General features: G+C 67.7%; 91 protein-coding genes and 5 pseudogenes (2 of these 96 cut by a window edge). 25 read left to right on the top strand and 71 right to left on the bottom strand.

What is annotated here, in order from left to right; translation table 11 throughout:
- The 5 genes from AQ610_RS09345 to AQ610_RS09325 all read right to left on the bottom strand — a co-directional run.
- Window positions 1-1316 carry the 5' portion of a polysaccharide biosynthesis tyrosine autokinase gene (locus tag AQ610_RS09345; RefSeq protein WP_009916336.1) on the bottom strand. Its footprint begins 925 nt before the window's first position, so the window shows 1316 of its 2241 coding nt (coding positions 1-1316); it begins with the start codon at window positions 1314-1316; the stop codon falls past the left edge of the window.
- A 26-nt stretch (window positions 1317-1342) separates the two neighbouring features.
- The gene (locus AQ610_RS09340) at window positions 1343-1780 is read right to left on the bottom strand and encodes a low molecular weight protein-tyrosine-phosphatase (RefSeq protein ID WP_009916335.1); all 438 of its coding nucleotides are present in this window, start codon (window positions 1778-1780) and stop codon (window positions 1343-1345) included.
- The gene (locus AQ610_RS09335) at window positions 1777-2862 is read right to left on the bottom strand and encodes a polysaccharide biosynthesis/export family protein (RefSeq protein WP_045554898.1); all 1086 of its coding nucleotides are present in this window, start codon (window positions 2860-2862) and stop codon (window positions 1777-1779) included. The genes AQ610_RS09340 and AQ610_RS09335 overlap by 4 nt, the downstream gene beginning before the upstream one ends.
- Before the next feature lie 202 nt (window positions 2863-3064).
- Window positions 3065-3634, bottom strand: coding sequence for a helix-turn-helix transcriptional regulator (locus tag AQ610_RS09330; protein WP_009916333.1), 570 nt, complete (start codon window positions 3632-3634; stop codon window positions 3065-3067).
- Between the two features lie 528 nt (window positions 3635-4162).
- Window positions 4163-5353, bottom strand: a complete 1191-nt coding sequence (locus AQ610_RS09325; RefSeq protein ID WP_043282613.1) for a GlxA family transcriptional regulator — start codon at window positions 5351-5353, stop codon at window positions 4163-4165.
- A 103-nt stretch (window positions 5354-5456) separates the two neighbouring features.
- On the opposite strand from AQ610_RS09325, the gene AQ610_RS35900 reads away from it, so the two are divergent.
- Complete coding sequence (locus AQ610_RS35900; protein ID WP_141668070.1) at window positions 5457-5726, top strand: hypothetical protein; 270 nt, start codon at window positions 5457-5459, stop codon at window positions 5724-5726.
- A gap of 223 nt (window positions 5727-5949) precedes the next feature.
- On the opposite strand, the gene AQ610_RS09320 is transcribed toward AQ610_RS35900, so the two are convergent.
- The 9 genes from AQ610_RS09320 to xylA all read right to left on the bottom strand — a co-directional run bounded on the left by AQ610_RS09320 (window position 5950) and on the right by xylA (window position 16482).
- Window positions 5950-6195 (bottom strand): hypothetical protein, encoded by a 246-nt coding sequence (locus AQ610_RS09320; RefSeq protein WP_006026810.1) that lies wholly within the window; start codon window positions 6193-6195, stop codon window positions 5950-5952.
- Between the two features lie 96 nt (window positions 6196-6291).
- Entirely contained in the window at window positions 6292-7380 is a 1089-nt protein-coding gene (yjfF, locus tag AQ610_RS09315) for a galactofuranose ABC transporter, permease protein YjfF (RefSeq protein WP_006026811.1), read from the bottom strand.
- Window positions 7377-8417: an ABC transporter permease gene (locus AQ610_RS09310; RefSeq protein WP_006026812.1), complete on the bottom strand. Its 1041-nt coding sequence runs from the start codon at window positions 8415-8417 to the stop codon at window positions 7377-7379. Before AQ610_RS09310 ends, yjfF begins: the two co-directional genes overlap by 4 nt.
- Window positions 8414-9928, bottom strand: a complete 1515-nt coding sequence (locus AQ610_RS09305) for a sugar ABC transporter ATP-binding protein (RefSeq protein WP_006026813.1) — start codon at window positions 9926-9928, stop codon at window positions 8414-8416. The genes AQ610_RS09310 and AQ610_RS09305 overlap by 4 nt, the downstream gene beginning before the upstream one ends.
- A gap of 58 nt (window positions 9929-9986) precedes the next feature.
- Window positions 9987-10949 (bottom strand): ABC transporter substrate-binding protein, encoded by a 963-nt coding sequence (locus AQ610_RS09300; protein ID WP_006026814.1) that lies wholly within the window; start codon window positions 10947-10949, stop codon window positions 9987-9989.
- Between the two features lie 239 nt (window positions 10950-11188).
- Window positions 11189-12388, bottom strand: a complete 1200-nt coding sequence (locus AQ610_RS09295) for a sugar ABC transporter permease (RefSeq protein ID WP_006026815.1) — start codon at window positions 12386-12388, stop codon at window positions 11189-11191.
- Window positions 12385-13944: a D-xylose ABC transporter ATP-binding protein gene (xylG, locus tag AQ610_RS09290; RefSeq protein ID WP_009916589.1), complete on the bottom strand. Its 1560-nt coding sequence runs from the start codon at window positions 13942-13944 to the stop codon at window positions 12385-12387. The genes AQ610_RS09295 and xylG overlap by 4 nt, the downstream gene beginning before the upstream one ends.
- A 74-nt stretch (window positions 13945-14018) precedes the next feature.
- The gene (xylF, locus tag AQ610_RS09285; RefSeq protein ID WP_043282614.1) at window positions 14019-15038 is read right to left on the bottom strand and encodes a D-xylose ABC transporter substrate-binding protein; all 1020 of its coding nucleotides are present in this window, start codon (window positions 15036-15038) and stop codon (window positions 14019-14021) included.
- A 121-nt stretch (window positions 15039-15159) separates the two neighbouring features.
- Complete coding sequence (xylA, locus tag AQ610_RS09280; RefSeq protein ID WP_006026818.1) at window positions 15160-16482, bottom strand: xylose isomerase; 1323 nt, start codon at window positions 16480-16482, stop codon at window positions 15160-15162.
- Window positions 16483-16808: 326 nt separating this feature from the next.
- On the opposite strand from xylA, the gene AQ610_RS09275 reads away from it, so the two are divergent.
- Entirely contained in the window at window positions 16809-18002 is a 1194-nt protein-coding gene (locus tag AQ610_RS09275; protein ID WP_006026820.1) for a XylR family transcriptional regulator, read from the top strand.
- A gap of 29 nt (window positions 18003-18031) precedes the next feature.
- A complete protein-coding gene (locus tag AQ610_RS09270; protein WP_009916717.1) occupies window positions 18032-19129 on the top strand; it encodes an aldose epimerase family protein in 1098 nt (365 codons plus the stop codon).
- Here AQ610_RS09270 and AQ610_RS09265 read toward each other — a convergent pair.
- The 13 genes from AQ610_RS09265 to AQ610_RS09205 all read right to left on the bottom strand — a co-directional run bounded on the left by AQ610_RS09265 (window position 19038) and on the right by AQ610_RS09205 (window position 32792).
- The gene (locus AQ610_RS09265; protein ID WP_015601043.1) at window positions 19038-20327 is read right to left on the bottom strand and encodes a DUF2827 family protein; all 1290 of its coding nucleotides are present in this window, start codon (window positions 20325-20327) and stop codon (window positions 19038-19040) included. The two genes, AQ610_RS09270 and AQ610_RS09265, sit on opposite strands and share 92 nt — an antisense overlap.
- A 200-nt stretch (window positions 20328-20527) precedes the next feature.
- Window positions 20528-20980, bottom strand: a complete 453-nt coding sequence (locus tag AQ610_RS09260; RefSeq protein ID WP_006026822.1) for a YbaB/EbfC family nucleoid-associated protein — start codon at window positions 20978-20980, stop codon at window positions 20528-20530.
- A 116-nt stretch (window positions 20981-21096) separates the two neighbouring features.
- On the bottom strand, window positions 21097-22491 hold the full coding sequence (locus AQ610_RS09255; RefSeq protein ID WP_043282615.1) for a Do family serine endopeptidase: 1395 nt from the start codon (window positions 22489-22491) through the stop codon (window positions 21097-21099).
- 100 nt (window positions 22492-22591) lie between these two features.
- Window positions 22592-22987 (bottom strand): hypothetical protein, encoded by a 396-nt coding sequence (locus AQ610_RS09250; RefSeq protein ID WP_009916455.1) that lies wholly within the window; start codon window positions 22985-22987, stop codon window positions 22592-22594.
- Window positions 22988-23034: 47 nt separating this feature from the next.
- Window positions 23035-23874, bottom strand: a complete 840-nt coding sequence (locus tag AQ610_RS09245) for a hypothetical protein (RefSeq protein ID WP_006026825.1) — start codon at window positions 23872-23874, stop codon at window positions 23035-23037.
- Between the two features lie 7 nt (window positions 23875-23881).
- Entirely contained in the window at window positions 23882-24772 is an 891-nt protein-coding gene (locus AQ610_RS09240; RefSeq protein WP_006026826.1) for a peptidylprolyl isomerase, read from the bottom strand.
- Between the two features lie 135 nt (window positions 24773-24907).
- On the bottom strand, window positions 24908-25486 hold the full coding sequence (locus AQ610_RS09235) for a YbjN domain-containing protein (RefSeq protein ID WP_006026827.1): 579 nt from the start codon (window positions 25484-25486) through the stop codon (window positions 24908-24910).
- A gap of 80 nt (window positions 25487-25566) precedes the next feature.
- Window positions 25567-26262 carry a hypothetical protein gene (locus tag AQ610_RS09230; RefSeq protein ID WP_043282617.1) on the bottom strand — a complete coding sequence of 232 codons (696 nt, stop codon included), beginning with the start codon at window positions 26260-26262 and terminating at the stop codon, window positions 25567-25569.
- Window positions 26263-26274: 12 nt separating this feature from the next.
- The gene (locus tag AQ610_RS09225; protein WP_043282619.1) at window positions 26275-28089 is read right to left on the bottom strand and encodes a putative porin; all 1815 of its coding nucleotides are present in this window, start codon (window positions 28087-28089) and stop codon (window positions 26275-26277) included.
- A 96-nt stretch (window positions 28090-28185) separates the two neighbouring features.
- On the bottom strand, window positions 28186-28884 hold the full coding sequence (locus AQ610_RS09220; protein WP_009916439.1) for an energy transducer TonB family protein: 699 nt from the start codon (window positions 28882-28884) through the stop codon (window positions 28186-28188).
- 9 nt (window positions 28885-28893) lie between these two features.
- Complete coding sequence (locus AQ610_RS09215) at window positions 28894-29304, bottom strand: ExbD/TolR family protein (protein WP_006026831.1); 411 nt, start codon at window positions 29302-29304, stop codon at window positions 28894-28896.
- 15 nt (window positions 29305-29319) lie between these two features.
- A complete protein-coding gene (locus tag AQ610_RS09210) occupies window positions 29320-31116 on the bottom strand; it encodes a DUF2341 domain-containing protein (RefSeq protein WP_043282686.1) in 1797 nt (598 codons plus the stop codon).
- Window positions 31117-31181: 65 nt separating this feature from the next.
- A complete protein-coding gene (locus tag AQ610_RS09205; protein ID WP_009917040.1) occupies window positions 31182-32792 on the bottom strand; it encodes a ShlB/FhaC/HecB family hemolysin secretion/activation protein in 1611 nt (536 codons plus the stop codon).
- A gap of 821 nt (window positions 32793-33613) precedes the next feature.
- Here AQ610_RS09205 and AQ610_RS09200 point away from each other — a divergent pair.
- Together AQ610_RS09200 and gspK are read left to right on the top strand one after the other, a co-directional pair.
- On the top strand, window positions 33614-34186 hold the full coding sequence (locus AQ610_RS09200) for a hypothetical protein (protein ID WP_006026834.1): 573 nt from the start codon (window positions 33614-33616) through the stop codon (window positions 34184-34186).
- A gap of 54 nt (window positions 34187-34240) precedes the next feature.
- Window positions 34241-35236 carry a type II secretion system minor pseudopilin GspK gene (gspK, locus tag AQ610_RS09195; protein WP_009916857.1) on the top strand — a complete coding sequence of 332 codons (996 nt, stop codon included), beginning with the start codon at window positions 34241-34243 and terminating at the stop codon, window positions 35234-35236.
- Window positions 35237-35318: 82 nt separating this feature from the next.
- Here gspK and AQ610_RS09190 read toward each other — a convergent pair whose 3' ends face one another.
- Window positions 35319-37025: a type II toxin-antitoxin system Phd/YefM family antitoxin gene (locus AQ610_RS09190; RefSeq protein ID WP_197417874.1), complete on the bottom strand. Its 1707-nt coding sequence runs from the start codon at window positions 37023-37025 to the stop codon at window positions 35319-35321.
- 170 nt (window positions 37026-37195) lie between these two features.
- Between AQ610_RS09190 and AQ610_RS09185 the strand changes: the two genes are divergently transcribed.
- Complete coding sequence (locus tag AQ610_RS09185; protein ID WP_009917379.1) at window positions 37196-38020, top strand: hypothetical protein; 825 nt, start codon at window positions 37196-37198, stop codon at window positions 38018-38020.
- A gap of 216 nt (window positions 38021-38236) precedes the next feature.
- On the opposite strand, the gene AQ610_RS09180 is transcribed toward AQ610_RS09185, so the two are convergent.
- From AQ610_RS09180 to gspF, 6 genes are all read right to left on the bottom strand, one after another.
- Window positions 38237-38488: a FecR/PupR family sigma factor regulator gene (locus tag AQ610_RS09180; RefSeq protein ID WP_144411936.1), complete on the bottom strand. Its 252-nt coding sequence runs from the start codon at window positions 38486-38488 to the stop codon at window positions 38237-38239.
- Between the two features lie 257 nt (window positions 38489-38745).
- The gene (locus AQ610_RS09175) at window positions 38746-39741 is read right to left on the bottom strand and encodes a FecR family protein (protein WP_045554843.1); all 996 of its coding nucleotides are present in this window, start codon (window positions 39739-39741) and stop codon (window positions 38746-38748) included.
- A gap of 11 nt (window positions 39742-39752) precedes the next feature.
- A complete protein-coding gene (locus tag AQ610_RS09170) occupies window positions 39753-40301 on the bottom strand; it encodes an RNA polymerase sigma factor (protein WP_006026840.1) in 549 nt (182 codons plus the stop codon).
- 6 nt (window positions 40302-40307) lie between these two features.
- Window positions 40308-41051, bottom strand: coding sequence for a secretin and TonB N-terminal domain-containing protein (locus AQ610_RS09165; protein WP_006026841.1), 744 nt, complete (start codon window positions 41049-41051; stop codon window positions 40308-40310).
- 203 nt (window positions 41052-41254) lie between these two features.
- The gene (gspH, locus tag AQ610_RS09160) at window positions 41255-41785 is read right to left on the bottom strand and encodes a type II secretion system minor pseudopilin GspH (protein WP_006026842.1); all 531 of its coding nucleotides are present in this window, start codon (window positions 41783-41785) and stop codon (window positions 41255-41257) included.
- 204 nt (window positions 41786-41989) lie between these two features.
- Window positions 41990-43207 carry a type II secretion system inner membrane protein GspF gene (gspF, locus tag AQ610_RS09150; RefSeq protein ID WP_006026843.1) on the bottom strand — a complete coding sequence of 406 codons (1218 nt, stop codon included), beginning with the start codon at window positions 43205-43207 and terminating at the stop codon, window positions 41990-41992.
- A gap of 594 nt (window positions 43208-43801) precedes the next feature.
- Here gspF and AQ610_RS09145 point away from each other — a divergent pair.
- Complete coding sequence (locus tag AQ610_RS09145; protein WP_009917253.1) at window positions 43802-45133, top strand: substrate-binding domain-containing protein; 1332 nt, start codon at window positions 43802-43804, stop codon at window positions 45131-45133.
- 327 nt (window positions 45134-45460) lie between these two features.
- Here the strand turns inward: AQ610_RS09145 and AQ610_RS09140 are convergent, their stop codons facing one another.
- From AQ610_RS09140 to AQ610_RS09090, 12 genes and pseudogenes are all read right to left on the bottom strand, one after another.
- Window positions 45461-58315, bottom strand: a complete 12855-nt coding sequence (locus AQ610_RS09140; protein WP_144411935.1) for a filamentous hemagglutinin family protein — start codon at window positions 58313-58315, stop codon at window positions 45461-45463.
- A gap of 234 nt (window positions 58316-58549) precedes the next feature.
- Complete coding sequence (locus AQ610_RS09135) at window positions 58550-60793, bottom strand: tetratricopeptide repeat protein (protein ID WP_006026847.1); 2244 nt, start codon at window positions 60791-60793, stop codon at window positions 58550-58552.
- Window positions 60790-63042, bottom strand: coding sequence for a tetratricopeptide repeat protein (locus AQ610_RS09130; RefSeq protein WP_006026848.1), 2253 nt, complete (start codon window positions 63040-63042; stop codon window positions 60790-60792). The genes AQ610_RS09135 and AQ610_RS09130 overlap by 4 nt, the downstream gene beginning before the upstream one ends.
- A 55-nt stretch (window positions 63043-63097) precedes the next feature.
- Window positions 63098-65320, bottom strand: coding sequence for a tetratricopeptide repeat protein (locus tag AQ610_RS09125; protein WP_043282690.1), 2223 nt, complete (start codon window positions 65318-65320; stop codon window positions 63098-63100).
- A gap of 293 nt (window positions 65321-65613) precedes the next feature.
- Window positions 65614-66276, bottom strand: coding sequence for a PulJ/GspJ family protein (locus AQ610_RS09120; RefSeq protein WP_006026850.1), 663 nt, complete (start codon window positions 66274-66276; stop codon window positions 65614-65616).
- Window positions 66260-66700, bottom strand: coding sequence for a type II secretion system minor pseudopilin GspI (gspI, locus tag AQ610_RS09115; protein WP_006026851.1), 441 nt, complete (start codon window positions 66698-66700; stop codon window positions 66260-66262). Before gspI ends, AQ610_RS09120 begins: the two co-directional genes overlap by 17 nt.
- 176 nt (window positions 66701-66876) lie before the next feature.
- A pseudogene (mdh, locus tag AQ610_RS09110) lies at window positions 66877-67753 on the bottom strand (iron-dependent methanol dehydrogenase); the annotation flags it as partial.
- Window positions 67754-68213: 460 nt separating this feature from the next.
- Entirely contained in the window at window positions 68214-69806 is a 1593-nt protein-coding gene (locus AQ610_RS09105; RefSeq protein ID WP_045554842.1) for a T6SS phospholipase effector Tle1-like catalytic domain-containing protein, read from the bottom strand.
- 21 nt (window positions 69807-69827) lie between these two features.
- A complete protein-coding gene (locus AQ610_RS33090; RefSeq protein ID WP_082262314.1) occupies window positions 69828-70313 on the bottom strand; it encodes a DUF3304 domain-containing protein in 486 nt (161 codons plus the stop codon).
- 30 nt (window positions 70314-70343) lie between these two features.
- Entirely contained in the window at window positions 70344-71198 is an 855-nt protein-coding gene (locus tag AQ610_RS09100; RefSeq protein ID WP_045554841.1) for a DUF4123 domain-containing protein, read from the bottom strand.
- The gene (locus tag AQ610_RS09095) at window positions 71198-73831 is read right to left on the bottom strand and encodes a type VI secretion system Vgr family protein (protein ID WP_045554840.1); all 2634 of its coding nucleotides are present in this window, start codon (window positions 73829-73831) and stop codon (window positions 71198-71200) included. Before AQ610_RS09095 ends, AQ610_RS09100 begins: the two co-directional genes overlap by 1 nt.
- A 249-nt stretch (window positions 73832-74080) precedes the next feature.
- Window positions 74081-74775: pseudogene (locus tag AQ610_RS09090) on the bottom strand (NAD(P)-binding domain-containing protein); the annotation flags it as partial.
- A gap of 2 nt (window positions 74776-74777) precedes the next feature.
- Here AQ610_RS09090 and AQ610_RS35895 point away from each other — a divergent pair.
- From AQ610_RS35895 to AQ610_RS09065, 6 genes are all read left to right on the top strand, one after another.
- The gene (locus AQ610_RS35895; protein ID WP_144411934.1) at window positions 74778-75056 is read left to right on the top strand and encodes a hypothetical protein; all 279 of its coding nucleotides are present in this window, start codon (window positions 74778-74780) and stop codon (window positions 75054-75056) included.
- Between the two features lie 194 nt (window positions 75057-75250).
- A complete protein-coding gene (locus tag AQ610_RS09085; RefSeq protein WP_009912245.1) occupies window positions 75251-75949 on the top strand; it encodes a hypothetical protein in 699 nt (232 codons plus the stop codon).
- Window positions 75950-76087: 138 nt separating this feature from the next.
- Window positions 76088-77530, top strand: a complete 1443-nt coding sequence (locus AQ610_RS09080) for an NAD(P)/FAD-dependent oxidoreductase (RefSeq protein ID WP_009912243.1) — start codon at window positions 76088-76090, stop codon at window positions 77528-77530.
- Window positions 77531-77673: 143 nt separating this feature from the next.
- Window positions 77674-79017 (top strand): cation:proton antiporter, encoded by a 1344-nt coding sequence (locus tag AQ610_RS09075; RefSeq protein ID WP_006026861.1) that lies wholly within the window; start codon window positions 77674-77676, stop codon window positions 79015-79017.
- 9 nt (window positions 79018-79026) lie between these two features.
- Window positions 79027-80034: a Rieske 2Fe-2S domain-containing protein gene (locus AQ610_RS09070; RefSeq protein WP_043282692.1), complete on the top strand. Its 1008-nt coding sequence runs from the start codon at window positions 79027-79029 to the stop codon at window positions 80032-80034.
- Complete coding sequence (locus tag AQ610_RS09065) at window positions 80034-81065, top strand: aromatic ring-hydroxylating oxygenase subunit alpha (protein ID WP_009912240.1); 1032 nt, start codon at window positions 80034-80036, stop codon at window positions 81063-81065. Before AQ610_RS09070 ends, AQ610_RS09065 begins: the two co-directional genes overlap by 1 nt.
- Window positions 81066-81195: 130 nt before the next feature.
- On the opposite strand, the gene AQ610_RS09060 is transcribed toward AQ610_RS09065, so the two are convergent.
- Window positions 81196-82899 (bottom strand): dihydroxyacetone kinase family protein, encoded by a 1704-nt coding sequence (locus AQ610_RS09060; RefSeq protein ID WP_006026864.1) that lies wholly within the window; start codon window positions 82897-82899, stop codon window positions 81196-81198.
- A 269-nt stretch (window positions 82900-83168) separates the two neighbouring features.
- On the opposite strand from AQ610_RS09060, the pseudogene AQ610_RS33080 reads away from it, so the two are divergent.
- From AQ610_RS33080 to AQ610_RS38090, 5 genes and pseudogenes are all read left to right on the top strand, one after another.
- A pseudogene (locus AQ610_RS33080) lies at window positions 83169-83414 on the top strand (ATP-binding cassette domain-containing protein); the annotation flags it as partial.
- A pseudogene (locus tag AQ610_RS09055) lies at window positions 83407-83784 on the top strand (4Fe-4S binding protein); the annotation flags it as partial. The pseudogenes AQ610_RS33080 and AQ610_RS09055, both read left to right, overlap by 8 nt.
- Before the next feature lie 165 nt (window positions 83785-83949).
- The gene (locus tag AQ610_RS09050; RefSeq protein ID WP_006026866.1) at window positions 83950-86379 is read left to right on the top strand and encodes a DUF3772 domain-containing protein; all 2430 of its coding nucleotides are present in this window, start codon (window positions 83950-83952) and stop codon (window positions 86377-86379) included.
- A gap of 165 nt (window positions 86380-86544) precedes the next feature.
- Complete coding sequence (locus AQ610_RS36795) at window positions 86545-86838, top strand: hypothetical protein (RefSeq protein WP_015601242.1); 294 nt, start codon at window positions 86545-86547, stop codon at window positions 86836-86838.
- 202 nt (window positions 86839-87040) lie between these two features.
- A pseudogene (locus AQ610_RS38090) lies at window positions 87041-87273 on the top strand (hypothetical protein).
- Between the two features lie 29 nt (window positions 87274-87302).
- Here the strand turns inward: AQ610_RS38090 and AQ610_RS09035 are convergent.
- Entirely contained in the window at window positions 87303-87743 is a 441-nt protein-coding gene (locus AQ610_RS09035) for a hypothetical protein (RefSeq protein ID WP_009912225.1), read from the bottom strand.
- Between the two features lie 386 nt (window positions 87744-88129).
- On the opposite strand from AQ610_RS09035, the gene AQ610_RS09030 reads away from it, so the two are divergent.
- On the top strand, window positions 88130-88420 hold the full coding sequence (locus tag AQ610_RS09030) for a YciI-like protein (protein ID WP_006026870.1): 291 nt from the start codon (window positions 88130-88132) through the stop codon (window positions 88418-88420).
- Window positions 88421-88427: 7 nt separating this feature from the next.
- Here AQ610_RS09030 and corA read toward each other — a convergent pair whose 3' ends face one another.
- Window positions 88428-89405, bottom strand: a complete 978-nt coding sequence (gene corA, locus AQ610_RS09025; RefSeq protein ID WP_006026871.1) for a magnesium/cobalt transporter CorA — start codon at window positions 89403-89405, stop codon at window positions 88428-88430.
- 199 nt (window positions 89406-89604) lie between these two features.
- Between corA and cydX the strand changes: the two genes are divergently transcribed.
- From cydX to AQ610_RS09010, 3 genes are all read left to right on the top strand, one after another.
- Window positions 89605-89766 (top strand): cytochrome bd-I oxidase subunit CydX, encoded by a 162-nt coding sequence (gene cydX / locus AQ610_RS09020; protein WP_041861851.1) that lies wholly within the window; start codon window positions 89605-89607, stop codon window positions 89764-89766.
- Window positions 89763-90383, top strand: a complete 621-nt coding sequence (locus tag AQ610_RS09015) for a P-loop nucleotide/nucleoside kinase family protein (protein WP_009912221.1) — start codon at window positions 89763-89765, stop codon at window positions 90381-90383. Before cydX ends, AQ610_RS09015 begins: the two co-directional genes overlap by 4 nt.
- 140 nt (window positions 90384-90523) lie before the next feature.
- The gene (locus AQ610_RS09010) at window positions 90524-91744 is read left to right on the top strand and encodes an ISL3 family transposase (protein WP_045554815.1); all 1221 of its coding nucleotides are present in this window, start codon (window positions 90524-90526) and stop codon (window positions 91742-91744) included.
- 19 nt (window positions 91745-91763) lie between these two features.
- On the opposite strand, the gene AQ610_RS09005 is transcribed toward AQ610_RS09010, so the two are convergent.
- From AQ610_RS09005 to AQ610_RS08970, 8 genes are all read right to left on the bottom strand, one after another.
- Window positions 91764-92864, bottom strand: coding sequence for a saccharopine dehydrogenase family protein (locus AQ610_RS09005; protein WP_006026875.1), 1101 nt, complete (start codon window positions 92862-92864; stop codon window positions 91764-91766).
- Between the two features lie 164 nt (window positions 92865-93028).
- The gene (locus AQ610_RS09000; protein WP_045554839.1) at window positions 93029-94159 is read right to left on the bottom strand and encodes an amidohydrolase family protein; all 1131 of its coding nucleotides are present in this window, start codon (window positions 94157-94159) and stop codon (window positions 93029-93031) included.
- 157 nt (window positions 94160-94316) lie between these two features.
- Window positions 94317-95504: an MFS transporter gene (locus AQ610_RS08995; protein ID WP_231748959.1), complete on the bottom strand. Its 1188-nt coding sequence runs from the start codon at window positions 95502-95504 to the stop codon at window positions 94317-94319.
- An 8-nt stretch (window positions 95505-95512) separates the two neighbouring features.
- Complete coding sequence (gene purN / locus AQ610_RS08990; protein ID WP_009917088.1) at window positions 95513-96118, bottom strand: phosphoribosylglycinamide formyltransferase; 606 nt, start codon at window positions 96116-96118, stop codon at window positions 95513-95515.
- Window positions 96115-97407: an amidohydrolase family protein gene (locus tag AQ610_RS08985; RefSeq protein WP_006026879.1), complete on the bottom strand. Its 1293-nt coding sequence runs from the start codon at window positions 97405-97407 to the stop codon at window positions 96115-96117. Before AQ610_RS08985 ends, purN begins: the two co-directional genes overlap by 4 nt.
- Window positions 97404-97967: a DUF84 family protein gene (locus AQ610_RS08980; protein ID WP_006026880.1), complete on the bottom strand. Its 564-nt coding sequence runs from the start codon at window positions 97965-97967 to the stop codon at window positions 97404-97406. The genes AQ610_RS08985 and AQ610_RS08980 overlap by 4 nt, the downstream gene beginning before the upstream one ends.
- Entirely contained in the window at window positions 97957-98823 is an 867-nt protein-coding gene (locus AQ610_RS08975) for a thymidylate synthase (RefSeq protein WP_006026881.1), read from the bottom strand. Before AQ610_RS08975 ends, AQ610_RS08980 begins: the two co-directional genes overlap by 11 nt.
- A gap of 76 nt (window positions 98824-98899) precedes the next feature.
- Complete coding sequence (locus tag AQ610_RS08970; RefSeq protein ID WP_015601217.1) at window positions 98900-99493, bottom strand: LOG family protein; 594 nt, start codon at window positions 99491-99493, stop codon at window positions 98900-98902.
- Between the two features lie 533 nt (window positions 99494-100026).
- On the opposite strand from AQ610_RS08970, the gene AQ610_RS08965 reads away from it, so the two are divergent.
- Window positions 100027-100878: a helix-turn-helix domain-containing protein gene (locus tag AQ610_RS08965; RefSeq protein ID WP_006026883.1), complete on the top strand. Its 852-nt coding sequence runs from the start codon at window positions 100027-100029 to the stop codon at window positions 100876-100878.
- On the opposite strand, the gene AQ610_RS08960 is transcribed toward AQ610_RS08965, so the two are convergent.
- The 6 genes from AQ610_RS08960 to AQ610_RS08935 all read right to left on the bottom strand — a co-directional run bounded on the left by AQ610_RS08960 (window position 100868) and on the right by AQ610_RS08935 (window position 105993).
- Window positions 100868-102697, bottom strand: a complete 1830-nt coding sequence (locus AQ610_RS08960; RefSeq protein WP_006026884.1) for an ATP-binding response regulator — start codon at window positions 102695-102697, stop codon at window positions 100868-100870. The two genes, AQ610_RS08965 and AQ610_RS08960, sit on opposite strands and share 11 nt — an antisense overlap.
- 5 nt (window positions 102698-102702) lie before the next feature.
- Window positions 102703-103185 carry a putative pterin-binding protein gene (locus tag AQ610_RS08955; RefSeq protein WP_043282693.1) on the bottom strand — a complete coding sequence of 161 codons (483 nt, stop codon included), beginning with the start codon at window positions 103183-103185 and terminating at the stop codon, window positions 102703-102705.
- A gap of 373 nt (window positions 103186-103558) precedes the next feature.
- Window positions 103559-104662, bottom strand: coding sequence for a zinc ribbon domain-containing protein (locus AQ610_RS08950; protein WP_006026886.1), 1104 nt, complete (start codon window positions 104660-104662; stop codon window positions 103559-103561).
- A gap of 54 nt (window positions 104663-104716) precedes the next feature.
- The gene (locus AQ610_RS08945; RefSeq protein ID WP_006026887.1) at window positions 104717-105178 is read right to left on the bottom strand and encodes an Lrp/AsnC family transcriptional regulator; all 462 of its coding nucleotides are present in this window, start codon (window positions 105176-105178) and stop codon (window positions 104717-104719) included.
- Window positions 105179-105374: 196 nt separating this feature from the next.
- Window positions 105375-105524, bottom strand: coding sequence for a hypothetical protein (locus tag AQ610_RS08940; protein ID WP_006026888.1), 150 nt, complete (start codon window positions 105522-105524; stop codon window positions 105375-105377).
- A gap of 70 nt (window positions 105525-105594) precedes the next feature.
- Window positions 105595-105993 carry a hypothetical protein gene (locus AQ610_RS08935; RefSeq protein WP_045554896.1) on the bottom strand — a complete coding sequence of 133 codons (399 nt, stop codon included), beginning with the start codon at window positions 105991-105993 and terminating at the stop codon, window positions 105595-105597.
- Between the two features lie 564 nt (window positions 105994-106557).
- Here AQ610_RS08935 and AQ610_RS08930 point away from each other — a divergent pair.
- Window positions 106558-107076 (top strand): Spy/CpxP family protein refolding chaperone, encoded by a 519-nt coding sequence (locus AQ610_RS08930; protein WP_006026890.1) that lies wholly within the window; start codon window positions 106558-106560, stop codon window positions 107074-107076.
- A 152-nt stretch (window positions 107077-107228) separates the two neighbouring features.
- Here AQ610_RS08930 and AQ610_RS08925 read toward each other — a convergent pair whose 3' ends face one another.
- Entirely contained in the window at window positions 107229-108242 is a 1014-nt protein-coding gene (locus AQ610_RS08925) for an extracellular catalytic domain type 2 short-chain-length polyhydroxyalkanoate depolymerase (protein ID WP_009912209.1), read from the bottom strand.
- A 190-nt stretch (window positions 108243-108432) separates the two neighbouring features.
- Between AQ610_RS08925 and AQ610_RS08920 the strand changes: the two genes are divergently transcribed.
- Window positions 108433-108867 (top strand): PGDYG domain-containing protein, encoded by a 435-nt coding sequence (locus AQ610_RS08920; protein ID WP_043282695.1) that lies wholly within the window; start codon window positions 108433-108435, stop codon window positions 108865-108867.
- Window positions 108868-109153: 286 nt separating this feature from the next.
- Here the strand turns inward: AQ610_RS08920 and AQ610_RS08915 are convergent, their stop codons facing one another.
- The 7 genes from AQ610_RS08915 to AQ610_RS08880 all read right to left on the bottom strand — a co-directional run.
- The gene (locus AQ610_RS08915; protein WP_043282698.1) at window positions 109154-109516 is read right to left on the bottom strand and encodes a DUF3022 domain-containing protein; all 363 of its coding nucleotides are present in this window, start codon (window positions 109514-109516) and stop codon (window positions 109154-109156) included.
- A 14-nt stretch (window positions 109517-109530) separates the two neighbouring features.
- Window positions 109531-110319 (bottom strand): YhfC family intramembrane metalloprotease, encoded by a 789-nt coding sequence (locus tag AQ610_RS08910; protein WP_006026894.1) that lies wholly within the window; start codon window positions 110317-110319, stop codon window positions 109531-109533.
- A 57-nt stretch (window positions 110320-110376) separates the two neighbouring features.
- Complete coding sequence (locus AQ610_RS08905; protein WP_006026895.1) at window positions 110377-111420, bottom strand: LacI family DNA-binding transcriptional regulator; 1044 nt, start codon at window positions 111418-111420, stop codon at window positions 110377-110379.
- A 441-nt stretch (window positions 111421-111861) separates the two neighbouring features.
- Entirely contained in the window at window positions 111862-112839 is a 978-nt protein-coding gene (locus AQ610_RS08895) for a 2-hydroxyacid dehydrogenase (protein WP_006026896.1), read from the bottom strand.
- A gap of 4 nt (window positions 112840-112843) precedes the next feature.
- Complete coding sequence (locus AQ610_RS08890; protein ID WP_006026897.1) at window positions 112844-114121, bottom strand: MFS transporter; 1278 nt, start codon at window positions 114119-114121, stop codon at window positions 112844-112846.
- An 84-nt stretch (window positions 114122-114205) separates the two neighbouring features.
- Window positions 114206-115195 (bottom strand): sugar kinase, encoded by a 990-nt coding sequence (locus tag AQ610_RS08885; RefSeq protein ID WP_006026898.1) that lies wholly within the window; start codon window positions 115193-115195, stop codon window positions 114206-114208.
- 90 nt (window positions 115196-115285) lie between these two features.
- Window positions 115286-115343, bottom strand: partial view of an IolE/MocC family protein gene (locus AQ610_RS08880; protein ID WP_006026899.1) — the 3' end only. The gene runs 707 nt beyond the window's last position; 58 of the gene's 765 nt are visible here — the last part of the coding sequence; its start codon lies off the right edge, out of view — the gene reads right to left on this strand; it ends in the stop codon at window positions 115286-115288.

The raw sequence follows: 115343 nt of genomic DNA, 5'->3' as shown, positions 1-115343 counted from the left end.
GGCTCCTCCGGTACCGGGGCGCTGTCGACGAGCCGCACGTTGCCCACCTTGCCGGCCTTTACCAACCTGAGCTGCTGCATGTTGTTAAGCAGGTTCACGTACAGCTCGTTGTCGACCTTAACGTCTCGCATCACGCGCAGGGTGTCCTGCTCCAGATCCGGCAGGTTCTTGATCCTGCCGCTCACCGCGGCGATCCTGGATTCAAGCGCGGCAATCTGTTGATCCACTGCGGCAACGCCCGGGTGAGCGGATGTAAAGCGCGTCAGCAATTCCGCACGTTTCTGCTTCAGTTCCAGCAGCTTTGCCTGCGTGGCCACGCTTTCTTCAAGGTAAACCTTCGCCTCCTCGCCCAGATCGAAGGTGCCGCGCCTGTTCCGCACCGCGTTGTAGCGGCTTTCGGCCTGGTCCAGTTCATACTTGAGCCGTGGCAGCAAATCGTCCAGGAACGTGAGCGACTTTTCCGCTTCCGCCGCTTTGCGCTTGACGTTTTGCGCGACATATTGCTCGCCGATCTCGTTGAGAACTGCGGCGGTCAACTTGGGATCAGCACCCTCCAGCGAGGCGCTGATGATGCCGCTCTGCTTGCCGCGCTCGGCAATGTTGAGTCTGCCTTGCAGAGATTCCAGGGTCTTGAGCCTGGAGTGACGAACCAGGACAAAACCGGCCCCTGGTTTGGCCTTGAGCTCCGCCACATCCAACTTGATGGTGCCAACGGATTGCGCCACGCTCAGCGCCTCTCCGGCACGACCTTCGATTGGCTTGTCGAGGCTCGGCTGTTCGATGCGGAAACGGTCCGCCCCCAACGCCGTCAGCTTGAATGCTTGCCCTTCCAGTTCCTGCGGCACTTCGAACGAGGCAACCCTGATGGCCTCACTCCCCCAGACATAACCGCCAAAGCCCAGGAAGCCCGGTTCTGACAGCGACTTGTTCCTCGCGGCCAGCCAGCGCCCAAACAGCGGGAAGTACCTGGGCGTCGCCTCGAGATACAGGTTCAGGTTGTCAACCGCTTTGCCGACCACCATGCGCGAGCGCAGGATCTCAATCTCGGCTCCGGCTTCGGTCTTCACGTCGAAGAGGTTGGAGACATCGCTCAGCAAGCTCTTGGCGTTATTGGGGCTGTCCTCGACCTGAACGAGGATGTCCGCCTGGTAGATGGGGCGTGCCATCAGCGCATAGGCAATTCCAAGCGCCGTCACGACAGCGGTAATGGCCGCGATCAGCCACAGATTGGAGAGAAGCACATCCAGGTACCGCACGAGATTGATCTCATCGTCCTGGGGCTCGACTTCAGAAAGGTACGGAGGATTCTGGTTCATCGAAATACCGGAGACTATCTGTACGGTTAGCGAAGCCCACGAATACGGGGCACCCACGTGTCGATGCCTTCTCGAATCAAGTGCAGCGCGTGCTCGAACGCACGGCGCGGCTCGCCGTAAGGGTCGGGAATATCCATCTTGACCAACTCACCCAGCCGGAACACCTTGCCGGATGCCTGGGGATACAAAAGCTGGACTTCGCCCCTCTGGTCGTTATCCATCACCAGGATCAGGTCAGCACGGCCGGCAAGCTCACTATTCATTTGCTGTGCGCGATGGCCCGAAATATCGGCGCCCAGTTCCGACAGAAGCTGCACAGCCATGGAGTCCGCCGGATTTCCCACCAGAGCGCCCAGCCCCGCGGAGAACATGGTCAGTTCAGGCATAGCCTGCTGCAACAGCCCCACCGTCATGGGGCTGCGGCAGATGTTGCCAACGCACACAACCAGAATCGACTTGATCATTTCGCCAAAGACGCAGAACCGATCACCTGCTGCGAACTAGGGATCAACAAATTGATTACACGGCTCCAGCGCACCAATCCGCCGGCATCCACATAGACGACATCCTTCGGCTTGAGCTCGAAGCCTTCCGCCAACGCCATCGCAACCGGAGATTTGCCGTCGAGGTGGAAGACCTGAGCGCCACCCTCGGGGCTCTTGCGAATCACATACACTTCCTTCGCGTTAGCCGTCGCAGGATTCACGCCGCCGGCATCGCCAAGCGCCTCGTTCAGCGTGAGGCGTCCGTTGCGAAGCAGGACGGTGGAAGGTTTCACGACCTCGCCGCTCACGAAGACTTTGCTGTCTTCGCGTTGCTCCACGCGCACGATATCGCCATTGCGCAGCAGAATGCGCGCGGGATCGATCCCTTGCCGCAACAGCGCAGGCACGTTGACGTCATAGTTCTTACCTTGGCGCGAAACACGGATGCGACTGCTGTCGCCGGTGAGCACGTTGATGCCGCCGGCACGATTGAGCGCCTCCACCAAGGTCATGGGCACATCGTCGATGTTCTGCGGACCAGGCGTCTTGACTTCTCCGTCAAGGTAGACGCGTTGGCTGCGGAACGCGAGCACGCGCACCGTGATCTGTGGATTGGCGATGACGGATTTCAGGTGTCTACCGATGTCCTCACGAATCTGATCCTGATTCTTACCCACAACCTTGAGCACGCCGACATAGGGAAACTGGATATCCCCTGCCGCGCTGACCACGTAGCCGGGCACGTTGGCAGCGCCACTGAAGCTGGGAATCTCATACGCCGTGCCGATGGTGTATGTCTGCGTGGGAAAGACCAGCTCCGGGTGATCCCATACAACGATGGAAAGGATGTCGCCAGGCCCGACGTTGTAGGGCGCTGGCTTGTCGTACAGTGCGCTCACCCCCGCATTGATCGAGTTGATCGCCGCCTGCTGCTCACGAACAAGATCCGGCGTGATCTGCATCACCTTGGGCACCGAACTCGGATCCTCGGGATTCAAAGGCCGCTGAGGATCGAACCGCATACCGGGAGCAAAGGCGCAAGATGCCAGCAATGGCGCCATGATCAAGATGGCAAGCCCGTTGCTGTCAGCGAAAAGTCTTGACAACGCTTGTTTAAAAAAAACGAACGTTGCGCAAAGCGTATCTTGAGGGAGCTGCATTCTGTCGGTGTGATCAATAGGTTGTTGAGCGTGCTCTTTGGATAGAAAACACCACTGCTTGCGAAACCTGACACCCCACTAGTCAGGCGTCACGACTCCAGCTTTACGCCAGCAGCGCAAGCTTCACTAGATCTACGATCCGACTGCACTGCATCTTTCTTTTCAGATTTGCAATCTGTGTGCGCACCGTGCTCTCGCGGACGCCATTCTGGATAGCGCACTCCGATGGCATCAGGCCCGCCACGAGTCCGGCCAGCACTTTGGCTTCCGCCCTGGAGATGCTGAACGCGGTGATCAAGTTGCCGACGTCCGCCCCATTCAGCGCGCTGTTCCGGCGGATCCGGACAAAGACAAGAGGCGCTTCGGAAAGATGGATGCGCGGGTGCGCCACCGTCATATCCAGGGTCAAGGTCTCTCCCCATTCAAGCGGGACCGTCGTCCTCGAGCGTTGCCCGGTCTCGAGCGTCGTCACCACGGCCTTGGATAAATTGTCCAGGACGGCAGCGCTGGGGTGCCATAGCTTTCCCTGCTTGACGCTCAGGCCGTGCAGGTTGCCCAGCAGCGATTTGGCGAGGTCAGAAGCATGCACGACCATACAAGAGGTCGACAGGAGAATCGTCGCCTCGCCCATTGCGGAGAAAGTGTCTTCCACCAGTTGGAGATTGCTTGCCATCGACTGATTTCTCCGCTCGAGTGCAACCCAACAGGTGCTGGCAGTCGGAAAATGGCTATCCGTTCCCCAACAGCACGGCATTGGTTGCGTCAATCACCGAAAATGAGCCGCATCCTCTGCATATGAAATTGCAGCAGCAATAGTATCCGCAATCGACCGCTTTCATCTGGCGCCACATTGACAATTTCCCATGTGACTCTTGCAGTACAGAATGCCTTAACTGGCTTGCCTGGAAGATAGCCTCTCCATTAATGCGAGATTACGCCACATGATTATTTCAACAGGTTGCACCGCAATCTAAAAAAATACGCCGTCTTAATCAATTTTTCGTACACGACAACGAATTGACCTTGCTCCTGTTTCACGAATCCCGTAACCGAGGCCATCAGACCGCTTGCCCTTGCTGAGCGGCGGCCCAATTCTTCTCGAACGTCATGGGGCTGACGTAGTTCAATGTCGAATGCGGTCGGCAGGCATTGCAGAAGCCAAGCCAGTCGACGATGTGCTTCCCCGGATGAAGATGTCTGTTTATGTCATTCGTTGCGCCACGCCGACGGTTTTTTTCGACGTCGTGCCGTGCCCGACTTCCCGTCCAGACCGTTCAACCTGCAAGGCTCCCGCGGAGCAGCCATCCAAGCCGTGGCCGCACTCAGTCCGCTGGCAAAAAGGGGAAGCGCCTATGTTCCCGTGCATCCCCTCCAGTACGTTGCGGGCAGTCCTTCGATAGTCCGCTGGCGACATCAGGAAATGCTTCTGAAAGAGCTTGCGCAGATGATCGCCGTTGAACAGGCCGCAGCGCCGCGCAATCTTGTCGAGTGGCAGATCGGAATCGACGAGCAGACGCCGCGCAAGATAGATGCGAACGCGCGTCAGATACTCGCTCGGCGTCTGGCCGATCTCGCGCTTGAATCGGCGCAGAAAGTTGCGCTCGCTCATCGATACATGCCGGGCCAGATCGGCAACGGAAACCGGGTGCTCGCTGTTTTCGTGAATCCACCGTACCGACCACGCAATGCGATCGCTCAATATGCGCTTGTCGTTGCTGCCTGGCCCGGCCGTATCGACGAAGTTCATCCGCAGATGCGAGTTGACCCGTCTCTCCAGTTCCAACGCCACCCGTGGGCCAAAGTCGCTGCGCACCATCGACAGCACCGCGTCAACGGCCAGTTCGTACTGGACGGTGCCCCGCCCCTCGCCCGTCGTACGCGTACAGGTTACCGCGCGCCACACGGCACTATCGTCCGCAAGGACTTTGTACCCGGCGACCGGATTGCCGGTGCGCCCACTCATTGACAGAATTGCCTCGGCACCCGGTGCAAGGCCCATCACGAGAGCATGCCCTGGCAATTCGCGCAGCCACGACAGCAGGTCCGCATCATGCGAGGCGGCACGCGCGCCCGCTCCTCCGGCAACAAATACCGTTTCAAATAGCCGCGCGTCGTGAGCAGCGGTTGCTCTTGCAAACAATTGCACGAATGATCCGCTCGGAACGAGGGCCTGCCGGCTCGATAGCACCGCCACGCTGAATGCAGGCTTTTTCGGATCGCCAAGAGCCAGTTCATTCCCGATCCGGAGCATCTCGACGATCAAGCAAACCTCTGTCAGCGAAAAGTTCTCGAAAACGACGATCGCGACCTTCCGCACCCCCTCCGGCATTCCGCTTTCTGAAAATCTCCGGGATCGCTCCCCGCTTTCATCGTCCGCGCCTCTCCATTCCATTTTGTTCTCCGGAATCTGCGAACTCGATTTTTTAATTCACACTTAAAGAATACTCTGCTTGTCTGCTGGGTATCATACGCATGGAATTCTCACGCCATATGGGATGTCCGATTCATATGGAAATTTGGCGGAAGGATTGCCGATCAACATTATGCGATTACGACCCTCTAGCAAGCATGTGCCGACGCCTGAATCCATGCATTCCAGCTCGCCGACCGGAACAGTTGGCTATCGCATTATTATTGAGGAATTTGCAGCGCCGCATGTCCAGTGGTTTGGTTCTGTTCACACTCTCACCATCGCCTCGAATTCAAAAGCAATATTGAAAATTAAATTTATCGCAATAAAAAAGAAAGAATTTGATGAAAGTTGAAATTGTCATGAGTGGATATTTATTCATTTTCAAATACTCAAATATATGGCTTGGATTATTTCAAAATATCCATGCACCGCCTCCTGCCGCGCCTCACTTTTTTGAATAATTGCGATCCGAGATGCGCGCATCGGCAATTTATTTTTTATTCACCGGAGATCCTGGCTCACCAATTGATGACATCCGGATGACTCTGGCGTCACATTATGAAATAAAAAGCCGCTTACACAGCGGCTGCGGCATGTTCGGCGGCGGCTCCGCCAGCGCGGAGCGGATGATCGGGCGGGATGCCGGGCGAAAGCCGAATGCCGATCAGCATCACCTCGCGCATGACGCTGATGTTGACGACAGCCGCGCCGACCCGTTTGACGAGCGCGGCGAAATTGTTCACGCTCAAGGCGCTCGCGTTCATCAGCGTGAGGCTCGGCGAGCAGGAGCTGGCCCGCGCGCGACTCGACACCTTGCGCACGCTCGATCCCGCCGACGATCGGATACGGCGTCGTCGAGACGCTGCTCGCGCGGGCGTAGGCGGTTCGGGCGGCCTGCGCCGCTCGCCACGGGCGCCCTACAGCCGCCGCATCGTCGACACCAGAGCCGCGCCCTCTGCGTGCGCGTCCGGCCGCGAGGGCCCGGTTTCCGGCGGCCGGCGCTGCGCGTCGAGCCCGGTGCCGCCCGTGCGCCGTCGCGTCGCGTGCCGCTCGATGACCCGCTGCAACAGGCAGAACACGCACAGCAGCGCGCCGATCACGATCCGCGTCCACCACGAGCTCAACGTGCCGTCGAACGTGATCAGCGTCTGGATCGTGCCGAGTATGCCGACGCCGAACACCGAGCCGATCACGTACCCGACGCCGCCCGTGAGCAGCGTGCCGCCGATCACGGTCGCCGCGATCGCGTCGAGCTCCATGCCCTGCCCCTGCAACCCGTAGCCCGACAGCACGTACAGCGTGAACACGATGCCGCCAAGCGCTGAGCACAGCCCGCTCAGCGCATAGACGCCGATCTTCGTGCGCGCGACCGGCAGCCCCATCAGCAGCGCCGAGCGCTCGTTGCCGCCGATCGCGTAGACGTTGCGGCCAAAGCGCGTGAAATGCGCGACGTAGACCGCGGCGGCCAGCGTGGCGAGCGCGATCAGCGCGCCCGCGCTCAGCCTGCCGCCGCCGATCGGCACACCGATGCCCGCGATCGCGTGAAACGTCGGCTCGTTGATCGTGATCGACTGCGTCGTGATGAGAAAGCACGCGCCGCGCGCGAGAAACATTCCGGCGAGCGTGACGATGAACGGCTGCAGCCGGAAGCAATGGATCAGCGCGCCCATCGCCGCGCCGTACAGCGCGCCGAACGCGAGCACGAGCGGCGCGATCGCCCACACCGGCCAGTGCAGCCGCTCGGCGCCCACCGCGCAGAAGATCGTCGTCAGCGCGACGACAGAGCCGACCGACAGGTCGATGCCGCCCGACACGATCACGAACGTCATCCCGATCGCGACGATCAGCAGGAACGCATTGTCGACGAAGAGTCCCGTGAGCACCTGCATTGAGAAGAAACCCGTGTACATCACGGCCCCGAACCCGAGCAGCGCGGCGAACAGCCCGACCGTCACGACGATCGGCAGCGTGCGCGGGTCGGCGAGCCTGGCAAGGAATCGGTTCATCGCGGCGTCGCTCCGGCGGCGGCGCGCGAGCGCGCGAACGACAGCAGCCGCGACGCGTGCCGGACGGCCGTCGCGCGCGCCGCGTCCGACTGGATCAGCGTCACCACGATCACGACGATCGCCTTGACGACGAGCGTCGCTTCCGGCGGCACGCCGATCGAATACGTCGTATAGGTGAGCGTCTGGATGATCAGCGCGCCGAGCACGGTGCCGGCGAGGCTGAAGCGGCCGCCGAGCAGCGACGTGCCGCCGAGCGTCACCGCGAGGATCGCGTCGAGCTCGAGCAGCAGGCCCGCATTGTTGCCGTCGGCGCTGCGCACGTTCGAGCTCGCGAGGATTCCGGCGATAGCGGCCATCACGCCGGAAAACAGATAGACGCCGAACACCACCGCGCCGGATCGCAGCCCGACGAGCCTTGTTGCGACCGGGTTCACGCCGATCGCACGAATGAACAGGCCGAGCGCGGTGCGATTCACGAGCAGCGCCGTCGCGGCGATCGCCGCGATCGCGATCCACACCGAGCACGGCGCCGTCGCGAGATAGCCGCCGCCGAGCGCGAGGTAGCCGGGCGCGCCGATCGGAACGATCTGGCCGCCCGTCAGCAGTTGCGCGACGCCGCGGCCCGCGACCATCAGGATCAGCGTCGCGATGATCGGCTGCATCCCGACGAATGCGACGAGCGCGCCGTTCCACGCGCCCGCGAGCACGCCGACGCCGAGCGCGGCGGCAAGCGCCGCGCCGACGCGCGACGGGTCCGCGTCGAGCACGATCGCCGCGGCCGCGCCGGCGATCGCGACGATCGCGCCGACCGAGATGTCGATCCCGCGCGTCGCGATCACGAGCGTCATCCCGAGCGACACGATGACGAGCGGCGCCGCGCGGTTCAGGATATCGACCGGCGCGCCGAACAGATGACCGTCGAGCAGCGCGATCGACAGGAAGCCCGGTCGATGCGCGACGTCGAGCGCGAACAGCAGCGCGAGCGTCAGCGCCGGCCACACGAGCGGATGGCGAAGCAGCATCCTGAGCCGCGTCATGACTGGCCTCCCGCGATCAGCCGGTAGATCCGCTCCTCGGACGCGTCGCCGCCGGCCAGCTCGGCGATCATGCGCCGGTCGCGCAGCACCGCGATCCGGTGGCTCACGCGCACCACCTCGCCGATCTCCGACGAGATGAACAGGATCGCGAGCCCTTTCGCGCAGAGCGCGAGCACGCGCTCCATGATGTCGAACTTCGCGGCGACGTCGATGCCGCGCGTCGGCTCGTCGAGAATCAGCAGCTTCGGCTCCGTCGCGAGCCAGCGCGCGAGCAGCACCTTCTGCTGGTTGCCGCCCGACAGCAGGCCGATCGGCTGCTCCGCGTCGCGCGCCTTGATGCCGAGCCGCGCGATGTAGGTATCGGCGATCTCGCGCTGGCGCGCGCGGCCGATCAGCCGCCACCAGCCGCGCCGCGCCTGCAGCGCGAGCACGATGTTCTCGCGGATCGACAGCGCGGCGACGATCCCCTCCTTCTTGCGGTCTTCCGGGCAGTACGCGATCCCGCGCCGCACCGCATCGCGCGGCGACGCGAGCCGCGCGCGCGCGCCGTCGATCTCGATCGCGCCGGTGTCCGTGCGTTCCGCGGCGAACGCGAGGCGCGCGGTTTCGGTGCGGCCCGAGCCGAGCAGCCCGGCGAGGCCGAGGATCTCGCCCGGCCGCACGTCGAGATCGAGCGGCTGCATCATCCCGCGCCGGCCGGCGCGCCGCATCGACAGGAACGGCGCGGCCGCGCGGGCGTCGCTCGCGCGCGCGGCCGCCTCCGCCCGCGGCGTGTCGGGCATCCGCTCGCGGCCGGTCATCTTCGCGACGAGCGCGTCGACGGGCAGCTCGCGCGCCAGATACTCGCCTTCGCGCTCGCCGTTGCGCATCACGGTGATCCGGTCGGAGACCGCATAGGTCTGCTCGAGAAAATGCGTGACGAACAGGATCGCGATGCCCGACGCCTTCAGCCGCCGCAGCACGTCGAACAGCCGCGCGACCTCGCCGTCGTCGAGGCTCGACGTCGGCTCGTCGAGAATCAGCACGCGCGCGTCGACCGACACGGCCCGCGCGATCGCGACCATCTGCTGCACCGCGATCGGATACGCGTCGAGCGAGCGCGTGACGTCGATCGACAGCCTCAGATCGGCGAGCGCGTCGCGCGAGCGCGCATGGATCGTCTTCCAGTCGATCGCGCCGCGCTTCATCGGCTGCCGGCCCGCGAACACGTTCTCGGCGACCGACAGGTTCGGGCACAGGTTCACTTCCTGGTAGAGCGTCCGGATGCCCGCCGCCTCGGCTTCCCGCGGCGCGGCGAAGCGCACCGGCCGGCCGCCGACGCGGATCTCGCCGGCGTCGTGCGCGTGCACGCCGGTCAGCACGTTGATCAGCGTCGACTTGCCCGCGCCGTTCTGCCCCATCAGCGCGTGGATCTCGCCCGGAAACAGGCGAAAGCGCACGCGCCGCAGCGCGCGGACGCCCGGAAACGCCTTGTCGATGTCGATCATCTCGACCACCGGCGGATTCGTCATGCACGCTCCCGCAAAAAAATGCCGAACGGCGGCGGTGTTGCCGCCGCCCGGGCGGACCTCAGTATTTGCGCGTCGGCAGCACCTGCGCGGCGACGCTCATCGGAAACACCGTCTCATCGGTCACGATGCGTTTCGGCAGCGCCTTGCCGGCGACGACCTCCTTCACCGCGCTCATCAGTTGCGGCCCGAGCAGCGGGCTGCACTCGACGTCGACGTTGATCTTGCCGGCGACCATCGCCTGGAAGCCGCCCTTCGTCGCATCGAACGACACGACGCTCACGTCCTTGCCGGGCTTGATCCCCGCCTCCTCCATCGCCTGGATCGCGCCGAGCGCCATGTCGTCGTTGTGCGCGTAGACGACGTTGATCCGCTTGCCGTAGGTCTTCGCGAACGCTTCCATCACCTGCTTGCCGCCCGCGAGCGTGAAGTCGCCGCTCTGCGACGCGATGACCTTGAATTTCGGATTGCTCCTGATCACTTCGAGCAGGCCCGCGCGGCGGTCGTTGGCGGGCGCGGAGCCGACCGTGCCCTGCAGCTCGACGATGTTGACGGGCCCCGCATCGTTCCGGTAGCGCTCCTCGAGCCAGCGGCCCGCGCGCCGGCCTTCCTCGAGGAAGTCGGAGCCGATCATCGTCACGTACAGCGACGGGTCCTTCACGTCGATCGCGCGATCGGTCAGGATCACCGGAATGCGGGCCGCCTTCGCTTCGGTCAGCACCGGCTCCCAGCCCGATTCGACGACGGGCGAGAACGCGATCACGTCGACCTTCTGCGCGATGAACGAGCGGATCGCGCGGATCTGGTTCTCCTGCTTCTGCTGGGCGTCCGAGAACTTCAGGTTGATGCCGGCGTCCTTCGCCGCGCTCTTCACCGACACGGTGTTCGCGGTGCGCCACGCGCTCTCCGCGCCGACCTGCGAAAACCCGAGCGTGATCGGCTTTTGCTGCGCGAACGCGCCGGGCGCGAGCCACGCCGTCGCGGCAACGATCGCGCCGGCCGCAAGCGTCCTGATGAATGTCATGGTCGTCTCCGATGATGTCGTTGTTCGCCGCGGCGCCGGCCGTGCGCTGTTCTGTTTTTCCGTGACGCGGGCGCGGTTCGGGGTCGCGCCGCCGGCGGCACCGGCCGATCCGGCGTGCGCAGACCCCGGATCAGTCTAGGGACAAGTCCGATAACCGCCCAATGAAAATTTGGATTCGGGCGATATCGCTATCGGCATGGGTGTAAAAATTCCGGCGCGCGAAGGCCGGCCGGGCGGCGTCACCGCCGGTTCGACCGGGACACCACGTCGATCCACACCGCGAGCACCAGCACCGCGCCCTTGACGATCATCTGCCAGTACGCGTCGACGTCCAGCATCGACATGCCGTTGTCGAGGCTCGCCATCACGAGCGCCCCGATCAGCGCGCCATGCACGGTGCCGGACCCGCCGCGCATCGACGTGCCGCCGATGAAGCACGCGGCGATCGCGTCGAGCTCGCCCATCGTGCCCGCCGACGGCGAGCCGGCCGCGAGCCGCGCGGTATTGACGAGGCCGGCGAACGCGCACATCAGCCCCATCAGCGCGAAGATCGCGAGCTTCACGCGGTCCGTGTCGACGCCCGAGAGGCGCGTCGCCTCGAGATTCGAGCCGACCGCGTAGATGCGCCGGCCGAACACGGTCTGCGTCGCGATCCACGAGAACGCGCCGAGCAGCGCGAGCAGCAGCAGCACGGGCACCGGAATGCCGCCGTAGCGGTCGAGCGTCGCGACGAACGCGAACAGCACCGCGCCCACGCCGGCGATTTTCGCGGCGTCCTGCCACGGCGGCGCGACCGCGAGCCGGTAGCGGCGCCGGTTGCCGCGCTGCCGCACGACGAGCAGCGCGACGAGCGCGAACAGCAGGAGCGCAAGCGCGTCGCCGGCCGCGCGCGGCAGATAGCCCTGCCCGATGAACACGAAGCCGTCCGATACCGGCGCGATCGTCGAGCCACCCGTCACGCCGAGCAGGACCCCGCGGAACGCGAGCATCCCGCCGAGCCCGACGATGAACGACGGCACGCGCCGGTAGGTCGACCACCAGCCGTTGAAGAGCCCGGCCAGCACGCCGAGCGCGAGCACCGCGGGCACCGTCGCGGCGACCGGCCAGTGGCGGCTCGCGTCGAGGATCGCGGCGACGCCGCCGAGCAGCCCGAGCAGCGAGCCGACCGACAGGTCGATCTCGCCCGCGATGATCACGAACACCATCCCGCACGCGAGCATGCCGGTGATCGACATCTGCCGCAGCAGGTTCGACACGTTGCGCGGCGTGACGAACGCGCCGTCGGTCAACGCCGAGAAGAGCGCCCAGATCGCCGCGACCGCGAACAGCAGCGCGAGCACCTGATAGCGGACGAACAGCCGGCGCAGCGGCTGGCCGTGCGCGCGGCGGCCGTCTGCGGCGCGCTCGCGCGCCGCGGCGGAAGACAGTTCGGTATTCATGTCGCGCTCGCTGCGGTGGGTTCGTCGGCGCGCCGGCTGCTTTTCAGCGCGGCGCCGAGGATCTGTTCCTGCGTGAGCCCGTCGTTGACGAAATCGCCGCGCAGCTCGCCTTCGCCGATCACGAGCACGCGGTCGGCGAGGCCGAGCACCTCGGGCAGCTCCGACGACACGACGACGAGCGCGACGCCGCGCTTCGCGAGCGCGAACACGAGCCGGTAGATCTCCGCCTTCGCGCCGACGTCGACGCCGCGCGTCGGCTCGTCGAGGATCAGCACCTGCGGATCGGTCAGCAGCATCTTCGTGAGCACCGCCTTCTGCTGGTTGCCGCCGGACAGGCTCGCGATCGGCTGGAAAGGGTGCGCCGCGCGCACCGACAGCCGCTGCATCCCGGTGCGGATCGCGTCGAGCTCGGCTGCCGCGTCGATCCGCCCGCGCTTCGCGAAGCGCCGCAGCACCGACAGCGTGATGTTGTGGCCGACGCCGAGCTGCGGGACGATCCCGTGCCGCTTGCGGTCCTCGGGCACCATCGCGAGGCCCGCGCGGATCGCGTCGGCAGGCGAGCGGATCGCGAGCGGCCGGCCGTTCATCCGCACGGTCGCCGTGGACGCCCCCCGGTACGCGCCGAAGATCGCCTGCATCAGCTCGGTGCGGCCCGCGCCGACGAGCCCCGCGACGCCGAGGATCTCGCCGCGCCGCACGCTGAACGACACGTCGTCGACACGCTTGCGGCGCGGATTCGTCACGTCGTGGCAGGTCACGTTGCGCGCCTCCAGCACGACGTCGCCGATCTCGTGCGGCTCGCGCGGGTACAGGTTGCGGATCTCGCGGCCGACCATCATCGCGATGATCCGGTCGGTGCTCAGCGCGCGCATCGGCTCCGTCGCGACATGGCGGCCGTCGCGGATCACGGTGACGGTGTCGCACACGGCCTCGACCTCGCCCAGCTTGTGCGAGATGTAGACGCACGCGACGCCGCGCCGCTTCAGGCCGCGCACGATGTCGAGCAGGACCCGCGTCTCCGCGGCGCTCAGCGACGACGACGGCTCGTCGAGGATCAGCAGCTTCGCGCGCTTGTTCAGCGCCTTCGCGATCTCGATCAGTTGCTGGTGGCCGCCGCCGTAGTCCATCACCGGCTGCGCGACGTTGATCGCGTCGATGCGCAGCTCGCGCAGCAGCTCGTCCGCGCGCCGGACCATCGCCGCGTAGTGCATCCGGCCGCCGGGCAGCGTGATCTCGTTGCCGAGGAAGATGTTCTCCGCCACCGACAGCTCGGGCACGAGCATCAGCTCCTGATGGATGATCACGATGCCCGCGCGCTCGGTGTCGCGCACGCCGGACGCGGCGAGCGGCGCGCCTTCCCAGCGGATCTCGCCCGCCCATGTGCCGTGCGGATGGACGCCCGAGAGCACCTTCATCAGCGTCGACTTGCCGGCGCCGTTCTCGCCGCACAGGCCCACGCATTCGCCGCGCCGCACGGTCAGGTCGATGCCGTCGAGCGCCTTCACGCCGTCGAATTCCTTGACGATGCCGCGCATCGTCAGCAAGGGTCCGGTCATACGCGCATGCCTCGCAGTGTGCGCGCGGCCGAGCCGCACCGGCGGCCGGCCGCGCGCGTATCGCCGTTGCTGGCTCACTGACTCGCCAGTTGCGCCGGTGTGTAGAAGCCGTCCTTCACGACGACGTCGACGTTGCGCTTCGTCAGCAGCGTCGGCTGCAGCAGCACCGTGTCGACCTTCTTCTTCCCGTTGTCGTATTGCGCGTTGTACGCGGGCTTCGCGCCCTTCGCGAGATCCACCGCGAGCTTCGCGGCTTCGCTCGCGATCAGCTTCAGCGGCTTGTAGACGGTCATCGTCTGCGTGCCGGCGATCACGCGCCTGACGGCCGCGAGATCCGCGTCCTGCCCCGACACCGGCACCTTGCCCGCGAGATGCTGCGCGGCGAGCGCCTGGATCGCGCCGCCCGCGGTGCCGTCGTTCGACGCGACGATCGCGTCGATCCGGTTGCCGTTCGCGGTCAGCGCGTCCTCGACGATGCGCAGCGCGGTGGACGCGCTCCACTCGGGCACCCACTGCTGGCCGACGATCCGGATGTCGCCGCGGTCGATCGCGGGCTTGAGCACCTTCAACTGGCCTTCGCGCAGCATCTTCGCGTTGTTGTCGGTAGGCGCGCCGCCGAGCAGGAAGTAGTTGCCCTTCGGCTTCGCGTCGTAGACGCCCTGCGCCTGCAGCTCGCCCACCTTCACGTTGTCGAACGAGATGTAGGCGTCGACGTCGGCGTCGAGGATCAGCCGGTCGTACGACACGACCTTGATGCCCGCCTTCCTCGCTTCGGCGACGACGTTGCCGAGCGTCTTCGAATTGAACGGCACGATCACGATCGCGTCGACGCCGCGCGAGATCAGGTTCTCGATCTGCGAGATCTGCCGAGCCTCGCTCGCATCCGCCGACTGCACGGACACCTTCGCGCCGAGCTTCGTCGCGGCGGCGACGAAATAGTCGCGGTCGCGCGACCAGCGCTCGACGCGCAGGTCGTCGATGCAAAAGCCGATCTCCGGCTTGTCCCGGCTCGCGTGCGCGAGCGGCGCGGCGAGCGCCAGCGCCGCGGCGCCGGCAAGCGAACCCAATACGGTACGACGCGTGATGGATCTCATGTCTGCACTCCTCTTTATTGGACGAACCCACGAACCCACGAAACGCCGGGCAGCCGCAGCAGCGCGCCGCCCGCGTCGGAGCGCAGCGCCGCGCGTGCCGGACGCCCGCCTGCCGGTGCGATCAGCGCAGCGCGTAGATCGCCTGATTCACGATGTTCTCGAGCCGCTCCTGCGCGCCGCTCGCGTGCCGCGGGTTCACGCCGCGCGCGAGCGCGTCGGCGGCGAGCGACTGCAGCGAGTAGCCGCCCGCGAGGATCTTGCGGCCGAACGCCGAATCCCACTGCGCGTAGCGCTGCCGGCGCAGCGCATCGAGCCGGTCGTTCTCCACCAGCACGGCCGCGCGCTCGAGCGCGAGCGCGAGCACGTCGATCGCGCCGACATGGCCGTGGAACAGGTCTTCCGGATCGACGCTCTGGCGCCGCACCTTCGCGTCGAAGTTCATGCCGCCCGTCGTGAAGCCGCCGTGGCGCAGGATCTCGTAGAACGCGAGCGTCAGCTCCTCGACGCTGTTCGGGAACTGGTCGGTGTCCCAGCCGTTCTGCGGATCGCCGCGGTTCGCGTCGACGCTGCCGAACACGCCGAGCGCGAACGCGTTCGCGATCTCGTGATGGAACGAATGGCCGGCGAGCGTCGCGTGGTTCGCCTCGATGTTCACGCGGATTTCGTTCTGCAATCCGTATTGCGTGAGGAAGCCGTGCACCGTCGCGACGTCGTGGTCGTACTGGTGCTTGGTCGGCTCCTGCGGCTTCGGCTCGATCAGCAGCGCGCCGGTGAAGCCGGTGCGGTGCTTGTGCTCGACGACCATCGACAGGAACCGCGCCAATTGCTCGCGCTCGCGCGCGAGATCGGTGTTGAGCAGCGTCTCGTACCCTTCGCGGCCGCCCCACAGCACGTAGTTCTCGCCGCCGAGCCGGCGCGTCGCGTCGAGCGCGTGGCACACCTGGGTCGCCGCCCACGCGAACGCGTCGGGGTTCGGGTTCGTCGCCGCGCCGGCCGCGAAGCGCGGATGCGAGAACAGGTTCGCGGTGCCCCACAGCAGCCGCACGCCGCTCGCCTGCTGGCGCTCGCCGAGATAGTCGACCATCCGCGTGAAGTTCTCGACGTACTCGTGCAGGTTCGCCCCTTCCGGCGCGACGTCGGTATCGTGGAACGTGTAGAACGGCGCGCCGAGCTTCGTGAAGAATTCGAACGCCGCATCGGCCTTCTGCCGCGCGCGCTCGAGCGGCTCTCCCGGCTGCTGCCACGGCCGCCGGAACGCCTCCTGGCCGAACATGTCGTGGCCCGGCCACACGAACGTGTGCCAGTAGCAGACGGCGATCCGCAGGTGCTCCTCGAGCGTCTTGCCGAGCACCCGCTTCGTGCGGTCGTAATGCCGGTACGCAAGCGGGTTGTCCGAGTGCGGGCCTTCGTAGCGAATCGGGGGAATGTGTTCGAAATACGACATGGCGTCTCCATCCGTGTTGCGGCGCAACGCGCGTCGCGGCGACGCGCGGGGCCGAATTCGGTCTGGCAGGATCGTGCTCGCGCACCCTCGCGCCGGCAATTGCGAAATTGCGCAGCGCGCATAACGTTTCTTGCCAGCCGCCCGCGCACGGCGCGCATCCCGTCCTACAATGGCCGCACGCCCGACAGCCGCGCGGCGCCGCCCGCGCGCCTTCGGGAGCCACGGCGCCGCGCCGCCCCGCGCCCCGCGGGAAGTCCCCTTGGGAGCCGCGCGATGCCGGGCATTCGCATGCGCGTTCCGTATGTAAGCAGACCCTAGAGATCGAGATGACCCGCGCCCCTTCCGCCCGGACGCCGCACCGCATCGCGCTGCTGTTCAACGCGAACAAGGTCTACGACCGCGAAATCATCGGCGGCATCGGCGATTACCTGCGCTCGACGCGCGTCGCGTGGGACCTGTTCCTCGAAGACGACTTCCGCTGCCGGCTCGCCGGCATCGAGCGCTTCGACGGCGACGGCATCATCGCGGACTTCGACGATCCGGCCGTCGCCGACGCGCTCGCCGGCTCGCCGCTGCCGATCGTCGCGGTCGGCTCGTCGTACGAGGACCCGGCGCAGTATCCGGCCGACCTGCCGTATATCGCGACCGACAACGCGAAGCTCGTGTCGCTCGCCTACACGCATCTGATCGGCGCGGGGCTGCCGCGCTTCGCGATGTACAGCCTGCCCGTCGCGCGGCAGAACCGCTGGGCGGAGCAGCGCGAGCGCGCGTTCGACCGGCTCGCGCGCGCGGATGGGCTCGATGCGCCGGTCTACCGCGGGCTGTCGACGAGCGCGTCGGCCTGGAACCACGCGATCGAGCAGTTGATCGGCTGGCTGCGCGCGCTGCCGAAGCCGGTCGGCGTGATCGCCGTGACCGACGCGCGCGCGCGGCACCTGCTGCAGGCGTGCCTGATCGCCGGCATCCCGGTGCCCGAGCAGGTGGCGATCGTCGGCATCGACAACGATCCGCTCACGCGCACGCTCACGCGCATTCCGCTCTCGTCGGTGATCCAGGGCACCGGGGAGATGGGCCGCACCGCCGCGCATCTGCTGCATCAGATGCTGGGCGGCGCGCGCTTTCCGGGGCGGCGAATCCTCGTGCCGCCCGTCGGGATCAACGTGCTCGAATCGACGCGCCACCAGCCGCTCGCGAGTCCGCACGTGATGCGCGCGCGCCATTTCATCCGCCAGTACGCGTGCCAGGGCATCAAGACCGAGCAGGTCGCCGACTACGTCGGCGTGTCGCGCTCGCTGCTCGAAGAGCACTTTCGCCGAGAACTGCGGCGCACCGTGCACCAGGAAATCCTGCGCCACAAGCTCGAAGCGGCGCAGGCGCTGCTCGCGGGCCGTCACGCGTCGAGCGCCGAGGTCGCGATCCGCTGCGGATTCACGTCGCTGCAGTACATGCACGCGGTGTTCCGGCGCGAGCTAGGCTGCACGCCGCGCGAATACCAGGAGCGCGCCGCGTCCGCGCGATGAAGACGACCGTCCACGAACCGATTCCGCCCATGCCCATCGACACCGACACTCATGCTTTTCCTCCGGCTCCCGGCGTCGCCCGCGTGCCGTCCGAGCCCTGGGGCGCGCTGCCCGGCGGCGACCGGGTGCGCCGCTACACGCTGCGCAATGCGGACGGCATGCGCGTCGTCGTCAGCGATCTCGGCGCGACGGTCGTGTCTTGGCTCGCGCCCGACCGCACCGGCCGCTTCGCCGACATCGTGCTCGCGCATGACGCGCCGGCCGAATACATCGAATCGGGGGCCTACCTCGGCGCGACGATCGGCCGCTGGGCGAACCGGATCGCGGGCGCGCGCTTCACGCTCGACGGCGTCGACTACGCGCTCGACCGCAACGAGAACGGCAACCTGCTGCACGGGGGCGCGAGCGGCTTTCATCGCGAGCGCTGGGCAGTCGTCGACGACTGCGGTGGCCTTGCGCTGCGGCTCGAATCGCCCGAAGGCGACGCGGGTTTCCCCGGCAACGTGACCGTGCAGGTTCGCTACACGCTCGACGACGACGGCGCGCTGACGATCGACTACACCGGCACCGCCGACGCGCCCACGCCGCTCAACCTGACGAATCACAGCTATTTCAACCTGAGCGGCCGCCCGGGCGGCGACGTGCGCGGTCATCTGCTGACGATCGACGCCGACATGTTCCTCGAAATCGACGACGCGCTGATCCCGACGGGCGCCGCCGACGTGACCGGCACCGCCTTCGATTTCCGGCACGGCGCGCCGCTCGGCGCGCGGCTCGACTGGCCGCACGCGCAGCTCGCGCGGGCGGGAGGCTTCGACCACTGCTACGTGCTGGGCAGCGCCGGCACGCGGGGCGTGCGGCCCGTCGCGTGCGTGTACGATCCCGAGAGCGGGCGCGAATTGACCGTGTCGACCGACCAGCCGGGGCTGCAATGCTATACGGGCAATCATCTGCACGGATTGCGCGTGCGCGACGGCGCGCGCTGTGCGCGCCACGCGGCGCTGTGCCTCGAGGCCGGCGGGTTTCCGAATCAGATCAACATGACGAACCTGCGGGACGGCGCCGTGCTGCGGCCCGGGGGCACGTATCGGCAGACGACGAAGTACCGGATCGGCGTGCGGCCGTGAATGCCGCCATCTCACGATCCGCGAATGCAGCCTGCGCGGAGCGCCGCCCCGCGGCGGCATCGCCCGATCTGCCGGCACGCGCGGCCGTCAGATGCAGCAACCGCTGCAGATAACGCGCGCCGTTCGCCGGCGACAGCGGGCTCAGCCCGGCGAGAAAGGCGCGCGAACGGCGCACGTAGTCCGCTTGGGCCGCGTCGTGCCGCGTCGCCGCAGCGACCAGCGCGCGCGCCGCCGACAACACGTCGAACGCCGGATAGTAATAGCCGAGATCCGCGAGCCACGTCGCGTTGTGAATCAGCGGATAGCCGCCATACAGCGCGTCGAGGTGCGGGACGTTCCGATCGTCGCGCCAGTGATGCGCCACCACCGCATCGGCCGCCCGGCTCATGTAGTCCGCGAAGTCGTGCCGGCCATCCAGATGCAGCCGTCCCGCCTGCTTCACGCCGAGCGAGTTCCGCAGAAACGAGAAGCTCGGGTGCGCCTGCATCAGCGCGCCGTCGAGCACCCGCACTTCGTCGATCGCATCGGGCGCCGCGCGAAACGCCATGTCGCATGCGAGCACCGGAATCACGCAGCGTTTGGCCTGCGCTCCGTCAGGCTCGAATATCGCCACGCGCAGCCCCCGCGTCCCGCCCCGACCACCGTGCCGCGCCGCGTAGCCGAAGCGCCGTCCGCGCGCCGCCAGCCCGCCGATGCGCCGATCGATGAACATCGGGTCCCACAGGAGCGGCACTTCGTGCACCGGGCATCGATGCAGCGCCTCCAGCACCGGGCCGAACGCCCGATCCTTCGGCAGCACCCAGATCTCGTCGCAGCGCGGCGCGTGCGAACCATACCCGCCTCGCTGGAACACGCTCGGGCCGAGCCATTGCGCGTCCGGCTCGCCGCCGCACAGGTACACCACCTTCTTGCCTCGCGCGCGCACGTGATCCAGCCATTCGGCATCGGGCCCGCCCGACATCCCGATCACCACGTCCACCCGCTGCGCGGCCTCGCGCGGCGCCATCAGCGGCAGGTCCGGAAACAGCGCTTTCGCCTGCGCCGGCAACGCCGGTTCCGGACCGCAGTCGATCAGCGCGACGTCCTCGATCGCCGGCAGCGCGCGCAGCAGCTTGACCAGAAAGAACACGCTTTGGCCCGGCCCGTCGTCCCATACCGTGCGCCCAGGCCGTGCAATATACGAAATCCCTATCCGCATCTCGGTTTCCTCGTGACTCTTCGTCCCTCATCCGGCTCTTCCCGGCCGCAGAACCTCGTGCGTCGCGAACGCCGGCCGCCCAGTCCGCGCTCGCCCCGACGATCGACGGAGCATCGCGCCGGGAAGCGATTCCCGCGCATCCGGCGAATCCCGGCCGCTCGCCGGATGGCGCGAATCGCCGTCCGGCGCCGCGCGGCGCTTCATCGCGCATGCCCGGTTTCAGCCGGCTCGCCGGTTCGCGATTCGGGATTCGGCGCGAACCGCAGGCGCACGCGCAGCGGCTGCGGCATGTCGGGCGGCGGCGGCTCCGCCAGCGGAGTCGCGGTGAGCAACTGCCTGAGCGTCGCGTCGGCGTCCGGATCGCCGAGCGATGCGAATTCGACACGCGTGACGGCTCCGTTCGCGTCCATCCACGCGCGCACGACGATCGACTGCATCGGTGCGCCAGCGCTCGCGTTCGCCACGCGCGCCGCCAGATACCGGTGCAGCCGGTCGGCCGCTTCGCCGTCGGCTTCGAGCCGCGCACGGAACTCGCCGCCGGCCAGCTCGCCGTACCTGATCCACGGCTGCGGCACGTCGGCCGTCTGCGCGGCGGCGGGCACGCCCGACGCGAGCACGCACGCGACGGCGAACGCCGGCAGCCATCGGAGCACGCCCCTTCCTCGCCTTCGCTTCATCACGCCTCCTGTTTCACTTTCCCGTTCGCACGACGCCGATGCGGCAGGCAGGCCGCGCCGGGCCACGCGCTGCCCGCCCCGGGCGCCGGCGCTCACCCCGGCTCGATCGGAACATACAATCGCGCGCCGCCGCGTTGCACGAGCAGCGCGACCGTCCCGTGCGCGAGGTCGATCTCGCTCGCCAGCGCGCCGACGCTCGCGGCCGGCGCGCCATTCACCGACAGCAGGACATCGCCGGCCCGCAGTCCCGCGCGGGCCGCCGGGCCGCTCGCCTGTTCGACCACGAGCGCGCGGCTCATGCCGAGCCGCTGCTGCTCCTGCTCCGTCGCCGCGCGCAGCGCCAGCCCGAGACGCGCGAGACGCGCGGGCCCCGGCGCGCCGCCGCTCGACGCCGTGCCGCTGTCGAACGCGCCGATCGTCGCCGTCATGTGCGTCGCGCGCCCCGCGCGCCAGACGAGCAGATCGGCCATGCGCCCTGGGCGCATGGCCGCGATCATGCCGAGCAGGTCGGCCGATTCGGCGATCGGCCGGCCGTCGACCGCGAGCACTACGTCGCCCGCCTGCAGGCCGGCCCGCGCGGCGGGGCCGTCGGGCTCGACCGTCGTGATCAGCGCGCCGTCGGGCGTCGCGAGGCCGAACGAGCGCGCGAGCGCCTGGCTGACTTCCTGCACGGCGACGCCGAGCCGCCCCCGCGTGACCTTGCCGGTGCGCATCAACTGGTCTTTCACGTCGAGCGCGATGTCGATCGGAATCGCGAACGCAAGCCCCTGGTAGCCTCCCGTCTTCGAGAAGATCATCGAATTGATCGCGATCACGCGGCCGTTCAGGTCGAACAGCGGGCCGCCCGAATTGCCGGGGTTGATCGGCACGTCGGTCTGGATGAACGGGATCGCGCGCTCGCCGGGCAGCGATCGCGATTTCGCGCTGACGATGCCCTGCGTGACCGTGTTCGCGAAGCCATACGGCGAGCCGATCGCCATCACCCAGTCGCCGACCTCGGTGCGCGCCGGGTCGCCCGTCGCGACGACGGGCAGGTTGCGCGCGTCGATGCGGATCACGGCGACGTCGGACACGGGATCGCTGCCGATCACGCGCCCCCTGAATTGCCGCTTGTCGGTCAGCTTGACGTCCACGGCAGCCGCGTCGCCGACCACGTGCCGGTTGGTCAGGATCACGCCGTCCGCGCTGACGATGAAGCCGGAGCCGAGGCTCACTTCGTCGCGATTGCCGATCACGCGGCGCGCGAGAAACGGCGCGAGCGGATGATCGGGCGGGATGCCGGGCGGAAGCTGAATGCCCATCTGCGTCACCTCGCGCGTGACGCTGATGTTGACGACGGCCGCGCCGACCCGTCTGACGAGCGCGGAGAAATTCGGCAGCGCGACCGTCGGCGCGCCGTCGGCCCGCGCCGGCCGGTCGGCGGCGCGCGGCGCGCCGCACGCGAGCGCGAGCGCCAAGCCCCCCGCGATCGCCCGGCTCACCGCCATGCCTGCCCGTTTGCCCGATTTCACGTTGCTGCTCCTCTTCGTTGCCCGGCGGCGCGCCGCCGGCCTCGCGCGCGCCCATTGCGCGACGCCGCCCCGCGCGTCATTTCGGCGGTATGGCGACGGGCGCGGCGGGCCGCTGCGGCGTCGCTGACTTACCCCAGTTCGCGCCGAAGCGGTTGCGCTCGGCCGACAGGTTGAACGTGCCGAGCCGGTTCGACGGCTGCTTCGACAACCGCTCCGAATCCGTCTGCGACGCGCCGACCTGCGGCTCGGCCTTCGGCTTCAACTGCGCGCCGAGACAGTCGTACGACAGCGCGCGCTTGCCGTCGACTTCCGCGTCGACGCACACCGGCTTCGGCGTCGGGCTCGGCCGCGCGGCCGAGCCGGCCGCATCCACGGCGGCCGCATCCACGTCGGCACGGCCGCCCTGCGCATGGGCGCCGGCCATCAGCAACAGGCATGCGCCCACGGCGATACACTTGCGTCGCACCCTCATGCGAGCCTCCTTCGAGATTTGTTCGATCACACCGCACCGCGTCGCCCTCACACGCTTTCGCCGCCGCGCGGCGGCGGGCTCGCGAGAAAACGCGCGAACGCGGCGCGATCGCGCGGACTGACGGCCGCCGCCGGCGCGTCGGCCTGCTGCGCCCATGCATCGCGCATCCCGTCGATGCGCTGCCACGCGTGCACCTGCGCGCCCGTCGGATACGGCGTGGCGAGCGGCTCGCGATAGTCGACGCGAAAGAGCCGCGGCGCGGCGGCGCCCGCCCACAAGTCGCCGATCTCGCGCACGCTCGCGTCGAACCAGAACCGCACCCAGCGCGCCGCCGGCACGAGCGCATCGGCGGCGGGCGCGTCCGGCACGCGCAGGAAGCCGGTGAGCACGAGCAGGACGGCCGCGAGATCGTCGTCGCGCAGCGCGCGGTACGACCAGAGATCCGCGACGTCCGCGCACGCGATCACCGTGACGAAGCGCTCGATCGTGAGCGCGGGCCACACGCGCCGCATCAACGCGTAATGGCGCGCCCATTGCGCGACGAAGCGCTCCCGATGGCGCGCCGAGCACTGCGCGTCGCGCGAGCCGCAGATCATCGGTTCGTCGGGCTGGTAGCGGTGGGTCGTCAGCACGCATTGCGCGGAACACCGCGCGCTCCGGTGCCGCGCGTGCCCGCTCGCGCCGGGCACGGACACCAGCGCGCCGAAGCAGAGCGGACAGTGCGTCGGCAGCTCGCCGGGCGGACGCGGCCACAGGTTGGCCTTCGGCGGGCGCACTCGCCCGATCGAGACGGCCGGGCGCGGCCGCTTCGGCATGTGCACATCGGCATGCACATCGGCATGCGCATCGGGCGGATCGATGCGCGGCGTCGGACGGGCGGTGGCCACGGGGCGCCTACCGGACGGCCGCCAGCGCCTTCTTCAGCGCTTCTTCGTTGATCGGCGCGTTCGCGGTCAGCTTCGCGAGATACGCCTGCGCATTCTGCTGCGTGCGCTGCGCGCGCAGCATCGCGCGCACCTGCTCCTTCACGTCGGCCAGCGGGCGCGGCGCGGCGGCGCGCGCGTCGATCAGCTTGACCACGTGAAAGCCGGCCGGCGTCCGGATCGGCGCGGAGACCTGGCCCGGCTTCAGCGCGCCGGCCGCCTGCCGCACTTCCGGCAGCATCAGCGGCTCGGGCACGAAGCCGAGATCGCCGCCGTTCGCCGCGCTCGCGTGGTCCTGCGAGTTCGCCTTCGCGAGCGCGGCGAAATCGCCGTTGCGCGCGCGGCTCGCGAGATCGGCCGCCTGCCTGCGCGCCTTGTCGAGCGTCGCGGCCTCCGCGTTCGGCGGCACGGCGATGTAGATCTGCGCGACGTGCAGCGCGCGCGGCGCCATGAACGCCGGGAGATTCCGGTCATACGCGGCCTGGATCTCGGCGTCCGACGGATAGTCGGCCGGCGGCGCGTTCATCGACGCGAGATAGCTGCGCACGACGATGTCGCGCCGCGCCTGCTCGATCGCCGACTGCACCTGCGCCTCCTTGTCCCAGCCCTTCGATTTCGCGTCGGCGAGCACGGCCTTCTGCGCGAGCGCCGAGCGCACGACCTGGTCCAGCGCCGCGGGGTCGGCCGCGAGCCGTTCACGGACTTCGGGGTTCACCGTCTTCAGCAGCGTCGCGAGATCCGCCTGCGTGACCGACGCCTGCGCGGCGTTCGCGATCACGTCGTCCCGCGCGTGCGCGGCGAGCGGCGCACCCAGCAAGAGTCCGCTCACCGCGATCGCCCTTATCTTCATCTTCGTCATCATGCCTTGACCGCCCTCTCTTGAGACTGCCCTCCCGAATCGCGTGCATCGCGCCCGGGCGACGCACGCATCGGCATCGTTACGTTCATTGCATCCGGCGCGCAGTCCGCAGTGCAGCGCCGATCCGGCTCGCGGCGGTCACGGCTGCGCGGCGCGCTCGTGCGCGGCTTGGGCCGCCTGCTCGCCGGGCGCCGCGCGCGCCGCCGCTTCCTGCTCGGTCATCGCGGGCCGGTTGCGCAGATGCAGCAGGAATTCCTGGATCAGGCGATCCCACAGCTCGATCGTCGAGCGCACGTGGCGCTCGCACACGCCGCCCGCGACGATGACGTCCATCTCCAGCGCGAGCAGCGGCCCGTGGTTCGCGAGGCGCGCGAAGCGCTTCGTGCGGTTCCAGTTCGCGACGAGCTCGGCCGGCAATTCGCCCTGCACCTGCAGCAGGCACGCGAGCGTGTAGTCGACGTAGAGCGCGGCGGCGGGGCCCTCGCCCGCATCGGCGGGCCGCGGCCCGAGCCCGGCGGCGGGATTGCCGAAGCGCACCGAGAAGCCGATCCCCTGGCTCGCGCTCATCAGTTGCACCGCGCCGTTCTGCTCGGCCGCCGTCACGCGATAGCCGGCGCGGCGCAGTATGTCGGCCAGTCGATCGGCGCTGATCGCCGCGATCGGCTCGTCGTCTTGCGCCGGGCGTGCGCCGCCGGCATTCGAAAGGCTGTCCTGCATGTGCGTTCTTCCTGTGTTCAACGAATGAATGGAGCCGGCCGAGCGATGCGCTTGTCCCGCGCCGCAGGGCCGCCGCGCGCTCATGGCGCGCCGGCCGCGACGCCCCCCGACGCGGCCGGCGTCGGCACCGGCGCCGCGCCGGCGGAACGCGCGGCCCGGTCGTACTTGCCCGCGTACAGCGCATCGCCGTAGCGTTGCGCGAGCTCGTCGTACTTCACGCGCGCCGACTGCGCGAACGGCTGCCGCGACGCGACGATCGCGCCGAAGCCGACGTGCTCGTATGCCTCGAGGATCTCGTGGCCCACGCGATACAGCGCCGCATTGTGTGCCTCGCAGGTTGTCAGTTGCATGTCGCGCGCGGCGACGTCGTCGCGCCATTGCGCGCGCTGCGCATCGTGGGCGCGCGCCGCGGCGAGCAGCGCCTCGTTGGACGACTTGTATTTCGCGAGCGACTGCGCATCCTGCTCGCGAAGTGCGCGCTCCTGCGCGAGCGCGCGCTTCGCGGCCGCCCCCGCGCCCGAATCGCCGCGCGCCGCGGCGAGCTGCGCCTGCGCCGTCTTCAATTGCGCGAGCGCGTCGTCGCGCTGCTTCTCGGCGGCCGCCTTGTCGGCCTGCAACTGCGCCTGGCCGTCCTGCAACTGGCGCAGTTCCTGCACGGTCGAGCGCAACTGGCTGCGCAGCTTGTCCTCGATGCCTTGCGCGCGCGCGCCGCCGGCGGCGAGCAGCAGCGCGCCGGCCAGGCCGGCCGCGAGCATCGCGCGATGGGTGGTGTTCATCCTCGGCTCCGGTCAGAAACGTGCGTTGAGCTCGAGCTGCAGCACGTCGATCGATACCGGCGGGCCGTACACTTCCTTCGCGCTCAGATAGCGGGCCGACACCCACGCGTCGCGCGCCACCGCATACGCCGCACCGATCACATAGCCGCGCGCGTTGGTGCCGCCGAGATGGAAGTCCGAATCGTTGAACGCGTCGAGCACCGCGTCCGGTTGCAGATACTTGTACGCCACCGAGAAATTCCACTGCCCCTTCGTGCGCGGCTCGGGTTCGCCGATCGTCGCCTTCGCGAGGAAGCCGTTCGGGCCGCTCCGATAATCGGCGCGCGTCGCGTTCACGGACGTCGATTCGTAGTTGTTGACGGGCAGTGACGCCGCGGTGAACGCCTTGTTCTCGTTGTACGCGAGGTTGCGCACGTATTCGCCGTCGAGGCGCAGCTTGAAGCGATCGGCGACGACCGTATCCCACTGCGTCTTCAGATCGAGCAGCCGGTAGTTGTACGCGAGGCCGAAGAGCTGCGGCTGCGGCGTCATCCCCGGCGCGAGGTTCGGGTTCTGCACGATGTTGCGCAGCGCGATCAGCGAGTTGCCGCCCTGCATGAACGCCGGCGCCTCGTTGTCGGTGCTGCAGTTCGTCGCGCCGAGATACAGCGCGCACGGCGACGACAGCGTGCCGCGCATGTTCTGGAAGTCGTAGTACGCCACCGCGCCCTTCAGGCGGTTTTTCGCGTCGATCTTCCAGTCCGCGCCGAACTGCGCGCCGAACATCCATTTCGTGTCGCTGCCCGCCTTGTCGGTGCTGTTCGACGGGAAGTTCTCGCTCGTGTACTGGATCGGGAACACGCCGAGCGTGCCGAACAGCGTGACGTCCGGATTCCACGGCAGCGCGTGGTGCAGATTCGCCGCGAGGCCGTCCATCATCAGATCGTCGGAGAACACCAGGTCCGACCTGAAGAACGGGTTGTCGAAGCGGCCGGCCGTGACGTTCAGCCAGGCCGCCGGCCGGTACGAGAAGTACGCCTTGTTCAGCCAGATGTTCTTCTTCGCGAAGCCGCCGCCCGCGGTGGCCGTCGTCGACACCGGCCCGTTGTCGTTGCCGCTCGCGAGCTGCACGCCCGCCGTCAGCTCGTCGGACAGCGTCGCCGTCACGCCGAGCCGCGCGCGGTAGCGCAGCAGGTTGTTGCGGTTCTGCGTGGTGTTTTGCGTCGGCAATTGCGTCGTGTTGGTGTTCGGGTTGATGTCGAACCCGCCGCCCTGGTTGATCGCCGCGAAGTTCGTCACGTTGTTCGCGTTGCGGCTGCCGTAGAAGTGGTATTCGTCGCGCACGCGCAGATCGCCGTCGAGCCTGATCCGCGACACCCAGTCCGGGAACGTGTTCGGCTGCGCCCAGTTCTCGGCCTTCGCCTGCGCGATCACCTCCTGCTTGACCTGGTCGCGGATCTGGTCGCGCACGACCTGCGGCACGTACGGCACCGCGACGTCGCCCGGCTGCGTCGGCGGGTTGACCACGGCGGCCCCCGCCACCACGGGCGCGCCCGACGCGCGCGCGGCCTTCGCCTGCGCGGCTTCCGCGCGCGCCTCGCTGATCAGCTCATTCGCGTTCTGCTGCGTGAGCACGCCGCGCTTGACGAGCAGGTTGATCAGGTTGACCACCACGCTCTCCGTCGGCGCGGCCTTGCCCGATGCCGCCTGCGTCTCGAGCGATTGCCCGTGCGCGGCGGACGCGCACGTCAGCCCGAGCGTCAGCACCGCCGCGCCGATGCGCGACAGGCGCGCGGACAGCGCGCCGCTGCGGGGCCCGTCACCCCGTCCGTTCATCTTCCGAATCATCAAAGCACTCCGAACAATTGCCGTTTCTTTTTCCGGCAGCATCCGTGCGACGGACCTGCCCCATGATTCATTCGCCGTTCGCATTCGCGCGCGCCGTCATGCCGGCTTGCGCCCCTGCAACCTGACGAGCACCGGATAGGCGGTCGCGGGCGGCGGCGCCTCGTCGACCCGGCCGAGCGACTCGACCGCCGCGACGACGGCCGCGTCGATCTTCGCGTCGCCGGTCGACTGCGCGATCGTCACCTTCGTGATCCGGCCCGACGGGTCCATCCACAGGTTCAGGCTGCCCGAGAAGCGCGCGCCGCCCGCCTCCTGCACGCCCTTGTCCTGCTCGATCGCGCGTTGCAGCACGTACACCATGTACTGCGCGTAGCTCGAATTGCCGAACTTGCCGCCTCCGCCGCTGCCGACCATGCCCGATCCGTCGCCCGCGCCGATGTTGAAGCTGTCGGTTCCGGCCTGCGCGGGCGCGTTCATCGTCATCTGCCGGGGCTGGTTGTCCGACGGCTTCGGCGCCTCCGACGGCTTCGGCGCGATCGTCGGCTTGTCGACGGGCATCCTGGCCTCCTCCTTCATCTTCTCGGGCGGCGGCTTCTGTTTCGGCGGCGGCGGGGGCGGCGGCAGCGGAATCACGGTCGTCACCTGCGGCGCGCTCGCGCGCTTCACGCCCGTGGTGTCGCCCGCGAAACGCCAGATCAGCGCGGCGAGCCCCGCGAGGACGAGCGCGAGCGCGACGGGCTTCACGAAGCGGCCCGGCCCCTTGTCGCGCGGGCCGCCGTTGTAGGTCATTTCCATCGCGCGTCCCTAGCCGCCCTGCTTCGCCTTGCCGGTCACGAGACCGACCTGCGACAGATCGAGGCGCCGCAGCAGATCGAGCACGTCCATGACCTTCTGGTACTGCACGGCGGCGTCGCCCTTCAGCACGATCGGGAATTCGGGGCTGGCCGCCTTCTCGGTGCGCAGGCGCGCTTCGAGCTCGTCCATCGTCACCGGGTATGCGTCGAGAAAGATCTGCCCCGAGTCCGCGACCGTGATCGCCTTCGTCTTCGGCTTCGCGAGGCTCGCGGACGAGCTCGCCTTCGGCAGATCGACCTTGATCCCCTGCACCGACGCGGTCGTCATGATGATGAAAATCACTAGCAGCACGTATGCCAGATCGAGCATCGGCGTGATGTTGATGTCGTCGTATGGCTTGTCGTCGTCCTGTACTTGCATCGCGCGTTCCCCCGTTCAATCCGCCGCCAGCGCGTGGTCCGGATTGCGATGCGCCTCCGCGAGGCGCGTGACGAACTCGTCGACGAACACCTGCATGTTCGCGGTCACGTTCTTGTTGCGGATCAGCAGATAGTTGTAGCCGAAGAGCGCCGGGATCGCGACGAACAGGCCCGTCACCGTCGCGAGCAGCGCGGCCGCGATGCCCGGCGCGATCGCGTTCACGTTCACGTCGCCCGCCGCCGCGATCGCGGCGAACGTGATCATCACGCCGACCACGGTGCCGAGCAGGCCGAGGAACGGGCCGCCCGAGATCGCGATCGTCAGCAGCACCATCGATTTCGACAGCCGCTGGTTCTCGCGCACGAGCGTCGCGTCCATCGACGCGCGGATCGCCTCGATCGATTCCGTCGTGATCACCGTGCGGCCGTTGTCGTCGACGCGGCTGTGGATCTCGTCGACGCCCGCGCGATACAGGCGATACAGCGACGATTGCGCGAGCCGGCGCCCTTCGTCCGAGCGCGCGTCGACGTGCGCGAGACCGACGAGATGCCGGCCCGCGACCTCTCGAAAGCGCTGGACGAAGTAGCCGTTCGCGCGATCGACGGCGCCGACGTAGCGCGCCTTCGTCCACATCACGAACCACGAGATGGCCGCCATCGCGAGCAGGACCGTGATCACGACCCATGCGTCGACCGTCACCGACTGGACGATCACGCCGAAATAGCCGAAGCCGAAGCCGGACTGCTTCTCGTCGGCGCCGTACGCGAGAAGCTTCGATTCGGAGCCTTGCGCCAGCGCGTCGACCGCGATGGCCTGCGGCGAGCGCGCGAGCCTCGACAGCCGGAGCTCGTCGAGCGCCCCCGCGTACCCGGCGAAGCCGGCCGGCGCGCCGGCCACGTCCGCGCCGATCGCGGCCGCGCCCGACAGCGCGGGCAGCGCCGCCGCCGCTTGCGCCACCTGCTTGCCGTTCACGTAGACGGTAAGGTTCCTGCCGTCGGCCGTCACCGCGAGATGCGTCCACTGATTCGCGCCGACGGGCGGCGCGGCCGGCGTGCGCGCCGGCGCGGCGCCGCCGTCGATCTGCGCGAACGGCACGCCGTTGTCGAGACCGATCAGCAGCGCGTTCGCGCCGTCGCGGCGGCTGTAGAGCAGCGCGTTGGGCGCGAGCGCCGACGGCTTCACCCATGCGCTGAACGTGAAGCCCGCGCCCGCGGCGACATTCAGCGACGGGCTCGCCGGCAGCGTCAGCGAACCGTTGCCGTCGAACCGCGCGCCCTTGCCGACGATGCCGTCCTCGATCGTGCTGAACGACGCGTTCTGCGCGTTGTTGCCGTAGGCCGTCGCGTCCTTCGGCGGCGCGCCCGCCGCGCCGTTGAAGTGATAGACGAGCGTGTAGTCGGCGTCGAACGTCTCGGCCGGCTTGCCGCCGTCCGGCGCCTTCTTGTTGCCGTAGTACATCCAGATCGACTCGGCGGCGCCCGCGGGCATCTTCGGGATGTCGACCCAGATCAGCGCGACGCCGAGCACCGGATCGTACTGTTCGATGTGGAAGTTCAGCGGCGTCTTGTCGTCCGATCCGACGAAGCGGATGTCGGCGCCGTTGTCGGCCAGCCCGTCGAACTGGAAATTGCCCGAATGCAGACGGATCAGCAGCGGCACGCGGCCGGCCGACTCCGTGAGGTTCGCGCCCTTGGCGCTCGCGTCGATCGTGATCGACTTGCGGTACGACCAGTCGCTCTGCCACCATGCGCTCGCGACGCCGGGCAGCGCGCCGAGCATCACCGCCAACAGGAAAAACAAGACTCGCTTCACGATCCACTCCCCGAATGTGCGGGCGTTGCGCACGTCGCGCCGCCCCGGCACGAAAAGAAAATCCGTCAGAACCCCAGCCGAACGTAGAAATCGAACCGCGGGCTGTAGCGCCGCGTATAGACCCCCGCCTTCAGCGGCCATCCCGCCTCGAAATCCGCGCTCGCGTACTTGAGCAACTGCAGCCGCGTGCCGACGCCGACGCTCAGCAGATTGAAGCGCGACGTCTGTTCCGCCTGCGGGCTCAGCAACCACAGATGCGCCGCGTCGACGAACGCGTGGAAGCGCCACTCGTTCACGCGGCTGCCGACCGCGCCGCCCAGCCATTTCGCGAGCGATGGGCTGCGCAGCTCGAGCGAGCCGATCACGCCGCTATCGGCCGTGTCCTCCGCCTGCATGTAGCCGCGCACGCTGTTCATCCCGCCTGCCGCGAACTGCTCGCTCGACACGAGCGGCGAGTTCGAGAGCTGCGCGCTCACGTGCGCATTGGCCTGCATGTCGTTCGCGAAGCGCTGCGTGTGATTGAGGTCGAACTTGCCGTAGACGAAATCCGGCGTCGCGTTGTAGCGCTTGTTGTCCCATGCGCCCCAGTCGCTGCCGATGCCGCGGATGTTCGTCGTGAGCGATGCCAGGAACGACGTCTGCGACTGCTTCAGGCTCAACTGGCCGTTGTAGGAGAACGTCACGGGCACGTAGGTCAGCGGCGCCGTCGACGTCTGGCGGCCGAACATCACGTTTTCGTCGTAATGCTTGCGGTCGATCTCGATGCTGACGGACTGCGCGTAGGTATCCGTCGCCGGCAGCGCGTAGATCGCGGTGAAGCCGTATGTCGTGCCCTTGCCGAGCACGTTCATGCCGCTGACCGACGCCACGTTGCTGTCCGAGTGGACGACGGTCGCGAGGAAGCTCCAGCGCGAATCCCGGATCGGCGCGAGGTACGAAAACGCGTAGACGCGCGCGTCGTTCGGGTGCTGCGGCGCGATCACATAGGTGGCCGACATCACGTGGCCGAGCTGCCACAGGTTCGAGTAGCTGAGGTTCGCGCTCGTGCGCAGCGTGGACGTGCCGGGGCTGTTGTCGTTGTTCAGCTCGAGCGTGCCGTGCAGCGGGCGGTGATCGTCGACCTTCAGGTCGACGTCGACGGTCTGCGGCATCGTCCCCGGCTTGAGCACGGGAATCACCTGCCGGTCGGCCGAGCGATTGAGCTCGGTGAGCTGCTGCTGCGCCTGGCTGAAGTCGGGCACCGCGCCTTCGGCGAGCGCGGGCACCGCGTCACGGATGTGCTGCGGCGAGTGGTACTTCGCGCCGTCGACGCGCAACCGGCCGACCTTCGTCTCGACCACCTGCAGCAGGATCACGCCGTTTTTCACCTGCTGCTGCGGCAATTCGACGACGACCGATTGATAGCCGCGATCCTGATAGACCTTCTGCAGCGCGTCGCGAGCCGCGTTCACGTCGGCGAGCGTTCTGCCCGGCCCTTCGAACGGATAGACGGCCTTCTCGATCTCGATCGCCTGCAACATCGTGTTGCCGCGCACGATGAATGCGTTGACGTCGAACGTCTGCGGCGCCGTCGAGGCCGCGTTCGCGGCCGGCGCGGCGGCGGCCTCCAGCGCGCGGGCGACGGGCGCGACGCTCAGCCCCCCGGCCAGCACGACGCTGGTCAGGCGTCGGCGCATCAACCGCCTTGGCTCGCGTGACTTACGGTCTACTCTCGGCGGCATGCGCCATTCCCCTTTTTGTTCCGGATCGCAACGGCGCGAACAGCGTCACCCGCTCGCCCGCTATCAAATACGTGTTTCATTTCGATGACTCTTACTTCGCCATCCTGATCATGTCCCGCGCACCCCGAGCGCCGACGAACAGCGCCGGTTGGCATCGACGGCGAGATGCGCTCCGGCGCGACAAGCGGCGTCTCACCGGAAAGGACGAAACGAAAGCGAAAAACCCGCAGCGGCCGCGCGAGCGTCGATCGCGAGCGGCACCGCGCGCGACACGCTCGATGCAACGCTCATCTACCTAGACGGAACGAAGCGCGCATTGCCGCAACCTTTTTGCGTGCGACGGCCGACTCGACGCCGCAGGCGTGCGAGCGGCGCGCATGTCGCCCCTCGGCTGCGCCCATGAAACGGCGCGGCCGATCGAGCACGACCCGCAATGCGCGCGCAGCGGATACCCCGCGTCGTTGGCGAGGACGTTGCGCATGACTGTGCTGAGCCCCGTTTCGTGTGCATATCGTCTGCCCGGCCGGCACGGATCGTCGGCGGCGCGCGCGATCGCGACGCACCCGCGGGCAGCCCGACAATCGTCGGGTTTGTACCGGGAACTTTTTGTGACATTCTCCTGAAGATTCGCACGAGTCCGCGCGCCGGCCACGCGCCCGATCCATGCCGCCGCGGCACCGCGCCCGCCGAAATCCTGCGGCTTGCGGCCGCCCGATCCGTCCTAGCTATTGAGAAAGCCCGCCAAGAGAAAGCACGTCAACGACTCGGACGAACTCATGTCATTCGCCGCGATGCTCGCACGGTGGCTCGCCGTGCGCCTGTCCCGCACCACCGCAATGCCGGGCCGGCTGCGCCCGGCCGCGGCCGGCCATGCCGCCGCGCGCCGCCCGCTGCGCTGGCGCGCACCGTGGCTCGCGTGGCAACTGCTGTCATGGATCGCGCTCACGCTGCTCGCGCCGCCGATCTGGACGATCGGCACGCTGCTGCTGATCAATTCGTCGAGCGACCAGCCGCTCTTCTGGATGCTCGCGATGGCGATCGTGCCTGTGGCGAACGCAGCCGCGATCGTCGCGACGAACCAGCGCCATCACCGCGCGCCGTTCACGCGGCGTTCGGCGGTCGCGCTCCATGCGTTCTGCGTCGCGATGGCTGTCGGCTGCACGCTGTTCGTGTTGCTGCTGTGGCGCTCGCACGCGATTGCCGGGCTCGTCGGCCCGCTCGCCGTCACGACGGGCGGCACGCGCTCCGCGACGCTCGCGTGCTGGGTGACGGGGCTCGCGGCGACATTCGGCGTGGCGTCATCCGCGCATGCGAGCATCGCGCATGCGTGGCTGGCGTTCGAAGGCTGAGCGCGGCCGGCATCGGCACGGAATCGCCACATAATCGCCACGATGGGGCACGCGATGGATCGATACGAGAAGCGAGGGGCGACGCGCGCGCGACGCGAGCACGGCATCGCGATCGTGACGGCGCTGCTCGTCGTCGCGCTGGCGGCCACGCTCGCGGCGAGCGTGCTGTGGCGTCAGCAGGTCGCGACGCGCGACGTCGAGAACCAGCGTCTCGCGACCCAGACGATGTGGGTCGAGCGCGCCGCGGTCGAATGGGCGCGGGCGACGCTGCGCGCGCAAAGCGCGACGTCGAACGTCACCGTCGTCGGTCAGACGTGGTCCGCGCCGCTCGCCGACGTGCAGCTCGCGGACCTGCTGCCGCCCGGCACCGCGGCGCTCAACGCCGAGCTCGCGCGCGCATGGATCTCCGGCCACGTCGAGGATGCGCAGGCGCGCCTGAACCTGACGAATCTCGTGTCGCGCGTCGCGCCCGGCAAGCCGTGGCAGACCAGCGGCGAAGGCGTGCTCGCCTACCGGCGGCTGCTCGGCGAGCTGTCGCTCGATCCCGCGCTCGCCCAGCAGACGGCCGACTACATGCTGCGCTCGCTGCGCGAAACGAACGCGCCCGACGGCTGGCCGCTGCAGCTCGTGTCCGTCGACGATCTCGCGCGCATCCCCGGCTACGACGCGCACGCGATCGCGACGCTCGCGCCGTTCGTGACGATCCTGCCCGATCTGACCACGGTCAACGTCAACACCGCGCCCGAGCCCGTGCTCGTCGCCGCGATTCCGACGCTCTCGCGCAGCCAGGCGAAGCGGCTCGTCGATCGCCGCCAGACCGCGTACTTCGTCAGCACCGGCGACGTCGCCGAATATCTCACGCCCGCGCAGGGCGGCAACCCGACGCTGCCGGACGGGTCGACCGTCGGCGTCGACAGCGGCTATTTCGTCGTGCATTGCCGCGTGCATTCGGCCCGGATCAACGCGCGCATCGACACGCTGATCGCGCGCTACGGCAGCGGCAACTTCAGTTGGACCGCGGTGATCTGGGTTCGCCGGCTCGCGGGCTGAACGCGGCGCGTGCCGCCGCGCGCAGGCAAGCTTCGACGCGCGAGCGCCCACTGCCGCCAGCACGCCGCCCGCGGAAACGCCGCTAGTTCAGCGACGACTCGCTCAGCGCGACCGGACACACGCCCGGCGTCGCGTCCGCGCAGTCGAACGACAGCCTCGTGAGGCTCGTCTCGCGCACTTCGCCGAGCAGCCGGTTCCAGTCGTCGATCGACACGAGCAGCGCGATCGGCCGGTTGTACTTGGTGACCATCACGAGCGCCTCGCCCGCGTGCCGCAGCGCCTTCGACGGATTGCTGCTGAAGTCGCGCGTCGCCATCGCGATCGTGCGCAGGCTGAACACGTTCGCCACGGGATCGTCGCCGTCGTCGTGCAGCAGGCGCTCGAGCGTCGCCGTGCGCAGCAGCGCCTGCGATTTCGCGGACAGCCGGTTGTCGCGACGCTTGCGGCGCTCGCTGCGCGGATCGACGTGCACGGCGAGCAGCCGCACGATCTGGCCGAGCGTCGCCGCCGACAGCCGGTCGTAGCGCCGCCACCACTCGGGCGGCAGCGCGATCATCATCCCCGCGTAGGTCGCCGCGACGCCGTCCGCGATATGCGGCGGCAGACGCTCGATATCGCGCGCGTCCAGATCGAGCGCGCCGGCGACGGCCTTCATCATCGCGCCGAGCGCGTTGTACGCGAGCGCGGCGATGCCGCGCGCGAGCTGCGCCGCGCGCGCGGGCACGTTGCCGAACCGCGCGGCGCCGAGCACGGGCTCGATCGGCAGCGGCAGCGCGTCGCGCCAGCGCGTGCAGGACAGTTGCACGACCTCGCGCGCGTCGAACGGCGCGGCCGGCAGATCGGTCAGCACGGCGATCGTCGAGCCGGGCGCGAGCGAGTCGGAATCCGAGCCCGAATCCGAGGGCGAGTGCGAGGGCGAGCCCGCGCCGCGCCGCCACTCGATCCGCCGGAACACGCCCGACATACCCGGCATCCCCGGCATACCCGACACGCCGCCGTCGCCCGCGATGCCGACCGCCTGCTCGTAGAGGCGTCCGTCGCCGAGCACGCCGGCTTCATGCCAGTCGCCGAGCGGCCGGCACGCGAGCGTGCGGCCGTATTCGCGCACGATGAACGCGCCGCCGCCGCGCGGCCAGCCCGACAGGATCGCATCCGTGTCGAAGCGGCCGTCGACGATCCACAGCTCGCCCGCCCGGACCGTTTCGAGCAACGCGGCGACGAGCGCGCGCTCGTGCGCGCGGCCGCGCTCGTACGGCAACAGATCGACGATCATGCCGAGAGCCGGATCGTAGACGGGCAGCGCCCGCGCACGCTCGGCGGCGTCGCGCGCCGGATCGTCGCAGGCGCGAGCGCAGGCGCAGCCGTCGGCTCGCGGCGCGCATGCGCCGCCGTCGAGTACGCGCAGCCGCATGCCGCCGACCGCGGGCGCGCGGTCTTCGGCGCGCATCGCCGCGAGGGGCTGCAGCAGCTCGACGCTGTCCTTCACGAGCGCGCGCCCCCAGCCGGCCCGCAGCCGGCTCATGCCGTCGTGCAGCGCCGTCACGGCCGCGCCGAGCGCGGGCGATGCGCCGGCGGCGGCGCTCCCCGGCGCGCGCGTGCGCGCGGCGATCGCCGCGAACGCGTCGACCGCGAGCGCGAACAGCGTCTCGCGTATCGGCTCGCCGTTCGGCGCGTCGTCCATGTCGGCGGCGGCATCGATCCAGTCGTCGTGCAGTGCGCATTGCAGCACGAGCCGCGCCATGATCGCCATCGGGCTCTGTTCGACGAAGCGTTCCACGATCGTGCGCATCACCTGATCACCCCGCGCTGTATGGTTGAACGCCCGCGCATGCAGCCCGGCCGTCGGCACGATCGCGCTTGACGGGCCGCTTTCGACGCCGCAGCATCGTGGGCGACCGGAGACGCACGACGACGCGCCGTCGCGCCGATCCGCCCGCAATCGATGCACGAGGCACCGGCATGTACGTAGATCCACGCGTGGCGCACGGCCGCGCCCGGTTCGACCTGAGCCGCTCTCCGCGCCTCGTCGCCGACGAGCGCCGCTGGGCAATCAGCGACGTCGTCACGCGCTGCATCGACGACTTCGCGGGCGAGCGCAATCGCCGCAACCTGATGCGGCTGCTCGAGCGCCGGATCGCGCCGAAGCTCGCGCGCCTCGGGCTCGAACCGTACGTCGGCGCGCTCGGCCGGCTCGAAGGCTTGTTCGTCAACTTCTCGACGATGAGCGCCGAGCACGGCCTGCGCGAATTCCAGCTTCAGTTGACGGTGCCCGACCTCGTGCTGCGCAGCTTCGCGTCGAACGTCATCCGGCCGCACGCGGTCGCCCGTTGCATGCAGCGCAACGGCGTGATGACGCTCACGGAAATCGAGCACGAGACGCGCATCGCGTTCGTCGCGGCGCGCGTGATGCGCGCGCTCGCGCTCGCGGAGCGCTGGCGGCAGATCGGCGTGCCGACCCCGCACGGGCTCTTCGTCGGCACGCTGACCGACACGCGCGACATCGCGATGAACACGTATTTCCGGCCCGGCGACAACGACAGGCCGTCCCGCTGGAGCGGATTCGCGGAGCTCTTCTGCGCGATGCCGCACTGGCGCCCGGAGCAGGTCCGGCACGGCGGCGATCTGCTGCAATGGATGGTCGACCATATCGTGGCCCTGAAAGAATCCGCACCGTTCTTCGAACGTTTCCCCTTCCTGCGCGAGCCCCTGCACGACGCCGGCGACCGGCTCGACGCCGCCTGGCGCGGCGCGCGCGCCGGCGCGCAGGACGCGCCGCCGTCCTGATCGCGAACGATCGCGCGGCATGCGCGGCACGCGTGACATTCGCGGCGCGACGGCCGCGATCGCTCCCCCCGCGCGCCGGGGCCTGCTTCGTCCAGCCGCGGTCGCGCTTCACGGCCCTCTCGCTCTCTCGTAAACAAGGTCGAAACGGGCTCGCCTAACCCGCAGACTTTTCTTGCCGCCCGCTCGCACGGGCGCTTCCGGGCGCGGGGCGGCGCGTCAATGCGAGCGCGTCGATCCGTCCGGCCCCTGCCGGCCGATCGACTCGAGCACCGCCCACATCCAGATCAACTCCCGGACGGTGCGCGCATGCTCGTCGCTCTGCGCGCGCCAGCGGCGGAAAGCGTCGAGCTCGCGCGCGGTCGGGCCGCCCGCGCGCAGCCACAGCAGCCAGCGCACCGCGCCCTCGCGAATGTCGTCGGCGCGCGACTGCGCGGCGCCGGAATCTGCATCCCGTTGCGATATGGTCATGATCACGCCACCGCCCGAAGCTCAATCGACGCACCTTCCCCGCTGCGCGCATCGCTGCGCGGGCCGGGGCGCTTGCCACACACGCCTCGGGTCCGACGACGCTCCACCGGGCGGCCGCTGCCGGCCCGCCCGGCGTTTGCCGGCCCTCATGGATCAGGTCGTATCGACGCGCCTTAACCCGCATGCCCCGCAGGCCGCGGGATGCCCGAAAGCGCCGGCGGAATCGCCGAAAGAAGGATGGGGAGAATGCGGACGGGTCAGCTCAGCAGCACGATGTTGCCGGGCAGACGGGTGACGCGCGCGCCGTACAGGCGCCCGACCATGTCGATCACGTCGTCGAGCCGCGCGATCGGGAACTGCGCCTGCATCCGGTTCTCGCCGAGCGCCGCGTTGCGCAGGATGACCCGGCCGGGCCGGTAGCGGTTGATCTCGGCGACGACGTCCGCGAGCGGCACGCCGTTGAACACGAGCATCCCGCGCCGCCATGCGCTGACGGCGCCCGGGTTGGCCCGCGACACCGGCTGCACGCCGCGATCGTCGTAGACGACCTGATCGTCGGCCCGCAGCGTGCGAGCGCCGCGCGGGTGGCTGAGCGCGACCGTGCCCGACAGGCAGGTCACGCACACCTGCGCGTCCGTGCGCCGCACGTTGAACCGCGCGACCGTCGCCTGCATGCGGCCGCCGCCCGCGACCACGGTGACGGGCCCGAGCAGCGCCGCGCGATCGGCCGTGGGCGCGGCCGCGTCGATCTCCGCTTCGCCCGCGACGACCTCGATGCCGTGCGCGGCGACGCGCGCGGGCAGCACGTCGACGCGCGTCTGCGTGTTCATCTCGACCGTCACCTGCGGCGACAGCGCGATGCGGCGCTGCTCGCCGGTGCCCGTGCGGTAGTCGGCCGCGAGATCGCCGAGCGACGGCCAGAGCCGCATCGGCGGGCGCAGCGCGAGCCACGACGCGCCCGCCGCGACCGCGAAGCCGACGAAGGCCCGCCGCCCCGTGCGCACCGCGCGCTCGCGCCTTGCAACGTTTGCCCACGCCGCGGCCGTCCGTTCCTCGTGCTCGAGCTCCGCGGCGGCCGTGCGCAGCGCGCTCCACGTGTCGCGCAGCAGATGCGCGGCCTGCGGGCGATCGGCGCACCAGCGCTCGAACGCGTCGGCTTCCGCTTGGCTCGCGCGCCCCGAGCGCAGACGCGGCAGCCACGCGCTCGCTTCGTCGAGCGCGTCGTGGGCGGTATCGGCCTGGGCTTTCGTCATCGTCCGGATGCTCAAAATTTACGCGGCCCGCCTCGCGAACCGGCGTACAGATCACTGTCTTCCTGCATGCGCTGCAAACAGTACTTCATCGCCGCGCTCAGCTCGCTTTCGACGAGCCGCAGCGAAATCCCGAACTGCTCGGCGATCTCCCGGTTCAGCAGGCCGTCCACGCGGGCGGCCAGCAGGATCGCCCGGCGTCGCGGCGGCAGGCCGCGCAACACGTCCTTCAGCGTGTCGACCTTGCGGCGCGCCGCGACGATCCGCTCGGGATCGGCCAGTTCGTCGGGCATCTCCAGCAGCGTCTGAACGTCGTCGTCGTGCAGATGCCGCCGTTCGCGGCGATGCTGATCGATCGCGACGTTGTTCGCCATTCCGAGTATGTAGGCGTCGGCGTTGGACACCTGCGCGGAGACGTTCGCGTTCTCGAGGCGCAGCCAGGTCTCGTGCAGCGCATCGGCCGCGCCGTCCTTCGATCCCGTCACGCGCTCAAGGCGCCTGACGAGGTACGCATAGCGCGACGCCAGCAGTTTCCTGAGCCCGCTGCGGGTGCTGTCGGACATGGCGGCCTAATTCCTCGCCGCCTGCGGACAGCGCGCATGCACGCCATTGCCGGCGGGCCGCAGCAGGATCGTGACCGGCTGCGGCAGATCCGCCGGCGGCGCGTCGTCCAGCCTCAGCGCGCGCAGCGCGCGCAGGACCGCCGCGTCGCGGGCGGCCGAACCGCTCGATGCCACCATGTTCACCGCCACCGCCGCCCCCTTGTTGTCGATGCGCATCTGCGCGACGAGTCGATAGCTGCCCGGCACCGCCGCCGGCTGCGCGCACAGCGCATCGATCAGATGCGCCTGCAGCACGCCCGCGAACGCGCGCCGCTCGCCGGAATCGCCGATCCCGTCGATGCCGTCGACCGGCAGCGCGGCCCCCGCCTGCGCGTCGCCGGCGCTCGCCGTTTCAACGGCCGACTGCGCGACGATGATCGCCTCGTCCGGGCGCGAGAACGCCGCGCGCAACCCCGTTCCGACCAGCATCCGCTCGAGTGCGTCGCGCGGCGCGAAATCGCCCTGCACCGGCGCGCTCGTCCGCCCGTCGAGCAGCGGCGCGCTCGCCAGCACGATCAGCTCGGTGAGCCGCGCAAAGTCCTGCAAGGTCTTCGCGAGGGGCTGCGCGGGCAGATCGAAGTGCGCGACGCTGCCCGGCTGGCGGCCGGCGGCACCCGTCTCCTGCGCCTGCGCGCCGCGCATGCACAACGCGGCGAACGCAAGCCACGCGACGAGCGCCAGGACACCGGTCCGCGCCCGTGAACGAGTCATGAATGCCTGGACGGAAGTGAAGTGGCACGCCCCGGCGGAGCCGGCGCATCCCATGTGCGGCTCCGTCGCAAGCGAACGACAGATTGTGCGTGGACACTATGACAGTCAGGTGAACCGTGCAGCGGCGCGAGTCAATGCGTGCACGCGTGCGTGCGTGAGCGACGAAGCCGGCGCGCCGGCCGCACGCCGGAACGCCGCGCCGTTCACGGCCCGCGCACGGCGAAGTTGCCGATGCCCGTGGCCACGACGGCGATGCGCGTGTCGCCGGACCACAGCGTGATCGTGACAGGCACGTCGATGCTTTCGTCGCCGAGCACGACGCGCGACAGCGCGTCGCCGCCGTCCGTGTAGCGTACCGACACGCCCGTCACCTCGCCGCCCCAACGACGCGCGCGAAACAGCTCGTCGGTCATCGGCGCCCACGCGCCGCTTTCGGTGCGCTGCATGAAGCGGTAGCCGCCGCCGTCAGGCTGCCATGCGATCGACGTCGAGCGCACCTGCGCTTCGTCGCCCGCCGATTCGAGCAGGTTCGCGAGCCGCTGCGCCTCCTCGGCCAGCCCGGTGCGGCGATTGCGCGACGGCGCGAGCGTCACGACCGCGACGAGCAGCCCGACGATCACGAGCACGACGAGCATCTCGAGCAGCGTGAAGCCGCGTTGCGACCGGCGCCGCCGCGCCCGTTCCCGCGGCCCCTTCGCGTGCGGCGCTCGCGTTTCGCCGTGTCGCGTCATCATGTATTCACCGGCGCGCTGAAAATCCGCTCGTCGCGACGTTCGCCGCCGGCGCGGCCCTCGTCGCCGTATCGCTAGCACGCGTGACGCGCCTGCTCCGGCGCGTCACGCGGCCGCGATCGGCGGCATCGGCGGCGACGGCCCGCAACGCGAGATCGCGCGGCCCGCCGCGCGAAATCCGAACGCGTTCGTGCGCTGAGCGCCGCATCACTGCACCATGTTGTTCAGCTCGATGATCGGCATCATCACCGCGAGCACGATCACGAGCACGACGCCGCCCATCGCGAGAATCAGCAGTGGCTCGAGCAGGCTCGTCAGGAACATCGTGCGGCGTTCGAGCTCGCGCGATTCGCCTTCGGCCGCGCGGTCGAGCATCGTCGTCACGTCGCCCGTGGCCTCGCCCGAGCGGATCAGGTGCACGAGCACGGGCGGAAACGTCTTCGTGTGCGCGAGCGCGCGCGACAGCGCCGAGCCCTCGCGCACGCGCACGATCGCGTCGTCGACGTTCGCGCGCATCGCACGGTTCGACAGCGTCTCGCCCGCCGCCTGCAGCGCGCGCAGGATCGGCACGCCCGCCGCGCTCAGGATGCCGAGCGTGCTCGCGAAGCGCACCGTGTTGTAGCCGCGCACGAGCTTGCCCGCGAGCGGCGCGGTGAGCGCCCAGCGGTCGAACGCGAGCCGCGGCCCGGTTTGCGACAGCACCTTGCGCACCGCATAGGCGGCCGCGACGAGCGCGGCGAGCGCCGCCCACCACCAGCGGCGGACGAAATCGGACAGCGCGAGCATCACGACCGTCAATGTCGGCAGTGGCTGCTTCGTGCTCGTGAACACGTTCGCGACCTGCGGCACCACGTAGCTCAGCAGGAACGTGACGATGCCGAACGCGATCAGCGTGACGACGGCCGGATACGTGAACGCGAGCAGGATCTTCTGCCTGAGTGCGTTGCTCTGCTCGATGTAGTCGGCGAGCCGCGACAGCACGACGCCGAGCTTGCCCGTGTGCTCGCCCGCCGCGACGAGCGCGCGGTAAATGTCGGGGAAATCGCGCGGATGCTGGCCGAGCGCGTTCGCGAACGAATGGCCGCCGACGACTTCCGCGCGAATCGCTGCCATCAGCTCGCGCACGTACTCGCGCTCGGCCTGCTCGCTCAGCACCGCGAGCGATTCGTCGAGCGGCAGCCCGGCGACGAGCAGGCTCGCGAGCTGGCGCGTCAGGATCGCCTGCTCGCGCTGCGACAGCTTGCGCCCGAGCGCGAGGCGCTGGTGGCGCTCGCCGTGCAGGCGCGACGCGGCCGCCTCGACGACGAGCGGCGTCAGGCCCTGGGTGCGCAGCCAGTTGCGCCCCCCGCGCGCGCTGTCCGCTTCCAGCACGCCTTTCAGCGTGCGGCCGGCAGGATCGATCGCTTCGTAGCGGAATGCCGACATGTCAGTGTTCTCCTTACGCCGGGACACGCCCCGCGGGCCGCGGGACCGCGGTCCGTTTGCGATGCCGCCGAACGGCGTCGCCGGGCAAGACTAAGGAGCGAACCGGCGCAAATTTGTGACGAATGTTGGGCTACCTTTTCGGCTCGCCGGTCACGCCGATTCGCAATTCCCGCATCTCGAAAAACGATTTTGGATCGCCAAATTCAATCGATTATTCCGATGTCGATTTCCCGTTCAAATATCGCCACTCCAATTTGTTCGCCCAATCAAAACAATGACGAATGGCAGCGAGAGAATCATCGAATCGATTACGGCAAGAATGCTCCGCTCAAGCTCCCAGCGGGCGATGCGCGACGATGCTCGTCGGCTCGATCCCGGCATCCGTTTTTTCTTTCCGTTCTGAATTTTTCCGGAATCGTGGTTTTGTCGACTCAAATAAATCGATCACATTTTTATTTAAAAATGTTCCGTACCATTCGTTATGAAAAATTCACACGCGATTGGAGAATTTCCTCCTAAATTTACTCGGCGGCCGATACGGCATTCCGTCCGCAGCAGCAGGCTTCCCGTTTATCTTCGTTCAAGGAAATTCTCATGAAATCCAGCAAGCGCAAGATCTGTCAGGTCCTGGCTCTCGTCGTTTCGGGCATGGGCGCATCGCTCGCGATGGCCGCGGGCCCGGTGATTCAAGGCGGCGGCTCGTCGCTCGTCGCGCCGACGCTCGGCACCGCTTCGCCGGCTGCCGGCGAATTCGGCCTGTATGGCACCGCCAGCGCCACGTTCACGTACTACTCGGTCGGCTCGGGCGCCGGCCAGAACGCGTTCCTGAACAACCAGCCGACGTACTTCGGCTCGGGCGTCACGGGCACGGTCGACTTCGCGAACAGCGACGCCGCACTCACGACCGCACAAGTCACGTCGTACAACGCCAGCACGGTCGGCGCGAACAGCGGCCCGTTGATCCAGATTCCGTACATCGTGACGGCGATCACGGTGCCGGTCGTCAACGGCCCGGCCGTAACGAGTTCGATCACGCCGCAAACGACGCCGGGTCAAGCGCACAGCATCGCGCTGAACGACGATGATCTGTGCGGCATCTTCTCGGGCAAGATCACCGACTGGGGCCATGTGGTCAACCCCGAGACCGGCACGTTCTATGCGTCGAGCGCGCCGATCAAGGTCGTCTATCGCGCTGACGGCAGCGGCACGACCGAACTGCTGACCCGCCACCTGGCCGCAGTCTGCACGACCAACAACACGGCTTCGGGCGTCAAGTTCATCGATTCGCTGACGTTTGCGAATACGTCGGCGTTCCCGACCGGCGTGCCGGCGAACTTCATCGCCGCTTCGGGCAGCGGCGGCGTCCGCGCCTCGCTCGCGTCGCTGTCGACGGCCGGCACGGCCGCCGTCGCGTACCTGAGCCCGGACTACACGAACACGTACATCGCATCGCAAAGCTCGGTCGTGACGTCGTCGGGCGCGCTGCAGCTTCCGCTCGCCAGCCTTTACAACGCAAAGGACACGAAGTACTACGCACCGACGTACGCGAACGCGACGACGGCAATCGGCACGATCTCGGCACCGTCGACGAAGGCCACCGCCGCCGATCCGACGCAATGGGTGCCGGTTTCCGGCACTCCTTACACCAACCTGGCCAATCCGTCTGCCGGCTATCCGGTTTCGGGTACGAGCCAGATCATCCTGAGCCAGTGCTATGCGGACGCCGCGGTGGCATCGAATGTTCAGAGCTTCCTGAACCACCACTACACGGACGCCAGCTATGCATCGGTTGTGCATGGCAACGGCTTCGACACCGTGCCGTCGGGCTTCAAGACTGCGATTTCGGCCGATTTCCTGAGCAACACCAGCGGGTACGGGCTCGATATCAACAACGCGAACAGTTGCCTCCAGTATGTGGGCCGTTAATTCGAATCACCGCTGATTCGACGCGTCCTGCTGAACCCGCCTCGGGCGCTTCGAGGCGGGTTTTTTCATCCCTCGACGCCTTCGCGATCCATCGCCGACACTCGCGGGCTGCATGTATCACGTGCTCCCCGTCTTCCGGGTCGTCCTCCGTCGAATCGGTCAGGATGCGCTGGCCGAACAGTCCATCGAACCAGCCTCTCAAACGAGTCCGATTCGGATGCGTAAAATGAAAACTCTCCGCATCGAACAGACGAAGCGGAGAGTTCTCGTTCACTCAGTCGGACTGAATCGCGAGATACCGGGTCGCGCGGTATCCCCCGGCTTCATTCAGAACCGGTTCAATTTTCCAAGCTCTTCCTTGCTGAGCAACGTCCGCTGAGTAGGCCCTGCCGCCCCGAAGCCAAGCAGCGAAACGGCGTTCGACGAATCGTAGCCAACCTGTTCCGACTTGCGGCGCTTCGACCCACCGTCCGGGCCGTTATCCCCGAAGCCCTCGACCTGCACGCTGATCGTCCAGCGGCGCGGCGCAGCGCCCGATGCATTGTTCTTCGCGATATCCTGCGCAACCTGACTCGCCGCCGAGGCGGCCGAACTCGCGGCCGTCAGCGCGCCCGTGTTGACGGCCTGCACGAGCGGAATGCCGGTTGCCTTGCCCGTCACCTGAATGTTGTCGGCGTTCACCACACGCAACGCTGCAACGTTGAGGTTGCCCGCTCGAATGCCCGCATCGCCCGCATCGACGGTGCCGCGCGGCGCGATCAGGTTGACCGTGCCTTTCAGTGCGCCCGGTATGCTTTGCAGCGTCGCGATGCCCGCGCCCGTTACCTGCCCGCGCGAGTCGACCGTGCAGTAGTGGTTCGCATCGCACACATACTGCGGCGCCGGCGTATCGGCCGACGTCTTTGCGCCCTTGCCCGCGTTGATGTCGCCGTTCGAACTCCAGATCGTCATGTCGCCGCCCTGCTCGGTGAAGATCCGGCTTTGCGCGAGCAGCACGCTTTGATCCGCGAATATGCCGACATTGCCCTTCTCGAGCGTCAGAATCCCCATCGTGCCCGGGCCCGCTACAACCTTGCCGTTGCTGTCCACGATCTGCGGCGGTGCCGTCGTGCTGCCCACGAGCGCCTGCCCGCCCGGCCCGAGGATCGTGACGTCGCCGCCCTGCTGCGTCTGAATCGTCGTGCTGCGGATGTCGAGATCGCCCGTGCTGACCGACTTGTTCGCGCCGTTTGAACCGCCACCGAGATTGTTCGCGGTATAGCTGTACGAGGCGGGGAACAGCATATTGATCGCCTGATAGCCTCTTGCGTACTGGCCGCGATACGGACTCGATGCATCGTTGAAGTCCGCGCCCACTTGCGCCAGCACGCCGAAGAGCACCTTTTCCGCAAAGAGTTGTTGAACGTAAGACGGCAACGCCTGGAATTGCTTCCATGCTTCATCGGCCGTCAACGGGCCGACCTTGGCCAGTGCCTGGTCCTTGTCCACCTGCAATCCAGTATCGACGCCAAGTCCCGCGTCGTACTGCTCCATGAACGCAATCAATGCCGGTGTCGCACTCGGTACGCCGGCAACCGCACTGCCCGGCGCGATATAAGTCGCGATGAATCCCGGCAGATCAACGCCCGGCCCGACACCGAACATCACGTTGACGTTCGCGCTCTCGTGCGGCAGATTCGGATTGTTTGCGTTGCCGACTGCGTCGATGCCCGTGAAAACGTGTGCGATGCCGCCAGTATCGGCTTGCTGGTTGTACAACTCGGCCTGGCTCGTCAGCGGGCCAATGTTGCGTCCCGCCTGCACGTCGAACCAGCCTGGGCCACCGACCGACAACACCGGCACTGCACCACCACCACCGTTGTGGGGAATCGGCGTGTCGTAAATGTCTCGGCCTGCCACGATGCGCGTTACGTCGGAGCTGCGCAAGTTCTGCCCCCAGAACGCCAGGTTGACGATGTCCTGCCCGGCTTGCATGAACGCCGGCTTGTCGATCGACAGCGTGACGAGGCTCCGGTAGAAGCCGTCACTATCACCGGGGGTATCGGCGGTGCCGTTGACGATGCTTCCGTTCAGGCTGTAGATGCGCGCAGGCAGCATGTCGCCATCATGGAGCGCAGTCAGCGCATGTGCAGCGAGCGTCGTATCCGTCAACGCCGGAATCGCTGCTTGCGGATTCGTCGGCGAAGGCATCTGCGACGGATCGGCGTCGGACAAGCCAAATGTATCAGGCAATGCGGCGCCGGTCCCCTTGGACGATACATTGGAAAGGGACACCGACTGATCCGCAACCAGATTCAACTGGCCGACTGCCGACGGATAGAGCACGCCGCCTGATTCGACATGAATCCCGCCGTCAAATGCTGTCAGATTGACGCTCGCCGGCAATACTCCATTTGCCCCCGTCAACAAGCCACCGAGCGCGCCGATTCGGATGTCTCCGGTTGTGGATAGCACATTCACGGCGGAAGTCGATGAGTAACCCTGGCTGTCGGCGTACTGTCCGTAGTTGAACAGATGAACAGCCGGGGTAGGCTGCCCGCCGGGCGGCGCGAAACTGCTTGCATAAGACGGATTCAACACTGCGCCGATGTCCGCGCCTTGACGCGCCGTGACATCGAATATGCCATTCTGCGTCGCAAGCACCGTCGATACGGCAATCGGAGCCACTCCAGTCTGTGGAGACATCACGGCAATATCCGACCCGATGCTTCCACCAGCCGATATCGTCCCCGTTCCCTTGGCGACGAAGTAGTCGCCGCTCAGAATATCGCCGCCGGCATGCACTGTCAGATTCCCGCCGCCAACGGTGACGGGCTTGTTGTTTCCATCCAGGTACCACGTAGTCGGCAACGACACGGCCAGATCCGAGATGTTGCCGCCGGCACTGATCGACACGTTGCCGCCGACGCTCATCACGCCTTGGCCAAACGCGCCGAAATCAATCGAGGACCGGGTCAACCGAGCAAGGATCGCGCCACTGATGTCGGCGGTTTCTCCCGGCGTGATCTGCATCCACTGCCACCAGTACTGGCTGATGCTGTTGCCTGCCCCGCCCGTCACTGCACCCGTCGCGTCGGTCACGCTCTGGACGCCATTGATGTCGCCCTGCACATGGAGCGAAATATCGCCGGCCGAATCCGGATTCACGGTGGGTGTGACCAGTATGTCTTGCAGACCTGGCTGGCTGCCATGAGCGACCGCCGAGGCGAGACCCAACACAGGATTTCCCTGCGTGGGCGCACCCGCCGTATACACGACGCCCGGTGCGGTTGTATCCGCCAGCGTGAAATCATTGCCCGCCGCGATATCGATCGATCCGGTACCGGTTCGGATCGTTGTCGGTTGCAACAACGTCAACCCGTTCGAATCGACGTAAGCGGTGTGCTGGTTCAACGTCACGTTGCCCGCCGGCGCGCTGCCGGCGTTGAGTGCAGCAACAGGCTGCACGGCAAGCGGATTCGCGCTTGCGAGATCGGCGCCGCCGACAATGCGATACGACGAACTTTGTCCGCCCAGCAGCGCGGCAAAGCTGATCGGCAGCGGATTGTCGGCCGTCGCGACATTCGCTGGCGTATTGCCGGGTAATGCACCGATATTGATGCCCGCCATCGGAATCGACAATGGGGCGGCGGGAGCATAGAAAAAATTATATGCGCCATGCGGGCTGATGATCGGCGAATTCGACGAAGCTATTCCGGACACCGTGTCCAGGTAATTTTTATAGACCGATACATACGTCTCATAGTCTGCCGGACTGGACGACAAAATCGGTGGAGTTGGCGTTCCGAATTTCGGAATGACTATCGATCCTTTAACCAATCCCGTAATCCCGATTTGACTATAATTCGAAAACCAGCCTCGGTATTCCGCAATATAGTCGCCGTAGGACGAAGAGCCCGACAAGACGGGAGCGGAGGTATGTAACGGTGCATAAGGCATGATATGGAAAGCGTACTTTCCACTTGCCCAGCTCCCATAATACGTACCCCATGAACTACCGTACTGCAAATAGTCCGAATAATATTGAGCTGCCTGATTCTGCAGCGGCGCACTCAGCGCGTAATTCGGATCATGCAACGGATTCGTCGAATCGGTACCGATCGAAGTCAGCGATTGACTCGACCCGTCGACAAATTGCACGGTAATTGATGCAGGATCATCCAGTGACACCAGGTTGTTGTACAGCGTCAGCGCCGCCGCATACGTCCCCGTAGCCGTCGCATTCCCCGCCGCCCCGAGAATCGTCGCCACCTCGCTCTGGAAAAATCCGTCGGTAATGCTCGCTCGCGCATCGAAATTGTTCGTCGCCCGGAACGTCAGCATCGGCGCGACCGTGCCGTGGTACCGATACGAAGGCACGATCGTCCCGCTGTTGTTCGGCAGCCCCGCGCCAAGATTCCAGTTGGACAGGATCGAGATATTGCCGCCGTTGATCGCCGTGCTCGGGTTGTCGAATTCCACGCCGGGCGCGACGCGGAAATTCGCGATGTTCGCCGTCGATCCCTGCAGCGTCGGCCCATTGGCGCCGAGCCCGTTCTGAATGAATCCCATCAGCGTTCCCGGCGTCATCGACAGCGTGCCGTCGCTCGCCTTGACGATCTGCCCACCGTAGAACGTCTGGTGATCGGCGTTCGCCGTGGTCGGCACGAAGTACGCGCTGTCCATGCCCGGGAAGCCGATCGATGAAATCCCGGTGTACAGCGAAGCAAGGTCGGCCTGACTACCCGTCAGCGTCACCTGCGCACCCGTCGCGTTGTTCGTCAGCGTTCCGCCGCCGTCGCCGTTCGCATCCGGCGCGAACGTGAAGGTCGGCGGATTGGTGCCTTGCGCGGTGAACGTGCCGGCCAGCAAATGCCCGTTGCTGTCGTACCAGCCGGCCGGATCGACGATGCCGTCGAAGTGCTGCCCGCTCGGCGACGCGTCGGTCGTGCTCCACACCGCGTACGCTTCGAGCGTCGTCGCGCGCGAACCGATGATGCCCTTGCCGCTGTTGAATGCAGTCGGCAACTGGACATCGACGCTGCCGTCCGCGAGCAGCGGCGCGCGGAAATTCACCGTGCCGCCCGACAAGCCGCCGGCCGTCCCGCCCGATACGTCGATCAGCGCATTCGCGCCGACGCGGATCGCGCCCGAGCGCGACGGATCGATGTTCTCGTAGCCGTAAGTCGCGTTGTACGGATTCGCGACGGTCGGATCGAACACCGCGCTCGTGCCAACGTTCACCTTGCCGCCGCGCTGCGTCGGATCGGAACCGCGCGCGAGCAGCGTGCCCTCCACGTCGACGCCGCTGCGGCCATACAGGTCGATCTCCCCGCCCGCCTTGCCCGACGCGTCGATCGTCCCCAGCACGTTCACATTGCCGTTCGCCGTATCCAGTGCATTGCCCGCGCCGCCGTCGGCCGTCAGCGATACCGAGCGCGCGGTCAGCGCATTGCCGGCCGACAGCGTCAGGTTGCCCGACTTCGTGTGAACCGTGATCGACTGGTTCACGCCGCTCGATGCGAGCGTCTTCGCGAGCGAATCGAGGTCGGCCGCGCCGGCCGTGTCGAGCGACAGCGAACCGCCCGCATAGCCGTTCGCCGCACCGCCCTTGATCGTGCCGTTCAGATTCACGACCTGTTTCGGCGCCGACAGCGTCAGGCTGCCCGCCGCACCGCCACCGTTCGCGCCCGAGAAATCGAGCGTCGCGCCCGGCTGCACATCGACCGTTCCCGCATCGGCGGTCAGGATGATCGAGCCGGCCGGCGCGTACTGCGTCACATCGAAGAACTGCTTCGACACGCCCGCCGAGCTGACCGTCGAGCCGCTGCCGATCGTCAGGTTGCCGTTGGTCGCCTCGAGGCTCACGTTGCCGGCCGGTGCGGCGATCGTCGCGCCATTGTCGGCAAGCATGCCGCCGACGAATTTCCACGCGCCGCCAACCGGCGTTTTCGTCAATGCGGTGCCCGCTGCACCGTTCAGCGTCAGCGCGCCGGTCGTCTTCACGGTCGATGCGGAACTCGTATCGGCGAGATACACCGGCGCACTCAGCGTCACCGGCAGCGCACCGAAATCGAACGTCCCCGTGCCTTGCCCGACGATGCCGCCGCTCGCGGTCATGTTCGCCGACGAGAATCCGTTCAGCGTCTTCGTGCCCGTGCCGAAGTCGATCTCCTTCGCGTTGACCGCCAGCGTGCCGTTGCCCGTCGCCGCCGCGCCGGCGGGCGCGCCCGTCTCGTTCGTGAACGCGATCTGCTGCCCGTTCAGCGTCACGTGGCCGCCGTCGCTCGTGAACGTGCCCGCGCTCAGATCGACGCTCTTGCCGAACGTCGCATTCACGTCGCCGACGAAGCCGATCGCACCGTAGCTGCGCAGCGTGACGAGATCCGCATTGGCGAACTGCGCGAGCCCGGCAGGATCGATCACGAAGCCCGGCAGGTTCGCCGCGGCGGAGCCGCTCGCATTGGTGAACGTGATCGCCGAACCGTCGGCCGTAATCGCCTTCGCCGACAGCACCGCGCTCGGGTCGACCTTCAGGTCGCCCGACGAATCGAGCATCAGCGCCTGCCCGCCCGTGAGCGTCGCACCTGCGCCAACCGCCAGCAACCCGGCGCCGGTGCCGCCCGTGCGCGTGAGCGGCGCCATCGCGCCGTTCGACACGCGCAGCAGCGCGCCGTCGCCGGCGATCGCGATCGGCTGGTCCTTCGCCGCCGGATAATCGCCCGCCGCCGCGATCGACGCGCCTGTGTCCACACGCAGGCCGTTCGCCGCATTCGGATCGGTGCCGCTCGCGTCGGTCTTCGTCACGAGCAGGATCTCGGGGCCCTTCAACGACGAGTTCGCATCGTTCGACACCACCACGCTGTTCGCGATCGGCGTGATCGTCACGCCCTTCGTCGTCGCCGTGCGCGTGCCGCCGATCAGCAGGCTGCCCGCGTTCAGCGAATCGAGCGCATCGCCGCCGATCTGCAGATAGCCGGGCAACCCCGCGCTGCCGTTGCCGGTGACCTGGATGTCCTGCGACGCGATGTCGACCTCGGCCGGCGCGCCGCCCGCACCCGCCGCCGCATTCAGCGTCGCGCCGAGCGCGAGCGCCTTCGTCGCGGCCAGCGCGAGCTGGCCGCCGTCCACCGGCAGCGGCGGCGTCACGTTGCCCTGCTTCGCGGCCTGCGCGGTGAAGAAGTCGTTCGCGCCCTTCAGCGTGTATTGCGAGTATTGCTGCCACACCTTGCCCGACTGCACGTTGAAGAGCGTCGGCGTCGCGCTGCGCCCGCCCGTCACCGCATCGGCGAAGTATCCTGCCGCCACGACCGTGCCGTCCGGCAGCACCTGCGATGCGCCCGGCACGACGTTGCCCGTCGTGGCCGACACTGTCACGCGGTACGCGCCCGGCAGCGTCGCGTACTTGCCCGGCAGCAGCGTGTAGTAGCCGGCCGCGAGGCCGGGTACGCCGGACAGGTACACGGCCTTGCCGATCGCGTCGTTCGTTCCGGCCTGGCCGACGCCGAGCGCTGCGGGCGTGGTCGTCGGCGTACCGTTCGCGGCGACGTCCGGCTGCACCGACTGCGCGAACACCGGATCGTAAGCAGCCACCGGCGACTGCACGCCCGGCACGATCGCGTAGACATTCCCCGCACCGGCATTGGTCGGCACCGCCGTCGCACCCTTGCCGCTCGCATAGCTCACGTTGTATTGCGAAAGCACGTCGCGCGTGCCGCCCGTGCCCGGCACCCATTCGGCCGCCTGCAGGTCGCCGCCGCCCGACAGGTCGATCGTCGCGCCCTTGTCGAGCGCGACGCTGGTGCCGTTCACGCCGATGTACTTCGCAGGCGGCGCATTCAGGTCGGATGCCGTCGTGCCCGCGAGCGGATTGAACTGCCACTCGACACCATCGATCGTGGTGCCGTAAGGAATGATCGATCCGCCGTTCGAAACCGACGTCACGCTGCCGTTCGCGAACGTCACTGAATCCGTCGCGACGAGCGGCAGGTTGCCGAACTGCTTCTGCGTCGTGCTGTTCGACGGATCGCCGACGCCGAACACGAGCGTGCCGGACGGCGCACGCACGTTGCCGCCCTGCACGATGTTCGTCGCATCGACGAGCAGCGTGCCGCCGGCCGACAGCGGCGTGCCGGACGACCCGGTCGAACCGAACGTGACGGTGGTCGGAGCGAGTTTGCCCGTAACCGGATCGGCGGGGCCGACTGCATCGACGATAAACGTGCTTCCAGTGACCGGATAAATGCTCGCCGCGCTGAACGTCACGTTGCCCGGCGTATACAGCACGCCCGGCAACAAGAGATTCGCCACCTGCTGCGACACGCTGGTCGAACTCAGGCGGATATCGCCGCTGCTATTGAGGTTCGTCTGGCCGAAATTGTTGAGCTGGAACTGATTGCGCAGATCGACGAACGACGCGTTCACGTTCAGCGTTGCGTCGGAGAGCGTCGCGACAGGAACGAATTGGGGCGACAGCGAAGTCATCGTCGGACCCACCAGCGCGACATAAGGCGCGTCGACCGTCACCGTCGTGCCGAGCGGATTGGCCGGCGGATGGGCAAGCAGGTTCGTGAGTACCGAATTGCCGCTCGCCGGCAACGCCGGGGCCGACAGCAACGTGGACAGTTGGTCCATCCCGATTGCGGCAATCCGGCCGGTATTCAGCGTCACCGATTCCGGCAATGTCAGGTTCACGTTACCGGCAAAGACGATCGGCGGCACCGGGGACGGAACGACGGCCGGCGTACTGTCGCCCAGCACGAGATTCGAGAGTCCCGAATCGTTCAGGCGGTCGGCGACAAACTGGATCACACCGGTCGGCTGTCCGATCGGCTGACCGGTCGTCGGATCGATTGCGGTGGAGAAATCCGCGCCCGGCGCGAGGCCGGCCGGCACGAGCGTGCCGCTCTGTCGCACGACGAGCGCGGTCGCGCCTGCCACGCCACTGTTCTGGTGCGGCAGGACCGTCAGCGTGCCGCCGCGCGCCTGCGATGCACCGCCATGACCGGCCAGCGTCCCGTCCGCGAAAAGGCCGTACGCGGCCGACAGCGTGATCGAACCGGCGTCGCTCCACACGGGTTGCGACGCATACGTGCCGTTCGGCTGCAATTGATCGAAGTTCGCCGATGCGCCGGACACGTCCATCTTCGAGCCGGCTTGCGTGACGACGTAGCCCGTATCGCTCGACAGCGTCACCGAGCCGCCCGGCAGCACTTTGCCGGTATTCGGCACGACGGTCGTTCCGCCGATCTTGACAGGAGCAGCGAGCGGATCGGACAGTGCGACGCCCGACACGTCGAGCGTCGCGTCGGGACCTAGCCACACCGACCGGCTGCCGCTCGGAAAACCGCCCGAGTATTGTCCTGTCTGCGCGAACTTGCCCCCGGAGGAATCCGCACTCAACGTGATCGCCCCGCCCGGCGCGCGCATGGAGCCGAGCACCGTGACTTGCGTCGGCGAGCCAAAACCGATGCTCGCTCCCGCATCCGCGTCGATCGATGCGCCCTGCGACAGCGTCACGGCTCCCGTCACGCCCGGGTATGACGGCACCGTGTTGGATAACCCCACCCACGACACGTAGGCGCCTCCCGTCATCACGAGGTTCGTGGCCTGACGATGATATGCGTCGAGCTGGCCAACCGTCGTCAGGCCGCCTGTCGACAGGTTCGCGCCCGAACCGGTCTGCTGCAACGCCAGCGCGTCCGGAATTCGATTGCGCTGCGTGAGCGCGACTGTCGCGCCCGGCGCCACCGTCGCGTCGTAATACGCATTCAGAACATACTTGCCGAAACCGTGCTGCGAGAAAAAACTCTCCGGCAGGTACACGTCCCACGGCGATGCCGCGGAAGGATCGCCGCCGATCCGGAGGCCGAGCGCCTGCAGGGACAGCGTCCCGCCGCCGGAAAAGCCTTCGCTGAGGATCGTGCCGCCCATCGCGATCGTGCCGGCCGTCGGTTGCTCGCTAGGCAGGATCGTGGCGCTGCTGACGCCGCCGAAGCCGCCCGAGCCGGACGTTGCGTACGTCTGCAGCGTCACGTTGCCACCGCGGCCGACAGGCACGCCGTTGCGCATCAACAGTTGCCCGTTCGCGGTCATCTCGCCGCCGCTGGACACGTCCAGTACGCTCCCTGGCTGAAGCAGGATCGATCCCGTCGTATCCGTGATCGGACCGCCCCGCGTCCCGATCGAAGTCGCATCGGCCGACAGCGAAATGCTGCCGCCGTTGATGAACTGACTGTTGCCCAGGGTCGTGCCCGGCGCGGCCTGCACATCGTTGTTCACCCACTGCCCGGCTGCGCTCAGCGCGCCCTGCGGCCCAACGACGACATTGCCGCCGCTCGTGATCGAAATCGAACCGGACGGCGCGGACAACCGCCCCGCAACATTCACGTCGGCACCGACCGCCGGGCTGTTCAGCGAGATCGAGCCGCCCGGCTGCAGGTTCATCTGCGTGCCCTGCGCAACCACGATGCCCTTGCCCGCGTTCTTGTCCTCGGTCACGTTCAGGCTCGCGAAACCGCCGTTGTTCAGCGTCGCGACCGGGATCACCCGAGTCGTCAGCAGATTGTTCGGATCGTTGCCCGACGGCGCCTGCGAAGCGGGCTTGTCGAGCGACGTATCGATCGAGAAACCCGGCATCAGCGCACCGAGTTGCGGCGCCTCGTCCTGCAGGATCGTCAGCCCCGAGATGCCGCTGACGGAATGGTCCACGCCGCTGGCACTGTTCCATGCGAGACCGACCAGCGCTCCACCGGCCAGCTTCGGATCGGCGCCGAGGTTGAACGTGCCGCCGGACGGCAGGCTGTTGCCCTGCATCTGCTTCGCGCCGCCGAATGCCTGCGCGCTGATGTCGCCGTCGAGTACCAGCGCCTGCGACGCGAACAGGTCAAGCGTGCCCGCATTGCCGCCGACGATGTAGTCGGACTGGTAAGTGCCGCCCGTCAACAGCGGGTTGAACCAGGACTTCGTCACGCCCCAGCGCGGATGGCTTTCGATGAACTGCCCCGCGATGCCGACATAGCGCTCGTACGGGCTCGCCTGACCGATCGGCACGATCGCGCCGTTGGCGTCGACGAGCCGTGTCGTGTTGACCATCCCGCCGTTGTAATGCACATAACCGCCGTTCAGGTTCATCGACGAACCGGCCGCGGTCATCACCTCGTTGCCGGACAGCGTGATCGTGCCACCGTTGGTCAGCAGTTGATCGACCGTGCGCGGGATCAGGTTCACGTACCCCGACAGGTTCAGGATCGGGCTGCCGACCCACTGCACGCCGTCGCTGCGCGTGCCCGCGAGCGTGCTGTCGACGACGACGCCCTTCAGCCCGAACAGGAAGCTGTTGCGCAGCAGCGGCGAATCGGCCAGTTCGTTCTGGCCGATCCGGTCGATCGTCACGAGCGTCTGCGAGATCGACGTCTGGACGTCCGCGAGCCCCGATACGTCGATCGTCGCGCCGTCGTCCACGTAGATCCGGCCCGGCACCGCGGTCTGTCCGGCCACCTTGTTCGTCACCACCGACGGCGCATAGGCCGTCACCGACACGTTCGAGCCCGGCGCCTCGATCAGCGAGCCGCCCTGGAACCACACGGAGCCGGCCGTCATCGCGATGCCGCCGGGCGTGAAGGTCGTGCCCGGCGTCGATGTCGCCGTCTGGCCGTTTTCGTCGGGCAGCACCGTCGTCACCGATCCCGGCCCGAAGCTCAGCAGGCCCGCGCGATTGACGTTGTCGCCACCGCCGGCGCCGCCCGTGACCGGCGTCGGGCCGGTGTAAGGGTTGCCGAGCGGATTGTTCGACGCGTACTCGTCCGCGGTCGAGATCGTGATCGCGCCCGGCGTGTTCACGCTCGTCGTGACGCCGACCACGCCGTTCTGCGCGACGCGGCTGCCGAGCAGGTTCACGTTGCCGCGCGCAGCCTGCACGATGCCGGTATTGGTCAAGGTGCCGGCCGGCGTGACGTCGATCGTGTAGCCGGTCTGCAGATCCGTCGTGACGATCTGCCCGCTCAGCTCCGGCAGCAGGACTTGCGGATTGCCCGTCGCCCCGGTTCCGTTGGGCCGCAGGCTCACCCCCACGCCCGCCGCGAGCACGATCTGCCCCGCCGTCGCCGAAATGCTGCCCGAGTTCGTCACGTTCGGCGCGGCGACCAGCACGAAGCCGCCGTCGCTCGCCGTGCCGTTCGTATGCGTCGTGATCGACGCGCCCTGTTCGATCGTGACGTCGCCCGGCGCCTGATACGCGCCGCTCAGCAGCACCTTGTTGCCGAGGCCCAGCACTTCGTTCGGATTGCGCGCCCCCGCCACGCCGCTCGAACTCCCCGCCTCCGGATAAGCCAACCCGCCCGTCGTGCCGGCCGGCAGGCTCAGGAACTGCTTGTTGCTCGCGACGATGCCGTCCTCCGTCGGCGCGAGCTGGTTCTTCATGTCGAGCAGGTTCAGCGACGACGCGACGAGCGAATGCACGTTGATCTGCGACCCCGCGCCGAACAGCACGCCGTTGCGGTTGATCACGTACACCGCGCCCTGCGCGGTGAGGTTGCCGAGGATCTGGCTCGGCCGGCCGCTCGGATCGTTGATCCGGTTCAGCACCGCCCAGTTGTTCGCGCCGTTCGTCTGCGTGCCGGCCGATTGATCGAAGTTCAGCGTCGTCTGCCGGCCGACGTTCATCGTCTCCCATGTCAGCACCGCGTTCTGCCCCGTCTGCTTGACGTCGACGTTCACGTGCCCGTTCGCGTCGACGCTCTGCGCGGGGGCGTTCGCGTTGAACCACAGCACGGGATTGTTCGAATTCGGGTCGCTCGACGCGCCCGCGGCGACCTGCAGCCCGCCCGGCGCGAGCCCGTTCGGCACGGTCGAAGGCAGCCTGGCGGCCGCCGCGGCCGCGTTCTGCTGCGCGGCGATCTGCGCGGCGATCGCATGCGCCGCGTAACCGAGATTGCGGATCGACGGCTGGCTCGCCTGCAGCGCCTGCTGCGGCGACATGCCGGGATTCGGCACGCCCGCCGCGCCGACGCCGCCCGCGCCGACGCCCGATGCGCGCGCGGCCGCCGCCCCGAGGTTCATGATGCCCGCCGCGTGCGCGTGCGTCGACGCGCCCGTCAGCAGCATCAGGGCGACGGCCCGAACCAGCGGCCGCAGTTCCGATTTGAGGACCGACCGCGAGCCCGTCGTGTCAGGTTGTCGTGCGATACGCGCGCGTGCTGCCATTCTTCACTCCGAATCCTGGAAAATTGCGCATGGCGACGAAACGCGCCGAAAACGACGCCGAATCGAAGCCGCGCATGTCGTTGCCCTTGGGTTGCGCCCGGGTTGCGTCCGAGCTGCACCTGAAACAGGCCGTGACAGGCCGTGGAATCGAGAGAACATACGAAGGCCCGATGGCAACGGCATGGCGGGTGTTACGGACCATTCCGGCCGCCCGCGAAAGGTCCGTAGCTTTTGTCACAGTCGGCCCGTCACGCGGGTTCCCCGCGCGATGCGCGCGGCGAGCGCCGCCGCGACGCGCTCGACCACCGGGCGCCAGTCGCCGGGGCGCGTCTGCCTGAACAGCGTCGCGCCCGGATACCACGGGCTGTCGTCGCGATCGAGCAGCCAGCGCCAGTCGGGCACGCGCGGCAGCAGCACCCATGCGGGCCGCCCGAGCGCGCCCGCCAGATGCGCGACCGACGTGTCGACGCTCACGACGAGGTCCAGCGCGTCGACGAGCGCGGCCGTCTGCGCAAAATCCGTCAGCGCGCCGTCGAACGACAGGACGCCGCTTGCGCCGAACGCGTCGGCGTCGCGCGGGCGCACCTGCGGCTGCAGGCTCACGAACGTCGCGTCGAGCGCGACGAGCGGCGCGAGCGCGGCGAACGTCATCGAGCGGTTCTCGTCGTTCGCGTGCAGCGGATTGCCGGACCATGCGAGCCCCACCCGCAGCCGGCGCGACGGCGCGGCCGCGTCGAGCCGCTCGATCCACGCGGCGCGCCGCCGCGGGTCGGCGCGCAGATACGGCACGTCCGCCGGCACCGTGTCGAGCGTCGTGCAAAACGCGTAAGGCATGCTCATCAGCGGACAGTGCAGGTCGAACGCCGGCACGGCCTGCTCTTCGGCGACGACGCCGGCGACGCCTCTCAGCGTGCCGAGCAGTTCGGCCAGCGCCTGCGGCGCTTCGATGAGCACGGTCGCGCCGCGGTCGTGAGCGAGGCTCGCGTAGCGGCAGAACTGCAGCGTGTCGCCGAAACCCTGCTCCGCGTGCAGCAGCAGCGTGCGGCCCGCGAGCGGCACGTCGCCGCGCCATTGCGGCCGGTCCGCATGACGCCGGTGCAGCGCGACGTCGGCGGCGTCCCAGCGCGCCTCGTGCTGCCGCCAGCCGGCATCGAAATCGCCCATCAGCAGGCGGCAGAACGCCTCGGATCGACGCGCGACGCCGTGCTTCGGATCGCGTGCGCAGGCGAGCGCGAAATCGGCGAGCGCGGCGGCGTGATCGCCGAGCTGCTGGCGCGCGACCGCGCGCGCATGGATCTCCTGCGCCGAATGGCCGGGCGCGACGGCGGCGGCGGCGTAACCGGCGAGCGCTTCGTCGTGGCGGCCGAGATGCTGCAACGTGAGCGCGCGGTTGCACAGCACTTCCGCATGCGGGCCGGCCGCTTCGAGCGCGCGGTCGTACAGCGCGAGCGCATCGTCGAACGCGCCGAGCGAGCGCAGCGCGCCCGCGCGATTGCGCAGCGCGTCGAAATCGGCCGGCGCGCGCGCGAGCGCCTCGCCATACGCGTGCGCGGCCTGCGCGTGGCGCCGGAGCCCGAGCAGCGCGTTGCCGCGGCCGATCCACGCGCCGACGTCGTCGCGGTTCAGCGCGAGCAGCCGGTCGCATCGCTTCAGCAATTCGTCGCGCAAGTGCAGCAGATCGAGCGCGACGCAGCTCACGAACAGCAACTGCGCGTCGTCCGGCGCGCGGGCGAGCCCTTCGTCGATGCATGCGAGCGCCTCGGCCGGCCGGCCCAGCTCGATCAGCGCGTACCCGCATGCGTAGACGAGATCGGGCGTCTTGCCGCGCACGACCATTGCGAGCTGGTAGCTGTGCAGCGCTTCGTCGCCGCGACCGAGCGCACGCAGCGCGTGGCCGCGTTCGGCGTGCGCGCGCGGGTCGTCCGGATCGACACGCAGCGCGCGCCCGACGCTGATCAGCGCGTCGGCGGGCCGGCCGAGCGCGCGCAGCGCCTCGCCGCGCCGGACCCACGTGGCAGCGCGGCCCGGCTCGCGCGTGAGCGCGCGATCGTACGACGCCACCGCGTCGTCGTGCCGGCCGAGCGCGAGCAGCGCGTCGCCGCGCGCCGCATGCGACGGCGCGTGGCCGGCGTCGCCCGCGAGCGCGCGCTCGGCGGCGTCGAGCGCTTCGCGATGGCGGCCCACGCCCGTCAGCGCCGCCGCATGATTCGCGAGATTCCACGGCTGGTTCAGGCCGAACCGCATCGACCGCGCGATCAGCGGCTCCGCGCGCGCCGGATCGCCGAGCTGCAGATGGACGAGCCCGAGCAGATGGAGCGCCTCGACGTGGTCCGGCATCATCGTCAGCACGCCTTCGTAGAGCCGCCCCGCGCCCGCGAAATCGCGCTGCTCGAGCCGCTTGCGCGCGTGGCGCAGCGCGTCGTCGACGGCTGCCCGCAGCGATGCGGCATGCACGCCGGACGCCGGCCCCGCGCTCACCGCGCGCCTGCGGCCACGAGCGCCGGCAGCGCGCCGCGGACCCGCTCGACGACGCTCGCCCACTCGCCGCCCTCGGGCTGGCGGAACAGCCGCGCGCCCGGATACCACGGGCTGTCGTCGCGATCGAGCAGCCAGCGGAAGTCGGGCGTGTGCGGCAGCATCACGGCGAGCGGCCGGCCGAGCGCGCCGGCCAGGTGCGCGACCGACGTATCGACGCTGATCACCGCATCCATCGCTTCGACGAGCGCGGCCGTGTCCGCGAAATCCGCCAGCTCGTCGCCGACGAAGCGAACCGGGCTCGCGTCGAGCGCCGGACGGTCGTCATCGCGCATCACCTTCTGCAGGCTCACCCAGTCGTAGCGGTCGTCGAGCAGCGGCAGCAGATCTGCGAGCGTCATCGAACGGTTGCGGTCGTTCACGTGCAGCGGATTGCCCGACCACACGAGACCGACGCGCGGCTGGCCGCTCGCGCCGAGACGCATCCGCCAGCGCTCGACGCGAACGGGGTCGGCCCGCAGGTACGGCACGTCCGCCGGAATCGACGACAGATCGGTGCGCAATTCGAGCGGCAGGCTGAGGAGCGGGCAATGCAGGTCGAACGGCGGCAGCGGCTCGCCGCGCGCGACGAGCGCGTCGACGCCGTCGAGCGTCGCGAACAGGGTCTTCAGCTCGACGGGCGCCTCGACCACGACGCGCGCGCCGAGCGCCTTCACGCGCGGCACGTAGCGGCAGAACTGCAGCGTATCGCCGAGCCCTTGCTCGTGGTACAGCAGGATCGTGCGCCCGTCGATCGGCATGCCGCGCGTCCAGCGCGGCTGCGCGAAGTCGCGCCGGCTTCCGTCGAGCTGGCTGTCGCGCCAGCGCCATTCGTACTCGGCCCAGCCGGCTTCGAAATCGCCGATCGACAGGCACAGGAACGCGCGCATGCAGTGCGCGGGCGCGTAGTCGGGATCGATGTCGATCGCATCCGCGTAGGCCTGCCGCGCTTCCTCGTGACGCCGCAGCGCGCGCAATGCGTTGCCGCGGTGGAAATGCGCGAGCTTCTCGCGCGGCGCGACGGCGATCGCGCGCGTGAGATCGTCGAGCGCCTCGTCGTAGCGGTGCGTCTCCAGCCTCACGCGCGCGCGCGTCAACGACGCGTGCGGATCGTGCGGCGCGAGCGCGAGCGCGCGGTCGCACGCGCGATGCGCATCGCGATGGCGATCGACGCGCATCAGCGCGCTCGCGTAGTTGCACAGCACGCCGACGCTGTCCGGTTCGACGTCGAGCGCGCGGGCGTAGCTGTCGACCGCGTCGCCGTGGCGCCCCAGATGACTCGCCGCGTTGCCGCGATTCGCGAGCGCGCGCGCGTGGCGCGGCTCGATCGCGAGCGCGCGCTCGCAGCGCGCGAGCGCGTCGTCGTACCGGCCGAGCTGGTCGAGCGCGATCGAGCTGTTGAAGATCGCGTCGACGAACCCGGGGCTCGCCGCGATCGCCGCATTGAAATCCGCGAGCGCGCGCTCGGGGTCGTGCAGGTCCAGATACGCGACGCCGCGCAGGAACAATACATCGGCGCTGCCCGGCGTCAGCGCGAGCGCGTGGCCGTAGCTGTCCGCCGCGTCGCCGAAGCGGCCGAGCGCGCGCAGCGCGAGCCCGCGCGCGCGCATCGCGTCGAACGTGCGGCCCGCGAGCGCGACCGCGCGGTCGCAATCGGCGAGCGCGGCGTCGAAACGGCCGAGCGCGCGCAGCGTGTCGCTGCGCTTCACGTAGCCGTCGGCGAAGCCGGGCGTGCGTTCGAGCAAACGATCGTATGCGGCGCGCGCGTCGTCGTGCCGCGCCAGTTGCGCGAGCAGGCCGGCCCGCTGGTACAACGCGCGCGGATGCGCGGGATTGATCGCGAGCGCTTCGTCGAGGCGCGCGAGCGCGTCGCACGCGCGCCCGAGCCCTGCGAGCACGGCCGAGTAGTTCGCGAGCGCGAGCGGCGCCGGCCGATGCTCGACCGAGCGCCGCATCAGCGGCTCGGCGTCGTCGAGCCGCCCTTGCTGGAAGCGCACCGCGCCGAGCAGATGCAGCGCTTCCGGGTGATCGGGATCGAGCGCGAGCAGCTCGGCGTATGCTTTCTCCGCGTGCTGCAGCGCGCCCTCGCGATGCGCGTTGCGCGCGCGGGCGAGCAGCCGTTCGAGCTGCGCGGCGTCGGGCGGGCGGCGATCCGGCGATCGCGGCTCCGCCAGCGCGCTCGCGAGTGTCGTCCCTTCCCCGTTCGATGTCATCGTGTGGCCCCGCTGATCGTTGTGCTTCGTTATCCCCAGGGTCTGTTTACAGACCCTAACGTGCCATCGCCTCGATCGCGGCGAGCACCGCGTCGATCACGTCCGCCCATTTGCCGGGCGCCGGCTGGCGGAAGAGCCGCGCCGACGGATACCACGGGCTGTCGGTGCGGGCGCGCATCCAGCGCCAGTCCGGCGGATCGGGCAGCAGCAGCCAGACGGGATGCCCGAGCGCGCCCGCGAGATGCGCGACCGCCGAATCGACTGCGATCACGAGATCGAGCGCGCCGATCAGCGCGGCCGTGTCCGCGAAATCGCCGAGCTCGTCGTCGACGCACCGCACGGGAACGGTCGCGAGCAGCGCTTCGTCATGCTCGCGCACGGGCTTCTGCAGGCTCACCCAGTCGATGTCGAGATCGAACAGCGGCGCGAGCCGCGCGAGGTCGATCGACCGGTTGTGATCGTTCCGGTGCGCCGGATCGCCGGCCCATGCGAGCCCGATCCGCGGCCGGCGCCGCGCGCCGAGCGACGCGTCCCACTCGCGCGTGCGCTGCGGGTCCGCATGCAGGTAGGCGGCCGCGCGCGGAATGCTCGCTTCGTCGGTGCGAAACGCAAGCGGCAGGCTCAGCAGCGGCGCGCGACAGTCGAACGGCGGCAGCGGCGCGCCGCGCGCGATTACGTCGGCCGCGCCGTGCAGCGACGCCATCAGCGTACGCAGCGGCGGCGCGACTTCGAACACGACGCGCGCGCCGCGCGCGGCCGCGAGCGGCACGTAGCGGCAGAACTGGAGCGTGTCGCCGACACCCTGCTCCGCGTGGATCAGGAGGGTCTTGCCGTCGAGCGGCGCGTCGCCGCGCCACGACGGCTGCGTGAACGGGCGATCGTGACGCGCGAGCCGCGCATCGCGCAGCCGCCATTCGTATTCGGGCCAGCCGCGCGCGAACTCGCCCGCCATCAGATGAAGCGACGCGCGCGCGACATGCGCGTCGACGTAGCCGGGATGCAGGGCGATCGCGCGGTCGTATGCGGCGCGCGCGTCGTCCATCTGCGCCATGTCCGCATGGAGGTTGCCGCGATCGAGCCAGTTCGCCGCATGATCTGGGCGCAGCGCGAGCGCACGGTCGAGCGACGCCGCCGCTTCGTCGTGGCGGTGCAGATCCCGCAGCACGCCGCCGCGAGCCATCCATGCGTGCGCGAAGCGGCCGTCGCACGCGAGCGCGGCGTTGCAACTGGCCAGGGCTTCGTCGAAGCGCTTCAGGAATCGCAGCGCGGTGCCGCGATTGCACAGCGTCTCGGCCGAATGCGGCTCGATCGCAAGCGCGCGCGCATAGCTGTCGAGCGCGTCGCCGTAACGCTCGAGCTGCAACAGCGCGTCGCCGCGGCTCGCGAGCGCGCGGGCGTGGAGCGGATCGAGCGCGAGCACGCGCTCGCAGCGCATCAGCGCCTCGTCTGCGCGGCCGAGCCGCGCGAGCGCGACCGCGCTGTCATGGAGCGCGTCGACGCACGCGGGATCGGCCGCGATCACCTCGTCGTATGCGGCGAGCGCTTCGCCGTAGCGGCCGAGAGCGACGAGCGCCCGGCCGCGCTCCGCCGCGATCGCGGCCATGCCGGGCCGGATCGCGAGCGCGCGGTCGAAGCATGGCAGCGCGTCGGCCGGCCGCCCCAGTTCGCGAAGCACGAGCCCGCGGTTGAACCACGATTCGAACGAACGCGGCTCGACCATCAGCGCGCGATCGTACGTGTCGAGCGCCTCGTCGAAGCGGCCGAGCGCGCGCAGCGCGCTGCCGCGATTGCACAGCGCATCGAGCACGAGCGGCGACACGGCGAGCGCGCGGTCGAACGACGCCAGCGCATCGTCATGGCGGCGCAGCGCGAGCAACGTGTTGCCGCGGCGCACGAGCGTCTGCACGTCGCCCGGCTCCGCGCGCAACGCGGCGGCAAAATGCTCGAGCGCCTCGTCGAGGCGGCCGCGCTCGCCGGCGATCGCGCCGAGATCCGACAGCGCGCGCACGCCCGACTCGATGGCGATCGAGCGGCGCAGCAGCGATTCGGCGTCGTCGGCCGCGCCGCGCTGGAACTGCAGCACGCCGTACAGATGCAGCGCCCGCGGATCGTCGGGCGCCTTCGCGAGCACGCGGAGATACTCGCACGCCGCGTCGTCGAGCCTTCCGGCGCTGTGCCAGTTCCTCGCGCGCGCCAGAACGGCTGCCGATTGCCATTGTCCGGACGCGTCGTTCCCCGACGCGCCCGCGTGTGCCTCATGCCGGTGCTCGACCGTCACGTTCGCCCCCTTCCCGATTGCCGGCGCCGCCGCTCGACCGTCCGAAGCGGCGGTCGCGGCGATCATGCCCACGGCGAGACTAACGGACGGCCGATAACAGACGTATGACGAAAGTTACGGACCATTTCGCCCTGGGGGGACGGCGCGCTTTTCGCGCCGGGGCGGTCGCGCTCGCGCTCGGGCGGCCCGGTCGCGCAGACGATGTGCCGATGCGCCGCAAGCGCATGCCCGCGCTCGATCCGATCCGTGCCCGGGCGCCCGCCGGGGCGCATGCGCGGCGTCGCGCGGCGCCGTCACTGCCCGATCGGAATCGTCCGCACGTATTCGACCGCGGGCGAGCCCATCGTGACCGCGAAGCGAACCCCGCGCGGCAGCGGCATCCCGAGCGACGTCGAATTGCTCACGCCGTGCTGCGCGAGGAATTGCGCGTAGGCCTGCTCGACGACGGCCTGGCTCGTGGTCCATCCGCCGGGCGGAATCCATACGAAAAGCTGCATCGACCGCGCATCGCGGCCGACGACGACGCGCGCGAACGCATCCATGTGATGCAGCGCGTCCTCGACCTCGGCGAGCGACGCGAGCGGCCGGGACGCGCTGCGCACGAGCTCGCGCCCGCGCAACTGGTAGCGCACGACCTGTACCTGCGTCGGCCCGCCGCCTACGCCGAGGTGACGCACCATCACGAGCTCGTTCGGCAGGATGCGCAGCGGCGGCCCGAACACCTCGTCGGCCGTCACGAGGTTCAGCAAGTCGAACTGCAACTGCGAGAAATAGCGGCCGAGCAGGCGCGTTTGCGCGAGATTCGACGCGATGCCGTCGCGGCCGCGGATCGTCGCGTCGAGCCCGCGCCACGACAGCAACGCGATCACGGCCAGCAGCGCGATCGCGACCAGCATCTCGATCAGCGTGAAGCCCCGTGCGCGCGCTAGCGCGCGCGGTTCAGCGCCGCGCCTCATTCTGGATCACCGTCGCGACTTCGGCGAGCACGTTGCGGCTCGACGCCGACGGATAGACGCTCACCGTCACCCGGCGCACGAGCGGGCTCGGCAGCGCCGCGACGGATTGGCGGCACACGAACGGATAACGCCCCTGCGGACACGCGAACGTGCGCGCGCCGACCGGCGGCCAGCTCGACGCGATGCGAATCTCGCCGAGCGCGTTGTCGGCGCTCCACAACGCGAGCAGGCGCATGCGGGCCGTATCGGTGTCCGACGCGAGCGCACCGATCGCGCGCATCACGGCGCCCAATGCGATCGCGACGATCGCGAGCGCGACCAGCACCTCGATCAGCGTGAATCCCTGTTCCTGTTCCCGTTCCCGTGCCGCGCGCGAACCGCCGCGTGCCGGACGATCGTGATGGTCGGTTTTGTCGTCGCACATGGCCTGCGTCTGTCGATAAGTCGCCCGGCGCCGTACTGGATGCGAAGCCGGCTCACGCGAGGCATCCCGCGCCGGCGCGGCCGGCGCCGCGTACGCACATTAAGCGACGCGTATGGCAGACACGTGTCGAATGGTACGGACCATTCCAGTCGGGACGAGACAGCCAGGCGGCGGACGTGGTCTTCGGCCTTGACGCCCAACGCGACCAGGCCGGCCGGGATGCCGATCGATGCCGAGAGCCCGCGGATCGCCGCAATGGCGGCCCGAGCGACATCGACGGTGCTCAAGCCGGCCGTATTGACGCCGAGGAGCAACGCGACGGTGGCGAAGCGTTCAGGCGCGGCAATCAGGTTGAACTCGGACACGTGCGGCAGCAGGATTGCATTGCAGACCCCGTGCGGGAGGTTGTAGAAACCGCCGAGCTGGTGCGCCATCGCGTGCACATAGCCGAGCGACGCGTTGTTGAACGCCATCCCGGCGAGATACTGCGCATAGCACATCGCCGCGCGCGCCTCCATCGATTCGCCGTTCGCGACAGCCTTCGGCAGCCATTCGCCGATCAGCGCGATGGCCTTTTTCGGCGCAGGCGTCGGTGATCGGCGTCGCGGCCGTGGAAACGTAGGCCTCCACCGCGTGCGTGAGCGCGTCCATGCCGGTTGCGGCGGTCAGCGCGGGCGGCATCGCCACCATCAGGCGCGGATCGTCGATGGCGATGAGCGGCGTGCAGCGCCAATCGACGATCGCCATTTTCACGTGATTGCTGGAGTTGGTGATGATGCAGAATCGTGTCATCTCCGCTGCCGTGCCCGCCGTCGTGTTGATCGAAATCAACGGCGTCATCGGCACCGTCGATTTGTCGATCCCTTCATAGTCGCGGATATGTCCGCCTCCGGCGGTGACGAGCCCGATGCCTTTCGCGCAGTCGTGCGACGACCCGCCGCCGAGCGAAACGATGAAGTCGCACCCCTCGCGCTGATAGAGCTCGATGCCGTCGCGGACGTTGATGTCGGTCGGATTGGGCTCCGCGCCCGGGAAGATGACGGCCTGAAGGCCGACGAGCCACGACAGATCCGCGCCGTCGAGGTAGCGCGGAATCGGGCCCGCGTACATCGGCGTGTTCATGAACGGAATCTGCACGGCGACGCCGATCGCGCAGGCCGCGAGCGCCTGCGGATTGAAGCGGCCGGAGATGCCGCCGTCCGCGACGAAGATCGACTCGATGTCGTACCTCCCCTTGTGGATCACGTGGATCAGGGGATGGAATGAGAGGCAAAAGTCTTGTTCCACAAGCCTCTCGCCTCGTGCTGTAGCAAATCTGTCGCACTGGGAAAGTGCCCGTGATCAGCGGGCTTTAGCGTATCCGGCCCTAACCGGATCGCAGATCGATTGCAACGCGGCTCTGGTTGCTCTCCACTCGCCCTCAGACATCGACACACAAACCACGCTGAAGTCCCCGCGTTCTTTCCGGGAAGACCGCTCGAGCCACCGTAATGGCTCTGACATTGGCAAAAGCCTACGCCACTGCTAAATCCCCCGCATTCATCGGGTCATTCTCCGCGAGATAGCGCCGCTGGTCACACCAGATCCCCCGCTGATCCCATAGCGCACAGGGCCACGACGTGAATGCAGCAACCGAATCGTGAACGTATTCGGCCAGCAGTTGATCGACGGCCAGCAAAGGCGGCTCGTGCTCGTCCCACGCCGACAGGATCATTTTTTCGTATGGAGTCAGTTCGCGCGGGGTCGGCGGGTAGCTATGCGGGCCGGGGCGGCATTCGATCGGGTTGCGCAGGAACTCGATATGCCGCTCCAGCCGCCGCTGCTCGCCCAATAGTTGTCTGGCTTGCTCTTCGGGATCCTTCGGCACGTCATAGACCCATTCGTTCGGCTGGCATGGCGGGTGGTCAGCGTCGGTTCCGGCCGACACGGCCGCGCAAAACGATGCGCCGACTTTTTGATAGAGCCGCCCCAATACGCGATCGTCCGCACGGTTGCGAGCAAGAACGCTGCGCCACCGGAAGTTCAGGTAACGGTGCGGTTGGATCAGCGCTTCGAGGCCATCGCCGAACGCGGCCGGAAGCGCAGCCATATACTCGTTGTATAACTTCACGATCCGAGCGTCGTCGGCCAGCTTGAAATCGTCCCGAAATCTCGGCTCCATCTGGTCTAGCGGTTGCAATGGCACGCCGGCCCGCAAAGCTTCTGCATACATGTGTCGCAGTGGAATCAACGACAAGTCCTGCTCGCGCCCCTGCTCTTCCGGCCCGTAACCGCCGCCGACATCGGAATGCACGCCCGGATATACGACTTCCTCGCAGTTGCCCGGATAGGTCTTGTCGACGCGCACCGAATCGAGCGGAAATGCTCGTCGCACCTCATGCGCCGAGACATAGTGCACGCAACGCTCCACTTCGGCCGGGATCGCCAGTTCCGACGCCCAATCAAGATGTAAAGCGGGACCGCCCACTGAAGCGACGGTATCGAACAGTCCCATAAAGTTGATACGCAACGGCACGCGCACGCCATTCGGAGCGGCCCAGTACAGCTTGCCGCCGTCTTTACTGCATTTCTGCTCCACGAATCGACGAACAAACGCTCGTGCCTCCGTTGCGCCCCGCGAAAACCCGAAAATCGCCACGGTGATTTCGCGCATATGCTTCCATGAGCCCGGTCCCCATTCAATCTCAAGTCGGCGAGAAAACTCGGCCAATGCATATTTGATACGCAGATCGCCCCCCGCGCCTAGCCCCAGTCCGGCAATCCCACCGTCATCGTCTTTCAATTGATCGGTATAACCCGCCACCTTCATAAACTTAAAAGGCGTTCCAACGCCAGGAAGATAAAGAGCCCTTGCTTCATCGCCCACGGAGTCCTTCGCAGAACGAAATAGCTTGACAACGTTCGAATGCTTTTTGAGTGGCAGGTCTCGATCCATATTATTATTCGTACCATCGAAGAAGAACGACAGTGCCGGATAGAGTCGACATGCAATCGCATCTGCCTGATTGGCTGGACACTGTCGAAGGATACGCTTCGTCGCTCCGTCAATCGCTGCACGCGCGATCTCTTCATAAGTAATCGGCTTGCCAGCTTGTCGAACTGTCATAATCGTCCCTGTTTGATAGTTTTACTTGGCCGCACACCCAGTTCCGCTAGGCGAAAAAGCCAACTCGGCAGTATTACGATCACGCAAAATAACGCAGAGGTACGCGTCCGTCTTGTATGGATCGGAACCTTGATTTGGGCCACCCGGCGGAAAATGAACTTGCACGGTATGTTTTTCGTCTGGCCGTGTTACCGCCTTTGTCTTCGGATCCTCCTCGTACCCCCATTCCCACGTCACTGTCACGGGCTTATTCCAGTCCTTCACACCGGGAAAACAGCAAGCCGTTTTCCCTCCTGCGTTATGTGCTACTGCGTCGCCAGCCCAATACTTTTCGACGAAGATGTTCACCGCATACCGATCCGTATGATTAATCGGCACCATTCCAAGTGCAGGCCCGGCTCCCTTAAGAGGATCGTCGGGCAAGAAACTAGAACCCGCGCAAGCGGTCAGCGTGAAGACAGCAAAGCCCGCCGCGAAAGCCATGCGCTGGAATGTAGCAAAGGTCATCTTGTGCGTCCTTCTTGGCAAATAGCCTGATTATGCTTGGGGTCGATCGATCGCTACCGGTAGTAGCGGTTTCAATAATGCAGCGCCTTCGGGCGATGCCTCGAACGCCTCCCCATACCGGGCGGCAAGCGAGCAGTATTCCATGAGCACGCCGACTCCCTCGATACCGCGCTGCCGAGCACGTTCAATCTGCCGGCATACGAATCCGTAGCGCTCGTCTTCCGGGATTTCAGCTAACGTCGACGGATCGCGTTCATTGAGATGCAATAGCAACCCGTCCGGCACACTCGCATCAATCAAAGCATCCACCTGCCCCTGATCGAGCTTGAACGGCGGCCTGAGCGTCGCGGCGGAGGCCGGCATCCGATCCTGACGCCAGTCGATCTGACGCAGCGCGCCTTCGCGATCCCAATACGTCCACCTCAGGATCGGCGCGAGCCATGCCTGACGCTGCGCGTCGGACAGCACCGGCCCTTTCACGAACAGCGTCTCGTCGTCTTGCGAACCGACCAGCGTCGCGAGAATCGCCGGGTCCCAATACGCGAGCACGATCGGTTCGCCATCCGGCAAGCGCACGCGCAGAAACGACTTCAGATGCTCCGCGAGCACTGCAAGCGACAATGGCGATGCGAGCATCGTCGCGCACGGCGATGACGGCCCATGTCGCTCCAGCCATGCGCGCGCCGATTCAAAGTGACTTGGAGGGATATAGACGAGATGCGGCGAAACGGCCCGCACGTCCGCTCCGCCGTCCATCAGGCACGCGACATGGTCCGACCGGACCGACAATGCACCGGGCAGACTGCCGTTCTGCAACGGGTCGACGAGCACATATAGGTGCGCCCCTAACGAATCGGCCTCGCCGAACACGGTTTGCGTATCCATCAGCCCCCCGTCGACACGAACGCCGATCGCCCCGCCGCGCGCTTCATCATGCACGGCACGCACACCGCATCCGGCTGCGTCGGCATCGGATACGGCATGCTGGCCGGGCCCGAGAAATTGTGCATGCTGCCCTTGATGTCGATCCTGCCCGGCGCATGGATCTGGATGTCCCCGTCCTTCAGCCGGATGTACGCCTGCCCCGACGTGATCAGTATCTCCTTGTCCGCCGCGATCTCGATGCGCTCCGTCGCCGACACGATCCGCACCGTCTTCTGGCCGATCAGGTCGAGCGTCTCGCGATGCGACTCGATCTGAATCGCGTCCTTCGCGAACAGCTTGATCCCGTCCTGCGCGAACACGCTCACCTTCTCGCCCGCGCTTGCCACGAACGACTTCCCCGTCGCGACGAACGCGCTTTGACCCGCGACGACGTTCACGTGCCGATCCGCCGACGCGTGCAGCGACTGAAACGTCGTCAGGCCCATGCCGCCCGCGCTGCCGAGCAGCATCGCCGGCACCTTGAAGCCGTTCGCGCTGCCCGTGCCGCCGCCCGAGGTGCGCCCGCCGCTCAAGCCCGGCTCGACCGGCTGCCGCGTCGCGTCGGTCAGTTCCGTGAGCGCGTCGTGACCCGCTTTCAGACTCTCCGCACGATGCTGCTCGCTCAGCGACGACTGCTGCGCGAGCACCTCGGCCGCGTCCTTCAGTTGATCGCGCGCCGCGTCCACCTCCAGTTGCTCGGCGTCATGGCGGGTCGAGTGCGTGCCGATGTACAGGCCGCGATTCGCGCGGACCGCGCCGTATTGGTCGGCATGCAGCGTGAAGCCCGAGCCGAGATAGCGGCCGCGCGTATTGCCCCGCTGAACGATCCCGTAGCCGAGCGTCAGATGACTGTAGTCGCCCCGCGTCTTGCTCAGCAGACGCGCGCGCACCTGTCCGGTCGCATCGTCGAGCTGCATCTCGCTGTAACCGCCGCCGCCTCCGTATTCGCGCGACTGGAAGCCCGACAGCAGCCCGTCCGAATGCCACATCGGCGGCGTCGCCCCGCCCGGCGCGCGCGATACGATATACGGGCGGTCGCAGTCGCCGCCGACGAAATCGACATAGACGGTCTCGCCGCGACGCGGCACGTGTACGCCGCCATACTGCTGCCCGGTATCCGACTGCGCGACCAGCAACGGCGGCGACGTCTCGAACGCGTCGGGCGGACTCTGCCTGTCCCAATGGAATCGCGCGCGCACGCGGTTCAGCGGATCGGTCCAGACCTCCTCGCCGTTCGGTGTGACCACCGTCGCCATCTCGACCGACATGGCCGGCTTGCGATGCTCGAACGGGCTGCGGTATTCGATGTCGGTGCGCTGCGCGTCCACTTCGATGACGTAGAGGCCCATCGCGCCGTCCTGCGGATGCGGCGCAACCGCGAACGCCGGGCCATAGCCCGAACGCGCCCGCTCGATGTCCGCTTGCAGGCTGTACGGGAAATGCAGGCCCGAGCGGGCGATCGGCACGTTGTTCTCGATCGTCCAGCGGGCCGCAACGGCGACGAATTCCCGCTCCTTCGGATCGGCTTCGGCGTGCGCCGGATGATCGCTCAGCACGAACCGGCCGCCGACATCGACCCAGCGCGAGCCGCCGACGCCGGCGTATCGCCTCGAGCGCGACTCGTATTCCTCCGCTCGAATGCGCGCCCACGCAATGCCTCGATCCGAGTCCGGATACCGGTACGCACCCGCGCTATAGTCTTCGAGCGGCGGATACGGAATCGCCTTCTGCTCCTGCGTGCGCCAGTTCGTCTGCTCGACGTAGCGGGTCGTTTGCACCGACTGCCGGACCTCGAACGGCGTCGCCGGCCGCTGGTAGTCGCCGGAACGCGAGGCGACGTGCACGCTGTTCAACTGGCGCAGCGTTGCCCATTGCGTGAACCCGTCGAACTCGTCGCCGGCATTGCCTCGATAGAAGTCGAGCGGCTTGGCGTCCGGCAGCGCCTCGACGCGATCGACGATCCTGAGCATCGTCTTCTGCTCGCGACCGTCGTGGGTCCAGTAGCCATAGAGCCCTTCGTCTTCCATGAGCCGGTTGACGAAGTGCCAGTCGGTTTCGCTCTGCCGGCAATACGAACGCTTCGCGAGCGCCCCGCTCAGCGCGAACCGGAATGCGCCCTGAAGCGGCGGATAGCGATTGAATACGTCGGACAGAATGTCCTGCGCATCGCGGTCGAGCCAGAAATGCTCGTCGCGGCGATGCCGGAGAAAGTGCAGCGCCGACGAAAAGCCGATTTGCCACGACGTCAGGCCGCCGTCGGCCCCGAGCCGGCGCACGGTATGCACGTAGCCGTGGATCGGCCGGTAGTCGGCATTCAGGTCGAGCACGCCGCGCGGCTGCTGGAGCCACAGCGTCACGGGCTGCGCGATCAGCGCGTCGGGATTCAGGTCGTCGCGCGTGGTCGCGGCGTCGATTGTCCACGTGTAATCGCGGCCGAGCCTGGCGTCGCCGACCGCGCGCAACGGAATCAGCGTGTTCGCGCCGAGCGGCGTGTCGAGCTTCAGCAGCCGCTCGCGCTGCAACAGCCCACGATGAATCGCCTCGAAGATCGGCGCAAACGCCGCCTCCTGCGGCCCGCGTGGCCCCAACGTCATGGTTCAAATCCTTTTTTTTCTCAGGTTCGCCGGAATGGGGCGCGTCGCGCCCCTTGTTGTCAGGCGATCGAGCGCGGTATCGGTACCGGCGAACCGCCTTCTTTGGCGAATAAGGATACCAAATCTGCTGGGGAAAACTTGAAAGCAGCCAGCCTCCAGCGCGCCGGCCAAGTCCGGCTAACCCAAATGGACAGATATTTTTGCGAATATTCCTCTACTTTCCACGCTGGAAAGACTGATATGAACCGACTCGCCGAGCACGCCGAGCCACCAGCAGAAGGCGCGATTGCGATAGCGGCGCGGCGGACGATCGTGCGGCCCGACCGTCAGATAGACGCGCCGGCCCGCGCGCCGCAACTCGTCGGCGATCTGCACGCCCGACGATCCCGCGCCGACCACCAGCACGCCGCCGTCCGGCAACTGGCCCGGATTGCGATAGCCGGCGGAATGGATCTGCTCGATGCGCGCATCCGGCGGCGCGATGGGCGGGATGATGGGCCGCTGGAACGGCCCCGTCGCGACGACCACGCGGCGCGCGTCGATCACGCCGTCTGACGTGTCGACGACGAAGCCGGGCCGGCCGCTCGCGCAACGCGCGTCACGTCGACGCCCGTGCGGATCGGCGCGTCGATCCTTCTCGCATACGCTTCGAAGTAGTCGGCCACCTGATCCTTCGATGCGAACGCATCCGGATCGAGGCCCTCGAACCCGAGGCCCGGGAACCGGTCGTGCCATGCCGGCCCGTTCGCGACGAGCGTATCGATTGACGTTGTTTCAGCGGTTACGGCTGTCTCCTTCAGAAAGGCGGCTCGATCGAAGCCAGCCGCCGCTTCGATGCCACTGTCGGGCGCAGCCTGTGTCGGCCGCCGCGGCGACGCGCGGCGCAACGCGCGAGTGGGAATGCAGACATTCTGCGCAGACGCCGCCGTGCGCGAAACGATGATTTTTGTCGTCGCTGGCGAGCAAAAAGCCGCTCATGCGACAGCGGGGCGCGGCGAAAGCGCCCGGTCGCGCCGAAGCGGCCCTTCATTTTGGCAATCGGCCCCGAGCCGCCGAACGCATTTGCGCGCCGGCGAGCCGATTCGCCGCCCGTATTTCGTTTTTCGCGAGAAATGCGTCAATCAAAATTCTCGATTCCACCGTTTACCGCAAGCGCACTGCCGCCCTTTATTTTTGTAAAAAACAATCCATCAAATCATCGAACACCATTCATTCAATGAAATAACCAATCGGTCTCTCTTTATTTTTAAAATCACGATCACGAACGATTCATTCTCTTTAAAAAAATTCCACCCTCCGTTTTATTGACATATCCGCATATGCACCTAGACTCCGTCCTGAGGCAAGACAATCCGCTCGAAATTTTCGGCCTCGATCCCCCCACAACAATGCGACTCGTTCACCACAGGAGTTTGCGTCATGAGGGAAATTCTCGAAACAATTCATAGAAAAAAGGCCGCGCTTCTCGACCACCCGGTCTTCCCGCAGCTCGAAGCGGTCACCCTTCCCCAAATCAAGGAAATGATGCGCGTCTGGTCGCCGCTGTTGATTCACCTGGCCATGACCTTTCGCGACATCAATCGCATGTATTACCACTACGAAAAGCCGGAAGACGAATTGCAGAACGCGATCAACGATCACGTCGACGTCGACAGCGAGCATTGGCACATGATGGTGTCGGACATCAAGACGCTCGGCGTGAACAATCGCGCGTTCGATTGCGAAAGCGCGATCAATGTGATCTGGGCCGATCTCGGCAGCCCCGTGCGCCAGTACATGTATTCGCTCGTGTCGCGCGCGCGCCGGTGCGGAAACTGTCCGCTGCTGAAGATGGCGTCGATGGAGGCCGGCGAGGCGACGTCGAAAGTCTTCTTCACGACGTCGCGCAAGCTCGCGGCGGCCTACGAAGCGGATACGGGCAATACGCTGCGCTATCTGGGCGCCGAGCACATCGACAGCGAACTCGATCATTCGATCAACGAATCGGTCTTCTTCGACGAGCCGCTGTCGGCCGACAAGCGCGCGGACGCGCAGTCGATCGTCGACGATCATTTCCGCAGCTTCATCGCGTTCCTCGATTACAAGTACGAGGTCAACAAACTGGCGCTCGCCAACTGACGAGGCCCCGGGCAGCGCCCGGGCATGATTCGCGAGGCCGGAGTCCGGCTGAATCGTCAAGCGCTCCGAATCGAATCGCCGATCCGGGGAGCACACGCGCTCGCGGTCATGACGTCCCCCATACAAGGAGAAACAAGCATGCGTCTTCCGAATCGCACACAAGTCCTCGTCATCGGCGGCGGGCCGGCCGGCGCGACCGGCGCGGCATTCCTCGCCCGCGAGGGCGTTGAGGTCACGCTCGTCGACAAGGAGGTGTTCCCCCGCTATCACATCGGCGAATCGCTGCTGCCGTCGTGTCTCGAAATCCTCACGCTGATGGGCGCGCGCGACACGTTCGACCGCCACGGCTTCCAGCGCAAGCCCGGCGCGTACTTCAACTGGAAAGGCGAGACCTGGAAACTCGATTTCGGCGAGCTGGGCGGCACCTATCACTACAGCTACCAGGTGCGCCGCGAGGAATTCGACCACTTGCTGCTGCAGCATGCGCGCACGGTCGGCGCGCAGGTGCACGAAGGCGTCAGCGTGCGCGAGATCCTGTTCGACGACGGCCGCCCGTGCGCCGCGCTGTGCGTCGCGCAGGATTCCGGCGAGACGGCGACCGTCGAGTTCGACTATCTCGTCGACGCATCCGGACGCAACGGGCTGATGTCGACCCGCTACCTGAACAACCGCAAATTTCACGAGATCTTCCGCAACGTCGCGGCGTGGGGCTACTGGGAAGGCTTGAGCTGGCCCGACGATTGCGCGCCGGGCTCGATTCTCGTCAGCTCGATTCCGGACGGCTGGTGGTGGGCGATCCCGCTCGCCGACCGCCCGACGAGCGTCGGCGTCGTCATGCACCGCGACGCGTTCCTCGCGGCGAAGCGCGCCGGCTCGCTCGAGCAGGTCTACGAGCAGGCGCTCGCGCTGAGCCCGGTGATGACGAAGCTCACGCAACACGCGCGCCTCGTCACGCCGCTCAGGACCGAGCAGGATTATTCGTACACCTGCGATTCGTTCGCGGCGGACGGCTACTTCCTGTCCGGCGACGCCGCGTGCTTTCTCGATCCGCTGCTGTCCACGGGCGTGCACCTCGCGATGTACAGCGGCATGCTCGCCGCCGCGTCGCTCGCCAGCATCCTGCGCGGCGAGGTGGCCGAGCGGGAAGCCGCCGCGTACTATCGCGACAGCTACCGGCAGGCCTATCTGCGCTTCCTCGTGTTCGTGCAGACGTTCTACGAGGCGCACGGCAAGCTCGGCTACTTCAGCAAGGCCGACGAGTTGAGCCACTACATGATCGAGGCGGGCGACATCCGGCGCGCGTTCCTGAATCTCGTCTCCGGCCTCGAGGACATCGCCGACGTCGAGCAGGCCACGTCGCACCTGATGGGCGAAATGTCCCGCCGCATCGATCAGAACCTCGCGCTTCGCAAGAACAAGGAGGCGCTCGCATCGGCGATCGGCAGCCCGGAAGCCGAGGACAACGCGCGCTTCTTCGATGCGATCGAGGGGCTGCCCTGCCTGTCGGCGAACATGGCGCTCGACGGGCTTTACGTGTCGACCCGGCCCCGGCTCGGCCTGCAGCGCGTCGCCGCGATGTAGCCCGCGCGCTTGGCGGCAATCCGCGCGCATGCGTCGAACGGCCGCCGCCGCGGCGGCCCGACCCTGCGCGCGGCGCACCGGGCCGATGCGCCGGCGCACGGCGCGCTCATCGGCATGCACCAAACGCGAGGAGCCGGGACAAGATGGCGGACTGGATACTGCAACTGTGCGTCGTGATCGTCGTCGCATTCGTGCTGGGCGCGCTCGCGCAGCGGCTCGGCCAAGGGCGCGTCGTGGGCGAGCTGCTCGCCGGGCTGCTGCTCGGCCCATCGGCGTTCGGCGCGCTCGCCGCCGCGGGGCACGGCGTGCTGCCCGGCGAGGAATCGGCCGCGATCCTCTCCCGGCTCGGCGAGCTCGGGCTCGTTTTCCTGATGTTCCAGACGGGCACGCACATCGCATGGTCGATTCCGCAAAGACGCTCCGCCGCGCTCGTCGCGACGGTCGTCGCGGCTTGCGGGATGGCGTTGCCGTTCGCAACCGGCAGCGTGATCGCGATCGCGTCGTCGCACGCGTTCCAGCCGCAGGCGTCGCCGCTCGCCTACGTGCTGTTCTGCGGCATCGCGCTGTCCGTTTCGGCGCTGCCCGTCATGATGCGCATCGTCGCCGACGCGCGCATCGCGCATCGCCCGGCGGCGACGCTGTCGATACTCGCGGCCACGCTGACCGACGCGCTCGGCTGGCTGATTCTCGCCGCCGTCGGCGCGATCGCGACATCCGGCCTGTCGCCTGCGTCGACGCTGCATGCGCTAGGCGTGCTCGTCGCGTTCTTCGTCGCGTCGATCACGCTCGTGCGCAAGATCGTCCTGTGGCTGCTCGATCGCGCGCGCCGGGACCGCAGCGGATCGGCGACATTGATTTGCGCGCTCGGCTATCTGCTGCTGTCGTCGTGGGCCGCCTCCCGGCTCGGCTTTCACAGCGCGTTCGGCGCCCTGGTCGCGGCCGTCGCCCTGTCGGGCCGCGACGATCTGCGGCAGTGGTGGGATGCGCGCTTCGCGGGGCTGGCCGACCTCGTCCTGATCCCGCTGTTCTTCGTCAGCATGGGCTTTCGCGCGTCGTTTTCCGCGCTCGACGGCGGCGCGGCGTGGGGGTGGCTCGTCGCGTTCCTGATCGGCGGCGTGGCGGCGAAATTCGGCGGCTGCTACGCCGGCGCGCGGCTATGCGGGATCGATCGCACCGAGGCGACGCTGATCGGCGTGCTGATGAACTGCCGCGGCACCGTCGAGCTGATGGTGCTCGCGATCGGCCTGCAACTGAGGATCATTCCTGTCTCGCTGTACACGGTCCTGCTGATCGCGACGCTGACGATGACCTGGCTGAGCGCCATGTCGACCCACCGGCTCGCGAAGCGGCAGTCGCCTCTCGCGCGACGCATGGCCGCCGCCGATGCGCCGCCGGCGCGGCGGGCCGCGCCGATGCGCGCGCTCGGCGACGACGCGCGTTTGCCAAACTTGCCCGACTTGCCGGAGGCATCGCGGCCATCGCGATGAACGCCCATGATGGAGACCGTCGCAACGCTTCGTTCCGATTCCGCCGCGCGCTGGCTGCCGCTCGCGCTGTCCGAGCAGGTGAGCGCCCGGGCGCCGCTCGGCGTCGTCTGCATGGGACAGCCGCTCGTGCTGTATCGGGATGCATCGGGCGCCGCCCGCGCGATGGAGGATCGCTGCGCGCATCGCCGCGCGCCGTTGTCGCTCGGCCGCGTGACGCCCGACGGCCGACTGCAGTGCGGCTATCACGGCTGGATCTACGACGGCGCGTCAGGCGCATGCGTCGCGATCCCGAATCTGTCGCAAGGCGAGCCGGTGCCGCCGCACTATGCGGTGCGCGCCTACGAAACGTTCGAGCGCGACGGCTACGTGTGGGGCCGCGCGGCCCACGGCGCCGACACGCGAAAGCCGGCCGCGCCCCCCGCGCCCGCGTCGCGTTGCGCGCAGCGGTTCGCGGGTTGCGCGGCGGTCGCCGTCGGATGCGACGAGTATGTCGCCGCGCTGGCCGACGGCCCGCATCTGCTGATGCGCATCGCCGGCCTGCGCATCACGGATTACGTGATCGCGGACCCCGAACCGCGCGGCGGCCGCATCGAGATGGAGCGCGGCGTCACGTGGGCGGCGCGCGCGCACAATCACCGGTTCGGCGCGCATTATCCGTGGACGCTGCGGCTCGCGCCGCCGCGCGACGATGCGCTCGCGTCGGTCGAGCTCGACACGCGCGACGGCGAGACGGCGCTGTGGGCGTCGATCGCCGTCGTTCCCGCGGCGCGCGGCGCGACGAACGTCATGTGGCGCGGCGGCATCGCGGCTGACGCGAGCGGCGCCGACGCCACGCTGCTGCGCCTGTGGGCGCGGCTGCGCCGCGCGCCGTTCGCGATGCGCGAGCAGATCGACGCACGCGCGCTGTCGAGGCTCGACGTGACCTGCTCGCGCGCCTGGCTCGGCCCGTACTCGCGGTCTGCGGGTGCCGCCGCCGCGCGCGGGCCCGATCGATTACCGTGTGCGAGGAAAGGATGATGCTGACCGTCGACAACGAAGATATCGAGGCGGCAAGCCGCCCGAGCGACGACTGGGTGCCCGGCGGGATTCGCCTGCGCAACGCATGGTTTCCGCTCGCCCACGCGTTCGAAGTCGGCGCGCGCGCATCGCGCTGGCGGCTCCACTCGCAACCGTGCTTTCTGTGGCGCGCGGGCGGACGCATTCACGCATCGCGGCGGCACCCCGACCTGCCGGCCGCGCGACGCCCGGCGTCCGATTCGCCGGCCGACGCCGACGACTATCCGGTGCTCGAGCGATACGGCTACGTGTGGATCTGGTACGGAGACCCCGGCGACGCGAGCGACGCGCTCGTGCCCGACGTGCCGTTTCTGCCGCGCGACGGCGGGCTGCCTCCGCACATGCAGGGCAATGTCCGGCTCGACTGCTGCTCGCCCCTCCTCGTCGAAAATCTGCTGGACCTGACGCATGCGGACTTCCTGCATGCGAACGTGCTCGGCAACGAGCGTTCCGACGAGGACCGGATCGACGTGCAGTTCACGTCCGAGACGGTGACGATGATCCGGCGCTGCACGCACAAGTCGGTCGCGCCGATCATGCGCTGGTTCGGCGGCGTGCGCGCGAAGCATCAGGACGTTCACGCGGTGATTCACGTGCACGTGCGCAGCTCGGTCGCGCTCGCGTACGGCCGCTATACGCCGGGCATCGACCTGCCGCTGTTCCACCCGTGCCTGCCGGAGTCGCGCGACCGGTGCCGGCTCAGCTTCGCGCTGAACGCGACGTCCACGCCCTGGCCGCTGCGCGTGCTGATGCCGTTGACGCCTTACGTCGTCGCGCCGCAGGACAACCGGATGGTCGGCCCGCAGAACGGCCGCTACCAGGAAGCCGGCGAGCGCCGCGACCTGTTTTCGCGCTTCGACCGCGCGGGCCTGCGCTACCGGCTCCTGTTGCGGCAGCTCGCCCAGCGGCAGCTCGACGGCGATTTCTCTTACGCCGCCGATGCGCTCCCCGGCCGGGATGCGCGCGGCATCCTCGGCATGCCGTCCCCATAGAAGGGTCTGTTCACGCTAACGACGGGCTTGCGCTCGCCGCCGGAAGGGCCGGGCGCGCCGGATCGCCCGACCGGCCTCGATCGGCGACGCGGGCGACGGCGCGCGCCCCCGGGCAGCACGCGATTCGCCGCTACGCGACGTGCGGCTGCAACGCGCGCAACCAGCACGCCACGGCGACCGCGCCGCCGTCGGGCGATCCCACGGCGCGCGCGCCCAGGTAGCTCGCGCGTCCCGCGCGCGGCGTCATGCCCGCGGTTTTTGCCGCGCCCTCTTCCGCGGCGCGCACGGCCGCCGCCCACGCATCGCTCGCGCGCCTGCCGGCCGACAGCTCGCGTTCGAGCACATCGACGGCAGGCACCAATGCATCGAGCATCGTGCGGTCCCCGGGCTTCGCGCCGCCCAGATCGCCGATCGCGTCGACGCCGCTGCGGAACGCGCCCGCCCAGTCGCGCGCGCTCGGCGCCGGCGCGTCGGCGAGCCGGCGGGCCGCCCGCACGAGCGCCGTCGCGTAAAACGGCCCGGAACTGCCCGCGATCGCCCGGCGCAGCGCGGCGCCGAGCGCGGCGAGCAGCACGGCCGGCCCCCGATACGCATCGGCGGGCAGCGCGAGAATCGCGTTCGCCGCGCGCCGCATGCTCGCGCCCAGATCGCCGTCGCCGGCGATGGAATCGAGTTCGGTCAACACCGGCTCGCTGTCGATCAGCGCGGCCGCGACCGCATGCAACGCGGGCCGCAGCCCGTCGGCACTCGCCGCGCCGCCCGTCGCCCATTCCGGCAGCCGGTCGCCCGGGCCGGGTTCGGCCGCGGCCACGCGAATGTCCCGGTTCACCGCGCCGCCGCCGGGCCACGCTCGCGCCTGCGTCGGCGCGTCGAGCAGCGCGAGCATGCCGTCGCTCAGCTTGAGCAGCGAAATCGAGCAGCCGGGCATGTCGAGCGCGGACAGGAACGTGCCCGCCCACGCGCGCGCCACCTCGACGCCGCGCCGGCTCAGGCTGTCGTAGGCCGCGCGCAGCACGATGCCGAGCTCCATGTCCGGCGTCGCGCCGAGCCCGTTCACGAGCAGCGCGACGCGGTCGCCGCGCGCGACGGGCTGATCGTCGACGATCGTCGCCACGAGCGTTTCCGCCAGCGCGTTTGCGGGCATCGGCGCCGTGCGCCGCACGCCCTTTTCGCCGTGGATGCCCAAACCGAGCTCGATTTCGTCATCGGCGAGGCTGAAGCCGGATTGTTCGACGCCCGGAATCGTGCAGCCGTCGAGCGCGACGCCCATCGTGCCCAGGTTCGCCGCCGCCTCGTTCGCGACGGCGGCCACCTGCGGCAGCGTCAGGCCGCGCTCGGCGGCCGCGCCGGCGAGCTTGTGCACGAGCACGGTGCCGGCGATGCCGCGGCGCCGCCCGCGCCCGGTGAGTTCGCGCAGCGACACGTCGTCCGCGACGACGACGATCTCGACCGGGATGCCCTCCGCGCGCGCGAGCTCGGCCGCGAGACCGAAATTGAGGCGATCGCCCGTGTAGTTCTTCACGATGAGGAGCGCGCCGTTCGGGCCCGCCGTCGCGCGAATCGCGGCGAGCACGGCGTCGGTGGACGGCGACGTGAAGACTTCGCCGCACACCGCCGCGCTCAGCATCCCCGCGCCGACGTAGCCGCCGTGCGCCGGTTCGTGGCCGCTGCCGCCGCCGGAAATGACCGCGACCGGGCGCTGCGCCGGCTCCGGCAAGGGCCGCCGGATCAGCACGTGTTCGTCGCCGAGAATGGCGACGTGCGGCGACTGCCGCGCGATGCCCTCCAGCATTTCGCGCACGACATCGGACGGGTGGTTGACGAGCTTTTTCATGGCGGCGATTTCCTGACTGTGAGTGAGGGCGGCGGCTCGTCACGACAGCGGGCGCGTGCGATTCGGCGTGCGATTCGGCGTGCGATTCGGCGCATGCGGAGCATCCGCTTCGTGCGCGAGCCTCCTCTTCGTTGCCGACCGGCACGGCCGGCACGCTGCCGTGCATTGTGCCATCGGGACCGGTTCACGGTGCGTTCGCGGCGGTCCCCGCTTTCGCTCGCAAACGGCGCGCGCTCGTGCATCGCGTCGCAGCCTGCCAGCGGGCGGACATCGGCCGCAACGGCGCGGGCAAGAGCACGCTGTTCCAACTGATGCTCGGCCTTCTCGCCGCCGACGCGGGCGACGTGCGGATCGACGGCGTGTCGGCCCGCGACCCGCGGTTCCGCGCCGTCCGGCGCACGCTCGGCTATCTGCCGGAAAACGTCGTGCTGTACGACAACCTGACCGGGCTCGAGACGCTGCGCTTCTTCGCGCGCCTGAAAGGCGCCGACGCGGCCGCGTGCGCGCCGCTCGTGGCCGTTCGTGCTGTTCTGGACGGCCGTCGTCGGCGCGTCGATCTTCGTCGAGCGGCCGTTCTGCAAGTACCGGTGCCCGCTCGGCGCGAGCCTCGCGCTGCCCGGGCGCTTGCGGCTGCTCAAGCTGCGACGCAAGCCCGAATGCACGAGCTGCCATGCGTGCGCGGTCGGCTGCGGCTCGCAGGCGATCGACACGGCCGGCCGGATCGACCCGATGGAGTGCCTGCTCTGCCTCGACTGCATGGTCATGTACTACGACGAGCACAGTTGCCCGCCGCTGTCGAAGGAACGCAAGCGCCGCGAAAAGGCCAGCCTGCCGCTCACGCCCGTCGGCAAGGATGGACGGTACATTCCGATCGAGCGGGTCTGACGCGCGGCGCGCCAGCGCGCAAAGGTCCGGCGCGGCCGGCAAAAATATTTCGTTTTCCTTTCAATTGTTTCGGATTGTCGTCGGCAATCCGCAAGCCGAAAAACCGTGGCAATCTACGACGCAATCCGGTTGTCCGTTCGCGCAACCGATCTGTAAGGTTTCCCGATGATTCATCTTGCGACATTTGCGCGCCGCGTCGCGCTGATTGGCCTATTGCATCTTTTCTGTGCGGCGCTGCCCGCGGCGGCGGCGGCCGACCTCGCATCGGGCGCCGCCGTGCCGCCCGCGCCGACGATCTCGCGCGACGAGGCGCTCGCCGAGCTCAAGCGCGTGCAGGCCGCGCTCGACCGGATCAAGCAGCAGGCGTCGGCCGCGACGACCTACAAGCAACTGGACGCGCTCGACGAATCGACGCAGGCGCTTGCGGCCGACGTCGACAAGCTGACGGCCGCGCTCGTGCCCACGCGCGCGCAGCTTCAGGCGCAGCTCGACGTGCTCGGGCCGCCGCCCGCGCCGGGCGCGGCGCCCGAGACGGCCGCCGTCGCGCGTCAGCGCGCGGATCTGAATGCGCGCAAGACGCAGTTCGACGCCGCGCTGAAACAGGCCGCCGACGAAAAGGAAAGCCTCGCGAACCTGATGCAGCAATACTCGAAGCTGCGCCGCAGCCTGCTGCGCGACCAGCTCGTGCTGCGCTCGGGCAGCATTCTCGGCGCGCAATTCTGGGCGCCGCTCGTTCATCCGTCGGACGACGACCAGCAGGAGCTCGACGCGTTCAGCGCGCAGATCGGGCAAGTGCTGAGCGCGGCATGGGAGCCGGGCCGCCGGCTCGGCACCGCGCTGCTGCTCGCCGCCGCGCTCGCCGTGTGGACGCTCGGCGGGCGGCTCGCCGAGCGCGCGCTCGCGTGGTTCAGCCTGACGAAGCTGCCGGAGACCCGCGTGCGGCGCAGCGCGCTCGCGACGTCGATCGCGGTGTCGAGCATCGTGACGACGGGCATCGCGGTGCAGTTCGTCTACCTCGCGCTCACGCGCGACGTCGTGCTGACGAGCGCGCTGCAGGATTTCGCCGACGAACTCGCGAAGCTCGCGCTGACCTGCGCGCTGATCGCGGGCCTCGGCCGCGCGCTGCTGTGCACGCGCCACCCGAGCTGGCGGCTGCCCGCGCTCGCCGACGAAGTCGCGCTCGCGATGCGGCCGTTCCCGGCGATCCTCGCGGCGCTGCTGCTCGTCGCGGGTGCGCTCGAGGAGCTGAACCGAACCGCCGACACGAGCCTGCAGGTCACGCTGTTCGGGCGCGGGATCGTGTCGCTCGTCGTCGTCGTGACGATCGGCGCATCGCTGCTGCGCGCGAACCGCGCGCGCACCGCGCTCGCGGCCGCGGGCGAGCCGCCCGAGGCCCGCTCGACGCTCGCGGGGCTGATCCACGCGGGCGTCACGCTGACCGTCGTCGCGGCGCTCGTCGCGCTCCTCGTCGGCTACATCTCGGTCGCCCGCTTCCTCACCTACGAGCTCGTCTGGTTCGAGATCGTGCTCGGCAGCGCGTATCTGCTGACCCGCCTCACCCGCGACGCGTACGCGAGCGCGTTCTCCGCGAACCTGTCGAGCGGCAGGCTGATCAAGAATCTGTTCGGGCTGAACGACGGCCACCTCGATCAGGCGAGAACCGTGCTGACCGGAATCAGCACGAGCGTGCTGCTGCTCGTCGCCGTCGTCGCGCTGCTGACGGGCGGCTTCGGAACGACGCCGAACGACCTGCTCGTGAGCGTGATCTCGATGTTCGGCGGCGAGCGCCTGCAGCGTCTGAACATCGTGCCCGACCGCATCCTGAACGCGGCGCTCGCGCTCGCGATCGGCATCTACCTGCTGCGCTCGGTGCGACGCTGGCTCGACAACGAGCTGCTGCCCGCGGTCGGCATGGATCAAGGCATGCGCGCGTCGCTCATCACGCTGTTCAGCAATCTCGGCTACGTCGCGATCGTGCTGCTCGCGCTGTCGCTGCTCGGCGTCAAATGGGACAACCTCGCGTGGATCGTGAGCGCGCTGTCGGTGGGCATCGGCTTCGGTCTGCAGGAGATCGTGAAGAACTTCGTGTCCGGGCTGATCCTGCTCACCGAGCGGCCGGTGAAGGTCGGCGACATGATCAGCATCTCGGGCGTCGAGGGCGACATCCGCCGGATCAACGTGCGCGCGACCGAGATCCAGTTGTCCGACCGCTCGATGGTGATCGTGCCGAACTCGCAGTTGATCTCGCAGAACCTGCGCAACGTGACGATGGGCAACAGCACGCAGGGCGTCGCGACGCTGATGCTCACGTTTGCGCTCAACACCGATCCCGAGCAGGTGCGCGACCTGCTGCTCGACGCGTACCGCGAGCATGCGTCGATCCTCGAGAAGCCCGCGCCGTCCGTCACGTTCAGCCAGTTGACGCCGGACGGGATCACGCTCAGCGTGACGGGCTACGTCGGCAGTCCGCGAATCACGGCGGCGACGAAGAGTGACCTGCTGTTCGAGATCCTCAAGCGGCTGCGCGCGGCGGGCATTCCGCTGTCGAATCCGCAGACGCTGATGGTGCAGAACCTGCCGCCGCCGAGCGAATGACGCGAGCCGGCGCGGATCGGCGTGGACCGATGCGGATGCGGCCGTGCGCGAATGTCCGTTCACTCCGCGGGCCCACGTCATATCGCGTTGCAATCCATTACACGCGGGAATTCGCCGGCTTTCTATGATGGGAACCACGAACCCGCTTCAATGGATGGCGCGACCATGAAAAAACTGATGATTCTGCCGCTCGTCGCGAGCGCGCTGCTCTCGGGCTGTGCGGTGTATCCGACGGAGCCCGCCGTCGGCGTGGACGTCGGCATCGGCTGGCATGGCGAGCGCTATTGGGACGGCCACCGCTACTGGGAGCGCGACGAATGGGAGCGCGCGCATCCGCCGCAATACTATCGTCGCGACGACGACCGGCGCGACGATCGCGGCGGCTACCGTGACGGCGACCGGCGCGACGGCGGCCGCTGGCGCGACGACCGGCGCGGCGACGACAATCGCCCATACTGACTGACGCCGTCGCCGCGCGTCGATCCCCGGCGACGGCCGCATGCGTCGAAAGGCGTCCGGCACGCATGCCGGGGCGCGCGCCACGCCGGAATCGAATGCGCCGAACGATCGTCAAGCATCGTTCGACGCAAGCCGGCGGAAAGGTCGGCGCACTGCAATCGCGCTATGCTCGTGCGCCCCATTTGGACAGAGGAGCCCATACGTGAAGCTTTCGATCTTCATCGCGGCCGCGTGCGCCGCATTCGCGTTGACGACGGCCGCTCGCGCGCAAACGTCGCAAACCTATCGATTCGGCGAAGGCCAGTCGGGCTTGTCGGGCCAGTCGAGCGACATGCATGCCGCGCCGCGAAGACGACGCACCTTCGCAAGCACCGCGCGCATCATGCGCGGCATACGCGCGCCGTGCGTGCGCCACGGACGTACGCGCATCACTGACGACGTGTCGGGCCGCGCGCAGGCCCGGCTCACTGCGCCTGCGACGCACCGCTTGCCGCAACCGCGCCGCTGATCCGGTCGATCAGCGACTTCGCCGCGCCCGCGGCGAGCGCCGCATCGACGTGCGACGTCTGCCATGCGCCGTCGCTGTCTTCGGTGAATGTGAGCGTCGCGCGCAGCGACGCGTCACCGTCGCTCGGCTGCCCGTCGTGCCACGCGATCGCGACGTTGCACGAATACGCGCGCTCGGCGACCTTCGTGCAATCGCCGACGGGCTTCACCGACGCGACGTCGGCCGCCACGGGCAGCGGCTGGCCGAGCATCGTATTGAGCGGCCCGCGATTCTCGGCGTCGAGCGCGCGGCGCACGGCAGCGTCGATGTCGCGCGCGCCGGGGCCGGCATGGAACCAGCCGCAGGCGGCAAGCATCGCTAACGACATTCCCAGCAGCAACAGTGTTCGGAGCTTCATCGGTTCGTGTGGTTTCGCATAGTTTCGCATCATCCGGCGCGGGGCGGCGCACGCGCGCCGCGCGTTTCGCCAACGCCATTGCGCATGCGTTTCGCGCGCCAGTCTGACGCGTGCGCGGGCCGCGATCCGTATCGATTTGTAACGGCGTGTTCGCCGCGCCGCGCGGCAAAAGCCGCGCCGGCGGCGCGACCCGACGCCCGAGGGCCCGCCGCACGCGCCCAAGCGGCGGGCGCGAGCGGTCGCGCCGACGATGCGGGGCCGGCGAACGCGGCCGCTTGTTACACGAAGCGGCGCCCGCGGGGCCCGGCCTATACTAGCCGTTGCCCGTCAACCGGCGCCGGTTCGCCGCGGCGGACCGGCACGCCCCATCGCATGAGGAGCATTTCATGTACTACCTGCTGACCTACGAACTCGTCGACGGTTATCTCGATCGGCGCGGCGCCTACCGCGCCGATCATCTCGCGCTCGCGAAGGCCGCGACCGCCCGCGGCGAGCTGCTGCTCGCGGGCGCGCTCGCCGACCCGGCCGACGAAGCGGTGCTCGTGTTCGACGCGCCGTCGCCCGCCGTCGCCGAAGCGTTCGCGCAAGCCGATCCTTACGTCGCGAACGGCCTCGTCAAGCGCTGGCGGGTGCGGCCGTGGACGGTCGTCATCGGCAAGCTCGCCGCGCCCGCGTGAATGCGGCTCACAGCCAGCCGGCCTTCCTGAAGCGCCGCCACAGGAACAGGTCGGCGGCCGCCATCACGCCGAGGCACACGTAAAAGCCGAAGCGCCAGTGCAGCTCCGGTATGTTGTTGAAGTTCATCCCGTAGATCCCGGCGATCATCGTCGGGATCGCGAACAGCGCGGCGAACGAGCCGAGCCGCTTCGTCACTTCGCTTTCCGCGAGCGAGATCATCCCGAGGTTCACCTGGATCGCGGTGACGAGCATCTCGCGCCGCCCTTCGATCGTCCGCACGATCCGCAGCAGATGGTCGTAGACGTCGCGGAAATAATGGTCCATTCCCGCGCAGACCTGCGGAATCCGCCCGCCGACAAGCTTCGCGAGCGGCTCGACGAGGGGCGCCGTGTGCTGGTGCAGCATCACGAGCTGGCGCTTGAGCGTGTACAGATCCTCGATCAGCGCGCGGGCGGCGGCCGTGCCCGTCTTCTCGAAGATCCGGTCCTCGAGCGCCTCCAGCTCGGCGCCGAGCGCCTCGAGCGTCGGGAAATAGCGGTCGACGACCTGGTCCATCAGCGCATAGAACACGAACGCCGAGCCCTCCTTCAGCAGATGCGGCTCGCGTTCGCAGCGCGCGCGCACCGCGCGGAAGTCCTGCTCGCTGTGATTGCGGATCGACAGCACGTAGTTCGGCCCGACGAACACGTTCAGCTCGCCGAGCTGGAGCTCGCCCCGCCGGTCGATCTCGACCGTATGCAGCACGGCGAACAGCGAATCGCCGTACTCCTCGATCTTCGGGCGCTGGTGGCCCTTGCGCGCGTCCTCGAGCGCGAGCTCGTGCAGGCCGAACTCCTCGCCCATCCGTTCGATCTCGTCCGGCTCGGGGTCCTTCAGCGCGACCCAGACGAAGCACTCGGGCCTGGCGACGTAGTCGCCGATGTCGTCGATGTCGATATCGGCCACTTTGCGGCCGTCCTGATATGCAGCGCAGTTGATCAGCATGCAGTAACGTGTTTCGAAGCCATTCCGGCGCACAGTTTAGCCGCTCCCGCGCGCGCCGGCGGCCGCGGTTCGCTTGCGCGGCCCGCCGATATTGGTCATGATCGACGTCGTGCACTCGTCGCCGGCCGCGCTCGCGGGCGGCGCTCCCTCGAATCGCCCGGCGGCCCGCGCGGCCGTCCTGACCGTCAAGGAGACAGCGATGTGGTACTTCTCGTGGATTCTCGGCATCGGCGTCGCGCTCGGCTTCGGCATCATCAACGCGATGTGGCTCGAAGCGAACGGCAATTTCCCGACGGGCGCCGCCGGCGACGCGCATGACGCGCACGGGCCCGCCGCACCGCCGGAGGACCCACGTTCGTGACGTATCTGGTGTTTTTCTGCGGCCATGCGGGCACCGGCAAGACGACGCTCGCGAAGCGGCTGATCCGGCCGCTGATGAAGACGACGGGCGAAGCGTTCTGCCTGCTCGACAAGGACACGTTGTACGGCCGCTACAGCTCGGCCGCGATGGGCGCGCTCACGCACGACCCGAACGATCGCGACAGCCCGCTCTATCTGAAGCATCTGCGCGATCCCGAATACCAGGGGCTGCTCGACACCGCGCGCGAGAACCTTGAGCTCGGCATCAGCGCGATCGTCGTCGGACCGCTGTCGCGCGAGGTGCGCGACCGGCGTCTGTTCGATCGCGCGTGGCTCGGCATCGGACCCAACGTCGAGCTGCGGATCGTCTGGGTCCACACGTCGGAGGACACCGCGCATGCGCGGATCGTCGCGCGCGGCAATCCGAACGACGCATACAAGCTCGCGCACTGGGAAGAATACCGGCAACGCCGCTTCATCCCGACAGGCGAGCAATGCGAGGGCCTGCTGATGTTCGACAACACCGCGCCGTCGGATGCCGATGTCGAAGCGCTCCTCGATCACATCGCGCCGCCGCCCGCGCGCGTCGCGTCGACGGTGCCGCCGCTGCCCGCCTGACGCGGCGCCGCATGCATGAAAAAACGCCGGACGCCCATCGGGCCACCCGGCGTTTTTTTGGTTCATCGCAGGAAACCGTGGAGGGTTTGATGGCGATTGCGTAACCTGACGCCTGACTTTAAGGAGGTCAGGAGGCAGAATTGCTCGATCGCAAGGCACTTCAAGCACTGGGTTGCTGGACCGGCTATCGGTTAGAGGGGGTGGAATGGCCGGAAGGAGAAGGCCGTACGCTGTCGCTGTATTTGAAGCCGGTCAGCAAGGTCATGTACTGCGAACAGTGCGGTGCACGCTGCCAGCAGATTCATGAGACGACGGTTCGCCGGGTGCGCGATCTGCCACTGTTCGAGTACCGGGTGGTACTGCACGTCCCCCGCCGCCGAGTCTGGTGCGAACGCTGCGGCGGTCCGCGACTGGAGAAACTGGCGTGGCTGGGCCGTTACCAGCGAGTGACGGAGCGATTTGCCAAGGCCTGCGAGAAACTGCTGCAGGCGGCCAGCGTGCAGGCGGTCGCCGCCTTCTACGATTTGGGCTGGCACACGGTCAAATCGATCGACAAGATGCGCTTGCGAGCGCGTGTGGCTGATCCTGACTGGTCGACGATCCGCTATCTGGCGATGGACGAGTTCGCGCTCCATAAAGGTCATCGCTACGCCACGGTGGTGGTCGATCCGATTGGTCGGCAAGTGCTCTGGATTGGAGCGGGACGCTCGCGCGAGACGGCCAGAGCCTTCTTCGAACAGCTTCCACCGGGTGTTGCCGAGCGCATCGAAGCAGTGGCCATCGACATGACCACGGCCTACGAGTTGGAGATCAAAGCGCAGTGTCCGCAGGCTGAGGTCGTCTACGACCTGTTCCACGTCGTGGCCAAGTACGGGCGTGAGGTGATTGATCGGGTGCGGGTCGATCAGGCTAATCAGTTGCGCCATGACCGGCCGGCCCGGAAGGTCCTGAAGTCCAGCCGCTGGTTGCTGCTGCGCAACCGCCACAACCTGAAGCCCGAGCAGTCCGTGCATCTGAAGGAACTGCTGGCCGCCAATCAGCCATTGTTGTGCGTCTACGTGCTACGTGACGAACTCAAGCGGCTCTGGTTCTACCGCAAGCCTGCCTGGGCGGAAAAGGCCTGGGAACAATGGATCGAGCAAGCCCGGCAAAGCGGAATTGCCGCGCTGCAACTGTTTGCGCAGCGCCTGCAGGGTTACTGGCACGGAATCGTGGCCCGCTGCCGACATCCGCTTAATACCAGCATCGTCGAAGGCATCAACAACACCATCAAGGTCATCAAGCGTCGGGCTTACGGGTACCGCGACGAGGAATACTTCTTTCTCAAGATCCGCGCCGCGTTCCCCGGTAATCCGCGATGAACCGTTTTTTTACGTCGCGTCACGCGAGCGCGTGCATCCGCTCGAGCGTGCCGCCCTCGTACAGCTTGCCGAAGCGGTTCGCGAGGAATGCGTGCAGCGGCACCTGCTCCTGGCGCACGAAGCCGCTCTGCGGCAGCTTCTTCTCGCGGAACAGATCGAGCACCGCGCACATCGCGCCCGCCGTCGTGATCTGGATCGCGCTCATCGGCATCCCGCAGATTTCCTTCGCGAAGATCTTGCGCGTGAACACGTCCTGCACGAGCTGGCCGTGCTTCACGCCCGTCACCGTGACGAACACGAGCACGACGTCCTGCTTCGTCGACGGCACCGCGCGGCGCATGATCGATTTCAGCGTGTCGCGGTCGGTCGCCAGGCGCAGATCCTCGAGCAGGAACTGGATCAGCTCGCGGTGGCCCGGATAGCGGACCGACTTGTAGTCGAGCGTCTCGACCTTGCCCTCGAGCGTCTCGCACAGCGTGCCGAGGCCGCCCGACGTGTTGAACGCCTCGTATTCGGTGCCGTCGAGCGAGAAGTGCTCGAGCCCTTCGAGCGGCTGCACCCATTGGCGGCGCCCGTCGCGCACCGCTTCGCACGGCTGGCAGTATTCGTTGATGAGGCCGTCGACGCTCCACGTCAGGTTGTACTTGAGCGCGTTGGTCGGATACTCGGGCAGCGCGCCGACGCGCATCTTCACGTCGCGCACCTCGGTGAAGCCGTTCACGAGCTCGTGCGCGGCGATGCCGATGAAGCCCGGCGCAAGGCCGCATTGCGGCATGAACGCGCGATCCGAGCCTTCGGCGAGCTCGCGGATCGCGCCCGTCGCGCGCACGTCCTCGGTCAGATCGAAATAATGCACGCCCGCGGCCTTCGCGGCGGCGGCGACATTGACGGCCAGGTAATACGGCAGCGCGTTGACGAGCGCGTCGAAGCCCTTCACCGCTTCGCGGATCGCGGCCGCGTCGGCGGAATCGACGCGCCGCGTCGCGATGTCTTCGCTGGCGAGTTTCGCGAGCGCGTCCGCATCGCGATCGAACGCGACGACTTCGTAGTCGCCGGTTTCGCGCAGCAGATGAGCGATGGTGTGGCCGATGAGACCCGCGCCGACGATGGCGATTTTCATGTCGTTCTCTCCTGACAAGGTGATTGTTTGTTGTAAACGGCGTGTTGCCCTGCAGGAAAGTGTACGGATGTGCAAAAACACTTTATAGACGAAAAGTGATGCGAAACGACGTCAATTTTCGACGATTTGACGATATGCTTCGTCGAGTTGACGTAAACGCCGTATCAATGCGCAGCGCCGGTCGCGGCGAGCGCCGCCTTCGCGCACACGCGCGAGCGTCCGTCGACGAGCACCGCTCGCGGCGCGCGCGTCGCGAGCAGCGACAGCAGCGTCGCGCCACCGCCACGCAAATCGTCGCCGGCCTGCCGCTCGAACAGGCAGAGGTCGGCCTTCATGCCCGGCGCGATCGCGCCTACGTCGTCGAGACCGAGCGCCGCCGCGGCCGAGCGGGTCAACGCAAGCGCGCAGCGGTCCAGGAGCGCAGCCGACGCACGCTCCGTCTCGCGCATCAAGCGATGCAACGCCGCGCCGCCGCGAAAACGCAGTGCGGCCCTGCCCTTTTCGAGCAGCGGCGCATAGGCGCTCCGCCCTCGCACGCGCTCGCCGTCGCGGCACGCGTCGATCACCGCATGGCTTCGCGTGCGCGCCAGCGCGGCGATGTCCCGCCCGTCGAGCGGCGCTGCGCCGAACACCGTCACCCGCTTGTCGTCGGCCATCAGATAAGCGATCAATGCCGCTTCCGAGCAGCAGAAGCGCGCGCGAAACTCGTGCGCGACATCGGAGTGCGCGGAGAACTGAATGCCGATCCGCGTGCCCGCGCGCTTCGCGCGGTGCGCCCACGCGACGATCTCGGCCGCCGACGCGAGATCGCCGCTCGCGATCACCGGCAGCGCCGTGACGAGCGACGGAACGTCCGGCGCGGCAGCGCCGGCGTGCGCGGCCGACGTGGCCGGCATCCAGCCCGGCCACGCGTCGGCCTGCTCCGGGCGCCGATCGTCGACGCGCAGCAGCGCGACACGTCGCATGGCCGCCGCGGCGGCTCCCGCATCGAGAGGTGCGTCGCCCGTGCAATGGCGGGCCATCGTGGTGACGCAAGCGGGCGGCTCGGCAACCGCGGCCCACGACGGATGGATTCGGCCGTCCGGCGGCGCGATATCGACGACGCCCGGCGTGCAGATGAGCGACGCGCCGTCGATGCCTTCGGCGAGCGCCGAGCTGCCGGCCGGCACGATAGCTGCGATCCTGCCGCCGGCGATCTCGATATCGCATCGCTCGAACGCGCATCCGGCGCTGTCGAAGCGCATCGTGTCGCTGATCACCCACGGTCGTGCTGCGCAAGACATTTCGATAGGCATATCCGTATCGTCCTGGTGCGAGCCGCCGCCCCGGCGCGCGCGGAACCCGCGCCGGGCCCGCGACGTTGTTCGCCGCTGCGGGGAGCCGCTCGCGGATGAGGTGTCGTTTCGGCCCGGCCGCCGCGCTCGCCGGCCGGGCCCCGTCAGCGAACGTGCGTCAGGTCGCCGCTCGGCCGACCTCCGAAAAGAGCTGCTGATAGGCGAAATACGAGCAAACGATCGCGAGCAGCGAACAGACGAATGCGAAGACGAAAATCGACGCATAGCCGACGTGCGACGCAATGATCCCGCCCGCCGCGCCGGCGAGGAGAATCCCGATGTCGAAGCAGGATTCATAGGTGCTCAGCGCAAGCCCGATGTTCTTTTCGGGCAGGCTCTTGATCGCGGGAAGCGCGAGCAGCGGATAGACCATCGACAGGCCGAAGCCCGCCAGCAAGGAGCCGATCGACGCGTAGAGCGGCGTGCTCGCATACGCGAGGCAAAGCAGGCCCGCCGCCTCGATCGCGAGCGAGACGACGATTGTGTTGACGCCCGACGAATCGGCGCGCCAGCCGAGCAGCAGCCGCGCCGCGACGTAGCCGATGCCGAACAGCGCGAGCGCGAGCGCCGCATAGCCGTTCCAGCCGTTGTCGAGAAACAGCAGCGCGAGAAACGACGTGACCGACGCGTATCCCACGTTGGCGAGCGCGAAGCCCGCGCCGGCCTTCCACACGCGCTTCACCGCATAACTGAGCGGCAGATGGCCTGCATCGTCATGGACGCTGACCTCCTTGATGAACCATACGACGACGGTTCCGAGCAGCGGCAGCCCCGTCATCGCCGCCGCGCCGGCGACGAGCCCCACGTGCTGATACGACCACACGCCCGCGTAGTTTCCGATCGCGAGCCCGAGGAACATCGCGATCCCGACCCACGACATGATCTTGCCGGCGTGCTCGCGCCCGACAAGCCCGATCGGCCACGTTCCGCTGCAGGTGAAGATGAGGCTCTCGCCGACGCCCATCAGCACGCGGCTGCCGAACACCACGGCAAACGAAAGGTATGCGCTCGCGCCGTGCGTCGCGAGCGCCGCGACGCACAGCGCGCCCGCGACGAACATCAGCAGCAGCCCGCGGATCATGCCGGTCTTCGGGCCCCGCGTGTCGGAGAACCGGCCGGCGTACGCGCGCGACAGCAGCGTCGAGACGGACTCGGCCGTGACGACCGCGCCGACGAAATACGGCGACAGTCCCAACACCTTGTTCACGTAGATCGGCAATATGGCAAGCGACGTGCCCAGGCTGACGATCGCGACAAAGAGAATGAGCGCAACGACGACCGCCGATGCGAAGTTTCCGGTTTTCACGTTTTCTTTCATTGAACGACCCTCACGATTCCGTCGCGAACGGCGATCCGGTCTTCCAGGATGTTCGTGACCGCGTCCGCGATGATGACTTCTTCCACCTTGATGATTGCTTCCTTCAGCGCCTGCTCCGTCATGCCCGGCGCAATGCGCACGACGCCCTGATCGATGATGGGCCCCGCATCCACTTCGTTGTTGATGAAATGCACTGTCGCGCCCGTCACCTTCACGCCCGCCTCGAGCGCGCGGCGCTGCGCGCCGTCGCCCGGAAACGCCGGCAGGATCGACGGATGCGTGTTGATCGTCCGGCTCCCGTATTTGTCGACGAAGGCCGGCGAGAAAATGCGCCGGAACCCGCCGAGGACGATCAGATCGATGTCGTTCGCGTCGAGCTGCCGGGAAATTTCGGCCTCGAACGATTCGCGATCGGCGAAATCCGAGTGCAGGACCCGGCTGACCGGAAACCGCCCCGCAAGCGAGCCGTTCTCGGCCGGAAACGCCTTGTTGTTCGTGATCACGAGCGCGATCTCCGCGGGCACCGACGATCGCCCGATGCCCTCGACGACGGAGCCGATCAGCGATCCGCGCCCGGAAAACAGAAATGCAATCTTCTTCATGCCGTCACCTCTTCTCTGAGCGCCTCGAACCGCGACCGCCATTCGTCGAAATCGACGAACGCGAACGTCCCGTCCGAGAAGATCGCCCGTCCGTCGACGAATACCTGGTCCGGGTTTTCGTTGCGCAGCAGCCGCAAATGGGAAATCGGGCTGTTGCCGTAAGCCTCCGTCAAGCGGTCGCGCCGAAAGACGATGAAATCCGCGCGGCGGCCGGCGCGAATCGCGCCGATCCCGCGCAATCCGATGCTCTCGCCGCCCGACGCGGTCAACATGCCGAGCACCTCCGCCGCGCTCAGCTTGTCGTCGAGATCGTGCTCGCCGTGGTGATAGAGGCAGAACATCGCATCGTTCGTCAGGCGGTTTTCCGGATTGACCATCGCCGCGTCCGTGCCGAGCCCCATGTGCCGCGCGCCGGCGAATCGGCGCACCGGCATCCTGCCCGCACCGACGAAGCTGTTGCTGATCGGGCAATGGACCAGGTTCGCGCGCGACCGACGGATCTCGGCGACATCGTCATCGTCCACGCTGCTCGCATGGACGAGCGTGAGGTGCTCGTCCAGCACGCCCAGCCCGCCAAGATGCCGGATCGCGCTGATGCCGTGCGCGTCGCGAAACGATTTCACCTGCGTTCGCCCCTCGTGAACATGCATCGAGAACGTCTTGCCGCGCGCCTTCGCCAATCCATGCAACTGCCGGATCAAATCGTCGCTCGCGGACAGCTCCGACGCGGTGGCCGGCTGCAGATCGATCAGCGGCGTCGCGTGCGTATCGACGGACCGCTCGTATCTGCGGATGATCTCGTCGATGCCGTACGCCGACGGCTTGCTCCCGCCGCCGAGCCACTGATCGCTCTGGCAGAACTGGACCGATGCGCGCACGCCGACGGCCTTGCACGCGTCGGCATCCGTTTCGAAGCGGCTCGTGAACACGCCGACGCTCGTCACGCCGCTGCGCACGTTGCGCATGATGCTGTAGAGCGCGGCCGCATACTGCGTTTGCGCGCTTTCGAGCCGGTTGTTCTTGTGCACGCTGTCGAGCACCGTCTGAATCGGCGAGAAGTCGTGCAGATCGCCGTACAGCTCCTTGCTCGGATGCAGGTGCGCATTGACGAGCCCCGGAAACATCACGCGCCCCGTCCCGTCCGCCGTCGCGACGCCATCGGGGCGCGGCGCGCCGGCCGGCCGGATGCTGTGAAACCGGCCGTCCTTCACGCGAATGTCGGCCGTCGCCAGCCGGCAGGTGCCGGGATCGAGATACTCGATGCCCGCATACAGGATGTCGTCGTTCATATCGCGGCGCTCGCGGTGCGTTTCGGATTCAGTGCGACGCCCAACGCGCAGCGAATCGCCGTTTCGAACTCCATGGTCCGGTCGTACAGGCCGTTCGTCAGGAATCCGTTCGTGCCGAGCACGTCGATCACGCTGTCGCCCGTCGCATCGAGTGTCTCCTTGATGAACGCCGACAGCCTTTCCCCCGGCGGCAACGCGTTCAGCAGGCCGTGCGGCAGCATCACCTTGCCGCTGCATCCATAGGCGGGCGTCTCTTCGCCCGCGCGCAGCACGGCGGCCCAGCCGTACACGAAATCGCCAAAACCGGTGCGCTCGATCAGCCCTTCGAGCGCCACCCAGTAATCGACGGCGTCGCGACAGCGCGCCTGCATGGCCACGAGGCGATTGCGGCATCCCGCCAGCGCCTGCGCGTCGCTGTCAGGCGTTTCGGACACGCCTGAGTCGACCGGCACCGGAACGATCCGGTGCGACTCGAAGACCGCGCCGGCCACGCTGCGCAGCGCATTGACTTTTGCTTCGTTTGCCGAAGCGATTGCAAGGATCGTCGGGTTATTCGGCATTCTCGTAAATCCACTTGATTACATCGGTTTTTGCCGAGCCGGCGTAGATGTCGCCCAGCGTATCCTTCGCCGACGAGATTTCCGGCATCATTTCGGTGTCGCCGCGGCCGTTCATCGCGTCCTTCGCCTTCTCCATCGCGTTGTCGTAAATCTGCGTGAACGTGGTCTTCATGATGGTCGAGCCCAGTTGCAGATCGTCGTAGCCCTGCGACACGAGATCGCTATGCACGAGTTCGTGAACGAACGAGAAGAAACCCATGTCGTACGGCAGCCCCGTGATCACGTCGGTGCTGCGCGAGATCGTCTCGCAAAACAGGTGGTTTTCCCGAATGAAGAACTGCATCCCGATCGTGCACGGAAAATCCTTCGTATCGGACTTGTGGTAGTTCTGGTTGATGTTGATGATCGCGCGGCGCGAGTCCTGGTTCGACTTCAGCATGCTGACGATCCAGTTGTACTGGTTGCCGTATTTTTCGACCGGCTCGTAGAACACGTAATACCCGTAGTTCGAATTGACGTTCCCGTCCTTGTCCGTGAGCGTCATCCAGAACTTCGACGCGTTCGCGAGGCCGTTCTCGGCCTTCAGGCTGCCGCTGAAATACGCGAGCAGTTCGCGGCACAGGTATCGCTTTGCGCCGTTTCGAAGCGAATGCACGCGGCTGCGCGGGTCCTTCAGGATGTAGTTGACGCCATACGCCTGCATCGCGTCTCCGGCGCGCGACTTGATCTTTCTTCCCTCCTTCACGATGTTGTGAATGCCCTGCCTGACCAGGTCGTCGACCGAATCGCCGTAGATGTTCGTGAAACCGTGATGAATCGCTGCCCTCGGAGTAACGTCCAGAAGTAAATTTTCCATAGTCTTGTGAATGGTTAAATTCGGACTTCTCAGTGAATGTTCATCCTTCGTGCGGACGAACGGCGCAACTTCGACATCAGCCCTCGCCCCACCTGGGGCGCGGCGGATTCCAACGCTCCAGCTCGTCGAGCAGCGCCGCGTTGCTGTCGACGCGGATGAGCAGCTTGCCCTCGAGCGGATTCGCAAAGCCGGAATCGACCACGTGCGCGATCAGATCCAGCAGACGGTCCCAATAGCGATTGACGTTCAACAGGAATATCGGCTTCTTGTGATTGCCGAGAATCAGATTCGACAGCACCTCGATCGTCTCCTCGATCGTGCCGATGCCGCCCGGCAATGCGACGAAGCAGTTGCCCAGGTCCTCCATCAGCTTCTTCCTGGCCGACATCGAATCGACGATATGCAGCGCCGTCAGCGACGTGTGCGAAATCTCCCCGCTCGTCAGCGCCCGCGGAATGACGCCCGTCACCTTGCCGCCCGCCGCCAGCGCGGTATTGGCGACCACGCCCATCAGGCCGACCTTGCCGCCGCCATAAACGATCTCGGCGCCGGACGCCACCACATCCCCGATGAATTTCTCCGTCTCGCGCGCGAATGCGGGATCCATGCCGAACGACGATCCGGCGTAGACGGTGACGCGAAAACCGCTCGGGAATCTATCCCTTCTCATAAGCCTTCCTAAATATTGTCTCGGGTCCCCGTGCTCGCAGGGACCATGAATATCGAAGCCGATCGGCTGCGCAAAATGCTGTGAGGCGAAAAACCGGGAGAAACGGGAAAACGGGCGAGTCTGACGACAGGAAAGTGCGGCGATGCGGCTCGGGCGTCACGCATGGCCGAATGGCGGATGCATCGGTCCGGCATGCCGCCAGCCATTTATCGCATGAGACGCAATCAAATTATCGCACCCAGCACCATTCTAGATACAAAACATCGCATGTCAAGCATTTATCAGATTTTTAAATGCAATGCTTAAGCCAGAATTGCTGTAAGGAATAATTTATTCGCCCAATTATGGTATGACATGCGATCTTTGATTGACTGTGCGATAGTGTCATGCCTGCAATACTTGCGCTACGATGCCGACCGTCCGCTTCGCGCGCCCATGCCGCCCCCGGAGCGCGCATGCCCTCACTGCCCGTCGCCCGGCGAACCGGCCGGCGACGAAGAAGACGCAAATCAGACAGCCACCGCTTATCGATAATGGACAGTCACGAACAGCATTCCAGCGCCATCCAGATCGCCAATCGCATCCGGGAAATCCTGACGAAGAACGGCATCAGCAAGCGCCAGCATGCGAACACCGTGAGCCGGATTCTCAATCTGAGCTTCTCGCAAGCGCATCGCAAGCTCAAAGGCCAAAGCCCCTGGGCGATCCATCAGGTCAACCAGATCACCGCGGAATTCGGAGAAGATGTCGGCCAGTTGTTCGGCGCGCCGCTCGCCGATGCCGCGCCGGTCGAAGGCGATCCCGTCGACGCGCTGCTCGCCATCGGCGACACGCGCATCGCATGCCATGCGCATATCGGCGAAGCGTTGTCCGCCGATCAGAAATCGGACCTCGTCGCCGTGCGGATCAACCATCGATGGTCGATCCATGCTCACGACCAGGCCCCGGAAGCGCCGCATTACGCCGTGCGCGAGGTCAGGATCGCGCCGACCGTCGAGGAGATCCGCAGGCTGAGCATCGCGATTCTGGACGACTCGCCGGAAGCGGCGGACGAGTTGTCGAAGTATCTGCGCGCGCAAGGTTTCAACACCTACACCTACTACGACATCGATTCGTTCAACGAAGCCGTGCGGGACAACATGTTCGACGGCTTCGTCGTCGACTGGATCATCGGCCGCGAAACGTCCGAAAGCTGCATGACGGAGATCCGGCAATCGGAAAATCCGGACGCGCCGATTCTGGTGCTGACGGGGCAATTGAACACGAGCGAGCGTGAATCGGAAATCGCGCGCGCGATGCGCACTTTCGACATTCTCGGCCCGTATGAAAAGCCGATCCGGCTATCGGTCATCAAGGCGGCGTTCGACCGCCACTTCAACCGCTGACGGAAACCAGCCGCTTCAGCGTCCGAAACAGGATCTCCCGCCGAACCGGCTTCATCAGATAATCGTCGAACAGCGCCATCTGCTCTTCGGTGAGAAGCTCGGGTGCGTGAGCGCTGACGCCCACCACGGGAATCCTGTAGTTCGGGCCGCGCGTCAGCCGCAACTCCTTCGCCACCGAAATGCCGTCGCGCTCCGGCATGTGGAGATCCAGCAGCAGCACGTCGTACGGACGGCGCATCAGCTTCTGCATCGCGCGCTCCGCCGAATCGCACGGCTCGCAAGTGCAGCCGATCTGCTCCAGCAGCGACGAAAACGAGCTCAACGCGGATTTGTTGTCGTCGACGACGAGCACATGATGCGGCGTCGAGAAAACGCCGCCGTCCTCCGCTTGCGCCGGGTCGTCGCCGCCCGCGCCCGGCCCCGCGGCGACGCGCGATATCCGGACCGGCAAATCGACGGTGAAAACGCTCCCTTTGCCGACCTCGCTGCGCACGCCGATCCCGCCGCCGAACAAGTCGACCAGCCCCTTCACGATCGACAGCCCCATGCCTGCGCCGTCGTGAATGTTCGTCTGCCCGTGATCGATCTGCGTGAACGGATGGAAGATATGGTCGAGCTTGTCGGCGGGAATGCCCGTGCCGGTGTCCTCGACCCGCAGCCGCAGGCGGCCGCCCTGCGCGCCCGGCGCCAGCTCGCAGGAGAGCTTGACGCTTCCCGCACGGGTGTTCTTGATCGCATTGCTCAACAGATTCGTCATGATCTGGCGAATCCTCGCGGCATCCGAATGAAGACACACGTCGTCGATCCCGTGGTTCTCGCAGATGAGCCGAACGGGTTTCCTGCCGATCAGCGAGACCGCCTCGGTCGCGGTGGCGGTGACGATCGGCGCGAGCCTGAAGTCGCTGTTTCTCAGTTCCAGCTTGCCGCTGTCGAGCCGCGCGTAATCGGTCAGATCGCGCATCTGCGACTCGATCTGCATCGCCGCGAGTTCCAGCCGCTTGATCGTGTCGGTGTGCTCGAGCGCGATCCGCGCGCCCGAGATCACGTCGATCGCGGACGTGATGCTCTGCAGCGGCGTCCGGAGCTCGTGGCCGATCGCGCCGAGAAACGCATTCTTCGCGCGCACCGCCTCGCTGGCGGCCGCGGTCGCGCGCCGTTCCGCGGCGAGCGCCTGCGCCTGCTGCCGGATCGTCTTTCTGCTCTGCTGGATGTTGAATATCGTGATGAACCCGATGATCGCGACCGACGAGATGATGATCGATACGCCAATCAGGATGATCGTGCGATTCTTGAGAAAGATCCGGTATGTCCGGTCACGCTGCTTCGCCTCCGCGTGCGCCGCCAATGCCGACAGGTTCAGCGCCTCGATGCGGATCAACCGTATCTTCTCGGCCACCTCCGTCAGCGACTTCTGCGTCATCCCGGGCAGCTCCATGATGCGCCCGACGTCCGCGAACAGCGTGCGAATCCGCTCGATGCGCTCGTCATAACCCTGCTCCGCATAAAGCAGGCGAGTGGATTCCGATCGATTCGACAGCACGAAGAACTTCGATTCGAGAATGTCGAATTCCGATTTCAGATCCTTGCACTCGCTGAGGCACCCCCAATCCTTCCTGTAAAGAAGCAATTCGAAGTCCGCGAGCCGGGTTTCAAACTGTGCGGTAGACGATGCGTAGTCTTCCTGCGTTCCGACGAGAGCCAGAAAGCTGCGCTCGGAAAACAGGTTGCTGTAGCAATAGATGGCCGAAGACATCGCCGCAACCATCAGGAGCGTCAGGACCAGATAAAGCCGGATGCTGCCGATCGGCGACGATTTCATTAATTTCACTTGACGACGATTTTATACACCTGCCAAAGAAATCGAGTGCTGTACAGCGGACCGCTCAATTCGGCGCCTCCGGTATCACGCGGATATATGACGAACAAAGGCCCGAAATTCTTCAGGGACAGCATTTTTCCGTTCATTTTATAGGCCAGAATTGTACCATATTTCTCAAAATCCGAAACGGGAATATCTTCGTAATAGTCATCCAGCGTATAGACGGTGATCGCCTTTCCCCTGGCGCCCACTTTTTTCAGCAGGTCGAGAATCGGCACGCCCTCGAACCGGCTTTCCGCGGTCCACGCGGTCGAGGTCCGGATCTCCCGCACCGGCATCCGCATCAATTCGGTTTCGCTGAAAACATAGCTCTTGCTTTTCGGATCGGTGTATTTATCGATATCTCCGGATATCACCAGATCGAAGGAAAATGCATTTCCGCAAGCGAACATCAGCGCGAAAGCGAATAGCGAAATCAGTTTTTTCATCTTGGCCATCGGATAGCTGTATTTTTATCGCTTCAATTGCCTCGTTGAACGCGAGGTCTGATTGATTTTCATAAAACCGCCGATCGCGACAAACCTGCGAGCGGCAAAGCACGCCGGCGAAATCGATTTTCGCGAGCGAAGCGCCCTCATTCGAAATATCCGACGCGGCGCCGACAAAACAATTACATTGCCTTTTTCGACATGAAACCGGCGATCGAGCATAACACACGGCCGGCATGCGAATTGGCTTTCCGAAACGTCGGATTTTCCGTGATCGGACACCGGAAAGCCAAAGCACGCGATCGCGGACGGACCGGGCGGACGCCGGGCCGCCGACGGCGGCTGCGATCCGGCGCGGCGCGGATCGCCTGGGCTACCCGCCCGCCGCGTCCCGTTTCGCGCCGGACGCGAGCGCGCCGCCGTCTTCCGCATGCTTGACCGATGCGCCGCAGCCGCTGCAGAACGGGAAGAACGCAAAGTTGCGCGTGCCGCATCCGGCGCACTGCTCGAACAGCCTGAGCCCGCAGTGGATGCAGAACGTCGCGCCGTCGCCGCCCAGGCTCCACGGCTTGTCGCACGACGGGCAGAGCTTTTTCTGATAGGCGGCGATCGCCTTCTCGTAGCCGATCGCCTGTGCACGCTCGCGCTGGCTGCGCCGCATCTCCTCGCGCTTGCGCTCGACGTAGCGCTGGAACGCGCGCAGCATGTAGATGCCCGCGAACACGGTGAGCACGATGCCGACGGTCACACGCACGTAGCCGCCGAAGCTAGGCAGATACGGCACGAGCTCGACGAAGAACGCCGTCAGCGCGAACATCCCGAAGCCATGGACGAACGGCCAGTAGCGCACCTTCCGGTAACGGACGAAAAGCCAGACGGCGAGCGCGAGAATCGGCAGCGTGAACGCGAGCCGCCACGCGAACACGACGAGCTCGTAGCGGCGGCTCGCCTGCTCGTAGCGCCGCTCGGCCTGCGCCTGCGATTGCGAAAGCTGCGCGCTCACGTCGTCCTGGCGCTTGCGCAGCGCGTCGAGCTGGTCGGCGATCTGGTCCTGCTGGCGCTGCCAGCCGGCCACCGCCGTCTGCAGCGCGTCAAGCTGGCGCGTGCGCGCGAGCACGTCCGGATTGCGGCTCGCGTCGCCCGTCGCGCTGCGCGTCGCGATCCAGTTGCGAAAGCTCTCCTTCGCCTGGTTGTATTCCTGCTGCGCGCGATTGCGGGCGGTCGCGAACGCATCGGCCTTGTCGGTCAGCGCGCCCTGCTCGCGCTGCAGCTCCCGCTGCGTCGCGCGCAGCGCGGCGTCGGCCCGCGTATCGGCGTAGCGCTCGAGCGTCGGCGGCCCGCCGCGCGGCGCGAACGCCATGTCGCGGATCACGAGGCTGCCGAGCATGTTGAGGAACAGCGCGAACGCCACGGCAATGCCCCACGATGCGATCTGCAGCAACCGCTCGGGGCGCGAATAGGTTTGGCTCGTCGTCATGATCCCGATCTCTCTCGTCAGGGTGGTCGTGTCCGTCGTCGTGCGTCGTGCGCGTCAGCCGATCGTCCCGCGATCGATCTTGCGCGCGAGGATGATCGACGTCGTCGTCCGCTCGACGCCTTCGAGCGCGCCGATCTGATCGAGCAGGTCGTTCAGGCGTTCGGGCGAATCGGCGCGCAGCCACGCGACATAGTCGTACTCTCCGCTCACCGCGCACAGCAGTTGCACCTCGGGCATGCGGTCGAGACGCTTGAGCACATCCTTGCCGTACTTCGGCGCGAGGATGATGCCGACGTACGCATAGATGCTCGCGTCGAGCACGTCCTGTCCGAGCCGCACGCTGTAGCCTGCGATCACCTGCGTGCGCTCGAGCCGCGCGATCCGCGCGAGCACCGTCGTGCGCGCGACGCCCAGTTGCCGCGCGAGATCCGCGACGCTCGCGCGCGCGTTCGCCTGCAGCAGCGCGACGAGGTTGCGGTCGAGGTCGTCGAGTTGATCGAGTCGGGGTGGGCGCATGGCGGATCGGCGAATGGAGGTGCCGCGATGATAGCGCCGAACGGCCGTGCGCCCAAGCCGGCGGCCGCGCAAGGGCCGTTCCGATCGTCCGTTCTATCCGTCGTTCTATCCGTCGTTCTATCCGTCGTCCTGTCCATCGTTCGAGCGGCCGTCGCCACGGCCCCGCCGCGCACCGGGCGCGCCACGATGCGATGCGTCACACCGGCGCAATGCCGATCGAATGCACGAGATAGCGGCACAGCGCCGGCTCGTCGAATTCGGGCAGCCGCGCACCGCTGCCCGCGAGGAACGCCGACGTGCTCGCGTGCTCCCGCAGCCAGGTGTGCTGGTCAGCTCGACCAGACACATGCCGAAGCACTTCGACCGCCGCCCTTCCCGGCCGCGCCCGTTCGGCGCCTGCTCGCCGTTCGCACCGCTCACTGCGCCTTCGCGTGCTGCGCGAGGCCGATCGCCTTGTAGTCGTACGTCGGATAGAACTCGGTGCGATACGCGCCCCACGCGGTGTCCTCGAGCACGCGATTCACCTCGCGCAGCCGCGACGCCGGCAGGCGCAGCACGACGACCTGGCCGATCCCCATCGCGACCGTCCAGCTCACGACCTCGACGCCCGCCGGCGGAAACGCCTTGTAAAAGCCTTGCCGTGCGAGCTGCGCGTTCAGCTCGGCGAGCGGACGCGATTCGTCGTGCCGCAGAAAGACGGTGAGCAGGATCGCGTTGTCCGGCGTCGCGACTGCCGAACCCGGTGCCGGCACGGCGCTCTGGGCTTGCGCGGCGCCGCCCGCGAGCGCGAATGCGGTGAACAGTGCGGTAAACATCGCGACCGCGCCGAGTCGCGCGGAAATGCCGGATGATGACTTCGTCGTGCGCATGCCAGGCTCCTCATCGAGAACGATTTCGCAGGCTCGCTCGCCGCCCGGCGGGCGAAACGCGGCGCCGCGCAGGCGCGGCCGCATGGGTTTCCTCAACGCGCTGACGCATCGATATCGGCGCATCGCCGGTCCGCATATCGCCGGGACGTGCGCTGCCGCAACATTCACGGCTGCCGTGACGTCCGGCGCTTGCGCGCTTCCGGCCTTTGCTCGACTCCCGCAATGCCTCGCACAGCGTCCGCGCCGCAGACGACACCGGACACCGTTCGTCGCGCCCCTGCATATTCGATGCGCGCCCGCCCCGACCCGCAACACGCATCGGCGGACACGCCGGCCGGCGCATTCCCCGCGCCGCCGCGATTTCGATTCGTTTCGGTTGTAAGCAGATGTCGCATTGCCGCCCAACGGCCCGCCGCCGTGCTACTAATAGCGCGGGACGCGCGCCGCGCAGGCGGTCGAGCGCCGCGCCCGCCTTCCGGATTTTCGTCCGACGACCACACAGGAGCTCCCATGAAAAAGATCTCGCTGACTTTCGCTGCCGCGCTCGCGCTGGCGGCCACGCTCGCGCACGCGCAAACGAGCGCGTCGGCGCCCGCCGCGGCGGCCTCCGCCCCGGCCGCCGCGGCCGCGCGCCATGAAGCGCGCGTCGAGGAGCGCATCACGTACCTGCACAACCAGTTGAAGATTACGCCGGAGCAGGAGTCGCAATGGAAGACGTTCGCCGACACGATGCGCGACAACGGCGCAACGATGGCGCGTCTTTATCGCGAGCGGATGGAGAACAAGACCGCGTCCGCGCTCGACGACATGAACCAGTACGCGGAACTCACGCGGGCGAACGCGGACGGCGCGAAAAAGCTCGCCGACGCGTTCACGCCGCTGTACGCGAGCTTCCCGGCCGAGCAGAAGGCGCTGGCCGACTCGACGTTCCGCAAATGGCTGCACCCGGAGCCGGGCAAGGCACGCGCGCGCAAGCATCCGGGCAAGGCGGACGGCCAGCCCCCCGCGAGCGCCGGCGCCGCGCAGTAACGCGAACGCGCGAGCGCGCCGGCCGCGCGCATGCGGCAACCGGCGCGCTCGCGCTCGTTCGCGACGTCCGCCCCCAACGCTCGGCGCGTGATGCAAGCGCATCGACGCTTGGCCCCGCTCCCGCCCGGCAGGCGCGCCGCCCCGCCCGTCACTCAGGGCGCGGACGTGACCCGCTCGATCATCGCCCGCACCGCGCGCATCTGCGCGCCCGACTTCCACGCGTAGTTCTGCCCGGTGTACGCGAACCAGTCCCAGCAGCCCTGCGGATCGTTCGGCGTGCTCGTCTTTGCAACCTGCGGATACAGCACGACGATGCCGTTCGCGTCGGCCCAGTTGTCGTATGTCGTCATGTCGCGCACGACGGCGGCCGACTGCAGGCAGCCATGAAACACGACGTGCACCTTGCAGCCGGCGTTCGCGTCGCACGCGCGCGGCACGTACGCATATCCGTCGGCCGCGAGCCCGCTCGACGCGGGCGCGAACTCGCGCTGGCCGAACGTGATCGCGCGCCCCGCCGGCTTCGCGGCGGGCGGCGAAAGCGGTCCGTAAATCGTCTCGAGCAGCGCGCCCGCCTGGTCGTAGCCCGATTGCCCGACCGTGCAATGGCTGATGTACGGCGAGGCGTTGGCATCGCACGCGTTGCCCGCGGACGGCGTGACGAACGCGTGACCGGCCGGGATGTCGGCGACGTAGACGATGCTCGATACGGGCACGCCGGAGAGCCAGAAGAACGACCACGCCGCGTCGACGGCCGATTGTCGGACGATCGTGTCTTTCGTTCCGCTGAACAGATAGACCTTCGCGCGCTGCAGGTTCGCGAGCGGGTCGATCTGCCCGCGCGCGGCGAAGCCCTGCGCGGCGGCGACCAGCAATCCCGGATCCGGCACCATGTTGGGCACGAGCCCTCGGCAGAGGTCGGTGTTCGCGAGGCTGCCCGCCGCGCAATAGTACGGGCCGCCCGCGATCACGCCGACGCCGATCACCGACGCCGAATACGCGACCTGATACTGGAGCGCCATGTACGCACCCGACGACAAGCCGGACACCGATACGCGATTCGCGTCCGCGCGCAGCGCGGGCAACGGCGGCGCCGCGGGCGCGGCGGCGAGCGTGATCGTGAGCGCGGCGGCGGGCATCGCGCGCGCGGCGGCATGGCGCATCTGCATGGCTTCCCCTTGGTCTGCGCCGGGCGACGGCAAGCACGGCCGGCGTCGCCCGGCCTGGTCGACACAGTCGGACGGCAAATCGAGACGCGATCACTTCATCTTTGTCTCAACGCTCGTCGCTCGCAAGGTCGGCGTTCACGCGCGCCCGGATTCGCGCTAAAGTGATGCGCCTTTATTGACGAAAATCGACATGATCGAACTAAAAAACGTCGACCTCAGCAACGATCCGGACGCGCTGCGCGTCGTCAAGGACGAGACGGTTCAGGTCGAGTTCGCCGCGCAGCCGGGCGAGCTGATGAGCCTCGAAGGCCCGAACCGCTATGCGGCGGGCGACGCGCTCGTCACCGGTTCGACGGGCGACCGCTGGGTGGTGTCGCGCGAGCGCTTCGACGCGAAGTATGCGCCCGCGACGGCGGGCGCCGCGCACGGCGCGCCGGGCGCGTACCGCAACCGCCCGGCCGTCGTGCTCGCGAAGCGGATGGACGCGGCGTTCTCGATCGCGCGCTCGGCGGGCGGCGACACGCTGCGCGGCGACGCGGGCGACTGGGTGATGCAGTACGCGCCCGGCGATTACGGCGTCGTGCAGGCGAAGCGCTTCGCGCAGGTGTACCGCAAAGCGGATTGACGCGCGGCGCATTCGCGTCGTATTCGCCCGTTGCGCTCGCCGGCGCGGCGGCCGCGTGAGCCGGCCGACTCCGGAGCCGCGACGCATCCTCGACGAATCCGCCGTACGCCGCGGCGCCCAAGCGCAGGAACGCGAGCAAGCGCCGCCTGCGAAAAAAAACAGCGCGCCACGACAAATACAAAGCCCGCCGTCTGCCGAACGGCGGGCTTTTTATCGCGATCGGAATTGGAAGCATTGGGGCATCGGACAGGCGGCGCGGCGCATGCCGGCACGCGCCGCGCGCTTGTTACGCGAACTCGTCGCCGAGCTCGAGCGTCGTCTCGCGCGGCACCGCCTCGCCCGCCGCATGCCGCTCCTCGAGCGAGCCGAGCGTCGCCTCGACGTACGCGCGCAGCACCGCATGGCTGCGCGCGCGCTGCATCGGCTTGAGCGCGAGATAGCGCTGCAGCGCGGCGCCCGCGAAGCGCACGTCGAGCGTCGTCTTGCGCGGCGTCGCGCCGAAGCGCATCGCGAGCCAGTGCACGGCGAGAAAGCGCCCCGCTTCGTCGGTGCGCTCGGCGAAGTGCGTCTGCTCGGGAAAGAGATCGCAGATCACGCGCGCGAGCTCGCCGAATTCGGCGCTCGCGCAATCGTATTGATAATCGTCCATCGTCGGGTTTCGGTTCAGCGTGCGGCGCGCGCGGGCCGGCACAGTTTCATCAGCGCGCCGGCGAAGCCCGCCGCGAGGAGCAGATACAGCGCGACCATCCATTCGAACGGCACGCCGCCGCCGTTGTAGACGATCGACGGCAGATCGATGACGGGATGCAGCACGATCATCGCGGGCAGGATCCAGCGCCGGTTCGCGCGAATGCCGCGCCACATCAGCACGGACAGCGCGACCTGCACGACGAACGCCGCGACGCGCTCGAGCGCCGACACCGCGACCGATACGGGCGACATCGTCGCGAGCATCACCTGGATGCGCAGCGCGAGATCGGCGGGCATCGTCGACAGTTGCGCGTTCAGCTCGCCGCGATTCGCGAGCCACGCGAGATAGACCCATTGCGCGAGCACGACGACGCCGACGAACCACGCCTGCGCGCCGCCATGGCCGATGCCGTTCGCGAGGCCGCGCGCGTCGCCGCTCGACGGGCCGTAGCGCTTCGCGAGAAAGCGCAGCCCGAGATAGCGGCCGACCTCCTCGAACAGCGCGGCGACGGCGGTGCCGAACACCGCGAACGTGACGGGCTTCGACAGCCACATGACGGCCGACGGCTGGCTCAGCAGCAACGCGTAGACGCCGCGTTCGAGCAGCGTCGCGAACAGCGTGTAGACGGCGACGCCGACGATCGCGTCGCGCCGGTCGAGCGCCATCGGCCGGCGCAGGAATCGATAGAGGCCGATCGGCAGCAACGCCACGATGAGCGTGGCGATGACGAGCGCCGCCAGCGTGACGGGGGCAACGGTCATGACAATCCTTGTTCGAAACGCGCACCGGTGCGGTGCGTGCCCCGAATGATACTCAACTCAGGTCGCCGTCGACGCGCGCACGCAGAGCTCGCCCGCCAGCAGCGCCTCGTGGAAGGCGCCCGTGCCGCCGTCGATCCGCTCGTGAACGAATTCGACCGCGCGATAGCCGATGTCGTAAGTCGGCTGACGGATCGTCGTCACGCCGATCAGCTCCGCCCAGTCGGGATCGTCGATCGCGATCAGCGCGACGCGCTTTTGCCACGCGTCGCCGAGCCGCGCGTGCAGATGCCGCGCGATCACGAGCGCAACGGGCGCGTTCGCCGCGAAGATCGCGGGCCGCACGGGCTCGCCCGCGGCCGCGTCGATGCGCGCATCGAGCTCGGCGAGCGCGCGCCGCGTGGATTCCGGCTCGTTCGGCTCGAGCACGATCGTCGGATGCACGGTGCGCCCGGATGCCGCGACCTGCGCGCGAAACGCGGCCTCGCGCAGCCGCCGCGAGCTCACGTGCTCGAACGGCTGCACGACGAAATGAATCGACTGGAAGCCCTGCGCGAACAGGTGCTGCAAGCCCGTCTCGATCGCCGCCGCGTTGTCGAGGCCGATCATGTCGGTTTCGAAGCCTGCGACGCTGCGATCGACGAGCACGGTCGGAATACCGCCGCCGCGCAGCGATTTCAGCGCATTCTCATCGGCGCCGAGCGCGTTGACGATCATGCCTTCGACGCGGTAGGTGGTGAGCAACTGCAGATAGCGGCGCTCCATCTCGAGTTCGTTCGCCGCGTGGCAGATGAGCGGCATGTAGCCGAGCGCGTGGCACGCGGCCTCGACGCCGCGCAGCACTTCGACCGTGTAGGGATTCGTCAGGTCCGCGGCGAGCAGGCCGAGGAGGCGGTTGCGGCCGCGCTTCAGGCCGCGCGCCATCTGGTTCGGACGGTAGTTCAGGCGCGCGATCGCGTCCTCGATGCGCTGGCGCAGATCGGCGGACAGCACGTTCGTTTCGCCGTTCAGGTAACGCGAGACGCTGGTCTTGCCGGTGCCCGCTTCGCGGGCGACGTCGCTGATCGTCGCGGGACGCGACGGCTGAGTTCGTGGATCGCTCACAGTGGCGCCTCGTGACGAGCGGCCCGCTCCGCCTCGCGAGCGGGCGGGTCATTGTTGTTGGATGGAAAGGCCAACTGACGATGTCTCCTGTCGGCCGATTCCGGCCCGGCAAAGCCTAGGACGGCGCGCGAGCGCCTATCTTGCCGCAGCGGCTGCGCGGCGATCAGCGGGCGATCATAACGCAGGCAATCGGGCCGTACCAAGATGGCCTCCTCTAGCGTGGAGGGACGCGCGGCGTCAGTCGAGTCGCGGCGCGCTGCGTCGCCCATTGTCATCGCGTTTTCTCCGCGTCGAATCCCGCACTCATGCACCAAGCCGCAAGCTGTCGGACTGCTGACGATTCGGCCGCCGAATCACGGCGCGAAGCGATGAGCCTTATCCGGCGCCTGCGTTCGCCACGTGCCGCGCGATGCGGCATGCCGCATGCGTTCGGCTCGGCGTTCACGGCGTCGATGTCGCGCGCCGCAGCGCGTCGCGATTGACGATATTGCGCGTGAGCGTGCCGTCGAGCGCCGCGATCACGTTCTCGGCCGCGCAACGCGCCATCGCGTGGCGCGTCTCGCGCGTCGCCGAGCCGATGTGCGGCAGCGCGACGACGTTGCGCATCGACAGCAACGGCGAATCCGCGGCGAGCGGCTCGCGCTCGAACACGTCGAGCCCCGCCGCCCGAATCGTTCCCGCGCGCAGCGCGTCGATGAGCGCCGCCTCGTCGACGACGGGCCCGCGCGACGCGTTCACGAGGATCGCGCTGCGCTTCATCTTCGCGAGCTCGCGCGCGCCGATCAGATGCCGCGTCTGCGGCGAAAGCGGCACTTGCAGGCACACGAAATCGGCCTCGGCGAGCAGTTCGTCGAGCTCGACGCGGCGCGCGCCGAACTGCGCCTGCGCCTGCGGGTTCGCGCTGCGGTTCGTGTAGAGCACCGGCATCCGGAACCCGAGCGCCGCGCGGCGCGCGACCGCCGCGCCGATGCGCCCGAGCCCGACGATGCCGAGCGTCTTGCCGTTCACGTCGGTGCCGTAGAGCGACTCGCCGATGCTCTGCCGCCACTGCCCCGCCTTCACGAATTCGGCGAGCTCGACGACGCGCCGCGCGCTCGCGAGGATCAGCGCGAACACGGTGTCGGCGGTCGCCTCGGTCAGCACGTCCGGCGTGTGCGCGAGCACGATCCCGCGGCGCGTCAGATCGGCGACGTCGAAGTTGTCGAAGCCGACCGAGATCGTCGACCACGCGCGCAGCCGCGGCGCGCGATCGAGCAGCCCGGGCGTGATCCTCAGGCTCGCGCCGAGCGCGCCGTCGGCGTCGGGCAGCGCGCGCGCGAGCGCGTCGGCGCCCTCGGCGAGCACGACGTCCGCATGCTCGCGCAGGGTTGCGAGCACGTCGTCAGGAAGCGGCTTGTAGACGACGATGCGATGCTTCATGTGTTCACTTTCCTTGCGACGGATGGGCGAGCGGCGGCGTCGCGCCCGCCGGCTTCACCGACAGCGTGAGCACGACGGCCGCGACGAGCGCGGCGCTCATGAATGCGTAGGACGCGGCGGGCGAGCCCGTCGCGCCGTTCAGATAGCCGACCGCGTACGAGCCGACGAACGAGCCGAGCGCACCCATGCTGTTGATGAGCGCCATCGCGCCGCCCGCGACGTTCTTCGGCAGCAATTCCGGCACGATCGCGAAGAACGGCCCATACGGCGCGTACATCGCCGCGCCCGCGACGACGAGCAGCGCGTACGACAGCCAGAAATGCGTCGAGCCGAGCGCGTACGACGCGGCGAACGCGGCCGCGCCGATCAGCAGGAACGGCCACACGAAGCCCTTGCGCGAGCCGAGCCGGTCGGACGCCCACGACGCGGCGAGCATCGCGATCGTCGCGGCGAGATACGGCAGCGCGGACAGCCACCCCGTTTCGACCATGCCGAGCGCCGAGCCGCTCTTCACGATCGACGGCAGCCACAGCACGAAGCCGTACACGCCGATGCTCCAGCAAAAGTATTGCGCGCAGAGCTTGACGACGGCGGGCGAGCGGAACGCGTCGCGATAATTGCGCACCGGCTTGAGCGCCGCCTGCTCGGCCGCGAGCGCGGCGTCGAGAGCGCGCTTTTCCTCGTCGGTGAGCCACTTCGCCTGCGCGGGCCGGTCCTGCACGAGGAACCACCAGCAGACCGCCCACGCGACGGCGGGCAGCCCTTCGGCGACGAACATGTGGCGCCAGCCGAACGCGTGAACGAGATAGCCGGACACGACCGACATCCACAGCACCGTGACCGGATTGCCGAGAATGAGGAACGTGTTCGCGCGCGAGCGCTCGCGCTTCGTGAACCAGTTGCTGATGAAGATCAGCATCGCGGGCATCACGGCCGCCTCGACGACGCCGAGCAGGAAGCGGATCGCCATCAGCGACGGGATGTTGCTGACGACGCCCGTGAGCGACGCGCACGCGCCCCACAGCACGAGGCTCCAGAACACGAGCGTCTTCACGCTGCGCCGCTCCGCATAGATCGCGCCCGGAATCTGAAAGAAGAAGTAGCCGAGGAAGAACAGCGCGCCGATCAGCGACGACAGCCCCTTGCCGATGCCGAGATCCTGATTGATCCCGGCCGCCGCGGCGAAGCCGTAGTTCGCGCGGTCGAGATACGCGAGGCTGTACGTGATGAAGACGATCGGCATGATCGTCCACCAGCGGCGAATCGCGAGCGTTGCAGGCATGGTGTGTGTCTCCTGTGTCGAGCGGCGCCGTATGAAACGCGGGATTCGCCGCGATTGTGCCCGTCCTGCGACGGGACAGGCGGTTTATCGCGCGAGCGGCGCCTCTAGGCGATCCCGCGCATTGCTCAGATTTTCGATTCGATCGAGCGCCGCGCGCGTCGGCAGTCCTTCCGAATCGCCGATCACCTGGATCGCGAGCGCGCCGATCCGGTTGCCCCGCGCCACCGCGTCGCCGATCGCGCGGCCCTCGAGCAGCGCGCTCACGACGCCGACCGCGAAGCCGTCGCCCGCGCCGACCGTGTCGACGACGTGCTCGACGCGCTCGGCCGCGACCGTGCCCTCGCAGCCGTCGGCCGTGCGGAAGTACGCGCCCTGCGCGCCGAGCTTGACGATCACGCCGCGCGCGCCCTGCGCGAGGTAGAAGCGCGCGATGTCGGCGGGCGTGCCGAGGCCCGTCAACTGGCGCCCTTCGGCGAGCCCGGGCAGCACCCAGTCCGCGTGCGCGGCGAGCGCGTTCAGCGTGCTCGCCATCGCTTCCGGCGACGGCCACAGTGTCGGCCGCAGGTTCGGATCGAACGACACCGTCCTGCCAGCCGCGCGCATCGTGCGCGCGAGATGGAACGCGAGCTCGCGCGACGAATCGGACAGCGCGGGCGCGACGCCCGTCAGATGCAGGTGGCGCGCGCCGAGCACGTAGCCGGGCGCGTAGTCGTCGAGCGACAGGCGGCTCGCGGCCGAGCCCTTGCGGAAATACTCGACGGTCGGGTCCGCGCCGTCGGTCGCGCGCGACTTCAACTGGAAGCCCGTCGGATAGCGCGCGTCGACCGTCACGCACGACGCGTCGACGTGCTCGCGCGCGAGCGTGTCGAGCACGTAGCGGCCAAACGAATCGGCGCCGACGCGGCTCACCCAGCCGACCCGGAAACCGAGGCGCGCCAGGCCGATCGCGACGTTCAGATCGGCGCCCGCGATGCGCTTCGTGAATTGCGTCGCGCTGTCGAGCGGGCCGGGTTCGGCGGCGACGAACATCGCCATCGCTTCGCCATAGGTGACGACGTCGAGCGGGGCTTGCATGGTGTGGGCTGACTCCTTCGATCAACGATCAACGGCCTGGCGTCGGCGTAAGCGTCGAGCTTAGCCGAGCCGGGCGCCGGTGGGTGGGTTTCATGCGGCCGCGAGCCACGCGACGCGCGCCGCCGCGTCGTCGGCCACGCGCGCCGCG

The organism is Burkholderia humptydooensis, from assembly GCF_001513745.1.
In the GTDB taxonomy this organism is placed as follows: domain Bacteria; phylum Pseudomonadota; class Gammaproteobacteria; order Burkholderiales; family Burkholderiaceae; genus Burkholderia; species Burkholderia humptydooensis.
This window is presented reverse-complemented; position numbering and strand designations above follow the sequence as displayed.

Coding starts and splice junctions, on each gene's coding strand:
- AQ610_RS09095 (WP_045554840.1), bottom strand. CDS start 73,831: ATGACGTTGGGGCCACGCGGGCCGCAGGAGGCGGCGTTTGCGCCGATC.
- AQ610_RS09340 (WP_009916335.1), bottom strand. CDS start 1,780: ATGATCAAGTCGATTCTGGTTGTGTGCGTTGGCAACATCTGCCGCAGC.
- AQ610_RS09050 (WP_006026866.1), top strand. CDS start 83,950: ATGATTCATCTTGCGACATTTGCGCGCCGCGTCGCGCTGATTGGCCTA.
- AQ610_RS09005 (WP_006026875.1), bottom strand. CDS start 92,864: ATGAAAATCGCCATCGTCGGCGCGGGTCTCATCGGCCACACCATCGCT.
- AQ610_RS08950 (WP_006026886.1), bottom strand. CDS start 104,662: ATGACGACGAGCCAAACCTATTCGCGCCCCGAGCGGTTGCTGCAGATC.
- gspF (WP_006026843.1), bottom strand. CDS start 43,207: ATGTCGGCATTCCGCTACGAAGCGATCGATCCTGCCGGCCGCACGCTG.
- AQ610_RS09250 (WP_009916455.1), bottom strand. CDS start 22,987: ATGAGGGTGCGACGCAAGTGTATCGCCGTGGGCGCATGCCTGTTGCTG.
- AQ610_RS09215 (WP_006026831.1), bottom strand. CDS start 29,304: ATGCAAGTACAGGACGACGACAAGCCATACGACGACATCAACATCACG.
- AQ610_RS08960 (WP_006026884.1), bottom strand. CDS start 102,697: ATGAAATCGTCGCCGATCGGCAGCATCCGGCTTTATCTGGTCCTGACG.
- AQ610_RS09335 (WP_045554898.1), bottom strand. CDS start 2,862: ATGGCGCCATTGCTGGCATCTTGCGCCTTTGCTCCCGGTATGCGGTTC.
- AQ610_RS09080 (WP_009912243.1), top strand. CDS start 76,088: ATGCGTCTTCCGAATCGCACACAAGTCCTCGTCATCGGCGGCGGGCCG.
- yjfF (WP_006026811.1), bottom strand. CDS start 7,380: ATGAACCGATTCCTTGCCAGGCTCGCCGACCCGCGCACGCTGCCGATC.
- AQ610_RS35900 (WP_141668070.1), top strand. CDS start 5,457: ATGTCCGATTCATATGGAAATTTGGCGGAAGGATTGCCGATCAACATT.
- AQ610_RS09235 (WP_006026827.1), bottom strand. CDS start 25,486: ATGCAGGACAGCCTTTCGAATGCCGGCGGCGCACGCCCGGCGCAAGAC.
- AQ610_RS09180 (WP_144411936.1), bottom strand. CDS start 38,488: ATGACCATATCGCAACGGGATGCAGATTCCGGCGCCGCGCAGTCGCGC.
- AQ610_RS08965 (WP_006026883.1), top strand. CDS start 100,027: ATGGACAGTCACGAACAGCATTCCAGCGCCATCCAGATCGCCAATCGC.
- AQ610_RS09100 (WP_045554841.1), bottom strand. CDS start 71,198: ATGGATACGCAAACCGTGTTCGGCGAGGCCGATTCGTTAGGGGCGCAC.
- gspH (WP_006026842.1), bottom strand. CDS start 41,785: ATGATGACGCGACACGGCGAAACGCGAGCGCCGCACGCGAAGGGGCCG.
- AQ610_RS09075 (WP_006026861.1), top strand. CDS start 77,674: ATGGCGGACTGGATACTGCAACTGTGCGTCGTGATCGTCGTCGCATTC.
- purN (WP_009917088.1), bottom strand. CDS start 96,118: ATGAAGAAGATTGCATTTCTGTTTTCCGGGCGCGGATCGCTGATCGGC.
- AQ610_RS08895 (WP_006026896.1), bottom strand. CDS start 112,839: ATGAAGCATCGCATCGTCGTCTACAAGCCGCTTCCTGACGACGTGCTC.
- AQ610_RS08925 (WP_009912209.1), bottom strand. CDS start 108,242: ATGCAGATGCGCCATGCCGCCGCGCGCGCGATGCCCGCCGCCGCGCTC.
- AQ610_RS09165 (WP_006026841.1), bottom strand. CDS start 41,051: ATGACTCGTTCACGGGCGCGGACCGGTGTCCTGGCGCTCGTCGCGTGG.
- xylF (WP_043282614.1), bottom strand. CDS start 15,038: ATGAGATCCATCACGCGTCGTACCGTATTGGGTTCGCTTGCCGGCGCC.
- gspI (WP_006026851.1), bottom strand. CDS start 66,700: ATGTGCGACGACAAAACCGACCATCACGATCGTCCGGCACGCGGCGGT.
- AQ610_RS08930 (WP_006026890.1), top strand. CDS start 106,558: ATGAAAAAGATCTCGCTGACTTTCGCTGCCGCGCTCGCGCTGGCGGCC.
- AQ610_RS09295 (WP_006026815.1), bottom strand. CDS start 12,388: ATGAATACCGAACTGTCTTCCGCCGCGGCGCGCGAGCGCGCCGCAGAC.
- AQ610_RS08915 (WP_043282698.1), bottom strand. CDS start 109,516: ATGGACGATTATCAATACGATTGCGCGAGCGCCGAATTCGGCGAGCTC.
- AQ610_RS09255 (WP_043282615.1), bottom strand. CDS start 22,491: ATGGCGGTGAGCCGGGCGATCGCGGGGGGCTTGGCGCTCGCGCTCGCG.
- AQ610_RS08985 (WP_006026879.1), bottom strand. CDS start 97,407: ATGAACGACGACATCCTGTATGCGGGCATCGAGTATCTCGATCCCGGC.
- corA (WP_006026871.1), bottom strand. CDS start 89,405: ATGCTGATCAACTGCGCTGCATATCAGGACGGCCGCAAAGTGGCCGAT.
- AQ610_RS09240 (WP_006026826.1), bottom strand. CDS start 24,772: ATGATGACGAAGATGAAGATAAGGGCGATCGCGGTGAGCGGACTCTTG.
- AQ610_RS08885 (WP_006026898.1), bottom strand. CDS start 115,195: ATGCAAGCCCCGCTCGACGTCGTCACCTATGGCGAAGCGATGGCGATG.
- AQ610_RS09105 (WP_045554842.1), bottom strand. CDS start 69,806: ATGACAGTTCGACAAGCTGGCAAGCCGATTACTTATGAAGAGATCGCG.
- AQ610_RS08890 (WP_006026897.1), bottom strand. CDS start 114,121: ATGCCTGCAACGCTCGCGATTCGCCGCTGGTGGACGATCATGCCGATC.
- AQ610_RS33090 (WP_082262314.1), bottom strand. CDS start 70,313: ATGACCTTTGCTACATTCCAGCGCATGGCTTTCGCGGCGGGCTTTGCT.
- AQ610_RS09000 (WP_045554839.1), bottom strand. CDS start 94,159: ATGCCTATCGAAATGTCTTGCGCAGCACGACCGTGGGTGATCAGCGAC.
- AQ610_RS09185 (WP_009917379.1), top strand. CDS start 37,196: ATGTACGTAGATCCACGCGTGGCGCACGGCCGCGCCCGGTTCGACCTG.
- AQ610_RS09130 (WP_006026848.1), bottom strand. CDS start 63,042: ATGACATCGAACGGGGAAGGGACGACACTCGCGAGCGCGCTGGCGGAG.
- AQ610_RS09225 (WP_043282619.1), bottom strand. CDS start 28,089: ATGATTCGGAAGATGAACGGACGGGGTGACGGGCCCCGCAGCGGCGCG.
- AQ610_RS09060 (WP_006026864.1), bottom strand. CDS start 82,899: ATGAAAAAGCTCGTCAACCACCCGTCCGATGTCGTGCGCGAAATGCTG.
- AQ610_RS09145 (WP_009917253.1), top strand. CDS start 43,802: ATGAAATCCAGCAAGCGCAAGATCTGTCAGGTCCTGGCTCTCGTCGTT.
- AQ610_RS09265 (WP_015601043.1), bottom strand. CDS start 20,327: ATGCGGATAGGGATTTCGTATATTGCACGGCCTGGGCGCACGGTATGG.
- AQ610_RS09070 (WP_043282692.1), top strand. CDS start 79,027: ATGGAGACCGTCGCAACGCTTCGTTCCGATTCCGCCGCGCGCTGGCTG.
- AQ610_RS09120 (WP_006026850.1), bottom strand. CDS start 66,276: ATGAGGCGCGGCGCTGAACCGCGCGCGCTAGCGCGCGCACGGGGCTTC.
- AQ610_RS09190 (WP_197417874.1), bottom strand. CDS start 37,025: ATGCGCACGATCGTGGAACGCTTCGTCGAACAGAGCCCGATGGCGATC.
- AQ610_RS09140 (WP_144411935.1), bottom strand. CDS start 58,315: ATGGCAGCACGCGCGCGTATCGCACGACAACCTGACACGACGGGCTCG.
- AQ610_RS09200 (WP_006026834.1), top strand. CDS start 33,614: ATGTCATTCGCCGCGATGCTCGCACGGTGGCTCGCCGTGCGCCTGTCC.
- xylA (WP_006026818.1), bottom strand. CDS start 16,482: ATGTCGTATTTCGAACACATTCCCCCGATTCGCTACGAAGGCCCGCAC.
- gspK (WP_009916857.1), top strand. CDS start 34,241: ATGGATCGATACGAGAAGCGAGGGGCGACGCGCGCGCGACGCGAGCAC.
- AQ610_RS09305 (WP_006026813.1), bottom strand. CDS start 9,928: ATGACGAATCCGCCGGTGGTCGAGATGATCGACATCGACAAGGCGTTT.
- AQ610_RS09065 (WP_009912240.1), top strand. CDS start 80,034: ATGCTGACCGTCGACAACGAAGATATCGAGGCGGCAAGCCGCCCGAGC.
- AQ610_RS36795 (WP_015601242.1), top strand. CDS start 86,545: ATGAAAAAACTGATGATTCTGCCGCTCGTCGCGAGCGCGCTGCTCTCG.
- AQ610_RS08975 (WP_006026881.1), bottom strand. CDS start 98,823: ATGGAAAATTTACTTCTGGACGTTACTCCGAGGGCAGCGATTCATCAC.
- AQ610_RS09325 (WP_043282613.1), bottom strand. CDS start 5,353: ATGGAATGGAGAGGCGCGGACGATGAAAGCGGGGAGCGATCCCGGAGA.
- xylG (WP_009916589.1), bottom strand. CDS start 13,944: ATGACCGGACCCTTGCTGACGATGCGCGGCATCGTCAAGGAATTCGAC.
- AQ610_RS09300 (WP_006026814.1), bottom strand. CDS start 10,949: ATGACATTCATCAGGACGCTTGCGGCCGGCGCGATCGTTGCCGCGACG.
- AQ610_RS08955 (WP_043282693.1), bottom strand. CDS start 103,185: ATGAAAAAACTGATTTCGCTATTCGCTTTCGCGCTGATGTTCGCTTGC.
- AQ610_RS09310 (WP_006026812.1), bottom strand. CDS start 8,417: ATGACGCGGCTCAGGATGCTGCTTCGCCATCCGCTCGTGTGGCCGGCG.
- cydX (WP_041861851.1), top strand. CDS start 89,605: ATGTGGTACTTCTCGTGGATTCTCGGCATCGGCGTCGCGCTCGGCTTC.
- AQ610_RS09220 (WP_009916439.1), bottom strand. CDS start 28,884: ATGGAAATGACCTACAACGGCGGCCCGCGCGACAAGGGGCCGGGCCGC.
- AQ610_RS09230 (WP_043282617.1), bottom strand. CDS start 26,262: ATGAACACCACCCATCGCGCGATGCTCGCGGCCGGCCTGGCCGGCGCG.
- AQ610_RS08970 (WP_015601217.1), bottom strand. CDS start 99,493: ATGAGAAGGGATAGATTCCCGAGCGGTTTTCGCGTCACCGTCTACGCC.
- AQ610_RS08910 (WP_006026894.1), bottom strand. CDS start 110,319: ATGACCGTTGCCCCCGTCACGCTGGCGGCGCTCGTCATCGCCACGCTC.
- AQ610_RS09085 (WP_009912245.1), top strand. CDS start 75,251: ATGAGGGAAATTCTCGAAACAATTCATAGAAAAAAGGCCGCGCTTCTC.
- AQ610_RS08945 (WP_006026887.1), bottom strand. CDS start 105,178: ATGCGCCCACCCCGACTCGATCAACTCGACGACCTCGACCGCAACCTC.
- AQ610_RS09270 (WP_009916717.1), top strand. CDS start 18,032: ATGCCCATCGACACCGACACTCATGCTTTTCCTCCGGCTCCCGGCGTC.
- AQ610_RS09330 (WP_009916333.1), bottom strand. CDS start 3,634: ATGGCAAGCAATCTCCAACTGGTGGAAGACACTTTCTCCGCAATGGGC.
- AQ610_RS08920 (WP_043282695.1), top strand. CDS start 108,433: ATGATCGAACTAAAAAACGTCGACCTCAGCAACGATCCGGACGCGCTG.
- AQ610_RS08980 (WP_006026880.1), bottom strand. CDS start 97,967: ATGCCGAATAACCCGACGATCCTTGCAATCGCTTCGGCAAACGAAGCA.
- AQ610_RS09275 (WP_006026820.1), top strand. CDS start 16,809: ATGACCCGCGCCCCTTCCGCCCGGACGCCGCACCGCATCGCGCTGCTG.
- AQ610_RS09030 (WP_006026870.1), top strand. CDS start 88,130: ATGTACTACCTGCTGACCTACGAACTCGTCGACGGTTATCTCGATCGG.
- AQ610_RS09175 (WP_045554843.1), bottom strand. CDS start 39,741: ATGACGAAAGCCCAGGCCGATACCGCCCACGACGCGCTCGACGAAGCG.
- AQ610_RS09170 (WP_006026840.1), bottom strand. CDS start 40,301: ATGTCCGACAGCACCCGCAGCGGGCTCAGGAAACTGCTGGCGTCGCGC.
- AQ610_RS08935 (WP_045554896.1), bottom strand. CDS start 105,993: ATGTTTACCGCACTGTTCACCGCATTCGCGCTCGCGGGCGGCGCCGCG.
- AQ610_RS09035 (WP_009912225.1), bottom strand. CDS start 87,743: ATGAAGCTCCGAACACTGTTGCTGCTGGGAATGTCGTTAGCGATGCTT.
- AQ610_RS09205 (WP_009917040.1), bottom strand. CDS start 32,792: ATGCGCCGACGCCTGACCAGCGTCGTGCTGGCCGGGGGGCTGAGCGTC.